This is a genomic window from Parabacteroides sp. AM17-47, from assembly GCF_003434625.1.
Lineage (GTDB): Bacteria > Bacteroidota > Bacteroidia > Bacteroidales > Tannerellaceae > Parabacteroides > Parabacteroides distasonis.
Genome location: NZ_QTLI01000017.1, coordinates 3,690 through 119,032, shown reverse-complemented (window position 1 = coordinate 119,032; position 115,343 = coordinate 3,690). Strand labels below are relative to the sequence as shown.

Annotated in this window: 101 protein-coding genes, 3 tRNA genes, 2 pseudogenes and 2 riboswitches (1 of these 108 only partly in view); of the genes and pseudogenes, 48 read left to right on the top strand and 58 right to left on the bottom strand. The window is 45.3% G+C overall.

The window, feature by feature from the left end; all coding sequences use genetic code 11:
* From DW205_RS14815 to DW205_RS14790, 6 genes are all read left to right on the top strand, one after another.
* Positions 1–1,119 carry the 3' portion of a kelch repeat-containing protein gene (locus tag DW205_RS14815; RefSeq protein ID WP_005862357.1) on the top strand. 1,044 nt of this gene lie to the left of the window's left edge, so 1,119 of the gene's 2,163 nt are visible here — the last part of the coding sequence; the start codon falls outside the window, past its left edge; its stop codon occupies positions 1,117–1,119.
* Between the two features lie 2 nt (positions 1,120–1,121).
* On the top strand, positions 1,122–2,018 hold the full coding sequence (locus DW205_RS14810) for a serine O-acetyltransferase (RefSeq protein WP_005857041.1): 897 nt from the start codon (positions 1,122–1,124) through the stop codon (positions 2,016–2,018).
* Between the two features lie 74 nt (positions 2,019–2,092).
* Positions 2,093–2,491 carry a ferredoxin gene (locus DW205_RS14805; RefSeq protein ID WP_005857039.1) on the top strand — a complete coding sequence of 133 codons (399 nt, stop codon included), beginning with the start codon at positions 2,093–2,095 and terminating at the stop codon, positions 2,489–2,491.
* A gap of 21 nt (positions 2,492–2,512) precedes the next feature.
* Positions 2,513–4,303 carry an NADH-ubiquinone oxidoreductase-F iron-sulfur binding region domain-containing protein gene (locus DW205_RS14800; protein WP_005862354.1) on the top strand — a complete coding sequence of 597 codons (1,791 nt, stop codon included), beginning with the start codon at positions 2,513–2,515 and terminating at the stop codon, positions 4,301–4,303.
* A gap of 14 nt (positions 4,304–4,317) precedes the next feature.
* Entirely contained in the window at positions 4,318–6,108 is a 1,791-nt protein-coding gene (locus tag DW205_RS14795) for an NADH-dependent [FeFe] hydrogenase, group A6 (protein WP_005862352.1), read from the top strand.
* Between the two features lie 3 nt (positions 6,109–6,111).
* A complete protein-coding gene (locus DW205_RS14790; RefSeq protein ID WP_005857033.1) occupies positions 6,112–6,600 on the top strand; it encodes an NAD(P)H-dependent oxidoreductase subunit E in 489 nt (162 codons plus the stop codon).
* A gap of 73 nt (positions 6,601–6,673) precedes the next feature.
* Here DW205_RS14790 and DW205_RS14785 read toward each other — a convergent pair whose 3' ends face one another.
* Both DW205_RS14785 and DW205_RS14780 read right to left on the bottom strand, forming a co-directional pair.
* Complete coding sequence (locus DW205_RS14785) at positions 6,674–7,645, bottom strand: TPM domain-containing protein (RefSeq protein ID WP_121963108.1); 972 nt, start codon at positions 7,643–7,645, stop codon at positions 6,674–6,676.
* Positions 7,646–7,659: 14 nt separating this feature from the next.
* Complete coding sequence (locus DW205_RS14780) at positions 7,660–8,247, bottom strand: LemA family protein (protein ID WP_005857030.1); 588 nt, start codon at positions 8,245–8,247, stop codon at positions 7,660–7,662.
* 328 nt (positions 8,248–8,575) lie between these two features.
* On the opposite strand from DW205_RS14780, the gene DW205_RS14775 reads away from it, so the two are divergent.
* The 8 genes from DW205_RS14775 (at position 8,576) to DW205_RS14740 (ending at position 19,044) form a co-directional block, all read left to right on the top strand.
* On the top strand, positions 8,576–9,955 hold the full coding sequence (locus DW205_RS14775; protein WP_005857028.1) for a cytochrome c peroxidase: 1,380 nt from the start codon (positions 8,576–8,578) through the stop codon (positions 9,953–9,955).
* A gap of 17 nt (positions 9,956–9,972) precedes the next feature.
* The gene (locus tag DW205_RS14770; protein WP_005857026.1) at positions 9,973–10,434 is read left to right on the top strand and encodes a septal ring lytic transglycosylase RlpA family protein; all 462 of its coding nucleotides are present in this window, start codon (positions 9,973–9,975) and stop codon (positions 10,432–10,434) included.
* 10 nt (positions 10,435–10,444) lie between these two features.
* Entirely contained in the window at positions 10,445–11,377 is a 933-nt protein-coding gene (locus DW205_RS14765) for a UDP-glucuronic acid decarboxylase family protein (RefSeq protein WP_005862346.1), read from the top strand.
* 90 nt (positions 11,378–11,467) lie between these two features.
* Positions 11,468–12,727, top strand: a complete 1,260-nt coding sequence (locus DW205_RS14760; RefSeq protein WP_005862344.1) for a TolC family protein — start codon at positions 11,468–11,470, stop codon at positions 12,725–12,727.
* Positions 12,728–12,743: 16 nt separating this feature from the next.
* Positions 12,744–13,829 carry an efflux RND transporter periplasmic adaptor subunit gene (locus DW205_RS14755; RefSeq protein WP_005862342.1) on the top strand — a complete coding sequence of 362 codons (1,086 nt, stop codon included), beginning with the start codon at positions 12,744–12,746 and terminating at the stop codon, positions 13,827–13,829.
* Between the two features lie 9 nt (positions 13,830–13,838).
* Positions 13,839–16,964 (top strand): efflux RND transporter permease subunit, encoded by a 3,126-nt coding sequence (locus DW205_RS14750; protein ID WP_005862340.1) that lies wholly within the window; start codon positions 13,839–13,841, stop codon positions 16,962–16,964.
* A gap of 230 nt (positions 16,965–17,194) precedes the next feature.
* On the top strand, positions 17,195–17,872 hold the full coding sequence (locus tag DW205_RS14745) for a response regulator transcription factor (RefSeq protein ID WP_005862338.1): 678 nt from the start codon (positions 17,195–17,197) through the stop codon (positions 17,870–17,872).
* On the top strand, positions 17,869–19,044 hold the full coding sequence (locus DW205_RS14740) for a HAMP domain-containing sensor histidine kinase (protein WP_005862336.1): 1,176 nt from the start codon (positions 17,869–17,871) through the stop codon (positions 19,042–19,044). The genes DW205_RS14745 and DW205_RS14740 overlap by 4 nt, the downstream gene beginning before the upstream one ends.
* Here DW205_RS14740 and DW205_RS14735 read toward each other — a convergent pair.
* Complete coding sequence (locus DW205_RS14735) at positions 18,995–20,953, bottom strand: biosynthetic peptidoglycan transglycosylase (protein WP_005862335.1); 1,959 nt, start codon at positions 20,951–20,953, stop codon at positions 18,995–18,997. The two genes, DW205_RS14740 and DW205_RS14735, sit on opposite strands and share 50 nt — an antisense overlap.
* Before the next feature lie 112 nt (positions 20,954–21,065).
* Here DW205_RS14735 and DW205_RS14730 point away from each other — a divergent pair, with 112 nt between their 5' ends.
* Together DW205_RS14730 and DW205_RS14725 are read left to right on the top strand one after the other, a co-directional pair.
* On the top strand, positions 21,066–22,064 hold the full coding sequence (locus DW205_RS14730; protein ID WP_005862334.1) for a 2-hydroxyacid dehydrogenase: 999 nt from the start codon (positions 21,066–21,068) through the stop codon (positions 22,062–22,064).
* A 101-nt stretch (positions 22,065–22,165) separates the two neighbouring features.
* The gene (locus DW205_RS14725) at positions 22,166–23,002 is read left to right on the top strand and encodes a patatin family protein (RefSeq protein ID WP_005862333.1); all 837 of its coding nucleotides are present in this window, start codon (positions 22,166–22,168) and stop codon (positions 23,000–23,002) included.
* Between the two features lie 40 nt (positions 23,003–23,042).
* Here DW205_RS14725 and thiC read toward each other — a convergent pair whose 3' ends face one another.
* The 12 genes from thiC to DW205_RS14665 form a co-directional block, all read right to left on the bottom strand.
* Positions 23,043–24,740 (bottom strand): phosphomethylpyrimidine synthase ThiC, encoded by a 1,698-nt coding sequence (gene thiC / locus DW205_RS14720; RefSeq protein ID WP_005862332.1) that lies wholly within the window; start codon positions 24,738–24,740, stop codon positions 23,043–23,045.
* An 11-nt stretch (positions 24,741–24,751) separates the two neighbouring features.
* The gene (locus DW205_RS14715) at positions 24,752–25,480 is read right to left on the bottom strand and encodes a thiamine phosphate synthase (RefSeq protein ID WP_005862331.1); all 729 of its coding nucleotides are present in this window, start codon (positions 25,478–25,480) and stop codon (positions 24,752–24,754) included.
* Positions 25,471–26,067 carry a thiamine phosphate synthase gene (locus tag DW205_RS14710; RefSeq protein ID WP_005862330.1) on the bottom strand — a complete coding sequence of 199 codons (597 nt, stop codon included), beginning with the start codon at positions 26,065–26,067 and terminating at the stop codon, positions 25,471–25,473. The genes DW205_RS14715 and DW205_RS14710 overlap by 10 nt, the downstream gene beginning before the upstream one ends.
* Positions 26,060–26,908: a bifunctional hydroxymethylpyrimidine kinase/phosphomethylpyrimidine kinase gene (gene thiD / locus DW205_RS14705; protein WP_005862329.1), complete on the bottom strand. Its 849-nt coding sequence runs from the start codon at positions 26,906–26,908 to the stop codon at positions 26,060–26,062. Before thiD ends, DW205_RS14710 begins: the two co-directional genes overlap by 8 nt.
* A riboswitch (TPP riboswitch) is annotated at positions 26,903–27,000 on the bottom strand. It overlaps the preceding gene by 6 nt.
* A 103-nt stretch (positions 27,001–27,103) precedes the next feature.
* Positions 27,104–28,333 carry a BamA/TamA family outer membrane protein gene (locus DW205_RS14700; protein ID WP_005862328.1) on the bottom strand — a complete coding sequence of 410 codons (1,230 nt, stop codon included), beginning with the start codon at positions 28,331–28,333 and terminating at the stop codon, positions 27,104–27,106.
* Positions 28,334–28,485: 152 nt separating this feature from the next.
* Positions 28,486–30,420, bottom strand: coding sequence for a cobalt-precorrin-5B (C(1))-methyltransferase CbiD (cbiD, locus tag DW205_RS14695; RefSeq protein WP_005862327.1), 1,935 nt, complete (start codon positions 30,418–30,420; stop codon positions 28,486–28,488).
* The gene (gene cobM / locus DW205_RS14690; RefSeq protein WP_005862326.1) at positions 30,420–32,201 is read right to left on the bottom strand and encodes a precorrin-4 C(11)-methyltransferase; all 1,782 of its coding nucleotides are present in this window, start codon (positions 32,199–32,201) and stop codon (positions 30,420–30,422) included. The genes cbiD and cobM overlap by 1 nt, the downstream gene beginning before the upstream one ends.
* On the bottom strand, positions 32,198–33,397 hold the full coding sequence (locus tag DW205_RS14685; protein ID WP_005862325.1) for a bifunctional cobalt-precorrin-7 (C(5))-methyltransferase/cobalt-precorrin-6B (C(15))-methyltransferase: 1,200 nt from the start codon (positions 33,395–33,397) through the stop codon (positions 32,198–32,200). Before DW205_RS14685 ends, cobM begins: the two co-directional genes overlap by 4 nt.
* Entirely contained in the window at positions 33,394–34,806 is a 1,413-nt protein-coding gene (gene cobJ, locus DW205_RS14680) for a precorrin-3B C(17)-methyltransferase (RefSeq protein ID WP_005862324.1), read from the bottom strand. The genes DW205_RS14685 and cobJ overlap by 4 nt, the downstream gene beginning before the upstream one ends.
* A gap of 56 nt (positions 34,807–34,862) precedes the next feature.
* Positions 34,863–36,326 carry a PepSY domain-containing protein gene (locus tag DW205_RS14675; RefSeq protein WP_005862323.1) on the bottom strand — a complete coding sequence of 488 codons (1,464 nt, stop codon included), beginning with the start codon at positions 36,324–36,326 and terminating at the stop codon, positions 34,863–34,865.
* A gap of 18 nt (positions 36,327–36,344) precedes the next feature.
* On the bottom strand, positions 36,345–38,726 hold the full coding sequence (locus tag DW205_RS14670) for a TonB-dependent siderophore receptor (RefSeq protein ID WP_005862322.1): 2,382 nt from the start codon (positions 38,724–38,726) through the stop codon (positions 36,345–36,347).
* Between the two features lie 146 nt (positions 38,727–38,872).
* Complete coding sequence (locus DW205_RS14665; RefSeq protein WP_005862321.1) at positions 38,873–39,790, bottom strand: sirohydrochlorin cobaltochelatase; 918 nt, start codon at positions 39,788–39,790, stop codon at positions 38,873–38,875.
* A gap of 127 nt (positions 39,791–39,917) precedes the next feature.
* Positions 39,918–40,115, bottom strand: a riboswitch (cobalamin riboswitch).
* A gap of 86 nt (positions 40,116–40,201) precedes the next feature.
* Here DW205_RS14665 and aspT point away from each other — a divergent pair.
* The 5 genes from aspT to DW205_RS14640 all read left to right on the top strand — a co-directional run bounded on the left by aspT (position 40,202) and on the right by DW205_RS14640 (position 48,732).
* Positions 40,202–41,899 carry an aspartate-alanine antiporter gene (gene aspT / locus DW205_RS14660; protein ID WP_005862320.1) on the top strand — a complete coding sequence of 566 codons (1,698 nt, stop codon included), beginning with the start codon at positions 40,202–40,204 and terminating at the stop codon, positions 41,897–41,899.
* Positions 41,900–41,911: 12 nt separating this feature from the next.
* The gene (locus DW205_RS14655) at positions 41,912–43,561 is read left to right on the top strand and encodes a bifunctional aspartate transaminase/aspartate 4-decarboxylase (RefSeq protein WP_005862319.1); all 1,650 of its coding nucleotides are present in this window, start codon (positions 41,912–41,914) and stop codon (positions 43,559–43,561) included.
* A gap of 270 nt (positions 43,562–43,831) precedes the next feature.
* On the top strand, positions 43,832–46,081 hold the full coding sequence (locus tag DW205_RS14650) for an aconitate hydratase (RefSeq protein ID WP_005862316.1): 2,250 nt from the start codon (positions 43,832–43,834) through the stop codon (positions 46,079–46,081).
* 24 nt (positions 46,082–46,105) lie between these two features.
* On the top strand, positions 46,106–47,383 hold the full coding sequence (gene icd / locus DW205_RS14645; protein WP_005862314.1) for an NADP-dependent isocitrate dehydrogenase: 1,278 nt from the start codon (positions 46,106–46,108) through the stop codon (positions 47,381–47,383).
* A 5-nt stretch (positions 47,384–47,388) separates the two neighbouring features.
* On the top strand, positions 47,389–48,732 hold the full coding sequence (locus DW205_RS14640; protein ID WP_008772165.1) for a citrate/2-methylcitrate synthase: 1,344 nt from the start codon (positions 47,389–47,391) through the stop codon (positions 48,730–48,732).
* A 112-nt stretch (positions 48,733–48,844) separates the two neighbouring features.
* Here the strand turns inward: DW205_RS14640 and DW205_RS14635 are convergent, their stop codons facing one another.
* Positions 48,845–49,120, bottom strand: a complete 276-nt coding sequence (locus tag DW205_RS14635) for a putative quinol monooxygenase (RefSeq protein WP_005856980.1) — start codon at positions 49,118–49,120, stop codon at positions 48,845–48,847.
* A 101-nt stretch (positions 49,121–49,221) separates the two neighbouring features.
* Here DW205_RS14635 and DW205_RS14630 point away from each other — a divergent pair, with 101 nt between their 5' ends.
* On the top strand, positions 49,222–49,602 hold the full coding sequence (locus DW205_RS14630) for a GtrA family protein (RefSeq protein ID WP_005856979.1): 381 nt from the start codon (positions 49,222–49,224) through the stop codon (positions 49,600–49,602).
* Positions 49,603–49,748: 146 nt separating this feature from the next.
* Here the strand turns inward: DW205_RS14630 and DW205_RS14625 are convergent, their stop codons facing one another.
* Positions 49,749–51,407, bottom strand: coding sequence for an amino acid permease (locus tag DW205_RS14625; protein ID WP_005862312.1), 1,659 nt, complete (start codon positions 51,405–51,407; stop codon positions 49,749–49,751).
* A gap of 114 nt (positions 51,408–51,521) precedes the next feature.
* On the opposite strand from DW205_RS14625, the gene DW205_RS14620 reads away from it, so the two are divergent.
* Complete coding sequence (locus DW205_RS14620) at positions 51,522–51,854, top strand: DUF3795 domain-containing protein (protein WP_005862310.1); 333 nt, start codon at positions 51,522–51,524, stop codon at positions 51,852–51,854.
* A gap of 34 nt (positions 51,855–51,888) precedes the next feature.
* Here the strand turns inward: DW205_RS14620 and DW205_RS14615 are convergent, their stop codons facing one another.
* A complete protein-coding gene (locus DW205_RS14615) occupies positions 51,889–52,620 on the bottom strand; it encodes an SDR family oxidoreductase (RefSeq protein WP_008778347.1) in 732 nt (243 codons plus the stop codon).
* A gap of 203 nt (positions 52,621–52,823) precedes the next feature.
* On the opposite strand from DW205_RS14615, the gene DW205_RS14610 reads away from it, so the two are divergent.
* The 6 genes from DW205_RS14610 (at position 52,824) to DW205_RS14585 (ending at position 56,635) form a co-directional block, all read left to right on the top strand.
* Positions 52,824–54,179, top strand: coding sequence for a dipeptidase (locus tag DW205_RS14610; RefSeq protein WP_005862306.1), 1,356 nt, complete (start codon positions 52,824–52,826; stop codon positions 54,177–54,179).
* A gap of 11 nt (positions 54,180–54,190) precedes the next feature.
* Positions 54,191–55,447, top strand: coding sequence for an amidohydrolase (locus tag DW205_RS14605; protein ID WP_008772160.1), 1,257 nt, complete (start codon positions 54,191–54,193; stop codon positions 55,445–55,447).
* Between the two features lie 11 nt (positions 55,448–55,458).
* Positions 55,459–56,286, top strand: a complete 828-nt coding sequence (locus tag DW205_RS14600) for a purine nucleoside phosphorylase I, inosine and guanosine-specific (RefSeq protein ID WP_005862304.1) — start codon at positions 55,459–55,461, stop codon at positions 56,284–56,286.
* 79 nt (positions 56,287–56,365) lie between these two features.
* Positions 56,366–56,438, top strand: a tRNA-Gly gene (locus DW205_RS14595).
* Positions 56,439–56,454: 16 nt separating this feature from the next.
* Positions 56,455–56,538 (top strand) — tRNA-Leu (locus tag DW205_RS14590).
* 13 nt (positions 56,539–56,551) lie between these two features.
* Positions 56,552–56,635, top strand: a tRNA-Leu gene (locus DW205_RS14585).
* 139 nt (positions 56,636–56,774) lie between these two features.
* On the opposite strand, the gene DW205_RS14580 is transcribed toward DW205_RS14585, so the two are convergent.
* A complete protein-coding gene (locus tag DW205_RS14580; RefSeq protein ID WP_005862303.1) occupies positions 56,775–59,333 on the bottom strand; it encodes an ATP-dependent Clp protease ATP-binding subunit in 2,559 nt (852 codons plus the stop codon).
* A gap of 204 nt (positions 59,334–59,537) precedes the next feature.
* Between DW205_RS14580 and gyrA the strand changes: the two genes are divergently transcribed.
* Both gyrA and DW205_RS14570 read left to right on the top strand, forming a co-directional pair.
* Positions 59,538–62,150: a DNA gyrase subunit A gene (gene gyrA, locus DW205_RS14575; protein ID WP_005862302.1), complete on the top strand. Its 2,613-nt coding sequence runs from the start codon at positions 59,538–59,540 to the stop codon at positions 62,148–62,150.
* Between the two features lie 42 nt (positions 62,151–62,192).
* A complete protein-coding gene (locus DW205_RS14570) occupies positions 62,193–63,410 on the top strand; it encodes a lipopolysaccharide assembly protein LapB (protein WP_005862301.1) in 1,218 nt (405 codons plus the stop codon).
* A gap of 297 nt (positions 63,411–63,707) precedes the next feature.
* Here DW205_RS14570 and DW205_RS14565 read toward each other — a convergent pair whose 3' ends face one another.
* The 6 genes from DW205_RS14565 to DW205_RS14540 are packed head-to-tail and all read right to left on the bottom strand — an operon-like array spanning position 63,708 to position 67,479.
* Positions 63,708–64,241 (bottom strand): ATP-binding protein, encoded by a 534-nt coding sequence (locus DW205_RS14565; RefSeq protein WP_005862300.1) that lies wholly within the window; start codon positions 64,239–64,241, stop codon positions 63,708–63,710.
* Positions 64,234–64,980 (bottom strand): PHP domain-containing protein, encoded by a 747-nt coding sequence (locus DW205_RS14560; protein WP_048927298.1) that lies wholly within the window; start codon positions 64,978–64,980, stop codon positions 64,234–64,236. Before DW205_RS14560 ends, DW205_RS14565 begins: the two co-directional genes overlap by 8 nt.
* Positions 64,977–65,321: a DRTGG domain-containing protein gene (locus DW205_RS14555; RefSeq protein WP_005856952.1), complete on the bottom strand. Its 345-nt coding sequence runs from the start codon at positions 65,319–65,321 to the stop codon at positions 64,977–64,979. The genes DW205_RS14560 and DW205_RS14555 overlap by 4 nt, the downstream gene beginning before the upstream one ends.
* A complete protein-coding gene (locus tag DW205_RS14550) occupies positions 65,308–66,687 on the bottom strand; it encodes a [Fe-Fe] hydrogenase large subunit C-terminal domain-containing protein (protein WP_005856950.1) in 1,380 nt (459 codons plus the stop codon). Before DW205_RS14550 ends, DW205_RS14555 begins: the two co-directional genes overlap by 14 nt.
* A 3-nt stretch (positions 66,688–66,690) precedes the next feature.
* Positions 66,691–67,116 carry an ATP-binding protein gene (locus DW205_RS14545; RefSeq protein WP_005856948.1) on the bottom strand — a complete coding sequence of 142 codons (426 nt, stop codon included), beginning with the start codon at positions 67,114–67,116 and terminating at the stop codon, positions 66,691–66,693.
* Positions 67,117–67,134: 18 nt separating this feature from the next.
* On the bottom strand, positions 67,135–67,479 hold the full coding sequence (locus tag DW205_RS14540) for a hypothetical protein (RefSeq protein ID WP_005856945.1): 345 nt from the start codon (positions 67,477–67,479) through the stop codon (positions 67,135–67,137).
* 112 nt (positions 67,480–67,591) lie between these two features.
* Here DW205_RS14540 and DW205_RS14535 point away from each other — a divergent pair, with 112 nt between their 5' ends.
* Positions 67,592–68,965 carry an aminopeptidase P family protein gene (locus DW205_RS14535; RefSeq protein WP_005856943.1) on the top strand — a complete coding sequence of 458 codons (1,374 nt, stop codon included), beginning with the start codon at positions 67,592–67,594 and terminating at the stop codon, positions 68,963–68,965.
* 99 nt (positions 68,966–69,064) lie between these two features.
* Here DW205_RS14535 and DW205_RS14530 read toward each other — a convergent pair whose 3' ends face one another.
* Complete coding sequence (locus DW205_RS14530; protein WP_005862298.1) at positions 69,065–69,745, bottom strand: hypothetical protein; 681 nt, start codon at positions 69,743–69,745, stop codon at positions 69,065–69,067.
* Positions 69,746–69,986: 241 nt separating this feature from the next.
* Positions 69,987–70,487, bottom strand: a complete 501-nt coding sequence (locus DW205_RS14525; RefSeq protein WP_005862295.1) for a thioredoxin family protein — start codon at positions 70,485–70,487, stop codon at positions 69,987–69,989.
* A gap of 657 nt (positions 70,488–71,144) precedes the next feature.
* Between DW205_RS14525 and DW205_RS14515 the strand changes: the two genes are divergently transcribed.
* Genes DW205_RS14515 through DW205_RS14495 form a run of 5 tightly spaced genes read left to right on the top strand, consistent with a single transcriptional unit; the run spans position 71,145 to position 75,837 of the window.
* On the top strand, positions 71,145–71,972 hold the full coding sequence (locus tag DW205_RS14515; protein WP_005862293.1) for an ATP-binding cassette domain-containing protein: 828 nt from the start codon (positions 71,145–71,147) through the stop codon (positions 71,970–71,972).
* Positions 71,973–71,984: 12 nt separating this feature from the next.
* On the top strand, positions 71,985–72,701 hold the full coding sequence (locus DW205_RS14510) for a hypothetical protein (RefSeq protein ID WP_005862291.1): 717 nt from the start codon (positions 71,985–71,987) through the stop codon (positions 72,699–72,701).
* On the top strand, positions 72,698–73,066 hold the full coding sequence (locus tag DW205_RS14505) for a GntR family transcriptional regulator (RefSeq protein ID WP_005862289.1): 369 nt from the start codon (positions 72,698–72,700) through the stop codon (positions 73,064–73,066). The genes DW205_RS14510 and DW205_RS14505 overlap by 4 nt, the downstream gene beginning before the upstream one ends.
* A gap of 8 nt (positions 73,067–73,074) precedes the next feature.
* Positions 73,075–73,482 carry a hypothetical protein gene (locus DW205_RS14500; RefSeq protein ID WP_005862287.1) on the top strand — a complete coding sequence of 136 codons (408 nt, stop codon included), beginning with the start codon at positions 73,075–73,077 and terminating at the stop codon, positions 73,480–73,482.
* Between the two features lie 45 nt (positions 73,483–73,527).
* Positions 73,528–75,837, top strand: coding sequence for an outer membrane beta-barrel protein (locus tag DW205_RS14495; protein ID WP_005862285.1), 2,310 nt, complete (start codon positions 73,528–73,530; stop codon positions 75,835–75,837).
* A 24-nt stretch (positions 75,838–75,861) separates the two neighbouring features.
* Here DW205_RS14495 and DW205_RS14490 read toward each other — a convergent pair whose 3' ends face one another.
* Positions 75,862–76,455 (bottom strand): hypothetical protein, encoded by a 594-nt coding sequence (locus tag DW205_RS14490; RefSeq protein WP_005862283.1) that lies wholly within the window; start codon positions 76,453–76,455, stop codon positions 75,862–75,864.
* 101 nt (positions 76,456–76,556) lie between these two features.
* Here DW205_RS14490 and serB point away from each other — a divergent pair, with 101 nt between their 5' ends.
* Genes serB through DW205_RS14475 form a run of 3 tightly spaced genes read left to right on the top strand, consistent with a single transcriptional unit; the run spans position 76,557 to position 78,571 of the window.
* Complete coding sequence (gene serB / locus DW205_RS14485) at positions 76,557–77,783, top strand: phosphoserine phosphatase SerB (protein ID WP_005856925.1); 1,227 nt, start codon at positions 76,557–76,559, stop codon at positions 77,781–77,783.
* A 25-nt stretch (positions 77,784–77,808) separates the two neighbouring features.
* Positions 77,809–78,114 (top strand): Dabb family protein, encoded by a 306-nt coding sequence (locus DW205_RS14480; RefSeq protein WP_005862281.1) that lies wholly within the window; start codon positions 77,809–77,811, stop codon positions 78,112–78,114.
* Positions 78,101–78,571: a C-GCAxxG-C-C family protein gene (locus tag DW205_RS14475; RefSeq protein WP_005862279.1), complete on the top strand. Its 471-nt coding sequence runs from the start codon at positions 78,101–78,103 to the stop codon at positions 78,569–78,571. Before DW205_RS14480 ends, DW205_RS14475 begins: the two co-directional genes overlap by 14 nt.
* A 9-nt stretch (positions 78,572–78,580) precedes the next feature.
* On the opposite strand, the gene DW205_RS14470 is transcribed toward DW205_RS14475, so the two are convergent.
* Positions 78,581–79,285, bottom strand: a complete 705-nt coding sequence (locus DW205_RS14470) for an MgtC/SapB family protein (RefSeq protein ID WP_005862277.1) — start codon at positions 79,283–79,285, stop codon at positions 78,581–78,583.
* 136 nt (positions 79,286–79,421) lie between these two features.
* Here DW205_RS14470 and DW205_RS14465 point away from each other — a divergent pair, with 136 nt between their 5' ends.
* Positions 79,422–80,183 (top strand): exodeoxyribonuclease III, encoded by a 762-nt coding sequence (locus DW205_RS14465; RefSeq protein ID WP_034530498.1) that lies wholly within the window; start codon positions 79,422–79,424, stop codon positions 80,181–80,183.
* Positions 80,184–80,284: 101 nt separating this feature from the next.
* Here DW205_RS14465 and DW205_RS14460 read toward each other — a convergent pair whose 3' ends face one another.
* The 5 genes from DW205_RS14460 to DW205_RS14440 form a co-directional block, all read right to left on the bottom strand.
* Entirely contained in the window at positions 80,285–81,202 is a 918-nt protein-coding gene (locus DW205_RS14460) for a dihydroorotate dehydrogenase (protein WP_005862273.1), read from the bottom strand.
* A complete protein-coding gene (locus tag DW205_RS14455) occupies positions 81,190–81,975 on the bottom strand; it encodes a dihydroorotate dehydrogenase electron transfer subunit (RefSeq protein WP_005862271.1) in 786 nt (261 codons plus the stop codon). The genes DW205_RS14460 and DW205_RS14455 overlap by 13 nt, the downstream gene beginning before the upstream one ends.
* Positions 81,976–82,040: 65 nt before the next feature.
* Complete coding sequence (locus DW205_RS14450; RefSeq protein WP_005856911.1) at positions 82,041–82,490, bottom strand: helix-turn-helix domain-containing protein; 450 nt, start codon at positions 82,488–82,490, stop codon at positions 82,041–82,043.
* An 841-nt stretch (positions 82,491–83,331) separates the two neighbouring features.
* A complete protein-coding gene (gene holA / locus DW205_RS14445; RefSeq protein WP_005862267.1) occupies positions 83,332–84,354 on the bottom strand; it encodes a DNA polymerase III subunit delta in 1,023 nt (340 codons plus the stop codon).
* A gap of 19 nt (positions 84,355–84,373) precedes the next feature.
* Positions 84,374–85,150 (bottom strand): AMP nucleosidase, encoded by a 777-nt coding sequence (locus DW205_RS14440; RefSeq protein WP_005862265.1) that lies wholly within the window; start codon positions 85,148–85,150, stop codon positions 84,374–84,376.
* A gap of 56 nt (positions 85,151–85,206) precedes the next feature.
* On the opposite strand from DW205_RS14440, the gene DW205_RS14435 reads away from it, so the two are divergent.
* Entirely contained in the window at positions 85,207–85,668 is a 462-nt protein-coding gene (locus DW205_RS14435; RefSeq protein WP_005856901.1) for a type I restriction enzyme HsdR N-terminal domain-containing protein, read from the top strand.
* A 61-nt stretch (positions 85,669–85,729) separates the two neighbouring features.
* Here the strand turns inward: DW205_RS14435 and DW205_RS14430 are convergent, their stop codons facing one another.
* The 8 genes from DW205_RS14430 to DW205_RS14395 all read right to left on the bottom strand — a co-directional run bounded on the left by DW205_RS14430 (position 85,730) and on the right by DW205_RS14395 (position 92,543).
* Positions 85,730–85,981: a hypothetical protein gene (locus DW205_RS14430; protein ID WP_005862263.1), complete on the bottom strand. Its 252-nt coding sequence runs from the start codon at positions 85,979–85,981 to the stop codon at positions 85,730–85,732.
* 77 nt (positions 85,982–86,058) lie between these two features.
* The gene (locus DW205_RS14425) at positions 86,059–86,286 is read right to left on the bottom strand and encodes a hypothetical protein (RefSeq protein WP_010182987.1); all 228 of its coding nucleotides are present in this window, start codon (positions 86,284–86,286) and stop codon (positions 86,059–86,061) included.
* Positions 86,287–86,549: 263 nt separating this feature from the next.
* Positions 86,550–87,824, bottom strand: a complete 1,275-nt coding sequence (gene nqrF / locus DW205_RS14420; protein WP_010182986.1) for an NADH:ubiquinone reductase (Na(+)-transporting) subunit F — start codon at positions 87,822–87,824, stop codon at positions 86,550–86,552.
* Positions 87,825–87,864: 40 nt separating this feature from the next.
* On the bottom strand, positions 87,865–88,482 hold the full coding sequence (nqrE, locus tag DW205_RS14415) for an NADH:ubiquinone reductase (Na(+)-transporting) subunit E (RefSeq protein WP_005856893.1): 618 nt from the start codon (positions 88,480–88,482) through the stop codon (positions 87,865–87,867).
* Between the two features lie 25 nt (positions 88,483–88,507).
* Entirely contained in the window at positions 88,508–89,137 is a 630-nt protein-coding gene (locus DW205_RS14410) for an NADH:ubiquinone reductase (Na(+)-transporting) subunit D (protein ID WP_005856891.1), read from the bottom strand.
* 7 nt (positions 89,138–89,144) lie between these two features.
* Positions 89,145–89,957, bottom strand: coding sequence for an NADH:ubiquinone reductase (Na(+)-transporting) subunit C (gene nqrC, locus DW205_RS14405; protein WP_005856889.1), 813 nt, complete (start codon positions 89,955–89,957; stop codon positions 89,145–89,147).
* 13 nt (positions 89,958–89,970) lie between these two features.
* Positions 89,971–91,173, bottom strand: coding sequence for an NADH:ubiquinone reductase (Na(+)-transporting) subunit B (locus DW205_RS14400; RefSeq protein ID WP_005862260.1), 1,203 nt, complete (start codon positions 91,171–91,173; stop codon positions 89,971–89,973).
* A gap of 23 nt (positions 91,174–91,196) precedes the next feature.
* A complete protein-coding gene (locus tag DW205_RS14395) occupies positions 91,197–92,543 on the bottom strand; it encodes a Na(+)-translocating NADH-quinone reductase subunit A (protein WP_008772142.1) in 1,347 nt (448 codons plus the stop codon).
* Positions 92,544–92,675: 132 nt separating this feature from the next.
* Between DW205_RS14395 and DW205_RS14390 the strand changes: the two genes are divergently transcribed.
* Positions 92,676–93,944, top strand: coding sequence for a DUF5103 domain-containing protein (locus DW205_RS14390; protein WP_005856883.1), 1,269 nt, complete (start codon positions 92,676–92,678; stop codon positions 93,942–93,944).
* A 44-nt stretch (positions 93,945–93,988) separates the two neighbouring features.
* Entirely contained in the window at positions 93,989–94,957 is a 969-nt protein-coding gene (locus DW205_RS14385; protein WP_005862258.1) for a 4Fe-4S binding protein, read from the top strand.
* On the opposite strand, the gene guaD is transcribed toward DW205_RS14385, so the two are convergent.
* Genes guaD through DW205_RS14365 form a run of 4 tightly spaced genes read right to left on the bottom strand, consistent with a single transcriptional unit; the run spans position 94,922 to position 98,895 of the window.
* Positions 94,922–96,262, bottom strand: coding sequence for a guanine deaminase (gene guaD, locus DW205_RS14380; RefSeq protein WP_005862255.1), 1,341 nt, complete (start codon positions 96,260–96,262; stop codon positions 94,922–94,924). The genes DW205_RS14385 and guaD overlap by 36 nt on opposite strands.
* A 12-nt stretch (positions 96,263–96,274) precedes the next feature.
* Positions 96,275–97,177: a cation diffusion facilitator family transporter gene (locus DW205_RS14375; RefSeq protein WP_005862254.1), complete on the bottom strand. Its 903-nt coding sequence runs from the start codon at positions 97,175–97,177 to the stop codon at positions 96,275–96,277.
* Between the two features lie 9 nt (positions 97,178–97,186).
* The gene (locus DW205_RS14370; protein ID WP_005862252.1) at positions 97,187–98,479 is read right to left on the bottom strand and encodes a serine dehydratase subunit alpha family protein; all 1,293 of its coding nucleotides are present in this window, start codon (positions 98,477–98,479) and stop codon (positions 97,187–97,189) included.
* Between the two features lie 44 nt (positions 98,480–98,523).
* Positions 98,524–98,895 (bottom strand): Hpt domain-containing protein, encoded by a 372-nt coding sequence (locus DW205_RS14365; RefSeq protein ID WP_005856873.1) that lies wholly within the window; start codon positions 98,893–98,895, stop codon positions 98,524–98,526.
* Positions 98,896–99,080: 185 nt separating this feature from the next.
* Here DW205_RS14365 and DW205_RS14360 point away from each other — a divergent pair, with 185 nt between their 5' ends.
* Positions 99,081–101,003 carry an AAA domain-containing protein gene (locus DW205_RS14360; RefSeq protein ID WP_005862250.1) on the top strand — a complete coding sequence of 641 codons (1,923 nt, stop codon included), beginning with the start codon at positions 99,081–99,083 and terminating at the stop codon, positions 101,001–101,003.
* Complete coding sequence (locus tag DW205_RS14355; protein WP_005862248.1) at positions 100,993–101,799, top strand: Cof-type HAD-IIB family hydrolase; 807 nt, start codon at positions 100,993–100,995, stop codon at positions 101,797–101,799. The genes DW205_RS14360 and DW205_RS14355 overlap by 11 nt, the downstream gene beginning before the upstream one ends.
* A 483-nt stretch (positions 101,800–102,282) precedes the next feature.
* Here the strand turns inward: DW205_RS14355 and DW205_RS14350 are convergent, their stop codons facing one another.
* The 5 genes and pseudogenes from DW205_RS14350 to DW205_RS14330 form a co-directional block, all read right to left on the bottom strand.
* Positions 102,283–103,605 carry a sigma-54 dependent transcriptional regulator gene (locus DW205_RS14350; RefSeq protein WP_121963107.1) on the bottom strand — a complete coding sequence of 441 codons (1,323 nt, stop codon included), beginning with the start codon at positions 103,603–103,605 and terminating at the stop codon, positions 102,283–102,285.
* A pseudogene (locus DW205_RS14345) lies at positions 103,598–104,959 on the bottom strand (hybrid sensor histidine kinase/response regulator); the annotation flags it as partial. The gene DW205_RS14350 and the pseudogene DW205_RS14345, both read right to left, overlap by 8 nt.
* Positions 104,960–105,835: a radical SAM mobile pair protein B gene (locus tag DW205_RS14340; protein WP_004329298.1), complete on the bottom strand. Its 876-nt coding sequence runs from the start codon at positions 105,833–105,835 to the stop codon at positions 104,960–104,962.
* Entirely contained in the window at positions 105,832–106,500 is a 669-nt protein-coding gene (locus DW205_RS14335) for a radical SAM mobile pair protein A (protein WP_004329299.1), read from the bottom strand. Before DW205_RS14335 ends, DW205_RS14340 begins: the two co-directional genes overlap by 4 nt.
* Positions 106,497–107,273: an MBL fold metallo-hydrolase gene (locus DW205_RS14330; RefSeq protein ID WP_004329300.1), complete on the bottom strand. Its 777-nt coding sequence runs from the start codon at positions 107,271–107,273 to the stop codon at positions 106,497–106,499. The genes DW205_RS14335 and DW205_RS14330 overlap by 4 nt, the downstream gene beginning before the upstream one ends.
* A 130-nt stretch (positions 107,274–107,403) precedes the next feature.
* On the opposite strand from DW205_RS14330, the gene DW205_RS14325 reads away from it, so the two are divergent.
* The gene (locus DW205_RS14325) at positions 107,404–108,303 is read left to right on the top strand and encodes an AraC family transcriptional regulator (RefSeq protein WP_004329302.1); all 900 of its coding nucleotides are present in this window, start codon (positions 107,404–107,406) and stop codon (positions 108,301–108,303) included.
* 47 nt (positions 108,304–108,350) lie between these two features.
* Here DW205_RS14325 and DW205_RS22050 read toward each other — a convergent pair whose 3' ends face one another.
* Complete coding sequence (locus DW205_RS22050) at positions 108,351–108,539, bottom strand: hypothetical protein (RefSeq protein ID WP_005775886.1); 189 nt, start codon at positions 108,537–108,539, stop codon at positions 108,351–108,353.
* 23 nt (positions 108,540–108,562) lie between these two features.
* Between DW205_RS22050 and DW205_RS14320 the strand changes: the two genes are divergently transcribed.
* A complete protein-coding gene (locus DW205_RS14320) occupies positions 108,563–109,222 on the top strand; it encodes an AraC family transcriptional regulator (protein ID WP_004329304.1) in 660 nt (219 codons plus the stop codon).
* Positions 109,223–109,243: 21 nt separating this feature from the next.
* On the opposite strand, the gene DW205_RS14315 is transcribed toward DW205_RS14320, so the two are convergent.
* The 6 genes and pseudogenes from DW205_RS14315 to DW205_RS14290 all read right to left on the bottom strand — a co-directional run bounded on the left by DW205_RS14315 (position 109,244) and on the right by DW205_RS14290 (position 115,014).
* The gene (locus DW205_RS14315; RefSeq protein WP_007560543.1) at positions 109,244–110,191 is read right to left on the bottom strand and encodes a relaxase/mobilization nuclease domain-containing protein; all 948 of its coding nucleotides are present in this window, start codon (positions 110,189–110,191) and stop codon (positions 109,244–109,246) included.
* Positions 110,188–110,553 carry a MobC family plasmid mobilization relaxosome protein gene (locus tag DW205_RS14310; RefSeq protein ID WP_004329306.1) on the bottom strand — a complete coding sequence of 122 codons (366 nt, stop codon included), beginning with the start codon at positions 110,551–110,553 and terminating at the stop codon, positions 110,188–110,190. The genes DW205_RS14315 and DW205_RS14310 overlap by 4 nt, the downstream gene beginning before the upstream one ends.
* 176 nt (positions 110,554–110,729) lie before the next feature.
* Entirely contained in the window at positions 110,730–111,668 is a 939-nt protein-coding gene (locus tag DW205_RS14305) for a toprim domain-containing protein (protein ID WP_121963106.1), read from the bottom strand.
* Positions 111,669–111,925: 257 nt separating this feature from the next.
* A pseudogene (locus tag DW205_RS14300) lies at positions 111,926–113,127 on the bottom strand (primase-helicase family protein).
* Between the two features lie 277 nt (positions 113,128–113,404).
* Positions 113,405–113,794, bottom strand: coding sequence for a hypothetical protein (locus DW205_RS14295; protein WP_004328110.1), 390 nt, complete (start codon positions 113,792–113,794; stop codon positions 113,405–113,407).
* Entirely contained in the window at positions 113,791–115,014 is a 1,224-nt protein-coding gene (locus DW205_RS14290) for a site-specific integrase (RefSeq protein WP_005775881.1), read from the bottom strand. Before DW205_RS14290 ends, DW205_RS14295 begins: the two co-directional genes overlap by 4 nt.
* Positions 115,015–115,343: the final 329 nt, after the last annotated feature.

Genomic DNA, 115,343 nt, shown 5'->3' with positions numbered 1-115,343 from the left:
AACGGTACCGCATGGGTAGGAGGAGAGGTCTTAGCCGAAGGTGCCTCACCGGTTACAGAGGCCGGTGTATGTTGGGGAACTAGTCCTAGTCCGGCCTTTGGTAATTGTGAAGGAGCGGTAGCTCTTTCTTCCGGTACACAAGCGTTTACGGGTACGATAAAGGAATTGAGAGGAGGCACGAGCTATTATTTAAGGGCTTACGCTAAAAATAAGAATGGTATCGCTTACGGAGAGGAAGTTCGCTTCCAAACTCCGGATATATTTGGAGCAGGGGCAAGGTTTGAGGGAGCTTTCCGGATACCGGGATCTACCTCTTTCTGTACCTTGGCTAATAGCACGGGATTCTTGTTAGGCGGTGACACGGGTAGGGAATACACCGATGAGTTTTGGGGATATATGACCTCTAAGAAAGAATGGTTGCCCTTAAGGTCTCAGCCTGAGAAATTATCGGGCCAAGCATGTTTCAGCATCGGATTTGGCCTATGGACTTTTGGTGGTTTGGATAACACAGGAAAGATATGTGACAGTTTATATGTATACTCCACATCCGATAATTCTTGGAGCGCCGTACAAACAGACCAGCAACGGCCTAAAGGTATGTATCGGGCGGCATGTTGCAGAATGGAAGATCAAGCGTTCCTCATAGGTGGACGTAGAGGTAACGAACTAATCGATGAAGTCTGGACTTATGAACCGAGCGCTTTCGTTTGGAGCAAGAAATCTAATTTCCCGATTAAACAATACGGCGGAATATCCGTTGTAATTGGTGACCGTATATATGCCGGACTGGGGATTATTAATAAAGCGGATCCTTCTTTGGAATATACGACACAGTTTTGGTCTACAGACAAGAACGCTGTAGCTTGGGAAAAGGAGGCTTCGTTCCCCGGAAGGATGCTTTTATGTGCTATCGCTTATGGTAATTACGTATATGGCGTAGACGGGGACGGTTATATTTGGTGCTATGATCCGGACTCTCAGAACTGGAGCCAGAAATCCCAGTTACCAGCGGCTAACAGGTCTGTACATTGCATGTATGTCTTGGATAATTATATCTATATCGGTTTGGGCAATGCCTCTAACTCATTAATCAGTTACGATCCTACTTGGGATAATTAAAGATGAATAGAACAGCGATTTTAGAACAGATACAGAAGAACGTAGAACGGCTGTCGGCTCCTGATCTACCGGAATACAAATATATCCCGTTGCATCAGAAGCCATCGCCTTCAGTCGCTACGTTGCATGAGATCATGCGCCTATTACGTACGGTTATCTTCCCCGGATTCTTTGGTACGGAACAAGAGGCTCAATTAGGCTCTATCCAATATTATACGGGAGTCTATTTGGAAAAGATCTATGATCTCTTGCAAGAGCAAATATATAATGGGCTTTGTTTTGAGGTAGAGCGTTGTTGTGATTCCAAGGACCGGGCTTCCGAGATCTCGATCGCTTTTATTAACCGGATTCCTCATATCAAATATTTACTGTCCACCGATGTAAAGGCCATCTTGGATGGTGATCCGGCAGCCAAGAGCGTGAGTGAGATTATATTCTGTTATCCGGCGGTCTACGCGCTTTTACATCAACGGGTCGCTCATGAATTATTCGAGCTAGGCGTACCGGTACTCCCGCGTATCATTACGGAAATGGCACACTCGCAAACCGGGATCGACATTCATCCCGGGGCGCAGATCGGAGAATATTTCAGTATCGATCATGGAACGGGTATTGTCGTGGGACAAACCGCCATTATCGGAAACCATGTCCGCCTTTATCAAGGTGTGACGTTAGGAGCCAAGAGTTTTACGCTGGACGAGGAAGGACTTCCGATAGATTTGCCCCGTCACCCGATCATCGAGGATTATGTGACCATTTATTCCAACGCATCCATATTAGGACGGATCACTATTGGCCGAGGATCTATTATCGGGGGTAACATCTGGCTCACCCATAGTGTACCTCCCAATTCCAAGATATCTCAATCACGTGTCGAAGAAAAATTCACGGAAATATGATATTATTTGAAAGAGATTCCGTATGTTTGTGCAAATGACATTACGGTGTTTTCCTTAAATAATAGAATATGACCATGAACAAAGTAAAGACATTAGATGATCTCAAGAAAATGCGTGAATCTCTTCGTGCGTCTTTGGATCTGCGTGAAAAAAGCAATACCCCTGATCAGCTCGTACAAATTAAGGTTTCTATGGCCACTTGCGGTATAGCTGCCGGAGCCAAGGAGATAATGAGTTATTTTATCGAGGTTTTAGACCGGCAGAAAATCGATGCGTTGGTAACTCAAACCGGATGCATGGGCTATTGTTATGCGGAACCGACTATCGAAATCAAGCTTCCGGGTCAGGAGCCGTTGGTATTCGGTTATGTCGATAAGGCAAAAGTAGAAGAGATCATAGATAAGTATATCCGTAAGGGTATCTTGGTAGACGGCATCATTCCTGTAACTTACACCACCGTAAAACCCGAATAAGAAATTTAATATCTTACATAAATGGCACAATACACGAATTATATATTGGTGTGCGGTGGCACAGGTTGCCGTGCATCACAAAGCGAGCAGATCATCGAGAATCTGAGAGCCGCCGTCGAGCAATACGGATTAGAGGATACACAAGTGATCCGTACCGGATGCTTCGGTTTCTGCGAGAAGGGTCCGGTGGTTAAGATGATCCCCGATAACACTTTTTACGTACAAGTTCAACCATCGGATACGGACGAGATCGTACGGGAGCATTTGGTAAAAGGCCGTAAAGTGGAACGGTTACTTTATATGAATCCAGAGAACCGTGAGCTGGTTCCGGACTCCAAGCATATCGGATTCTATAAGAAACAGCTACGAATCGCCCTTCGAAATTGTGGCTTTATCAACCCGGAGAATATCGATGAGTATATCGCTCGTGACGGCTATGTAGCGTTAGGAAAAGCCCTTGTGGAAATGACTCCCGAGGAAGTAATCAAGGAAATCATGGATAGTGGTTTACGGGGTCGTGGGGGCGGTGGTTTCCCGACAGGCTTGAAATGGCAGATTACCCGTAAGGTACAAGCGCCTCAAAAATACGTGGTTTGTAATGCGGACGAGGGCGACCCGGGCGCTTTTATGGATCGCTCCATATTGGAGGGCGACCCGCATTCGATTGTGGAGGCTATGGCGATTAATGGATATTGTACGGGAGCTAGCAAAGGTTTGGTATATATCCGTGCCGAATATCCGCTAGCCGTGGAACGTTTGAAAATCGCCATACGGCAAGCGAAAGAATATGGATTGCTGGGCGAGAATATATTTGGGACTGATTTCTCATTCGATATCGAGATCCGGTACGGTGCCGGAGCTTTTGTTTGTGGAGAGGAGACCGCTTTGATCCACAGTATGGAAGGTTTGCGAGGCGAGGCTACCGTAAAGCCGCCGTTCCCTAGTGAACACGGGTATAAAGGTTGTCCGACCAATGTAAATAACGTAGAGACTTATGCGAATATCCCGGTGATCTTGTTAAGAGGCGCTAAATGGTTCAGTAGTATCGGAACGGAGAAAAGCAAAGGAACAAAGGTGTTCGCCTTGGCTGGAAAGGTAAACAATGTGGGGCTGATCGAGGTTCCTATGGGTACGACTTTGCGTGAGGTTATCTTTGGAATTGGGGGAGGTATCAAGGATGGAAAGAAGTTTAAGGCTGTGCAAACCGGTGGCCCGTCAGGAGGTTGCTTGACAGAAAAGCATCTAGATCTTCCTATCGATTATGATAATTTGCTTGCCGCTGGTTCCATGATGGGTTCCGGAGGTATGATCGTCATGGACGAGGATGATTGTATGGTAGCCATGGCTAAGTTCTATCTGGACTTTACGGTCGAGGAATCTTGCGGTAAATGCGCACCGTGCCGTATCGGTAATAAACGCTTACATGAAATATTGCAGAAAATTACGAGTGGAAACGGAACCGAAGAGGATTTGACCCGTCTAAGGAATCTGGCGATGGTGATTAAGGATACCGCTTTATGCGGCTTGGGACAGACTTCTCCGAATCCGGTTTTATCTACGATGGATAATTTCTACGATGAATATCTGGCGCATGTCCGGGAGCATCGTTGTCCGTCTCATCAATGCCGGGAACTTACTCAATATTTCATCAATCCGGAGAAATGTAAAGGATGTACGCTCTGTGCCCGTGTTTGTCCGGTGCATGCAATTACAGGTGGACGGAAAATTCCTCATATTATCGATCCGCAAGCTTGTATCCGTTGCGGTACCTGTATGGAGAAGTGTAAGTTCGGAGCGATTTATGTCCACTAAATTCATTTACAATCATGGAAACAATTAAATTAATCATAGATAATAAAGAGGTGGAAGTGCCGAGAGGAACCACCATTTTAGATGCGGCAAAAAGTGTAGGTATTCATATCCCGACACTCTGTTATATGAAACTGGAGGACTTGCACTACGAGAATAATCCGGGAGCTTGCCGTATTTGTGTCGTAGAGATCGAGGGACGTAGAAATTTAGCCCCATCCTGTAAAATGGAATGTACGGAAGGTATGGTCGTACGGACACATACCCCTCGGGTAATGAATGCCCGCAGGACGGTGATGGAGCTGATCCTCTCGAATCATCCGGCGGAATGCCTGACATGTAGTAGCAACGGACATTGCGAGTTACAAAAGATCGCGCACGACCTAGGAATCCGCGAGATCCGGTATAAGGGAGAAATGTCTACATTTACGATAGATCGTTCCCCTTCTATTGTCCGGAACATGAACAAATGCATCATGTGCCGCCGTTGTGAGACCATGTGCAATACGATACAGACGGTTGGCGCCTTGACTGCCGTGAACCGTGGATTTAACGCGGCCGTATCGACAGCTTTCGAACGGGATATGGCCGGAAGTACCTGTTCTTATTGTGGACAATGCGTATCCGTCTGTCCTGTAAACGCGCTTAGCGGACGTAATACGCAACAGCCGGTCTTGGACGCTTTGGCCGATCCTACTAAAATTGTTATCGCCCAGACAGCGCCGGCGGTTCGCACAGCGTTGGGACGTGATTTCGGGTATGAGCCGGGTACATTGGTTACAGGCAAGATGGTTTCAGCTTTGCGTCAATTGGGTTTTGATTATGTATTTGATACGGACTTTGCCGCCGACTTGACCATTATGGAAGAGGGAACGGAATTATTACATCGCCTAGGTAGTTACTTGAATGGAGACAAAGAGGTGAAAATACCGTTAATGACGAGTTGTTGTCCGGGCTGGGTTAGCTTTGTGGAACAACATTTCCCCGAGTTACGGGATAATTTATCTACAGCCAAGAGCCCGCAGCAAATGTTCGGAGCGATCGCCAAGAGCTATTTCGCCGAGAAGTTGGGAGTGGACCGTAAGGATTTGGTAGTCGTATCTATCATGCCTTGTTTGGCGAAGAAGTATGAGGCTAGCCGCCCGGAGTTTAGCGTGGAAGGTAATCCCGATGTAGATTATTCGATATATACCCGTGAGTTAGCCCGTTTAATCCGTTATGCGAATATAGATTTCAATGAACTGCCGGATGGTGAGTTCGATCGTCCGTTGGGTGAATCTACCGGAGCGAGCGTGATCTTCGGTACTACCGGCGGTGTTATCGAGGCCGCTTGCCGTACTGCTTATGAATTATATACGAAGAAAAATCTGGATAAAGTGGACTTCGAGGAGTTACGCGGGCTGGAAGGTATTCGTAGCGCTACCATCGATTTTAATGGGACTCCGGTAAAGATCGGTATCGCTCATGGTCTGGGGAATGCCCGCAAATTGATCGAGGAGGTGAAGAACGGTACCTCTCCTTATCATGCGATCGAGGTGATGGCTTGTCCGGGAGGCTGTATCGGCGGTGGCGGACAACCGTTCCACCGAGGCCGTATGGAGGTACTTCGCCGGCGTGCTGCCGCTCTTTACCGGGAAGACGCTAACAAACCGCTTCGCAAGAGCCATGAGAATCCGTATATCCAGCAATTATACAGCGAGTATTTGGGAGAGCCTTGCGGACCGAAAGCCCACAAATTACTGCATACACATTACATAGATCGTAAGGAAGTAATCGGTATGTATATAGAAACTGAAAAAAGTAAATAAGCCATGAATGAGATACATTTGCCTAAAACAAAAGTAGCGGAGCTACATGCGATATGCGCTGAACGCAACAACGATCCCGGGGAGTTGATCAATATCTTGCACGCCGCCCAAGGCTTGTTCGGATATTTACCACCGGAAGTCCAACAGGTTATCGCCGCTGAATTGAATATCCCGGTCTCAAGGGTATATGGCGTAGTTACTTTTTACTCATTCTTTACGATGACCCCCAAGGGGAAATACCCCATCTCGGTTTGTCTGGGAACGGCCTGTTACGTGCGTGGCGCGGAAAATGTTCTGGAAGAAATGCAACGTCAATTGGAAATAAAGGTAGGAGAGACTACACCGGACGGTTTGTTCTCCTTGGATTGCTTACGCTGTGTCGGTGCTTGCGGATTGGCTCCGGTGGTCATGATCGGCGGGAAGGTCTATGGAAGGGTTACTCCCGAGAAGGTACGGGATATACTTTCCGACTACTATCTGAAAGAACAATAGGATATAAAAACACAAGCGGTCACATAAGGTTTTACGTGACCGCTTGTATAAAATAATGCGAATAATCGTATTTTCAGAAACGACTGATCGAACCGCCCCCCCCGGAGCTTCCACCTCCCCAAGAGCCACCGCCGCCGCCTCCGCTAAAACCTCCGAAACCACCACCGCCCTCCATAATAATAGGGCCACCTCCTCCTCGGTGTATGCGGTCGATGGTACGATTTTTTTTCTCTGTATACCCGCAACTCTTACAGCGGTATACATCTTCGGCCAGACCTTCCGAGAAACGAGTCGCTTCCCGGATCACCTGCTGCCCCATATACACAAAGGTTTTCTTTCCACAACGGGGGCATGCCTTCGGACGATACTTTAAGTATGCGATAAACGCCGAGAAACCGATCATCCCGATAATCCCCACCACGAATATCCACATAAAATCATCATCGGACGAGGAAGAAGAACGGTTGCCAGTCATGCCTGCCCGTTCATAGTCGCTGGACATTAAATACTTGGTAACCGCCATGACTCCTTTCAACATGCCGGCGCTATAATCCCCGGCCTTTAGATCGGGCATCATATACCGCTGCTGGAGCCGGTAGCAAATCGCGTCGGGTAAGACACCCTCGATGCCATATCCCGTCTCGAAAACGACCGAACGTTGGGAAGGTTCCGTCACCAACTGGATCAATAAACCATTATCCTTGCTCTTTTGTCCCAATCCCCAATGTTTGAATAAATCCGTAGCGAACATCCGGGCATCCTGATCCCCGATGCTATTCACGGCAACGACAGCTACCTCGATACCGAGACTATCTTCCACTACATTTAATAATTGATTGATACGTGCCGCGTCATCCGGGGTAATGATACCATCCGGATTACTGACATGGTTCAACCGGTTGGAAAGACGCACGTTCGGAATGGTCTCGATCGAATAATCCTTTGCCGCGAAAATAGAAGAGGCAAAACCAACCAGCAATAAACTGATCCATAAAAGGCTTACCGGACACTTGCGCCTAGATCTTATATTCTTTATCTCACTCATTCAGCGAATGGCTATTAGAATTCTACCTTAGGAGCCTTTTCCGCACCGGATTCAGCGGCGAAATAAGCTTTCGATTGGAAGCCGAACATTCCGGACAAAATATTGTTCGGGAATTGGCGAATATAGGTATTATAAGACTGAGCTACCTCATTAAAACGTTTACGCTCTACTGAGATACGATTTTCGGTCCCTTCCAATTGCGCTTGAAGCTCCATAAAGTTTTGATTCGCTTTTAAGTCTGGATAACGCTCTAAAACAAGCATCAAACGGGAGAGGGCATTTCCTAACTCACCCTGTGCGGACTGGAATTTCTTCAAGGATTCCTCAGTAAGGTTAGAAGGATCAATCGTAGTCTTCGTCGCCTCGGCACGAGCGTTGACCACACCTTCTAAAGTCTCTTTCTCATGCGCGGCGTATCCTTTTACCGTATTTACCAGATTCGGGATCAAATCCATACGGCGTTGATATTGGTTCTCAACTTGGCTCCATGCGGTTTTCACGCCTTCGTCTTGAGTTACCATATTATTATACACGCCTTTCACCCAAAAGAATAATATCGCTACGATAGCGATGATAATCCATACAACTTTGTTCTTAAACATCTTTGCCTTATAATTTATTGATTATACATAATGAGACAAAGCTATATAAAAAAATCGGATTATCCACATAGCGATTGGCGGCTGCTTATAACTGCGATTGTTAGCTGCTTATAATGGGCATTGTAACATCCTTATATTGCCCATTGTTAGAACCTCATACTGGGCATTATAGGAAGGAGCTTGCCGCGATGCTGCGGATGGAAGCCCACCGCATAGATTCTATTTATCTTCCCATAGATAAAACTGATCAATGAAATCCAAGGCTTTTAGGGTACATGTAAGTGAATTGTTCTATATTTGCACTTAATAAATCTAAATAAATATAGTTATGCGTAAAACAATTTATGCTAAAATGACGGCATTACCGGTAGGACTCTGCGCTTTAGCCTTTGCGGTTACCTCGTGCGGTTCTTCCGAATACAAGAAATTTGCCGACAATGAAGGTAAGCAAGTGGCCTCTATCCTGCGGGAAAACGACTGTTTGGCCTGCCACTCTGAAAATGCGCCTCTGCCATTTTACGGTAATTTACCGTTGATCGGTCCCGTAGTACAGGCAGACATGAAGGAGGCCGTTCACTATGTGGACTTGACTGCTATGGTGGAAGCCTTGGAGAACGGGCAGCCCGTTTCAGAGGTTGATTTGGCGAAGGTGGAGAATACGGCCCTAAGCGGCTCTATGCCCCCGGCTAAGTATTCCCATATGCCGATGCACTGGGGAACTAGCCTTGACGACAATGAGAAAGCGGTGATCATTTCATGGGCGAAGAATGTCCGTAAAGATCGTTTCACGACCGAAACCGTAGCGGAAGAATTTAAGAATGAGCCTCTTCAGCCTCTAATGAAGAGCTTGCCTACAGATCCGGCGAAGGTAGAGTTGGGTTTTGCTCTGTATCATGATACTCGTTTGTCTGCGGACAATACGATCTCTTGCGCTACTTGCCACGGATTGAACACAGGTGGTGTAGACCGTAAGCAATATTCGGAAGGTATTAATGGACAGTTCGGTGGTGTTAACGCTCCGACCGTATATAATGCGGCGCTTAATTTCGTTCAATTTTGGGACGGACGTGCGGCAGACCTAAAAGAGCAAGCGGCTGGTCCTCCATTGAACCCAGTGGAAATGGGTTGTACCTCATTCGACCAGATTTGCGAGGCTTTAGCGCAAGATAAGGATTTCACGAAGAAATTCACGGAAGTGTATCCGGAAGGTTATTCTCAATCTACGATCACGGACGCTATCGCTGAGTTTGAGAAGACCTTGCTTACGCCGAGTCGTTTCGACAAATACTTGATGGGAGATAAAAACGCGCTTACAGCGGAAGAATTAGAGGGCTATCAACTATTCAAGGACAATAAATGCGCTACTTGCCACGTTGGTGTAAATGTCGGTGGTCAATCTTACGAGTTCATGGGTATCAAGAACAGCTATTTCGATTACCGGAATACAGGGTTGACGGACGGTGATAACGGACGCTATGCCGTGACTAAGAAAGAATCCGATCGTCATAAGTTCAAAACCCCGACACTTCGTAACGTGATGCTGACTTATCCGTACATGCACGACGGAACCGTAGCCTCCGTGGAGGATGCGATCCGTATCATGCATGAGTTCCAGATCGGAAAGGAGATCAATGATGTAGAAGTTGAAAAAATCGTTGTTTTTCTAGGAACTTTGAACGGAGAATATAATGGAAAAATGCTTCAATAATTGATTAAAAAAGGTACATGTCCTTCCGCTTGTTCTACATATTACTTATATTTGCCGCAGTTAAGTGTGGAGAAGGAATATGGGCACAGGAGGAAGGACTTGCTTCGTATTACCATCATCGTTTCCACGGCAGGAAATCATCCAGTGGAAGGGTTCATGATAAAGAAGAATTAGTCGCCGCGCATCGTACGTATCCTTTTGGTACTTTTTTAAGAGTCACGAACTTGGAGAATATGAAAAGTACCATTGTATGCGTAACGGATCGTGGACCTCGTTATAGAAAACGAATCATTGATGTATCAGCGAGCGCCGCCGAGATATTGGATTTTATCGATAAAGGTGTCGCTAAGGTACGGATAGAAGTCGTTCCCGGCCCCTTAGACCTCCGCTATCTGGACTTGATCTATCCTAAGATTCCTTATCTGGATATAGATTATTTACGTCCGGATCCACCTTATAGGGTGAAATTCACGAAATAAATTTAATATAATGAAGCAAATACTTATCACCGGGGGCGCCGGCTTTATCGGTTCTCATTTATGTGCCCGTCTTTTAGAAGAAGGAAATGAAGTAATTTGTCTGGATAACTATTTTACGGGAAGTAAGGAGAATGTGATTCCTCTGCTGAAAAATCCACATTTCGAGTTGATCAGGCATGATGTTTCTATACCGTTCCAAGCCGAGGTCGATGAGATTTATAATTTGGCATGTCCCGCATCTCCAGTTTATTATCAAATAGATCCGATACAGACGATCAAGACATCCGTGTTAGGAGCGGTCAATATGTTAGGTCTGGCAAAACGGGTGAACGCTAAGATATTACAAGCATCTACCAGCGAGGTGTATGGAGATCCCATGATACACCCGCAGCCGGAAAGCTATTGGGGAAATGTCAACCCGATAGGGCCTCGCTCTTGTTATGACGAGGGCAAGCGTTGCGCCGAGACCTTATTTATGGATTACCATCGCCAAAACAAGGTTCGCATTAAAATCATCCGCATCTTTAATACGTATGGGCCTAATATGAGTACGAACGATGGCCGTGTCGTCTCTAATTTCATTATACAGGCATTACAAAATAAGGACATTACGATTTATGGGGATGGAAACCAAACTCGTAGTTTCCAATATGTAGACGATTTGATCGAGGGGATGATTCGTATGATGAATACCTCGGATGATTTTATCGGCCCGGTAAATATCGGAAATCCGGGAGAGTTCTCGATGAACGAGTTGGCCAAGATCGTGATCCGTTTGACAAACTCCTCCTCTAAGATCGTATACCGCCCGTTGCCGGGAGACGATCCCAAGCAACGTAAGCCCGATATTACGTTGGCCAAAGAGAAATTAGATGGGTGGGAACCTACGGTTTGTTTGGAGGAAGGATTAAAGAAAACGATATTATACTTTAAATCTCTCTAATAAATTTCTAATTTGGCCTAAGAGTATTCTAACTAAATATTCATAAGCGATAAAAGAGTGACTTCTACCTTTGCGTAAAATTTAACGCAAATGGACAGACGAGTCACTCTTTTACTTTTTTTATCTCTTCTTTTCTCTGGGGCGAGAGCCTCTGTTGTCTCCCTCTCCTTGAAAGAGTCCGAGCAACGTTTCTCTGAGCACAATCTGGAAGTGATAGCCGAACGGTATAATATCGATATAGCCGAGGCTCAGGTGGTACAGGCCAAACTTTTCGAGAATCCCGTGGTCTCTTTGGAGCAAAATGTTTATAACCGGTTGAACGGGCATTACTTTGATTTCGGGAAACAAGGGGAAACGATCATAGAGGTGGAACAGTTGATCTATATCGCCGGACAGCGAAACAAACGTGTCCGTTTGGAGAAGATCCATAAGGAAATGGCCCTTTACCAATTCGAGGAAGTATTAAGAACCCTCCGGAGCGAGTTGAAGGAGAAATTCGTAACGCTTTATTTTACCCGGAAATCTCAATCCATTTACGATCGTGAGATCGATTCTTTGGCTCATCTGCTGAAGGTTCTCAAGGAGCAGAATGAGAAAGGGAATGTTTCTTTATTAGAGAAGTCCCGTATCGAGGCCCTATTGCTCTCTTTGCGGCAAGAGCGGAATGATATCGCCAATCAAGTTATCTCCCTTCAAGGAGACATGCGGCTTTTATTAGGATTATCCGGCAATGATACCTTCGAGCCGATATTCGATGAGTCTGTGTTGAACCAGATCGATATGGACTCCGTCCCTTTCTCTGAATTGACCTCTTTATTATACGAACGTCCGGATCTTAAGTTGGCGCAAGTAAGCATCAAGGCTTCGGAGGCGGACGTGAGATTACAACGTTCCCTCGCTTTCCCGGAAGTGAGCGTAAAGGGTACGTATGATAAGGCCGGTAACTTTATCAATGATTATTGGGCGATCGGATTGAGCGTCTCCCTTCCTATATTTAACCGGAATCAAGGGAATATCCGGGCGGCGAAAATATCTGTCGCTCAAAAGGCCCATAAGGAAGAATACGCACGCCGCCATGCCGAGAATGAATTATTCACCAGCTATGCCCGATTGGAAAAGGCGATTCAGCTTTATCGTTCCTCGAACTATGGATTGGAGAAGGATTTCGCCTTGATTATCGAAGGCGTGAACTTGAATTTCCAAAAACGGAATATCAGTCTCCTTGAGTTTATCGATTATTATGAGACCTACAAAACAACCTGCTTGCAACTTTACCAAACTCAAAAAGAAGTGTTACTGGCCTTGGAGGAGGTAAATACCGTAACGGGTAGCCATGTATTCAACTATTAAAAGCAAATCAAATGATATGAATAAGCATCTAATCACATGCATCCTTTTAGTACCCTTGGTATGTTCCTGCGGGAAACAGGCGACCACCTCGGTCGATACCCGGGAACCTTTACTATTAAATGACAGTTTACAGGAGATTATAACACTGGATACGGTTCGTGACACACCATTAACCAACGAGTTGTTGCTCAATGGCCGTGTCAGTTTCAATCCGGAGCGAGTAGCCCATGTGTATCCGATGTTTGGTGGAAATGTCACCTCCATTCATGCGGAAGTTGGCGATTACGTAGGGAAAGGAGATGTCCTAGCGGTGATCCGGAGCGGCGAGATCGCTGATATCGACAAGCAGCGAAAGGAGGCCGAGCATCAACTGGCTATCGCTAACCGTAACTTGGAGGCTACCCAAGATATGGCCCGGAGCGGTATGGCTTCCGACCGGGACTTCCTGCAAGCCCAGCAAGAGCAAGCCGATGCCGAGGCCGAGACCAAACGTATCCAAGAAATGTATTCCATTTATAACATAACAGACCCATCTACCTATGTGGTGAAAGCGCCGGTCTCCGGCTTTATCATCGATAAGAATATAAACCGGGATATGCAGATCCGTTCTGATCAAGGGGAGGAGATGTTTACCATTTCCGGTCTCGACGATGTCTGGGTGATGGCCGATGTCTATGAGGGAGATATCAGCAAGGTAAAAGAGGGGGCTACCGTTCGTATCACCACTTTGGCCTATAAGGATATGGAGTTTACGGGAACGATCGATAAGGTCTATCATATGCTAGACCGAGAAAGTAAGACCATGAGCGTAAGAGTCAAATTAAGGAACGAGAAGTATATGCTTAAACCCGGAATGTTTACGAACGTATATGTACAGAGCGCGGTAAAAGGAGAAAGTATGCCTTGCGTAAACGCCCATGCCGTGATCTTCGAGGATGGTAAAGAATACGTTGTCTATGTCTCGAAGGAGGGATATTTGCAAATGCGTGAGATCTCGGTGTATAAGCAAACCGAGAAGTTCTGTTACCTGCGATCCGGCTTGAAGGATGGGGATCGGATCGTAGATCGGAACGCTCTTTTGGTGTATAACGAATTAAAGTAACCAGACGATATGCACACATTCATAGATAATATCATAACGTTCTCCCTCCGGAACAAATTCTTTATCTTCTTCTGTACCACGATCGCCGTAATCGCCGGTATCACCAGCTTTATCCATACGCCGATCGACGCGTTTCCGGATGTGACGAATACGAAGGTGACGATTATCACCCAATGGCCGGGCAGGAGCGCCGAGGAGATCGAGAAGTTTATCACGATCCCGATCGAGATCGCCATGAACCCGGTACAGAAAAAGACGGATATCCGGAGCACGACCCTTTTCGGTCTTTCCGTCATCAACGTGATGTTCGAAGATAAGGTGGATGATTTCTTCGCCCGCCAGCAAGTTTATAATCTCTTGAACGACGCCGACCTGCCGGAAGGGGTCACGCCGGAAGTGCAGCCCTTATACGGCCCGACCGGCGAGATCTTCCGCTATACATTACGTAGCGATAAGCGTTCCGTCCGGGAATTGAAGACCTTGCAGGATTGGGTGATCGAGCGGAAGTTGCGGGCCGTACCCGGTGTAGCGGATATCGTCAGCTTCGGAGGAGAGGTAAAGACATTCGAGGTTAGCGTCAACCCGAATCAACTGATCAGTTACGGGGTAACGACCTTGGAACTTTATGACGCTATCGCGAAAAGTAATATCAACGTAGGCGGCGACATGATCACGAAAAGCTCGCAAGCCTATGTCGTGCGGGGTATCGGCTTGATTAACGATGTAAAAGAGATCGAGAATATCGTCGTAAAGAATATCAATGGCACGCCAATCCTTGTCAAGCACTTGGCTACCGTGCACGAATCCAGTCTTCCCCGCCTAGGGCAAGTGGGCCGCATGGAGGAAGATGATGTCGTACAAGGCATCGTTGTCATGCGAAAAGGGGAGAACCCCGGCGAGGTAATCGCCGCCTTGAAGGATAAGATCAAGGATATCCAACAAAACGCCTTGCCGGAAGACGTGCGAATCGTATCGTTCTACGATCGTGAGAATCTGGTAGATCTGGCGGTCAAGACCGTAACACATAATCTGGCGGAAGGTATTCTGCTGGTAACTTTCATCGTATTAATCTTCATGGCGGATTGGCGTACGACGGTGATCGTGTCGATCATTATCCCGTTGGCACTCCTCTTCGCCTTTATTTGTCTCCGGGCGATGGGGATGAGCGCCAACCTCTTATCTATGGGAGCGATCGACTTCGGTATTATTATCGATGGCGCCGTCGTGATGGTGGAGGGGCTTTTCGTGGCATTGGACCGGAAAGCCCGTGAAGTAGGCATGCCCGCTTTCAATTTGATGAGTAAGATGGGTATTATCCGTCATACGGCGAAGGACCGTGCGAAAGCGGTTTTCTTCTCTAAGCTGATTATCATCACCGCCTTGGTCCCGATCTTCTCTTTCCAGAAGGTGGAAGGAAAGATGTTCAGCCCGCTCGCTTATACCTTGGGGTTCGCCTTGTTGGGAGCGTTGATCTTTACGTTGACATTGGTACCCGTCCTATCTTCCATGCTATTAAAGAAAGAGGTGCGTGAGAAACATAATCCGTTCCTCGCGTGGATCAATCGGAAGTCGATCGGTATTTTCGACTGGTGCCACGCCCGTAAGAAGCGGACGATCACGTTCGCCACGCTGGTAGCTGCCATAGGTATCTGGTGCTTCACCTTGTTGGGCAGCGAGTTTCTCCCGCAACTGAACGAGGGCTCTATTTATATCCGTGCGACCTTACCGCAAAGTATATCTTTGGATGAATCCGTTACGTTGGCCAACCAGATGCGCCGGAAGCTGGCGGCTTATCCGGAGGTTCGTCAGGTCTTATCGCAAACCGGCCGGCCGAACGATGGCACGGACGCGACAGGTTTCTACAACATCGAGTTTCATGTGGATATATATCCCGAGAAAGAGTGGGAAAGCGAACGCTCGAAAGCGGGTCTGATCGAGAAGATGCAAGAGGATCTGGCGATCTATCCGGGCGTGGATTTTAACTTCTCGCAGCCTATCTCGGACAATGTAGAGGAAGCGGCCAGCGGCGTGAAGGGTTCCATCGCCGTGAAGGTCTTCGGTAAGAACCTGTACGAGTCGGAGAAGATGGCGGTAGAGGTTTTCAAGGTCTTGGAGACCGTAGACGGTATCGAGGATCTGGGCGTTATCCGGAATATCGGCCAGCCGGAGCTGCGGATCGAGTTGAACGAGTCTCGTTTAGCCCGCTACGGCGTGGCCAAGGAGGACGTGCAATCCATTATCGAGATGGCGATAGGAGGTAAGAGCGCCTCCCTGCTTTATGAGGACGAGCGTAAGTTCAATATCATGGTCCGCTACGAATCTGCTTTCCGCCGTAGCGAGAATGAGATAGGCAAGATACTGGTTCCGGCAAAGGATGGTTCCATGATTCCTATCCGCGAGCTGGCGGATATCCATACGATTACCGGCCCGTTGATTATCTACCGGGATAACCACGCTCGTTTCTGCGCCGTGAAATTCTCGGTCCGGGGCCGCGACATGGGTAGCGCCGTGGCTGAAGCCCAGCGGAAAGTGGAGAGGCAGGTAAAGCTCCCCGAAGGCTATACCTTGAAATGGACCGGAGATTTCGAGAACCAACAACGGGCTACCAAACGCTTGGCCCAAGTCGTCCCCGTAAGTATAGCGATCATCTTCGTGATCCTATTCGTCCTTTTCGGCAACGCCCGGGATGCCGGACTGGTCTTATTGAACGTGCCTTACGCCGCCGTCGGAGGTATCTTGGCCCTATTAATCACGAGTTTCAACTTCTCGATCTCCGCCGGTATCGGCTTTATCGCCCTCTTCGGTATCTGTATACAGAATGGCGTGATCATGATATCGGACATCAAGAATAACCTGCGGGAGAGGCATCCTCTGGAAGATTCGATCAAGATGAGCGTGAAATCAAGGGTACGTTCCGTATTAATGACCGCCTCCATGGCCGCTATCGGCCTGCTTCCGGCCGCCTTGAGCCACGGTATCGGATCGGAAAGCCAGCGTCCTTTGGCGATCGTGATCATTGGCGGATTAATAGGGGCCACGTTCTTCACCCTCTTTGTCTTCCCGCTGATGGTGGAGGCTTTTTATCGACGAATGCTTTATGATAAGAACGGTAAATTAGTGCAACGTAGGTTGTAATTGCTATATTTGTAGCAAGAAAGTCCGGAACTATTAGGGAGGGCGACTGGAGTTATTATGCGAAAGGATTATACTTACTGATCTTTTCACGGCTGTGAAAAGATCATATCACAGAGGTGAAACGATCGTATCACAACCGTGAAAAGAACGTTTCACCTCTGTGATACGATTAGCATCACCCTAAGTACGCATTACTAATGATGGACATTCTTATTAATACATACGATACAATGGCGAAGATATTATTAGTAGAAGACGAGGTAAACATCGCCTCTTTTATAGAAAGAGGCTTGCGGGAGTTCGGGCATGAGGTATATGTCGCTTACGACGGTGCCGCCGGTTGGGAACTGACACAGAAGAACGATTTCCAATTGCTGATTCTGGATATTATAATGCCGAAGATGAACGGCTTGCAACTTTGCAAACAGTATCGGCAACGGTTCGGTTACCATGCCCCCGTGATTATGCTGACCGCCTTGGGAACCACCGAGGATATCGTTAGCGGGCTGGATGCCGGGGCGGATGATTATCTGGTAAAACCTTTCAGCTTCCAAGAACTCGAGGCCCGCATAAAGGCGTTATTACGTCGATCGGGAAACGAATCCGTCCATATGGCTCTCCGGTGCGGGGATCTGGTCTTAGATCCTCCAAGCCATCGGGCTATACGGAATGGGCAGGTCATCGATTTGACCGTAAAGGAATATAGGCTCTTGGAATATTTCATACAGAACCAAGGAACGGCCTTGAGCCGGATGAACTTGCTAAAGAATGTCTGGGACAAGGATTTCGATACCAATACGAACGTGGTCGATGTTTACGTGAATTATTTGCGCACGAAGATAGACAAGGACTTCGAACCTAAGCTAATCCGTACCGTAGTGGGTGTGGGCTATATGATGGAAGCATGAAGACAGGAAACAAGATCGCTCTCTTTTACTCGGCCATTACCATAGGCGTGATAGCCGTCGTGACGCTTGTCTTCTATTTGGTTTCCACGAGCTATATCTCTCGCCTGTACTATTCTTACCTGACGGAAAAAGCCTATGCCACGGCACAGAAGCATTGGGAGAAGGACGAGACCGACGACGAGAGCTATGCCCGTATCCAACAGCGTTACGAGGAAACCCTTCCCGTCGCTACCGAGATATTGCTGAACGCCGATAGCTTGGAGACCCGGCAAGTGCTGTCCCGTTATCTGGACGCCACGCAGGTGAGATCTCTATACCAAGAGGATATCGTTCACTTCAAGCACGATACGCAAATGGGAGCGGCTTTGTATTATCCCGACAACGAGGGGAATTTCATCGTGATTGTCCTTTCCGGGAATCAGTATGGGATGGATATCCAGCATCGGATCGGCTGGCTGTTGCTGGGATTGATATTGGTTAGCTCGGTATTGATCTATTTTGTCGGCAGACTATATGCGACCCGGATGGTAGACCGGATCGACGCTGCTTACCAAAGTGAGAAAGCGTTTATCAGCAACGCCTCGCATGAGTTGAACAATCCACTGACAGCCATTCAAGGCGAATGCGAGATCAGCCTGCTGAAAGAGCGCTCCCCGGAGGAATACCAAGCGGCATTAAGACGTATCGCCACGGAGACGAGCCGTATCATACAATTGATCAAACACCTGCTGTTCCTGTCGCACGGGGATAAGGAGATCCAGAAAAGCGCGATGGAGACGATCTTCCTAGCGGACTTCTTGATGCAGTTCTCCTCGGCCCGGATCTCGTTCTCCCCGGATAATTTCTCTTATATGATCAGTGCCAATCCCTATTTATTGAAGATAGCGATCAAGAATATCTTGAGCAACGCCTGTAAGTATTCGGACGATAAACCGGTAGAGATGCGGCTTCGAGGCAGTGTCTTGACCATATCCGACCGAGGTATCGGCATTCCTCCCGAGGAATTGAAACGAATCTTCCAACCCTTTTACAGGGCGAGCAATACCCGGGAATACGCCGGGCATGGTGTCGGGCTAAGCCTCTCGCTACGCATATTGAGCACCTATGGGGCGAAGGTGAATATTATTTCTGATCTAGGGGTTGGGACGAGCGTGGAGATCGACTTTGGGTAGCCGTCAGATATTCTTTAGCCGGACCTGTTATTTCGACAGACTCCGGCGTTACCCCTACCGCCTCTTCCGAAGATATAAGTCCGCGATCTACCAAGCGATCCAGTATTATCCTGTAAAAATCCTCATAATACGGCTTCAACCGCAACCCGTCGAAGCAATAGCGGACCTGTTTGGGCTTGGGGATAATACTGGCCATAAAAATGCACTCGGCAAGGTTTAATTGGGAAGGTTCCTTCGCGAAATAATAACGTGAGGCCTCGGCGGCTCCATAAATCATGGGACCCCATTCGGCGATGTTCAGATAAACCTCAAACATCCGCTCTTTAGAGGTCAGATGATTGCTCTCGATCAGCCATACGATTAACATTTCCTCCAGTTTGCGGGCGATCGTCTTATTACGGCTCAAGAATACATTCTTCACCAATTGCATGCTGAGCGTACTGCCGCCACGGGCGAAACGTCGTTCCTTGATATCCTGTATCAACGATTCCCGGATAGCGCTTGGAATAAAACCGTTGTGATAAAAGAAGCCGGCATCCTCACTCTGCATGATCGCTAAAGGAAGATAACGGGATACGGCGTTGAACGGGCGGAAAGAGGGATTCGCCGGACCGATCTCGAAAGAGCGTACCGGCTCGCCTTGCTCATAGACAGTATATTCAAATGGCTCATTCATCTTCCGCAAATCCGTATTCCCATAGGCAAGGATCTGGAAGTCCTTCGCTTTCAAAGTAGATTCCAAGATCAAGCTGTCTACCTGTCCGAAATCCAGATCCAATCGAAAATGATAGGAGAGGGTACCTTCTGTTCTCAGGCCTTCCAGATTGTAGAATAAGCCTTTAGGCAGGGAGGAGAACAGTTGATCCGCAGGGAAATCCCTTTTATTCACAGAGGCCGTGATTTGCCAACTGGTATCTTTAACGATCTTCAGATAAGGATGGAAATCCAGATGATTAAACCGGATATCACTGACGCTATCTAATTCGATATAGTTCTTACCGATGTTTGTCCGGAAGTGTATAGAGCCTTTATCCAGTAAGACCGTGTCCGGAGATATACGCTCTTGGTGGATGGTAAGCCCGCTCACATAGGCGCTTCCGAGTAAGGATTGTATGTCTTCTTCTATTTTAGGTCCCTTAAGCTCGAAGGCCAAGGTGTCGAAACGTACCGATGCCCCCCAACGATATTCCAGAAAAGGAAGAGGAATCTTCGTATGCTCGTCGGCGTAGAGACGGGCTTTCACGAGTCGCTCCTTATCAGAGAGAGAGCCTTCGCAAATCCATTCGCTACGAACTCCGTTCTCCGTGCTGTTTATATGCGTAGAGAATTGATTGTTAGCAAGATTGAGTTCGGGTATCTCTAGTATTAGTTCATCTCCTTTATTACTATAAGAAACACATAAATCATGTACCAAGGCATTTCCGGGCAATAAATTGAAAAGTAGACTAAGGGAGCGTTCAGCCTTGCGTGCGTAATCCCGTTCCTTATCATCTACAGCTGTTTCCACTGGCTCACCTGGGTGATTCGATGGTTTATAAAGGAAATCAAAATTAGCTCTCTCTCCCTTCTTAATAAAATGAATATGCAAATTATCCGCTTGTACACTCTCTATGGAAGGGGTAAGTAGCAATAATCTGCCAAGCTCCAGTTTCGCTTGAAGCCTGTCCGCATGTATCAACGTATCAGCGTCAACCGGGATAACGGTCAATCCCTCCATACGTACGGTACTCAGCCCCATCAACCGGATCTTATCATAGCGTATGTCAAGATGATGCCTTTCGGCAAGTTTACTCAATTTATGTCCCGCATACGCCCCTAAGATCAAGTCGATGCCCCAAAATGCCATAAACAAGAGAAAGCCAATAAAAATAAGAACTGCTATAAAAGATCTTTTATGGGATTGATTCATGCTCATCTATATTGTTACCCAGCGGACAAAAGTACTATAATTAAACGAATGGATTTCTTTTTCGATAAACAATCAAGGGCTTAATTTAGTTATATTAAAAAACTAAAGTTATATGGCGTATAAGATTGCGTTTTTTGGTGCTAAACCCTACGACATCGCTTCTTTCGATAAGATCAATGAGCGGTATGAGTTCGATATTCGTTACTATAAAGGACATTTGAATATCAATAATGTCGTCTTAACCCAAGGGGTAGACGCAGTATGTATTTTCGTGAACGACACGGCTGATGCCGCCGTAATAGACGCTTTGGTTGCCAATGGTGTGAAACTGTTGGCGCTTCGTTGCGCCGGTTTTAATAATGTGGATTTGAATGCCGCCAGGGGGAAATTACCGGTCGTACGCGTACCGGCCTACTCACCCTATGCGGTCGCTGAATATACGTTGGCCTTGATGTTATCGTTAAACCGTAAGATACACCGGGCATACTGGCGTACGAGAGATGGCAACTTCTCCTTGAATGGCTTGATGGGATTTGATATGCATGGCAAGACCGCCGGTATTATCGGTACCGGAAAGATCGCCAAGATATTGATTCATATCTTAAAAGGATTGGGGATGCGTGTATTGGCAAACGACCTGTATCCGGATGAGAAATTCGCCAAGGAGGAAGGGATCACCTATGTCTCTTTAGACGAGTTATACAAAGAGTCCGATATCATTTCCTTGCATTGCCCGTTGACCGACCAGACCCGTTATCTGATCAACGACGATTCGATCGCCAAGATGAAAGACGGCGTAATGATTATCAATACGGGACGCGGGTTACTAATTCATACCAACGCCTTGATCGAGGGATTGAAGACCAAGAAAGTATCTGCCGCTGGATTGGATGTCTACGAGGAGGAGGGAGACTATTTCTACGAGGATAAATCGGATAAGATTATCGATGATGATGTCTTGGCCCGTCTGCTCTCGTTCAACAATGTGATCGTTACTTCCCATCAGGCGTTTTTCACGAAAGAGGCTCTGCATAATATCGCTGAGACTACCTTGCGGAACATCAAGGATTTCGAGGAAGGCCGTCCCTTAGTGAACGAAGTGACCAAGTAAATTCTAAAAAGGAACTATTATTTATCGCTGATTTATTATATTTTTGTGGCCATTGCTTGGTGGGAACCCAGCAATGGCTTTTTTAATTCAGAGGTATATATATGGAAATAGATAGTCAGACAGGTTTGGTGTTGGAAGGTGGCGGAATGCGTGCCATATTTACGGTGGGAGTATTGGATTATTTTATGGATCATGATATTTGGTTTCCTTATACGATCGGAGTATCGGCGGGCGCGAGTAACGGAATCTCGTATGCTTCCCGCCAGCGGGGACGCTCCCGTTTTAGCAATATCGACCTATTGAAGAAATATAATTACATAGGTCTTCGTCATTTCTTACGGGGGAGGGGATATATCGATCTGAATTTCTTGTTTTATGTCTATCCGGATTTGTATTATCCGTTGGATTACGATACCTATTTCAAGTCCAAGGATCGGTTCGTTATGGTCACGAGCAATTGCTTGACGGGTAAAGCGGAATATTTCGAGGAGAAGAAAGATAAGAAACGTTTGGTGGATATCTGTAAAGCATCTTGCACCCTACCGATCCTCTGTCCAATTACGTATGTAGACGGGATACCGATGGTCGACGGAGGCGTATGCGACGCCATCCCTATCCGACGGGCTATCGCTGACGGCTTCTCCAAGAACGTCATCATCCTTACCCGTAACAAAGGCTATCGGAAAGAAGAGAAAGATTTTTACCTTCCCGGCTTTATTTATAACAAATACCCGGCGATCCGGGAACAGTTGCGACTACGATACCGGCAGTACAACGAGGTCTTGGATTACATAGACCAACTGGAGGCCGAAGGAAAAGCCTTCGTCATCCGTCCGCAAAGCCCGATTAAAGTCGGTCGTACCGGAAGCGACACAAAGAAACTGGAAGAACTATATGAGGAAGGCTACGAATGCGGAAAACAAATCACTCAATTGTAGAGACGGGGCATGCCCCGTCTCATCCCCTCAAAACAGTATTTTATTTACAACCTTGCAAATCCTTACTTAACCGCATAGCGCAGAAATTAGGACCGCACATCGTACAGTACTCTCCATCCGTAACAGCACTCTCCTTATAATACTGTAAAGCCCTTTCCGGGTCCAAGGACAAATTGAACTGGTCTTTCCAGCGGAAATCAAAACGGGCCTTGCTCAACGCGTTATCACGTACCTGAGCGCCGGGATGCCCTTTCGCCAAGTCAGCGGCATGCGCCGCTATCTTATAAGCGACCACCCCATTACGCACGTCTTCCTTATTCGGCAATCCCAAATGTTCCTTCGGCGTAACATAGCAGATCATAGCCGTCCCATGCCAAGCGATTTGCGCGCCACCAATAGCCGACGTGATATGATCGTATCCAGGAGCGATATCGGTCGTCAACGGGCCCAACGTATAGAACGGCGCTCCATGGCAGGCATACTGTTGTTCCTTCATATTCTCATGAATCTTATTCATGGGAACATGGCCCGGGCCTTCGATAATCACTTGTACGAACTGCTCCCAAGCTATTTTCGTCAGTTCTCCCATCGTGTGAAGCTCGGCGAATTGTGCCGCATCGTTCGCGTCATAGATAGAACCCGGACGAAGCCCGTCTCCGATAGAGACCGCCACGTCATATGCCTTTAGTATCTCGCAGATTTCGGCGAAATGTGTGTACAGGAAGTTTTCCTCGTCATGAAGCTGCATCCATTTAGCCATGATCGATCCGCCTCTGGAGACAATCCCCGTCAGGCGAGTCGCCGTCAGCTCCACATGTTTACGCAACAAACCCGCATGGATCGTGAAATAATCCACGCCCTGTTCCGCCTGCTCGATCAACGTATCCCGATAGATCTCCCAAGAAAGGTCCTCTACCTTACCATTCACCTTCTCCAAGGCTTGATAAATAGGAACCGTACCCATCGGAACCGGGCAGTTACGGATAATCCACTCGCGCGTCTCATGGATATTATCGCCGGTAGAGAGATCCATCAACGTGTCTCCGCCCCATTTACAACTCCATATCGCCTTCTCGATCTCCTCGTCGATACCGGAGGAAAGAGCGGAGTTACCGATATTGGTATTGATCTTTACCAAGAACTTCTTACCGATAATCATCGGCTCGGCTTCCGGGTGATTGATATTCGCCGGGATGATCGCGCGACCGGCGGCGATTTCCTTGCGGACGAACTCCGGCGTGATATACGACTTCAGTCCCAAAGCCTCGATTTGCTGGTTCTCACGAATCGCCACGTACTCCATTTCCGGAGTGATAATACGCTTCTTCGCATAATACATCTGGGTGATATTCTTACCCTCTTTAGCCCGGAAAGGCAAGTATCGCTTGGGAAAACGCAGGGAATTCAGACTCGCGTCCGCCAATCGCTCACGGCCATAAGCGGAAGTCAATTCCGGCAATTGAACCACATCTTTACGCTTACCGTACCACTCCTCACGTATACGAGGAAGTCCTTTAGCGATATCAATCGATATCTTGGGATCGGAATACGGGCCGCTCGTATCGTAAACGATTACCGGATTGTTCTTCTTGAAGATTCGCTCTCCATGCTCATCCAAAGTTACCGTGTCCAACAATTTAATCTTACGCATACCAACCTTGATCTTATTGATCTCGCCCGGGACATAAATCTTTTCCGAGGACGGATAGGAAATACGCATATTCTTTTTAGTAGCCATATGTATTTAGTTTAGTACTTATTGATTTCCTCTATAAACCGGCGGGTTTCCTCCACGGGATCGGGGGCATTGATAATCGCGCCCGAAACAGCGATTCCGGTTATACCCGTCTCCATCAAAGGGCCTACGTCTTCCAGCGTAATACCACCTATCGCGAAGATAGGAATATCAATGCCAGCCTCCTTGCATTGAGCGATAATTTTACGATAACCTTCCAGACCTAAGATGGGACTCAAATTCTTCTTGGTACCCGTAAAGCGATACGGCCCTAGTCCGATATACGAGGCGCCTCGTTCTACGGCCAGCCGGATATCCTCGAACGTGTTAGCCGTAGCCCCGATATAGAAGATGGCATTGGAATCCAACTTGTCTTTCAGTACTTCCCAAGCGATATCCAAGGGCATATCATTCTTACCCAGATGACAAGCCGTAGCGCCACATGTCACGGCAGCCTCCAGATCATCGTTTACGCAGAAATCCACGATTCGCTCACATTCTTCCGCGCAGATAGTGGCACATGTACGTACGGTATCCTCATAAATCCCATCCTTCATGCGCAACTGTATCCATGAGCACCCTCCTTGGATTGCCATGCGTACCTCGTCGCATTCCGTATATTTAGGCGTACGATGCGTTATAAACATCAAGCGATTGTTTCCACCAAAAGGGGGGCGTAATCCGGTTGTTCTCCGACCGACTCTTCCATTCTCATCATATCCGAAATAATAATTTAAGGCCATACTTGTAATCGTTTGAATTGTTTTATGAGTTGATCCGCGACTAGAAGGGAGGGATCGTTTCCCCAAAGGGCTCCGAGAACGGCGACACCGCCGAAGGGGATATCTTTTAATTTCGTTATTGTCTGCGGGCAGATTCCTCCCAAGGCAATCACCTTATCATCGATGATGCCCTTCGCGTTTCGCAATCCATCTAAGGGGAATCCGCTACCATATCCTTCTTTGGATATACTCTGAAAGATCGGGCTAAGGAATACATAGTCGCATACCGGTTTATACTCGATAATCTCTTCCAGACTATGGCAAGAACGACTTATACTGCCTTTATATAAAGGTGGAGCTTCCGGGTTCCTCTTGTTCAAATGGACTCCTCCTAAAGCCCTTTCTTCTGCCAAGGTAAACCAATCATGAAGAACGATCCTGTCGTAATAGGCCGGAGAGATGTTATCCAATAAGCCCTCCAATTCATCACGTTTACAATCCGGTTTACGTAGATGTAAACGAGACATTCCTTCCGCAAATAGAAGTTCGATCAAAGAAGCTTCATCCGCGAAAAAATAAGGTGTAGTAATTACGACCAGCTTATTCATGATTCCATCGGATTTTATGAAGGGCAGAGGGTGAGAAGAAGTGGTTTACAGGTCCGTGCCCTTTTCCCATGCATACATTTGCCCCGTGAACGAGCGCGTTATTCATATATTCCTTGGCTAATCGTACGGCTTCCACCAATGAATGGCCGAGTGCCATATAAGCGGCGATGGCGGACGATAGCGTACAGCCCGTTCCATGGGTATTGAAGGTCTCCACTGTTGGCGAGACCAGACAAATCGGATTATTCTCATTGATAAATAACCGATCCACCGTTTCTACTCCGGGAATATGCCCCCCCTTGATCAATAGAGCGTTACATCCTTTTTCCTGCAATTTCCGGGCGGCAAGTAAGATATCCGCCTCGTTATTGATTTTTATACCGGAAAGATATTCCGTCTCGGGAATATTCGGAGTAAGCAGTGTCGCTTTAGGGAACAACTCATCCATGATGGTTCGGATGGCGTCATCCTCCAATAATTTACTTCCGCTCGTGGATATCATCACTGGATCTAAAATGATAGAAGTCTGTTGGAAGGAAGGTAAAGTTTCAGATACGACCTTTACGGCATCCTTGTTATGTAGCATCCCTATTTTTACGGCATCTACGATGAAATCCTCAAGAATAGCTTCGATTTGTCCTCTCAAAATCTCGGGAGAGATCGCTTGGATCCCTCGCACTCCCTGTGTGTTTTGAGCGGTTATAGCCGTTATCGCCGAGGCTCCAAAAACCCCCAGCGAGGAAAAAGTCTTAATATCCGCTTGTATTCCGGCACCACCGCCACTATCAGAGCCCGCGATCGTTAAAGCTACCGGATAACGGTACGTTTCATTTTTATCCATCTAACATTCGTTTTTCTTACGGCGGCATTACCCGCATCAAGTAGTAAGGGTATGATCTCAGCCCATATAGTATGGCACCCCTTCGACGACGCAAACTTAGTGAAAAAAATCGATATTAAGATATTTCCGGCTTTTAAACGATAATTTTAACGCAAGGTTATACTTCCATAAATCGTAGACGGGAGCCTTCTGGTTTTAGAAGGCTTCCGTCATATTCATATAAACCGCCATCCCTTTTTGGTTCGGGTCTTTGCCTACGTCTAGGCGGAAGTTCTTGCCGGGTTGCATTTGGATACGTAAGCCTACGCCGTAGTTGAACTTCCATTTATTCCAGTCTACGATAGGAGCGTTTCCGATCGTACCCGTGCCGACCCAGCCAACAAAACCACACTTCGCCCAGAAATTACCGCTCTTATATTTCTCCACGCTGCCGAACATATGACGATACTCCAGAATCCCATACGCCATGGTCTTGTCACGGTACTTGCCCCAATAGTATCCGCGAAGATCGAAAGGAGAGCCAAACGAAGGAAGCTCCGTAAAAGGAACGTTTCCCACACCGATTTGTGTCTTGGCGATCCATGCCAAGGTGCTACGAGGACGAAATACTTGCTGGAATTGGCGGTATTCTAACTCGAACATCTCATAATTATATGCACCGCCTAAATACTTTCCATACACTTTAGCGATCGCGCTTAGTAACATACCGGAACTTGGGGTCGCCACGTCATTTCGTGTATCGTATTGAATCAAGCCGCCGACACCGATATTGACATAATCTCGTTTGAACTTATTGAAATAAGGATCTTCGGCCATCACCGGGTTGATATCATCTGATTTGCTGAAATTAATATCAAAAAGAGGACCCGTATATAAATGAGGCCTAACTTCCCATACGAAACGGGGATATAGTTGGAAAGAACTCTTATGGAATTTCGTTGTCGAGTCGCTCTTCTCGATTTGCTCGATCGTCTCATAGCCTTTCCCGAAATAATGCGAAGGTTCGTTCCGATAACCGTAACTGATATAAATACGGAAGCGATTCTCGTTGAAGAATAAGGTACCGGCACCGGCAAAAACGAACGTCCCGTTTAAGGTAATATTAAATCCCGCAGGGATAAACGATCGTTGGGATATCGTATCATTCTTGTTTAAGCGAAAGCTAGCCAAAACCGCGCCACCTACGCCAAAGGAGGCTTCCGGCGTGTAAGACGGTCCGCCAAGGATAGACCACCAGATCCTTTTGTTGGCCCGTATGGAGTCTTTATGTAATTGTTTATGATAACGTTGTATTTGCTTTTCGGTCATAGGCTTACCATCCAGCATCAGCACTTCTTTCGGAATCGTGTCATTGGAAATGCCTTGCGCCTTTACGGAAAAGGCGAATAGAAGGCAGGCCATATAAATTAAAAGATATCTAAACATTATTTTAATCAATATTTAGAGGGCAAAAGTACGAAATCCTCCTAATATGTATTCTTAAAGAATCCCTAATAAAAAAGAATAAACAGCTAAAAAGAAATGCTATTACAGTCTGGGGGGTGTAGAGACGTAGCGTGCGCGCTGCGTCTCTACAGCTAAGATTGGTACAAGACCTTGCCCTCTTCGGATATTAACAGCAAGGTTAGTTCGCCGTCGGGAAGGATAGGAGCGCAATACGATTTACATTTTTGTAAAAGTAATGGGAAGAAACGATTTTGTTCTTTTTCCGCAAGAAGCTCCCATAATTCACGGGCCAACGTAATCCGATTGATTGCATCTACGGTCGCCTCCTCGCATTTTGCTTCTTTCGCTACATCTTGAAGGAAGCCTTTGTTCATGACGACTTTTTTGCTGTGTGTATCCAGGAAACCTTCCGCAAGTTTCACCGCCTTGCCGATCATGATACCTAAGATAACCTGCTTGAAACCTAAATCGGCAGCGATCTTTAGCGTCTCTCCGATAAAGTTCCCATAATGGACGAATGATTGTGGAGGCAAAGAAGCGTATAAGCTCCGAAGGTAGCGTTCACTCTTCGCCCCGGAATTAATAACCAACGTCTCGCAACCTATCGCTTTGGCGACACTGGCTTCTTTCCGTATCGAGGCGATAAAAGCGTCCGATGAGAAAGGACGCACGATTCCGGATGTCCCGATAATGGAGATTCCCCCGATAATTCCAAGTTTCGGATTGAAGGTACGTTTCGCCAACTCCTCGCCACCGGGAACCGAGACCGTGACAATAGCGACGGAATCGGGTGAGGGCAGGAGTGGAATCAGCTCTTGCCGGATCATCTTACGGGGCGTGGCGTTTATAGCCGGGCCGCCGACTTTCAAGCCGAGTCCCGGAAGGGTCACGGTTCCGACTCCTTCACCTGCTTGGAAGATGACTCTTCCCGTATCGTCGCTTTCTGTTTCTTGACAATATTCTTCTTGTGCCATTACCGTGGCACGCTTGTGCCATCGGCTTGGCACAGCTGTGCCATCACCGTGGCACGACTCTGCCACGGCGATGGCACAACCGGATACATCGAGAGATAATTGAACAGTAACCCGGATCCGGCTATGATTCGTCACGTCCGGATCATCCCCAGACTCCTTGATCACGGTACAGGTGGCGGAACACCCGGCCCATTCGGTATAGGCTACCGGCAACGTTATCTGTTCTCCCGAGGGTAATGTTATCTGGCTTTCTGTTTGTTCCTTCCGTGATAATAAGGCCAATAAAGCGGCTTTTGCGGCGGCGGTAGCACAAGCTCCGGTCGTATATCCGCTTTTCAAGGGAAAGAATTCGGGTAATAGGCGTTCGATTTGTTTGCGCAATCCGTCTTCACCATACACTCGGTAGAAAGTTTCCGGTAATGCGGGACGCTTCACGACAAATACTGGTATTCCGAATTGGCGGGCAGCGTTCACTTTATCCGTAAAATAGCCGGAGAAACCACTTTCCTTTGTCAAGATCGCATCCGGATGGAGTTGCTCCAACAACTTTAACTCATCCTCACCTTCTCGATAGAAAACCAGACGTTCTTGGGGGAAGCCCTGCTTCTCGGCCAACGACAAAGATTCCTCCCGCTCCAATATACGGAACCAAGTGGTATGCGATCGCCAATAAGGGCGGAGCGGGGCAAGGGTGTTCACGCCACTGAGGGCAAGTAGCCGTTGGATACCTTTGTTTTCCATTTGGTGAATTGCGTCTGCATAACTATCGCACCAAATCAAGTCCTCATCACGAGGTGGATACCGACGTTCGTAACGGATCACCGGAATCTGTAAACATTTCGATACTTTTTCGATCGTTTGGTGTAACACTTGAGCGAAAGGGTGTGCCGCATCAATCAATAGCTTAATCGCGTGGTCACGACAAAAACACTCCATTTCCTCCGCATTCATGGCTCCGGTCAAACGGATTCCATGCGCACATTCAATGGATTGCAAAGTTCCTTTCGTAGAATAGTAATAGGTAGCGGCTGCCTCGTCCGCTACCCGCACAGCCACACGGCCTTCTGTCGTTCCTCCAAGGATCAGTATCATTACTTACGGAAAAGATGTTTGAATTCATCCGCATATAAGCGGGATAGACCCTTGCGATTATCGATGGCATCCCCGACGACAAGTAATGTTGTCAGTGTAAGATGATTCTCTTTTACGATTTTCGCGAGATCTTTCAGTTGCCCACGGTAGATCCGCTCGTCTTTCCATGTCAATTTATAGCAAGCGGCTACCGGAGTGGTTGGAGCGTAATGTCGCAATAATTCCTCTTGGACCTTCTCTACGACACCGGCGCTTAAGAAGATACACATCGTACTTTGGCTTTGAGCCAGTTTGTGCAGTTGCTCTTTCTCAGGCATGGGCGTACGTCCTTCGCCACGAGTGAGGATGATCGTTTGTACTTTCTCCGGAATCGTGAACTGGGAATAAAGAGCGGCGGCGGCGGCTTGGAAAGAGGAAATACCCGGAGTGATATGATAATCCATCCCGTATTGATCAAAGTAATTCATTTGCTCTTGAATAGCTCCATAGATGCAAGGATCGCCCGTGTGCAAACGAACGACAAACAATCCTTTATCATAAAACTCTTTCATCAACGCGAACTGTTCTTCCAGATTCATATCCGCCGAGCTTCGCACCGTAGCGCCTGCCTTCGCGCATAAGGTAAGTTCTTTCGGGACGAGGCTTCCTGCATACAGGATCAAATCCGCTTTCTCCAACATTTGCCGTCCGCGGATAGAGATCAAGTCCGGATCGCCGGGACCGGCTCCTACGATCTCGATATGTCCCTTGCGGCAGGCCGTCCGATCTAACGCTACGGCAAAGGTATATTCATTTCCTTTCCCTAAATCCGCTTTTTGCTTCTCGACCAAAAGCGGACCGCCATGAGCCGCATAAATGGCGGAAGCTTCCGATACACTTGGGGATTCGGTTACCTCCAGTACTTTCTCCGAGGGATTGGGTACCGGGATATCTTTCAGCTCCTCCGATGTATAGGTGTGGAAAGGGCATTCCATAACTCCATAAGCCAGTAATGTCAGCACCGGTTCGCATTTCTTTAAATCGATTGTATTTACATCCGCCAAAGCTTCCGGATATAGGCGTTTATCACGCAATACATCTTTAATATGTTCGTAAACGACCGTAGGATCGCCTTGCATATCCTTGCGGCAACCCATTCCTAGGTGGAGGACTTTCGGTATATAGGTGATCGTAGGGATGGAAGTATCGTATTGTTGGGGACTGACGATCATCAATAACTCATAGTCTTGCTGCGGTATCGCCTCGAAGGAATAAAAGATAGAGACATGAGACGGGACCGTACGCTCCAAATAATCCGTTCCTTTATCTCGTATATCAAGGAGTAGCGCTGTCGGTTTTCCATTGACAAAAGTGGAGATGGCGGCATTGCTATCTTTGACGATCAAGGTCCAATCGTATTTCTTCCCTAATGTATCGAGCGCCCATAGGTTTGCGTTGTCGCTTTGTGTCGTAATAATCGCTTCGGCTCCTAATAGGTTCGCTAACTCTTTGGAAAGATCGTTCGCTCCACCGATATGTCCGGATAAGACAGGAATCACGTATTTGCCGGTACTATCTATACAAACCACGGCCGGATCGGTATGTTTATCTTCCGCGAAGGGAGCGATACTGCGTACGCAAATTCCCATCGCTCCTATAAATACCAAACTACTGGATTCGTGAAAAACCTCTTTTGAGAAAGAGCCGAATGGTAAGATCTTCGCCTCGGGATAAGAAGCAAGAATTCGCTCAGCAAGCACCCGGCTACTATCGGATATTGGAATAATTGATATTGTACTCATAATTTATAAATAACATTCACGGTAATCGTATTAAAATCATCAATCGTGATACGGGTTTGGGCGGATATCCGAAGACCGGTTTGGCGGACCGCTTCCTCTAAAAGCGCTTTGCTTTCGTCGGATACGGAGTTGAAGACGATGACACCGCTCTCTTTCATCTTTTTGGAAACTACCATAAGGATCTCCACTAATTTCCCGCCATGTCCGCCGATAAAGATTGCATCCGGAGCCTCCAACGCTGATAAATCCACCGATAAGAAATCTCCGATTATAGCCTCGATACCCGGAGTCCCAAAACGACGGCAATTCTCAGTCATTAACTTTCGTCCCTCTTCCCGGATCTCAAAACTCGTGATATGCAAATGCGGGAACAGCAATTTAGCCTCTATCGAGACAGAACCCGTGCAAAAGCCGATATCCCAAAAACGTTCCCGGTTTCTCAGATCCAGCATGCTTAAAGATAACAAACGGATCGGCATTTTGGTTATCATCTTCTCCCGCCCGCTCAAATGCTCGAACGCGAAATCCGGCAGGCCGAACTTACGGGAATGCCCGTCACGCTCTTTCCGGAGAATCAAGCAATTCGGATGAACGAAATTATTCATTGCCGCGGCTTGTATACTGAATTGGCGGATGCTCTGCCGTTCGGTATTTCCTAACCGTTCTCCCACGAACATGGTATAATTATCATAGCCGTATTCCAGCATCCGGCGAGCGATAGTCGTAGGCGTATGTTCCCGATCCGTGAGCACGCCTATCTTAGACGCACTTTCGATCAAGGCACGATCGAACTCGTGCCAAGGCCGTCCGGTAAGGGAGACGATCCGCATATCGTGGTAAGGCATCAATAGATTTTGTGCCAAGAGTTGCAAGGAATTAAATGACGGGTACAGGCGGATTTGCGCATCCGGCAATCGGTTTTGAATCGTAACGGCGAATCCGAAAAACAAAGGATCTCCGGAAGCGAATACAACGATGCTTTCCCGACCGTCGTACGAACGATAGCGATCGAAGACCTCGTCCAACGGGACTTTTATATCGATCCAGTCCGCTTTCTCGGGCAAGAGCGAACGTACGATCTCATGATGCCGCACGCCTCCGGAGAACACCCGGTGGGACGAGATTATCTCCAATATCTCCGGCGGAAAGTATTGCCGCATATTATCATCCAGCCCTATGACATAAAATCGGTTCATACGTCTCTTCCCGGCTTTAATTGTTCTGCGTCATTAAAACAAAGGATGGCATTCACTAGCGTAGCCGCTAAATTACTACCTCCTTTACGACCTTCCACGATTAGTTTCGGTATACCGATAAAAGGTTTCACCATATGTTTGGATTCCTGCACATGTACGAAACCTACCGGAGCCGCGATAATGCCAGCTGGAGTGGCTTTACCTTTACGTATTAAATCGCATAATTCCATAAGGGCGGTCGGGGCGTTCCCGAAGACAAACAGAGCGGTCGGATGCTCTTCCACGGCCCGACGAATACCGGCTTGAGTACGGGTAATTCCTTTGCTCGAAGCCATCTCAGCGACCCGCTCGTCTTGAAGGTAGCATTTCACTTCGACACCCAGACGTTGCAGAGCTCCCTTACGAATGCCGGAAGCAGCCATCGTGACATCGGTGATGATCGTAGGAACTTCCCCGCCGCTGATCTTATTATATAATGTAGAGACAGCATCCGGGTCGGCATAAAGGATATTTTCCATATCGAAATCGGCCGTCGTATGAATGGCATGGAGTAACGCCCATTTCTTATCCAACGGGATCTCTTGGTTTTTCAATTCCTTCTCGATCGTACGGAAACTACGGATCATGATGTCCTGTCCGATACCCGTATCCATTTTCTTTTGTTTGATCTCGCCATAATATCCCCGGGGAGTGATCATATGATTCCCGGAAAGATATGTTTGTGAGTTTCCGATCAAGACTACCGTAAACATATCGATCTGCTCGGGGTCCAGATCTGCGAGCGTAGTGACGAATACTTCTTGCTCCTCCCGTCCGGCCTGACGTACATAACCGACCGGAGTCTCCGGCTTGCGTTCTTGCAGGAACAATTCTTTTAAACGATAGAGTTGCCAATAACGTCCCTCGCTTTTTGGATTATAGATCGCCGTAACAAAATCGGCCATGGCCGCCGCGTGAATCCGTTTCTCGATCAGTTCCCAAGGAGTCATCAAGTCTGAGAGGGAAATCACACAGAAATCATGTCCGATAGGAGCGCCAAGCAAGGACGCAGCTTTCTGGAAAGCGCTGATGCCCGGATACGACTCGATCTCGATCTCGCTTCCGGATTCTTTCTTCATCTCATAAATCAGAGGAGTCATGCCATAAATACCGGCGTCACCGGAACTGATCACGCAAACCGTCTTTCCCTCGTTGGCATAAGCGAAAGCTTGCTCGGCACGAGCTTGCTCACGTTTCATACCTGTATCTATACATTCCGTTCCCTCACGAAGCAAGTGGGTGATAAAACGGAAATAATATTTATATCCTATGATGACATCCGAGCTTTGGATAGCGGCCAAAACCGCAGGCGTTATATCGGCCTCGCTACCGGGGCCGATTCCGGCGACTATAATCTTGCCTTTATTCATTCAAATCTATTTTATAATACAATGTTCTCAATAAATATAATACAAATATACAGGCTTTACTTCTTTCTTCTCGCTTTTCGCCTGATATATTTTATCGCAAGCCATACACCGGATAAGGAAACGAACGTGCCTCCCAACATGGTTCCCCACATCACGATATTCCATAAGACCGGATGATCTACCAAGAATTTCAGATTCAAGCTATGCAATGCCGGATACATCCAATGGTTCCAACGAGACGGCGTATTTACATAACGGTATTGTCCATTACGGGGATTAATGTAATAACAACTATTATCCACGTCTTGAATAGATACTTTCCAGACCGGGAGTTCTAAATTCCTTTTTCGTGAGATATAATACGTATCATAAGCATCCAACAGTTTGATATCAGCCGTGGTCCCGATACCATGTATCTGAGACAATACGGAACGGATTTCTTCCGGTCGCAGGTTCAATAAAGATATCCCGTCACTCTTATTTGCGTTCACGACAATATCCTTCGTGTCTGTTTGTACGATGTAAAAGGGTATATCACCAAAACTACTCCATTCCAATTGACGGATCTGGCCGGGATAGGCTTGTATGACCGCCCTGTAATCCAACGGATAATCGAGTGGGGAAGGAGCCATCTTCCGCAGTTCTTGAACCGGGTTTATATCGAGCTTGGCTTTCAACCCCCAATCCTGTACACGAGCCAAAGACATCATACCACTAAAGCAGAAGGTGAGGACGAATAAACCGAATAACACCCCAAGAATATGATGCCATTTATACCAGAACTTCTTATAAGGGGAAATCAAATGACGTCTCCTCGCTAACCGGAAATCCCGTATTCCTAAATAGATCCCGGCGATACACATAACGCACCCGATTCCGGATAACCAGACAACTACCTTTATCCATAATTCAGCGTCTTGCCGCAAGGAAGTGAAATAGACCCAATGAGGGATCGCCCCGAGCCAAGCCCAGAAACGACTGTTTTTATCCGTATATTGCAAAACCTCCCCGGATTTAGAGGATATGTATAATTCATGTCGTTCCGGATCGGCGAAATGGAATTTATAGATCGGAAATTCCTCTTTTAAACGACCGAATGGAATCCATTGGTCCAAGGTGTACAAGGAATCTACCTTCGCTATGGAAGAGGTATTCCATAGTGATGCCACACGTTGGATATGATTCCAGTCGATTACGGGTAATCTTTCCGTCGAGTCGGCAGGAATATCATAGCTCCCTTTCTCCGTCCGGAGATGAAAAACAGTTTGTCCCAAATAGCTGTTTAAGGTAACATGGCTTATCCGCTCGTTCTGCGGTAAACGTTTCTCTATCTGGTCTAACGAAGGAAGATTCTCCGGAGAGAGAATATCCATCTTCGCCCGTTTATCGGCCCGGTCCGCTCGCGGGAACGTATGGTAGATCATTACCAATCCCGATAGGAACCAAACGAGGAACAGGATACTGAGCGCCGTGCCCAGTATCCTGTGTATAAATTGCATGATCTTTGTCAATAGATTCATGAGCGTATGTTCTATATATTATAATGTATAGGAGATAGCCACTTGGAAATTACGAGGCATGCTTGGCACCATCTGTTGTCCGAGCGCTTGGTTATAATAATTGTTGTCAAACAAGTTATTCAAGTTGAACGTTAGGTGGATATTGTTGTTCAACAAATAAGACATACCGAAATCGGTTACCCAATACGGATCGAACCAAGAGTTGTTTGACGTATTACGGTATACTTTACCGGTATAACTGCTACTCAAGTGAAATTCCAGATTCTTCAAGACACCCCGAGGGATGGTATAACTGCCGTATGCGTAGAAAGTCTGGTTCGGTACGTTGCTCTGCCAGTTTCCTTCTTGGCTATTCAATTGTAGCTTTGTCTCATCCGGGTTATTGCCATAGATAGCCTCGATCAATTCCGGATCCTTTATTTCTTTCATCTCCCGGATCTTGGAGTCGTTCAATCCATAACCGATCGTCAGCGCTAAGGTGCTTACTGGAGAAAGAGTGACATCAAAATCAAAACCCTTGGAATCTTGTACACCCACCTGTCCGATTACGCTCATCGTGGTAGTCTCGCCGTTTACCTCCTCTTGATAGTTGTTGGTCAACGTAGCCGTACTGTTCATCTTCCGGATATAGAACAAGCTGGCATTGGCGCTTAATATATTGTTCAATTGATATTTAAGCCCCACCTCGGCTTGGTATCCTTTCTCCGGCTTAAATACTTCCTCATTGCGAGCAGGCTCGAAACGATTTCCATCACCTCCTACATAAATGACGTTATCTTGATAGAACGTACGGATCGGCTTGAAGAAAGAGGCGAAAGACGCATAAATGGATGTATTCGGATGGGGCAGATAGACCGCTCCGAAACGATAAGTCAACGCCTTATTCTTTATCATATTGAAGCTTGAATGCTCCTCATACTCACGTCGTCCGGTAGGAGTTGTAGCGCTGGCGGACATATAACGGAAAAAGTCGTAACGTAGAGCGGCTAATACCTTCCATTGCTCGTTGAACTCAACCATATCTTGAAGATAAAGGCTGTTGGAATAATGATGCGTAACCGTTGCTTTCGAGAATTTACTGGTCATATATCCCATGCTATGCGGATCATAAACGGATACATGCGAATAAAGGCCGGGACCCTGAACATCATCTCCTAAATTATAGCCCGAATAGCTGGTACGATTCAAGGCGACGAAAGAGTAACCTCCCATATACGTATGCTTTATCTCACCCGTCCTGAATTTACCGCTTAGCTCGAGCGTATTGGCTACCGTCTTGGCTATATGGGAGAAGCGAAGCGGGAAAGAAAGATATACACTGTCCAAACAGATATATTTTTTCTGGCCGTTTTTCATATAATAATGATCATAGATCGGATCATCACTTTCGAGATAGTCGAGGGCTTCCGTCCCAAAATAGTTGATATCGTCGTTATTGTAAGAAAGGCGATCTGTTAGTTTCGCGCCGTTCCAAAAAGTATGTGTGTATTGCGTCGATACGTTCCATGCGTGATTCTTCATAAAGTCGGACTCGTTATTGTAGCGAGCCTCACGGTCAAGTCCCGGTAGCATCTCATTTTTATGGAGATATAACTGTCCTGTTTGCACATTATATACATCATTTGCCATTAAATCGGGAAGACCGATCTCCGTCCCATAGAAGTCGCGGTTAAAACCTCCGCGAACATCTAATATGTCACGTTCCGTCATTTTAGCTTGCAATGCCAGATAACCGGAAAAGCGACGGTTGCCATTATCACGCCAGCCCTCTTGATCGGAAAAGTTGACATTGGCGTAATAATTGACCGGACCGACCAATTTACCGCCCATGCCAAGTGTCGCCTCTTTATTCTCGTAACTACCGTAGGCCAATCGAGCATTAACGCTCTGTTTCTCTGACGGGGATTTACGAACGATATTCAAGGTTCCACCTACGGCTGAATGTCCGTAAAGTACAGAAGCCGGTCCCTTTAATAATTCAATAGACTCGATACAGGATAGATCGGGTACGGGATAAGAGTTGTTTATTGCCGAACGTTCATCGCGGATACCGTCTATCATCATGATAGAATGATCGAAACCACGGATCGACAATTGTTGAAATGCGCCATAAGATGTCTGGAATCGTACGCCCGGCATAAAGCGTACCGCATCTTGGATATTACGGATACCTCGCAACTCCAAACTACTCGCCGTAATGCTATTAATTGAAATAGGAAGATATTTCATAGGTACGTCCAACTTCGTGATTTGTGGACGTGGCTTGCGTGCGGCGGTCGCTACGACTTCTTGAATATTGAATGTCGTATCGGCGAAATTCGTGTACTCATTCTTGTGTTGTGCCTGCATCGTACTGATACATAAGGCTGTCAACGGTAAGATTGTCAAAACTCTTTTCATATATTTAGCATTATAACTGTTTATTGTATGCATGTGAAATCCCTTTCGAAAGAAATTCCATTTTCCTTCGAATGAAAATTTAGTTTCTTTCGGAAGGAATTACTTTTTCTTCCGAAAGGAATAAAACATAGATTTGGAGAACTTTTTTAGTCCTTCTCTACCGCATAAGCTTTCTTCTTATCAACGATATCGATCATCTTATGTTTAGCCATGAAACGGGCATGTTCGATGAAGATCTTCTGAATATCCGGATTCTGTCCCAGACCTTCCATAAATACGCTTACCTCGTAGCCTTTCTTTTCCAGTTCCTCTTTCCAATCACCGGCGATATCGTTTTTCGCATGGTCTCCGGCGACAAACATAAATGGCATCAACAAGACTTTCTTCGTTCCATTGGCCTTTACTTGGGCTACCATCGTATCAAAAGTAGGATAGCCCTCGATGGTTCCTACGGAATAATCCTTGAATCCCTTCTCCTTCAACATATAATCCAACATGGCATATTGAGCCGTCGCCGGAGTATAAGTGCCATGGCCTACCAATAAAGTAGCGCCTTCTTTCGCCCCATTTTTTGTGATAGCGACGATTACCGCCTCATAATCCTCCGGTGTATACAATAAAGGATTACCGATACGAATCTCCTTGAAAGAAGATTTCATGGTGGCAACATCCTTACGTAAGGATTCCATCTCGATACCTTCGATTATATTCGTGGATTGGATCAAGACATGTGTATAACCATCAGTCTTTAATTTTTCCAAGGCCTCGATCGGGTTCAGTTTCTCTACGCCACGAGCTTTTAAGCGGCGCATTACAATGCGAGAAGTCCATGCCTCACGCAACTCAACATCTTTGAAAGCTTCTTTCGCTTTTTGATTGATCGCGTCGATTGTCAAGGCACGGGTATCATCATGGGTTGTTCCAAAATGTACCATCAATAAAGCGGCCTTATCGCCCGGTTGTAAAGAGGCGAATAAATCGGATGCTACAAAATTCTCGCCATCGTGCGCACGACAAACTAGGCTGATGACCAGCAGGAAGAAAGATAGTAAGTGTTTCCTCATCATATGAATATATTAATAATTAGATTACATATCAATCCCACGGAGACAACGTATTATTCCGTCTCCAACATCTTTTGGATATAGGTGATATTTCTATCCTCTTAATTGCTCCTGACCCCGGGAGGAATTAATCATTACTTCGCTTGGCAGGTTTCCTGACTGGCTCGGAAAGCAACCTTCCCATCTTTCTTAAGACAGTGGCATAGCAGAACGCTTTCCTTTTCAAGAGCTTCACAGTAGCGGGCACTGTTCCGGATTCTAACCGGATTCCCTTTTATAGAGTTGTCGGTAGACAAACTCTATCACCTAAGCGGTCGCAAATTTATATAAATAATCCCGAAAAGTAACAACATCTTTCAAAGAATCCCTGTTCCAATAGCATCTTTTTTGTTTAACATCAAATAAATAGATATGGAATGGATAACTAATTTACTTCAACATTATCCGGAGCTAGCTATTTTCATAACCTTAGCTCTCGGTTTCTGGATTGGCAAGTTTAAGATAAAGAAGTTCACGCTGGGAACGGTTACCAGCGTATTATTGGTCGGTGTATTGATCGGGCAATTAAAAATCGATATAAGCGGACCGTTAAAGTCCGTCTTTTTCTTGATGTTCCTCTTCGCTGTAGGATATAGCGTTGGGCCACAGTTCTTCCGGGGATTGAAAAAGGAAGGTCTTCCTCAAATGCTTTTCGCCGCCGTCATGTGTATATTTTGTTTGATCGTTCCTTTTTTGTTAGCGAAACTTATGGGATATAACGCAGGCGAGGCCGCAGGATTATTGGCGGGCTCCCAGACGATGTCGGCAGTATTAGGAGTTGCCGAAGATACGATCGGACAGATGAATATTAGCGATACGGATAAAAGCGCTATGGTAAATGTAATGCCCGTGGCCTATGCGGTAACTTATATTTTCGGTACGGCAGGATCCGCATGGTTAGTGAGTGATATCGGGCCACGTCTTTTAGGAGGACTCGACTACGTGAAAAAAGCGTGTAAAGAGCTAGAGGCTAAAATGGGAAATAACGACGAGAGCGAGCAACCGGGCTTTATGCCTGCCGCCCGTCCGGTAACTTTCCGGGCCTATAAGATTAGTAATGAATGGTTCAAGGATGGCAAAAGCGTAAAGCAGTTGGAGGTGTATTTAGACCAATTGGGACGGCATTTGTTCGTGGAGCGTGTCCGTATTAATAATGTAGTAACCAATGTTAAACCGGATTTGGTTTTACATACCGGAAATGAGGTTGTTCTAAGCGGTCGCCGGGAATTCGTGATCGGAGAGGAGAACTGGATTGGCGACGAGGTCAATGACATTGAATTGCTCGATTTTCCGGCAGAGACGTTACCCGTACTAGTGATCCATAAGGAATACGTGGGGAAAAAGATCTGCTATTTACGCAATCAATCGTTTATGCATGGTGTTAGCATCAAGTCCGTAAGGCGTGCGGGTATCAATATCCCGGTCTTGGCCGCTACGGTGATAGATTCCGGTGATATGTTGGAATTGGTGGGTATGAAATCAGAGGTAAATAAAGCGGCTACGACTTTAGGATATCCCGATCGCCCAACCAATCAGACCGATTTGATTTTCGTGGGTATCGGTATTTTCTTAGGGGGAATTTTAGGTTCGCTCGCGATTCATTTCGGAGGTGTCCCGATCAGCCTGAGTACGAGTGGCGGCGCTTTGATAGCCGGACTCGTCTTTGGATGGCTTCGTTCCAAGCATCCGACCTTCGGGCGTATTCCGGAGCCTTCCGTCTGGATATTAAATAATTTGGGACTGAATATGTTTATCGCCGTAGTCGGTATCACGGCGGGTCCCAGTTTCGTGACCGGATTGAAGGAAGTCGGTATAAGTTTATTTATTATCGGTGCTTTAGCGACATCTATCCCGCTTATCATCGGTATTCTGATGGGACGTTACGTTTTTAAGTTCCATCCGGCTATCACTTTAGGTTGCACGGCAGGTTCACGTACGACAACCGCCGCATTAGGAGCGGTGGAAGATGCCGTAGGAAGTGAGACTCCAGCCTTAGGCTATACCGTTACCTATGCGGTGGGTAATACTTTATTAATCATCTGGGGTGTCGTTATTGTGCTAATCATGTAATATATATAATGTATGGACAAGAAGAAAATACATGTCACGAGAGAATATGAGAAAAAGATGTCGGAGATTAGCCCTTTCGAGCTAAAGAACATCTTGATAGAGTTAGCGGATGAGAGCGCTCGTAAAAGTACGCACATCATGCTGAACGCAGGAAGGGGAAATCCAAACTGGATCAGTACGGTTCCACGGGAGGCATTCTTCCTATTAGGGCAGTTCGCCTTGGAGGAATGCCAGCGGGAAACCGAATTGGCAGATGAGATGGCCGGAGCCGCAGGGGTTCCCAACCGCAAAAGGATCGCGTCTCGCTTCGTACAGTTTCTAAAGAAACATGCGCAATCTCCCGGCGCTACTTTATTGAAGGGTACCTATGAATATCTGGTCACGGAAAAAGGTGTAGATGAGAATGAGCTTGTATACGAATGGGCGGAAGGTGTCATTGGTGATCAATATCCGGTTCCCGATCGTATCTTGAAATATACGGAAATGCTCGTGCGGGATTATTTAGACCAAGAATTATGTGATAACCAGCCCCCTGAGGGAATATTCGACCTTTTCGCTACCGAGGGCGGAACTGCCGCCATGTGTTATATCTTCGATTCCTTGCAACAGAATTTCTTGTTGAATAAGGGAGACAAGATCGTTCTCTTCGCTCCGGTATTCACTCCTTATATAGAGATTCCGGAACAGGCTCGTTATCTTTTTAATGTCATAGAGATAAAAGCCTTGAAGATGACAAAAGACGGCTATCACACATGGCAATATCAAGAAAAGGATTTAGATGTCCTGAAAGATCCTAGCGTGAAAGCCGCTTTCATAACAAACCCGAGCAACCCGCCTTCATACGGATTGACAAAAGCATTGATGAATAGGATCGTTGAGATCGTACGGAACGACAATCCCAACCTCATGATTATTACGGATGATGTGTATGCGACATTTATTCCGCATTTTCGCTCGATGATGGCCGAATTACCAAAGAATACGTTATGTGTCTACTCTTTCTCCAAATATTTCGGGGCAACCGGATGGAGATTGGCGGTAATCGCTTTACATCAAGATAATATTTACGACCGGATGATCCGTGAATTGCCAAGAGATAAACAGGAGCTTCTAAAAAAACGATATAGCAGTCTATCCTTACATCCCGAGGATATCCGCTTTATTGATCGTATGGTAGCCGATAGCCGTCAAGTAGCCTTGAATCATACGGCCGGTCTTTCCTTGCCACAACAAACACAAATGTCTCTGTTTGCGTCTTTCGCTCTATTAGATGCGGAAAATACCTATAAGAAAAGGATGCAGGATATGATCCACGAGCGTTTACACACATTGTGGGAAAGCACCGGATTCACCTTATTGGACGACCCTTTGCGTGCGGGATACTATAGTGAGATCGATATGCTTGTCTGGGCTAAGAAATTCTATGGGGATGATTTCGTGGAATATCTAAAAAAGAATTACGAACCTCTGGATGTCGTTTTCCGTCTGGCACAGGAAACTTCCTTGGTTTTACTGAACGGAGGAGGTTTTGATGCTCCCGAGTGGTCTATCCGCGCATCTTTAGCCAACCTTAAACGGGAAGATTATGTCCGGATCGGAGAGGGTATCGCATCTATTTTGCATAGTTATGCCCAAAGATGGAAAGAAAGTCTCGATAAGTAGAAAAAACAGCTCCAAGGCTTGAACAAAACGGGCTAATGGTACGTTTTATTAATAAACGTGCGATTAGCCCGTTTTTCTAAGTTATCCGGGAGATTATAAATAACCTCTATAACCTCATAGAAATTATCGAACAAATTGTATTTCATTATATTATATATTTGTTGATAATAAAAACAAAGACTCATTGGCAGATGTCTTATTTATTACATTTTAGCTGGTTATAGATAAATATATTTGCGAAAAGGCTTACAATAAAAAACGAATATGAATATGGTGTACGACATTGACATGCTTAGAAATTTCTATGCGAATTTCCCCAGAAGAGTGGACACAGCCCGCGAACGTATCGGTGGTCGCCCGATGACCTTGGCCGAGAAAATCTTATATGCGCATCTATACGATGAAAGCTCGACTCGCCTTTTCAAAAGAGGTGAGGATTATGTGAATTTCCGTCCCGACCGTGTGGCTATGCAAGATGCCACCGCTCAGATGGCGCTTTTACAATTCATGAACGCCGGAAAAGAAAAATCCGCAGTACCGGCTACCGTGCATTGCGACCATTTGATCCAAGCGAATATGGGAGCCAAGACGGATATCGATACGGCTACCAAAAGCAATAGCGAGGTCTATGATTTCTTGAAATCGGTCTCCGATAAATATGGAATCGGTTTTTGGAAACCCGGAGCAGGCATTATCCATCAAGTGGTATTGGAAAATTATGCGTTTCCCGGCGGTATGATGGTAGGAACTGATTCACATACCCCGAATGCCGGAGGACTTGGAATGGTCGCTATCGGAGTAGGAGGAGCCGACGCCGTGGATGTCATGACCGGAATGGAATGGGAACTGAAGATGCCGAAACTAATTGGTGTTAAGTTAACTGGTAGTTTGAATGGTTGGGCCTCGCCGAAGGACGTGATTCTTAAGCTAGCGGGCATCTTAACCGTAAAAGGTGGAACGAACGCTATCATCGAATATTTCGGTCCGGGCACCGCCTCAATCTCAGCGACCGGAAAAGCTACGATCTGTAATATGGGTGCCGAGGTAGGAGCGACTACTTCCTTATTCCCATTCGATAATACAATGGCTCAATATCTTCGTGCCACGGGACGTGACGAGGTAGCGAGCTGGGCCGAAGCTATCGGTGAATATCTGGAAGCGGATATGGACGTTCGTGCCGAGCCAGATAAGTTTTACGATCGTGTAATCGTTATTAACCTTTCCGAATTGGAGCCGCATATCAATGGTCCGTTCACGCCGGATGCAGCTACGCCTATCTCGGAGTTTGCCGCAAAAGTAAAAGCGAATGGCTATCCCCGAAAGATGGAGGTGGGATTAATCGGTTCCTGTACCAACTCTTCTTATCAAGATCTAAGCCGTGCGGCATCCATTGCTCGCCAAGCTTATGAGGATAAAATACCGGTAGCGGCACCCTTGATCATCAACCCGGGTTCCGAGCAAATCCGTTATACGGCGGAAAGAGATGGTATTATCGGTGATTTTGAACGGATTGGCGCAACCATTATGGCGAATGCCTGTGGTCCTTGTATCGGACAATGGAAACGTCATACGGATGATAATACCCGTAAGAATTCGATCGTTACTTCATTTAATCGTAACTTCGCTAAACGTGCGGACGGTAATCCGAATACACATGCTTTTGTCGCTTCTCCGGAACTGACACTGGCCTTGACCATCGCAGGTGATCTATGTTTCAATCCTTTGACCGATACCTTGAAGACAGAGGATGGTAAGGTTGTGAAACTGAAAGAACCGAAAGGCACGGATTTTCCGCCGAAAGGTTTCGAGGTAAAGGATAACGGCTATCTGGCACCTACGGGTAAGAACGTAGTGGTGAACATCGATCCGGAATCCAATCGCCTACAGGTATTAAAGTCTTTCGCTCCTTGGAACGGAGAGGATTTCACGAATATGCCCCTTCTTATCAAGGCTGAAGGTAAATGTACGACGGATCATATCTCGATGGCCGGTCCATGGTTACGTTTCCGTGGGCATTTGGAAAATATATCGGATAATATGTTGATGGGAGCCGTAAACGCTTTCAATGGGAAGACAAACTCTGTATTGAATCAACTGAACAATGAATATGAAGCAGTTTCTGCCGTAGCGAAACAATACAAGGCAAATGGTATTTCCTCGATCGTCGTAGCGGAAGAAAACTATGGTGAAGGCTCTTCCCGGGAACATGCAGCCATGGAGCCTCGCTTCCTAAATGTAAAAGTGATCCTAGCCAAGAGTTTCGCCCGTATCCACGAGACAAACTTGAAGAAACAAGGAATGTTAGCACTGACTTTCGCCGATAAGGAGGATTATAGCAAGATCCGTGAGAATGACCATATCTCGATCATCGGATTGAAAGATTTTCAGCCGGGCAAACCGTTGACGGCCGTTCTTCTTCATGCGGATGGTACGCAAGAATCATTCCCGGTTAACCATACGTATAATGATTTACAAATTAAATGGTTCAAGGCGGGTTCCGCTTTAAATACAGCTCACTAAGACAAACAAAAAAATCTTGATATCATGAGTAAGATAACAAAGAAAGGTAATCATATTTTCGTTCCGGATCACGTGACGATCCCTTATATTGAAGGAGATGGCGTGGGGCATGAGATCACTCCCGTTAGCCAAAAGATAGTAAACGCTGCCATCAAGCAAGCTTACAACGGAACCCGTTCCATTGAATGGAAAGAGGTCTTAGCCGGTGAAAAGGCGTTTAAGCAAACCGGAAGTTGGCTTCCCGATGAGACTATGGAAGCATTCCGTGAATACATCGTCGGTATTAAGGGACCGTTGACAACTCCGATTGGTGGAGGTATCCGTTCATTAAATGTGGCCCTCCGTCAGACGTTGGATTTATATGTTTGTCTCCGTCCGGTTCGTTGGTTTAAAGGAGTCGTATCTCCGGTAAAGGAGCCGCAGAAAGTGAATATGTATATCTTCCGTGAGAATACGGAAGATATCTATGCCGGAATCGAATGGCAACAAAGGACTCCGGAGGCACAAAAGTTATTGAAGTTCCTCACCGAGGAAATGGGAGTGAAGAAAATACGTTTCCCGGAAACTTCCTCTTTCGGCATCAAGCCGGTTTCTGTGGAAGGTACGGAGCGTCTGGTGCGTGCCGCTATCGAATACGCGATATTGCATCAGTTACCGAGCGTGACTTTGGTACACAAAGGTAACATCATGAAATTCACGGAAGGTGGTTTCAAACTATGGGGATACGCTTTAGCGGAACGGGAGTTTGCGGATCTCACTTTCACATGGCCTCAATATGAGAAGATCAAGAAAGAGCAAGGCGAGGAAGCGGCCAATACCGCCTTAGTGGAAGCTTCAAAGGCCGGTAAAATCATTATCAAGGATGTCATAGCCGATGCTTTCTTGCAAAACACTCTATTAATTCCGGAAGAATATTCCGTGATCGCTACCTTGAACCTGAACGGCGATTATATCTCCGATCAATTAGCGGCAATGGTAGGTGGCATTGGCATTGCTCCCGGCGCTAATATCAACTATAACAGTGGTCATGCGATCTTCGAGGCAACACATGGAACCGCTCCGAATATCGCGGGAAAGAATCTCGTAAACCCCTCTTCCTTATTATTATCATCCGTGATGATGCTGGAATATATGGGATGGAGTGATGCGGCTAACCTGATTACATCCGCTATGGAGCAAGCTTTCTCCGCTGGAGAGGCCACTCATGACTTGGCTCGTTTTATGCCGAATGGCAAATCTCTCGGCACCAAAGAATTTGGTGATCGTATCATCTCTATTATCGAAACAATTAAATTAGTATAGTCATGTTGAAGAAAGAATATTTAATTTACAAATTGTCCGAGGCTGCCAGAGAGGCTTGCAAGATTGACAACGAACTTTTCCCGATGTATAATGTGAAACGTGGCCTTCGTAACGAGGATGGTAGCGGCGTGTTAGTAGGATTGACCCAAGTCGGTAATGTAGTAGGATACGAACGCTTGCCAGAGGGCGGTCTTAAAGCAATCCCCGGTAAGTTATTCTATAGAGGTTACGACGTAGAGGATTTAGCGCGTGATTTCATCAAGGAAAAACGGTTCGGTTTTGAGGAAGTGGCTTATTTATTACTTTCTGGTAAACTCCCCGATAAAGAGGAATTATCAGCCTTTAAAGAACTGTTGAACGATAATATGCCCTTGGAGCAAAAGACCAAGATGAATATTCTGGATCTGGAAGGACAGAACATCATGAATATATTGGCTCGTAGCGTATTGGAGATGTATACCTTCGACGCAAACCCGGACGACACCTCCCGAGATAACTTAATGCGCCAATCTATTGAATTGATCTCTAAGTTCCCGACGATTATCGCTTATGCCTACAATATTTATCGTCATAGCACACAGGGGCGTTCTTTACACATCCGTCATCCGCACGAGAACTTATCGATCGCAGAAAATTTCCTTCACATGCTGAAACGTGATTTCACGGATCTGGACGCACGTACGTTGGATTTGCTCTTGGTATTGCAAGCAGAACATGGTGGTGGTAATAACTCTACGTTCACGGTACGCGTCACTAGTTCTACGGGAACGGATACGTACTCATCTATCGCAGCTGGTATCGGCTCATTGAAAGGCCCGTTGCACGGAGGTGCCAATATTCAGGTAGTAGATATGTTCCATCATTTAAAAGAGAATATCGCAGATTGGAAGAACGTGGACGAGATCGATACTTATTTCATGAGGATGCTTAACAAAGAGGCTTATAACAAGACTGGCTTGATCTATGGTATCGGCCATGCGGTCTATACGATTTCCGATCCCCGTGCGGTCGTATTAAAGGAACTGGCTCGTGATCTGGCAAAAGAGAAAGGTCGCTCTGAGGAATTCGCCTTCCTTGAGTTATTAGAGGAAAGAGCGATCGAATGTTTCGCCAAGCATAAAGGAACTAAGAAACGGGTTTCCTCGAACGTGGACTTCTATTCTGGATTCGTTTATGAGATGATCGGTTTGCCACAGGAAATCTATACGCCTTTATTCGCCATGGCCCGAATCGTGGGTTGGACCGCTCACCGTATCGAGGAGTTGAACTTTGACGGAAAACGCATCATCCGTCCGGCTTACAAGAACGTTTTGGACGATAGGGAATATATCTCAATCAACGAGCGATAACACTAAAAAATCATAGTTATGTTTTCTTTCATTCATAGTTATAAGTTGAAGGATTCATAACTATGATTTTTTAGCATGCTCAAGCTTATAATAATAAGCCTACATAAAACCCTTAAAATGTAAATTTCTCAAGTTTCATCGCACCTAATCCTTGCAATTTAGGAACCAACGTTACGAAATGCTCAGCTTTTTCGTGAGCTGATAAGGATTCAGCGTCTTTCCACGTCTCACAAATCATCAATACATCACTACGAGTAGAGCTCTCGAAAATATCATAAGCTATACAGCCATTGTCTTTCAAAGACTTTTCAACCAATTCTTTCGCTGTCTCCAATGCGGCTGGACGATTCTCCTCACTTACTTGAATAAATACATTTAGTCTAATCATACTCATAATTGTTTTAAGAATGTTACATACTTGATCAAAAGTACAGCACAAATATAGAAATAAACCCGTATATTTGTCATTCGAAACGTATAATTAACAGCATGAAGGAATCTGTTCGTATTCTTCGTTTCGCCATTGTAGGTTCTTCTAACGCTTTGATCACCGCATTGGTAATCTGGATATTAATGGATATTCTGGATTGTAATTACTTGTGGTCGAACATGGCTGGATATGTGGCTGCCTTGGTGAATAACTTCTTTTGGAGTAAATACTGGGTATTTTCTTCCGGGAAAGGTAATTTCTGGAAGGAGATTCCTTTATTCCTAATCGCTTTTGGTTGCGCTTACGCTACTCAATTCATATTCTTGCTTTTAATGGTGGAGGTGATCGATCTAAATGAATATCTGGGTCAGTTCCTTGGACTTTTCGTTTACGGAGCCGTTAATTTTATGATGAATAAGAGGCTTACTTTTAAGAGCTAGAATCCGATAAATCGTATTAAAGGAAGTGGTATAGTACGCCAGTAGTGGTGAAGGTCAACGCGACTACTCGCATAAGCCTTCACCACTACTGGTATTGACCATCGGGACTAGTCGCGTGAACCATCGAGACTAATCGTGCTGAATCGCTAACGGGTAAGGCTCGTAAACTGCTTCCCGAGTCTGTAAAGATAGAAAGCTAGATGCGTAAAAGCGAATACGAATGAGATAATCAATAAGATTTTGCTCTCGCCCCATCCCACGGTTTGCTGGTGCCAAAGCCCCGTGATCACGCAAAGCACGGATAGGGTAATACCGATCATATCCAATGTGGTCTGTCCCGAGCGATGTTTCTGCATATGTTCCAGTTTGCTATGTTTGATTCCATAGCAGACATATATATCCAGACCGATTAACATCCATAATACCAAACGAATCCATGTATCAGCCGGGAGAAAAAGCATCATTACCAGACAAGTTATGATACCGGCGATAGGCACGAACGGAACCAACGGGGTCTTGAAAGACCGGGGAGCGTCCGGCATTGTCTTACGGACAATCAATACCCCGGCGCAAACTAGCGTAAAAGCGAACAAAGTCCCGATACTACACATCTCGCCCGCTACGCTCGCCGGAACGAAAGCTGCCAATGCACCGACCAATAACATAAACAGGAAATTACTTCGTGCCGGCGTGCGGAATTTCTCATGGATATGAGAAAATAGGGGAGGGAGCAGCCCATCCCGGCTCATACTCAAGAATACACGGCTCTGTCCTAATAACGTTACCATGATAACCGAGCAATACCCCAGTAAAATAGCTATTACGATCGCCCGGTTCATCCAAGGGTAATCCGGACGAATCACACCAGAAGCATCCATTTGCCCCATATGATCGATAGCTATTGCCACAGGAGCGATTCCATTCTGGCCAGCAAACGCTGAGTAATGTACGACTCCGGTCATCACGTGGGCAAACAACATATATAATATAGTACAAACCACTAATGACATCAAGATCCCGATCGGCATATTCCGTTTCGGGTTCTTGGTTTCCTGCGCCGCCGTACTTACAGCGTCGAAACCGAGGAAAGCAAAGAATACGATAGCCGCCCCTCGTAGGATACCGGAGAAACCGAACTCGCCTAGGGTCCCCGTATTAGCGGGTATATAAGGCGTATAATTCTCCATACGGATATATTTCCATCCCAAGACTACGAACACCAAGACTACGGAGACTTTCAAGAATACGATAATCCCATTGAAGATAGAACTTCCTTCCGTCCCTCGTATCAACAAAATACTCATTAACACCACGATCACGAAAGCCGGGATATTCACGATACCGCCATCCCAAGGGCAAGCCGTCAAGGCTTGCGGTAAATGTACTCCGAATCCTTCCAGAAAAACGACCAAATACCGACTCCAACTTATGCTAACGGTCGTAGCGGCCACGCAATACTCGAGCACCAAATCCCAACCGATAATCCAAGCGACCAACTCACCCATCGTGGCATACGAATAGGTATATGCGCTACCTGCCACCGGGATCATGGAAGCGAACTCGGCGTAACATAACCCGGCGAAACAACAGCCCAAGGCGGCGATAGCGAAAGATAAAGTAATGGCAGGCCCCGTATACCCGGCGGCCACCGCACCCGTAATGGAGAACAATCCGGCACCGATAATAACACCGACACCTAAGGCGATCAAACTCCACGGGCCAAGGATACGCTTCAGCGATTTACTGCCCGAATCATTTGCCTCGGTCATCAAATCCGCTAAAGGCTTCTTAATAAATAAACCCATCTGTATAGATTAAAAAATTAGTAATTGGGCGCAAAGGTAGGAATTTTTATTATGTTTGCCGAAAAGTAAAAGCAAGGACAGAAACAAACAAGAAAATAAATAGACAACTAAATAATGAAACAATTGATAGCCTGTTGCGGATTAGATTGCGAAAGTTGCGATGCCCGCATAGCCACAGTTAAGAATGATAATGAGCTAAGAGAAAAAACCGCCCAAAAGTGGAGTGCCATGAACAATGCACCCGAAATTACAGCCGCAACTATAAACTGTATGGGGTGTCGTACGGACGGAATGAAATTTGCGTATTGCAGTGATTATTGTGAAATACGCAAATGTGTATCCGGAAAAGGCTTTAATACATGTGGCGATTGTGATGAATTAGATAGTTGCCAGATAGTCGGCGCGGTCCTTCAGCATGCTCCCGGCGCAAGAGAAAATCTAATGTAGAAGCAAAAAAGATGAACCTCTAACATATCCGATCCTAATTCCGTATTGGCAGCCGTTCCCAAAGCCATTCAGGGATCAGTCTCCAGAGAAAGACAAGGATAGCATATCTCCAATCGATGATCGCCCTTCTCTTTTTCCGGTCTATAGCGTTAGCGATACGCAAGGCGGCGTATTGGGGAGACATCAGCATAGGATAATTCCTGCCGTCTTTCAATAAATCCGTACGGACAAATCCCGGACGGATATCCGTAAATGTAATAGGCTGTTTCTCCATACGGGAAAGTTGGGCTAAAGCGTCTATATAAATATTTTGGTATCGTTTGGTAGCCGAGTAGGAGGGAGCGACACCTAATCCTTTGGTTCCGGCAATAGAGCTGATTACAGATATATGCCCGCCACCTTGACTGGAAAAATAACGATAGGCCGCTAGTACCATACGTGTAAAGCCTGTCACATTCGTCTGTATCGTAACTTGTTCAATGGAAGTATCTAAGTATTTATTCTGGTTGCCGATCCCTGAACTGAGCAGGAAGATGTCCATTCCTCCCAAATCACGGATCAACTCTTCTAAACGATCGGCGGCATCCTCGGCGGTCACGTCCAACTGCTTTATCCGGATATGTTCCGGATCTTGCCTACGAAACTCTTCCAACCGATCCACCCGACGGCCAGCCAATCCCAGTTGATATCCTCGTTTCCAATAAATCTTAGCAACCTCATAGCCGATACCGGAGGTAGCGCCGATAATGATAATTCGTTTGACCATAATACTTGATGCCATAAATTAACAATAAAGTTAAATTAAATTCTCATGCCATGTCTACAGCAACCAGCCTTGCAGTAGTACTGCAAGGCTGGTTGCTGTGTAGCAGGTTATAGTAACACACGGCTAAAATAGCATAAAATCCCTTGCAATCCCCATCTGTTTCGTTATATTTGCTACAATTTATAAACATAAAATAAAACGCTATGTCAGTAAAATCTTATATCGAATCCAATAAGGATCGTTTTCTTGAAGAATTGTTCTCTTTAATCCGCATTCCGTCAATCAGCGCCAAGCATGAGAATAAGCCGGACATGTTGACATGTGCCCAGCGTTGGACTGAGGTGCTGTTGTCTTCCGGTGCGGATAAGGCCGAGGTAATGCCTACGAAAGGCAATCCTGTCGTATACGCCGAGAAAATGGTATCTCCCAATGCTCCGACCGTATTGGTTTACGCTCATTACGACGTGATGCCTGCCGAACCACTAGAACTGTGGAAGAGTGAACCTTTCGAGCCGGTGATCCGGGACGGACGCATTTGGGCCCGTGGAGCAGACGATGATAAGGGACAGGGTATGATTCAAGTAAAAGGTTTTGAGACAGCGATTAAAGAAGGTTTGTTACAGTGTAACGTGAAGTTTATTTTCGAAGGAGAGGAGGAGATAGGTTCTCCTAGCTTGGAAGATTTTTGCCGGGAACATAAAGAATTATTGAAAGCGGATGTAATCCTCGTTTCCGATACAAGCATGGTCAGCGCTGAAACACCGTCGCTCACGACAGGCTTACGTGGTTTGGCTTACTGGGAAATAGAAGTAACCGGACCGAACCGCGATTTGCATTCCGGTCATTTTGGCGGAGCCGTAGCGAATCCGATCAATGTACTTTGCAAATTGATGGCAGATATCACCGACGTGGATGGACGCATCACAATCCCGGTTTTTTATGACGACGTGGAGGATGTATCTCCCGCAGAACGGGAGATGATCGCCCAAATCCCATTCGACGAGGAAAAATATAAGAAAGCGATCGGGGTAGACGCTCTTTTCGGAGAGAAAGGCTATTCTACGCTAGAACGTAATAGTTGTCGGCCTTCTTTCGATATCTGTGGTATTTGGGGCGGATATACGGGGGAAGGAAGCAAAACTGTATTGCCTTCAAAGGCTTATGCCAAGGTTTCCACTCGTTTGGTTCCACACCAAGATCATGCCAAGATCTCCCAAATGTTTGAGGAGTATATAGCTCGTGTGACCCCACCTTATGTTAAAGTGAAAGTTACGCCCAGCCATGGCGGGCAAGGATATGTTTGTCCGATAGACTTGCCAGCTTATCAAGCGGCAGAAAAGGCTGTTGGCATCGCATTCGGGAAGAAACCGTTGGCGGTTCGTCGCGGAGGTAGTATTCCTATTATCTCTACATTCGAGCAGGTATTAGGTATCAAGACCGTACTGATGGGATTCGGCTTGGAGCAAAACGCGATCCATTCGCCCAACGAGAGTCAGGAGTTGGATATCTTCTTCAAGGGAATCGAGTCGGTAGCGGAATTCTACCGTTTATATAAATAAGAAGGAAGAAGATGAGTATATTAATAAAGAATGTTCTGTTTAACGATAGGACGATTGATATCTATATCGAAGGAAAAGAGATCAAGCAAATAGGAGAGGGCTTGTCTTTTCCTGCCGATAAGATACTGGATGGTAGCCGTAAAGCCGTCATTCCCGGTTTCGTGAACGCTCATACACATGCTGCCATGACTTTGTTCCGCGGCTTCGGCGATGATATGCCGCTTATGCCATGGCTTGAGCAAAAGATCTGGCCGAATGAGGCGAAAATGACCCGTGAGGATGTATATTGGGGAGCGAAATTAGCGTGCTTGGAAATGATAAAAAGTGGCACGACCACTTTCTTCGACATGTATCAACGCCCTCGTGTCACGGCCGATGTGACGGAGGAGATGGGATTGCGAGGTATCATAGCCGGCGTTTGCTTCGATGGTTTTGATAAAGAAGAGGCGGAGAAATGCAAACGCCATAACGAGCGACTGATCCAAGATGTGGATAACTACAGCAAACGGGTTCGCTTCTCGATCGGGCCGCACGCCATCTATACCGTTTCCGGTGAGCTTCTGAAATGGGCGCATCGGTTCGCTATGGAACATCAAATCCCGATCCATCTGCATCTAGCAGAGACAGAGGGGGAAGTGAAAGACTCTCTCGATAGATTCGGACTCACTCCTGTACGTTATTTATATAAGTTAGGTGTGCTTTCTCCACGTTTGATTATCGCTCACGGAATTTACATCGATGATGACGAGCTTCGCATGTTGGCCGATCACGAGGTGAAAGTCGTACATAACCCGGCCTCAAACATGAAACTGGCTTCCGGTATTCATTTTAAGTTTAAGGAAATGCGCCAATTGGGTATTACCGTGGGATTGGGAACGGACGGTTGTTCCTCTTCCAATAACTTGGATATGATCGAGGCGATGAAGCTGGCTTCCCTGTTAGGAAAAGCTTGGCGAAAGGATCCCGAAGCCTTGACCGCAAATGAGATGCTGCAAGCCGCTACTGCGGAAGGAGCCGCTATGTTCGGTTTAAAAGCCGGGCAGATCAAGGAAGGGTATTTAGCCGATCTATGTTTGATAGATCTCAACACCCCCGCTTTTACCCCGAACTTCAATTTCGTCTCAAATCTTGTATACGCCGCCAACGGCAGTTGCGTGGATACCGTTATCTGTGATGGTAAAATATTGATGGAGAATAAGAAGGTACCGGGAGAGGACGAGATTATGGAGAAAGCGACAGAGATAGCTTATAACTTGATGAAACGTTAAATTGATTAAATATGGAAATGATTAAAACCGAACAATATCGGGAAGCGGCCGCCTATTTAGCTAGCCGGATCGAAGGTAACCCGGAGACCGCCATTATCCTTGGTAGTGGCTTAGGCTCTTTAGCCGATCAAATAACAGATCCTATAGTGATACCTTATGCGGAGATCCCACATTTTATGAAATCTACCGCTACCGGGCATAAGGGGAATTTTATTTGTGGCAAACTAGGGGATAAGCAAGTCTTGGCTATGCAAGGCCGTTTTCATTACTATGAGGGCTACACAATGCAACAGGTCACTTTTCCCGTACGTGTAATGAAGCTCTTAGGAATCAAGAACCTTTTGGTCTCGAACGCCGCCGGAGGTATCAATAATACGTTCAAGGTAGGTGATCTGATGATCATCCGGGATCATATCAATATGATGCCGAACCCGCTGATCGGTCCGAACAATGAGGATTTCGGCACTCGTTTCCCGGATATGACCCGTGCTTATGATCGTGAATTTATCCGCTATGTGGAAGAAATAGCCGCCTCCCGATCTATCCCGTTAAAGAAAGGTGTATATGTAGGTTTGACAGGCCCTTCCTTCGAGACTCCTTCCGAGTACGCTTTCTATGGAAAAGTCGGGGGAGATGCGATCGGCATGAGTACGGTACCGGAAGTAATCGTGGCACGTCATGCGGGCTTGCGTGTATTCGGTATGTCTGTCATCACGAACGAAGGTTATCACTTCGCTGACGACTTTGTAAATGATGGTGCCGATGTTATCGTAGCGGCTAATAAAGCAGCATCTGTTATGACACAACTATTTACGGAATTGGTCAAAAAAATCCAATAAAAAAGTAACGCAAAGGCTTGGTGGTTTCAATGAAATCACTACCTTTGCACTCGCAATCGAGAACAAAGCGGTTGTATATGCGGAAGTAGCTCAGTTGGTAGAGCATAACCTTGCCAAGGTTAGGGTCGCGGGTTCGAGTCCCGTCTTCCGCTCTTTCTCGTATTGATTGCCCAGGTGGCGGAATTGGTAGACGCGCTCGTTTCAGGTGCGAGTGGTTTTGCGATCGTGCAGGTTCGAGTCCTGTTCTGGGCACCCTTCCTAAAATGCGCAGGTGGTGGAATTGGTAGACACGCTACTTTGAGGGGGTAGTGCCGGTTACGGCGTGTGAGTTCAAGTCTCATCCTGCGTACTTAAGTAAAAAAAGAAATAAGAGCATGATCTATTCAATTAGGTCATGCTTTTTTTGCGTGTCAAAATGACAGACGAATAAGATGGACGAACATAAAAAAAGCCGGACTCACGCCCGGCTTCTATATTCATAGACAAACTTATTCAGCATCTTTCTTTTTTATCGAAGTCGTGATTTTCTGCTCTTCCTTATCAAAGTCTACGATAATCGTATCGCCTTCACCTACTGAGGCACGGATAATCATCTCCGCCATCTCATCTTCCAGATACTTCTGGATCGCACGCTTCAACGGACGGGCACCGAACTGGATATCGTAGCCTTTTGTCGCAATGAAATCTTTTGCCTCGTCTGTGATCGACAACTCATAGCCCAGATTTGATACACGCTGATACAGACCCTGTAACTCAATATCAATAATCTTATGAATAGCGGCTTTATCAAGCTGATCGAACATAATGATATCATCCACACGGTTCAAGAACTCTGGAGCAAATGCTTTATTCAACGCTTTCTGGATCACGCTACGGGAGAAATCCTTATCCGGCTCACCAGCCATCTGAGTATTGAAACCAACGCCACGGCCGAAATCTTTCAATTGCCGGGTACCAATATTGGAAGTCATGATCAAGATCGTATTCTTGAAATCAATACGTCTACCCAGACTATCCGTCAAACGGCCTTCATCCAAGACTTGCAGCAGCAAGTTAAATACATCCGGATGTGCCTTCTCGATCTCGTCCAATAAGACCACCGAATAGGGCTTGCGACGTACTTTCTCTGTTAACTGGCCACCTTCCTCGTAACCAACGTATCCGGGAGGCGCTCCGATCAAACGGGAAACAGCGAATTTCTCCAAGTATTCACTCATATCGATACGTACCAAAGAATCCGCCGAATCAAATAGATATTCAGCAAGCTTCTTGGCCAAGTGAGTTTTACCTACACCCGTCGGTCCTAGGAACATAAAAGTTCCGATCGGCTTATTCGGATCTTTCAAGCCAACACGGTTACGTTGAATTGCCTTTACGATCTTTTGAACAGCATCATCCTGCCCGACCACCTTACTTTTCAATACGTCCGCCATTTCCAGAAGCTTGACATTCTCTGCCTTAGCGATACGTTGAACAGGTACACCGGACATCATGGCAACAACTTCAGCGACCTTCTCTTCATCAACGGTCTCCCGATGTTCTTGAAGCTCTTGTTCCCATTTAGCTTTCGCGGCCTCTAGTTGCAATAAATACTGACGCTCCTTATCGCGGAAACTTGCGGCTAATTCAAAGTTCTGAGATTTCACGGCCGCTAATTTCTCATTCTTCGTATCCTCGATCTTTGCCTCAAGCTCTTCGATACTTTTCGGAACAATGATATTAGATATATGTACACGGGAACCGGCCTCGTCTAAAGCATCGATCGCCTTATCCGGGAAATTACGGTCGCTGATATATCTTTCTGTCAATTTTACACACGCTTGTAAAGCATCTTCAGTATAGATCACGTTATGGTGCTCCTCATAACGAGGTTTGATATTACGCAAGATCTGCAAAGTTTCTTCCGCCGTAGTCGGATCAACGATCACTTTCTGGAAACGACGTTCCAACGCACCGTCTTTCTCGATATTCTTACGATATTCATCCAAAGTAGTAGCGCCAATGCATTGAATCTCACCACGAGCCAACGCAGGTTTCAGCATATTCGCCGCATCCATAGACCCGGAAGCGGAACCAGCGCCAACAATCGTATGAATCTCATCGATAAAGAGGATGATATTCGGGTTCTTCGATAACTCATTCAAGATAGCCTTAATACGTTCCTCGAATTGTCCGCGGTATTTCGTGCCGGCGACAATAGAAGCCATATCCAAGCTAATCACACGCTTATCGAATAACACCCGGGAAACCTTACGCTGAATAATGCGTAAAGCCAATCCCTCTACGATAGCCGACTTACCCACACCCGGCTCACCAATCAATACCGGATTATTTTTCTTCCTACGGCTTAATATCTGGGCCAAACGCTCGATCTCCTTCTCACGTCCCACAATCGGGTCTAGACGGTTTTCTGCGGCGGCACGTGTCATATCCGTTCCGAAGTTATCCAGAACAGGTGTATCATTAGGGGATTTCGGTTGAGCGGCTCCCGCTCCAGCACCGGAAGAGGGGCGAGATGCCTCACGACGAGAGGAGAAACCTTCGTCCTCGTCATCTTCGTCATCATCCGTATATCCGTCGCTGATCTCGTCGAATTCCTCCATATTGTTCAAACCGGTTCCGCTTACTAATATATTATATGCGGAACGATAAGTAATACCCGCATCGTTCAACACCTTGGCGGCTACATTAAACTCCTCTTTCAATATCGCCAATAGGAGATGTTCCGTATCGGTCTCATCTTCCTTGAATAAACGAGATTCCAGCATACTCATACGCAAGACACGTTCTGTAGTCTTACTTATAGCGATCTCATGCTGGACAGAATCCTCAGAATCGAATGTGTTCTTTATTTCTTGCTCAATCTTGCGTTTAATATCCATCGGATCGGTATGTAGCTCTCGCAAGACACGCATTGCCTCGCCTTCGCCTTCCCGAATGATGCCTAGCATCAAATGTTCCGGCCCGATATAGCTATTCTGGAGCCTAGCCGCTTCTTCACGGCTATACTCAATCACGTCAATCAATCTTTTCGAATAATTTTTCATACTATATTATATATGTACTGATTACGCAAAGTTACATAATCTATTCCAACTATCATCAAATTTCGTGCCATTATTCCTTAATAAGCCTTGAAAAGCCCAGAGGCGCAAAATTTCAAGACAAATTCTTTCGTAGTATACGGAAAAACCTTACCTTAGTGCAATTTTTCAGAGGTGAGATATTGAGTGTAATTAATATAAAACTAAATGGTTGATCAAGACAGAATTATTAAGATTAACATCGAAGAGGAAATGAAATCGGCATACATTGATTATTCAATGTCTGTCATTGTTTCACGTGCTCTTCCTGATGTTAGGGATGGCTTTAAGCCGGTTCACCGCCGTATTTTATTTGGAATGAATGAACTGGGTAACACATCCGACAAACCTTATAAAAAATCTGCGAGAATAGTTGGTGAAGTTTTAGGTAAATATCATCCACATGGCGACTCGTCTGTATATTTCGCCATGGTTCGTATGGCCCAGACATGGTCTATGCGTTATCCGTTAGTAGACGGACAAGGTAACTTCGGTTCAGTGGACGGTGATAGTCCTGCCGCTATGCGTTATACAGAGGCACGACTGAGTAAACTCGCCGAAGAAATGCTCCGGGATATCGATAAGGACACGGTAGATTTCCAGCTTAACTTCGATGATACGTTGAAGGAGCCGACCGTATTGCCGACTCGTGTTCCTAACTTACTTGTAAATGGTGGATCGGGTATCGCCGTTGGTATGGCTACGAATATGCCGACTCATAACTTGAGCGAGGTATTAGATGGTTGTATCGCTTATATCGATGCCAAGGGAGATATCGAGGTAGAGGGCTTAATGCAATATATCAAGGCTCCGGACTTCCCTACAGGCGCTACAATTTATGGCTACGCAGGCGTGAAAGACGCTTTCGAGACGGGTAGGGGACGTATCATCCTTCGCGGTAAAGCCGAGATTGAGGTGGAGAATAATCATGAGAAGATTATTATTACCGAGATTCCTTATTTGGTAAATAAGGCTGAGTTGATCAAGTATATCGCTGACCTGGTAAACGAGAAGCGTATCGATGGCATTTCCAATGTCAATGACGAGTCCGACCGTAGCGGTATGCGTATCGTAGTTGACGTGAAACGTGACGCAAACTCGAGTGTCGTGCTGAATAAATTGTATAAGCTTACGGCTCTGCAATCCTCATTCAGCGTCAATAATATCGCTTTGGTGAACGGCCGTCCGAGATTGCTTAACTTAAAAGACTTAATCAAGGCGTTTGTTGAGCACCGTCATGAGGTCGTTATCCGGCGTACAAAATATGAATTGAGGAAAGCGGAAGAGAGAGCTCATATATTGGAAGGCTTGATCATCGCTTCCGATAATATAGACGAGGTAATCGCGATTATCAAGTCTTCCAAGAGCCCGCAAGAGGCTATCGAGCGTTTGATCGAACGTTTTTCTTTATCTGAGCTTCAAGCACGTGCGATTGTCGAGATGAGACTTCGTCAGTTGACAGGTCTGGAACAAGACAAATTGCGTGCGGAATATGAGGAGATCGAGAAGTTGATCGCTTATTTGAATGAGATTCTGGAGAATGAGGACCTTTGTATGAAGGTTATCAAAGATGAATTATTGGAAATCAAGGATAAATTTGGCGACGAACGTAAGACGGATATCGTTTACGCCTCTGAGGAATTAAATCCGGAGGATTTCTATGCGGATGATGAGATGATCATTACCGTATCTCATATGGGATATATCAAACGTACCCCGTTAAGTGAGTTCCGTGCGCAAGGCCGTGGTGGTGTAGGAGCGAAGGGTTCCGAGACTAGAGACGAGGATTTCGTTGAGTATATCTATCCGGCATCCATGCACGCGACCTTATTATTCTTCACGGCAAAAGGTAAATGTTATTGGTTGAAGGTATTCGAGATTCCGGAAGGAGCTAAGAACGCTAAAGGACGTGCGATCCAGAATCTTCTGAATATCGAGCCGGATGATAAGGTACAAGCCTTTATACGTGTTAAGAAATTAACCACCGATACGGAATTCATTAATTCTCATTACCTATTATTCTGTACGAAGAAAGGTGTGATCAAAAAGACCTTGTTGGAGGCCTATTCCCGTCCTCGTCAAAACGGTGTGAACGCTATTACATTGCGTGAAGACGATGGCTTGATCCAAGTATGTATGACGAATGGCAACAACGAGGTGATCATAGCGAACCGTAACGGCCGGGCGATCCGTTTCCATGAAAGCGCGGTACGTGTAATGGGCCGTACGGCTTCCGGAGTGAAAGGTATGACTTTGGACGAGGATAATACCGATGAAGTCGTTGGTATGATCTGTATCAAGGACAAGGAAAAAGAGACCGTACTCGTCGTATCGGAGCAGGGATATGGAAAACGTTCCTCTATCGAGGATTATCGTATAACGAATCGTGGCGGTAAAGGCGTAAAAACCATTAATATCACGGAGAAGACTGGTAAATTAGTTGCCATCAAGAATGTTACGGACGAGAACGATTTAATGATTATCAATAAGTCGGGTATCGCTATCCGTATGAAAGTGGCCGATTTGAACGTAATAGGACGTGCTACTCAAGGTGTTCGTTTGATTAATCTAGAAAAGCGCAACGACGAAATCGCTTCTGTATGTAAAGTATTGTCTGAGAGTGAAGAGGAGATAGCCGAGCAAAAAGCGGAACAAGAAGCCAGACAAGAGAATGAGGGAAGAGAGTTGAGTGAGAATCAAGCTAGTCTAGGTACCGATGTTGATCTGCCGGAATCAGAGATGGATAACGAGCTAGATAATAACGAAGAAATAACTGAATAATTTTAAACAAATAGAAATATTAATCTCAAAATTACTATCGCAATGAAACGAGTATTATTAACAGTGGCACTATGTGTCGCAGCATCGGTCTCTTTTGCACAGAAAAAAGCTGTAAATGAGGCTCAAAGTATAGCTAAGGGTTCAACTCCTGATTTCTCGGAAGCCAGAACTCTTATTAAAGGAGCTTTGGAAAATCCAGAAACAAAGGATGACGCTAAAACTTGGTATGTTGCCGGTTTTATCGAGGATCAACAGTTCAGCAACGAAAGAACTAAACAAGTCTTGGGCCAACAACCGGACGAGCCTGTTATGTACGAGGCATTGGGTAGTATTTTGCCATACTTTGAGAAAGCATATGAGTTAGATCAACTTCCTAATGAAAAAGGAAAAGTTAAACCTAAGTTCACGAAAGATATCAAAGGTATCCTAGGAGCAAACCACGTATATTACATCAATGGTGGTGCTTACTATTTCGATCAGAAAGATTATAACAAAGCTTACGATTTCTTCGAGCAATACCTGAAAATATCTGATATGCCAATGTTTAAAGGTGAGGCTGTCGCTGAAAGAGATTCAAACTTCATGACAGTTCAGTTCTATGCCGCTGTAGCAGCGACCCAACTTGGCGATTCTCAAAAAGCTATCGCAGCGTTAGAGCGTGCTAAAAATACGGATTATAGAGCAAGCGAGGTATATCAATACTTATGCTATGAGTATGAGCAAGCTAAAGATACCGTGAATTTAGAGAAGACTTTGGAAGAAGGTTTGAATAAATTCCCTGAGGAACAGTATTTCTTAATGAGCCTTATAAACAATTACATCTATTCTAATAGAAATGAGAAAGCTATTGAATATTTGAACACAGCTATCGCTAAGGATTCCAACAATCCACAGCTTTACGATGTAATGGGCCGTGTTTATGAGACTGGTTTGAGAGATTACGCTAAAGCTGAAGAGTATTTCAAGAAAGCATTGGCGATCAATCCGGACTATATCGAATCTCTCTCTAACTTAGGTCGTGTATATTACAACCAAGGTGTAAACAAGCAAGGTGAGGCTAATATGATCAACGACGCAAAACAATATCAAGAGGAATTAGGCAAAGCTAAGGAATTCTTTAAGCTAGCTCTTCCTTACTTTGAGAAAGCTCACCAAATGAAACCAGAAGAAAGAGAATATATGACCGCTTTAAGAGGTATTTACTACAACTTGAATATGGGTGATAAATTCGATGCTATTGAAGCAGAGATGAATAAGTAATTTCTTCTTTCAGAATAAATGGAACCGTCTAGTAATATAAGGTTACTAGGCGGTTTTTTATTTGTGTATCATGTATCGGAGTAGTCATTTTTTGATCGTTCATAATACTATTAAACATAATGGGAATTATAAAATTAATAGCAAGATAAGGATATATTAGTGCATTCAAGCAAAGCTTGTAGCTGCTTTGAGTAAAGACACAGATCTTTTCACGGCTGTGAAACGTTTGTTTCATGGATGTGAAAAGATCGTATCACAGCTGTGAAAAGATCAGATCACCTATATGAAAAGATTAATTCAGCTTGACGCGACTATTTGATTCGCTATTAACTCCTTCAAATAAAGCATGACTTTCGGATGACTTAATGGCATGTCCTCTAGGATTTCTTTAAGCTCTCGCGTACTGATATCAAATGAAACCAGATCTGAATGATATGAGAAATGAATGTTTATGTCTGGATTACTGCCTATAAGCATAGCCATTGTACCCGCCAAATCTCCCCAAGGCGGACAATCAATATGAGATGAGACAAAACAAGCAACAACTACCGTACCTTTTCCCTGTATGGAAGATATTTCCACATTCCCGCCTGTTTGCTCCGCGTTTTGTATCAAGAAAGGTAAGCCTAGACCCACTTTTCGTGTCGTGCGAGTCGTATAAAACGGATTACGGATCAGAGAGACTGTTTCCGGATCCATACCACAGCCATTATCCGCGATACGAATACATATGGATGTGTCCTTTATCTGTATATCTATCTCTATGTCAGAAGCTTTTGCTCTGATACTATTAGCGGTTATATCCGTGATATGAAACGAGAGATTATCCATGAGAGGCGAAAATTAAGTGATTGTCTTTTTGATCAAAAGCCTTTCGTAAGCCATCGAAGGTTAATTCCTCCGTTTGCCAAATGGAGGGCTGAGTACCTATTTGTTCGGGGCAATGAGCATCCGAGGCTGAGTATTGAGTCTGCTCTTTCAAATACCCGTGAATAGACAATAACTTACTGTATCTTTGCTGATTATTATATTCAATAGCATCTAAAGATAAGCAGGGGTCTATAAAACCTAATTGACTGATCAAGCTGAATGACGGACGTTCTACATGGGCGGCTACAAATAGAGCATCCACCTTACGTGCTTGAGCGGCTATTTGGTTTACGCTTTGATCCAAGGCGGAGAGCAAAAGATAGGGTACTTCTCCTAGAATCTCATTCTCCGCATTCACCCAAACTTGATCGCCAAAACGTTCCGGATCATTTGGAATTGGAGGGAGATGCTCTTCTAAATATCGTTGGAATCGCTTACGGGATTCATCGGTCGGGAAATAAACCAGACAATGCGCTTCCTCACGGGTCGTAACTTCTACGCCCGCAAAGACCCTTAGTCCGAATCTCTCGCCAAGGGATTGAATCTCCGGGCATTGTAAGGTCGTATTATGGTCCGTAATGGCAATAGCATCCAAACCTTTCGCTAAGGAACGACGCACGATCTCCGATGGACTCATTTCCAGACTGCCGCATGGCGACAGGCAAGTATGGATATGTAAATCAGCTAAATACTGTTTCATCCATTCTCATTCTGTAATAAGCGGTAAATCATACCGGAAGCCTCGAACGCGGAACGTGTAGTTCCTAAAAGAGGGACAGCCTCTTCCCTACCTTTTTGTAAGGTCTCATCATCTGGAGAGGTTCCGTTCACGATCAATACCGCGGAGGCGTCTTTTAAAGTAGCCACGGCCAGTATATTCTGATGCGTTTGCATGGTAATCCATAGCATACCCTCCTCGATATGTCCCATGACATCACTTAGTAAATCGCTCGTATAGCCCCCGGTTATCTCTGTATCAAGGCCCTCTTCTCCACAAAATACAGTAAGATTCAACATCTTCACTAAATCACAAACCTTCATATTTAGCTCCTTTCTTATAACAATCCTTATTTAAACGATCTTTCCCCCATGTCTTCTCAACGATACGGAAGGCATGCTCTTGATCTAGTTTACCGTGCTTCTCCATATTACGTTGCATAAATACGCAATCACTGAATTGAGCCTCGTGGCGTACGATATCCTCGGCCAAGCTTTGACAGTTCGGGCTACCGCAAGCGCCACAATCGATTCCCGGTAGGTAACACATCAATTTCCGCACTTGCTCCATTTTCTTCAGCATCTCATCGATCGTTCCATCGTACAACCGTTTGGGATTCGGTTGCACCGGACGGATCGTAATATGCTGCCTCAAATAGGATAAAGCCTCGAAATTATCGGCGGCGTATATCATCGGTACTTTATCCCGGTTCATGGATCGCTTCATGATACGCTCGGCCGTGAGGAAACGGTTCGCTACGGCTAATACACCTCCGGCACAGCTACGGTCGCAAGCCCTCAGTTCCAGAAAGTCTACGTTACGTACCTCGCTGGTCGTTTCCATTCGTTCCAAGAAATCGATCACATTATGGATCTCATCGATCGCGAGGCAACGACCGGAGAAATGTTTGGCCTCCCCTCCTGTCTGGCTCCATCGCATCTCTTTTTTCGTTAATGGCGGAGGAAGCTCACATTCCGGCTCATATCCTCTCGGGCGATTCTTAAGAATATGGTATACCTTATTATATAGGGTATCCATATTTATCACGCCTTTGATCGTAGATGAGTAACCTTCCGCTCCCTTCAAGGCGGCGATTTTCGCTGCGCAAGGCGTAACATAAAAGATACCGATCTCTTCCGAGGGAACACCTTGCCCTTCCAATATCTTATGATAATAAGTGGCCGAGGCGTTTACCGGCGCTTTCACCAATAAGATATTATCCACCAGCGCAGGGAAACGGACTTGTATCAACCGGACGATAGCGGGGCAAAAAGAACTGATCACCGGTTTTTCCTCGGCGTTTTCCATCTGCCGTACCATTTCCTTATGGATCATATCGGCGGTAAACTCTACTTGGAAAACATGGGTAAAGCCCAGTTCCATAACGGCGCTGATAATTTCCTTCTCGGTCGTGTACTTTGAGAACTGCCCGATAAATACCGTGGGCATCAACGCTACCCTGCATTTATAATCAAATATACGCTGGAAGTCATCCTGCTCCACATAGATAGCCTCTGTCGGGCACGATTTCAAGCACTCGCCGCAATCCACGCACCAATCCTTATGGATCAAAGCCTTACCATCCCGGATACGGATCGCTCCCGTAGGGCACTCTTTCATGCAATGCGTACAGCCTATACAGCGGTCATTGTCAATCTTCAAGGCATGATAAAAATTAGCTTCCTCCATGGTCTACGCTCCTTCTTTATTAAACCATGTGACCATACGTACCGTGGTACCTACGTCTACTTGGCTCTCGATCGTTAATTCATCTACGTTCTTCTTCATATTTGGAAGTCCCATTCCGGCACCAAATCCCATCTCACGCACGGCCTCGGATGCCGTCGAATACCCTTCACGCATAGCTAGCGATATATCCGGGATTCCGGGCCCTTCATCCTTCAGTTCCAAAGATATTTTATCAGCGTCCAATTCAGCGACAACCGTTCCTCTCCAAGCGTGAGCCACGATATTCACCTCCGCCTCATAAAGCGCCACGACCACCCGCTTAATGATCCGGGGATCGATAGCCAATTGCTTCAAGACCTTCTTTATCTGGCTAGACGCATAACCCGCCTTCGAGAAATTACCGCCCTCCAACTCAAACTTAAATAGCATATCTCACGACCTCCTTTCTTAATATATAGGAAGGAGCCCCGCGCTATAAAGCTCTCCGACCGTATGATACATAGAATGATCTGTCTCCAGAAGAACCATATTGTTCTCACGAGCCAGCTCCAGCATATCCGGGGTTACTTTCTTCCCCCGCACGAAAAGTATATAAGAAACTTCCGCCATCTCCGCGGTACGGATCGTTTGCAAATTACAAAGTCCTGTCACCAACAGCACATCGCCACAATCCAGCGTAAGCACGTCACTCATCAGATCGCTGGCAAAAGCGCACTGCACATCGTTCTCCCGTTTCTCTGAGCCACAGACGATGGAGGCATCGGTAAGCTCTTGAATTCTTTGAATCTTCATAAGGTACCAGAGGTTACATTTTACATGGGCTAATGTAAGAAATAATTTCGAATGTCGGCCTAGTATATTACATTAATTACTATCTTTGGTACACTAACAAAAAATAATCCTTATGTTCAGTAAAGAAACTTATATGGCCCGCCGGGCTAAGCTGAAACAAACCATAGGTTCCGGTTTGTTGCTATTCCTTGGAAACGACGAGAGTGGGATGAACTACGCCGATAATACGTATCACTTCCGTCAAGACTCTACCTTCTTGTATTTCTTCGGATTGCCATACGCCGGGTTATCCGCTATCATCGATATCGATAACGATAAGGAGATCATCTTTGGCGATGAGTTGACTATAGACGCGATTGTATGGATGGGTACGCAGCCCACCCTAAAAGAGAAGAGCGAGGCCGCAGGTATCAAGGAAGTCCGTCCTTTCAAGGAGATCGAGACTTACTTGAAGAATGCCCAGCAAAAAGGCCAGCCAATCCATTATCTGCCGACGTATCGTGCGGAACACCAGATCAAGTTATTCCAATGGTTGGGTATCGTACCCGGCGCGGAGAAACCTTCCGTGCCTTTTATCATGGGTGTCGTAAACCAACGGAATTACAAGAGCGAGGAAGAAATTGCCGAGATCGAGAAAGCCTGTATCGTAACCGCCGATATGCACCTGACTGCCATGCGTACCGTACGTCCGGGAATCCGGGAGTCGGATGTAGCGGCTGCCGTTGCGGAAGTCGCTTTCGCCAACAATTACCAGCTCTCCTTCCCTATCATCGCCACGATCAATGGGCAGACTTTGCACAACCATGATCATAGCCATATGATTAAGAGCGGCGATATGCTGTTATTGGACGCCGGCGCCGAGACTGAGATGGGATATGCCGGAGATATGTCCTCCACCATCCCGGCCGACTCCAAGTTCACGACCCGTCAAAAAGACATCTATGATATTCAAGTAGCCGCCCATGAGGCTGCCGTAGCGGCTTTGCGCCCGGGTATTCCTTTCGTGGATGTATATGAGTTGTCTTGTAAAGTGATCATGGAGGGTTTAAAGGACCTTGGTTTCGTGAAAGGAGATCCGATGGAGGCCGTAAAAGCCGGTGCTCACGCCATGTTTATGCCTTGTGGCCTAGGTCACATGATGGGATTGGATGTACATGATATGGAGAATCTGGGAGAGGTATACGTTGGTTATGACGGACAGCCGAAGAGTACGGAATTCGGACGTAAGTCATTGCGCTTGGGACGTAAGCTGGAACCGGGTTTTGTCTTGACCATCGAGCCGGGTGTATACTTCATCCCTGAATTAATGGATTTATGGAGAGGCCAGAACAAGTTCACCGAATTCATCAATTACGAGAAGTTGTTTACATATAAAGATTTCAGTGGCATACGTAACGAGGAAGACTATCTGATTACCGAGAACGGCGCTCGTCTATTAGGAAAGAAGATCCCTTTGCGTACGGAAGAAGTAGAAGCAATTCGATAAATCCTATACATTATTATATATAAGCTTATGCAAAAGGGAGAGCCTTAAAAACAGCTCTCCCTTTTTGGGCTAAACGAGAAAGACAATGTATGAAACGATTTAAAACCGATATCCGATACTTAGAAAGAATGAATGCATAAAACGAATCCGAGGCATACTAAGCCTTTTCCCCTCTACAATGAAGTTTCGCCCTCCACTATATAAATCAAAATTCGAAAATATATACCCCAAAGAGAATATATACCGCTGGTCTATATCGAGACTCAACATACTTTTAATATGATAAAATAACGATTTACCTCCCTTGTTCTTTATATGATCGAATTTTTGAGGTATCCATATCCCGGGAGTGTTTGGAACATAGCTTATATTAAACTCTTGATTGACAGGCAAAGGAATGGTTAATCCGGGTGAAACGACCAAAGAGAGTCCCGTATCCTTGTCTTTCCCGAATTTAAAAGCGGGAGTTACTAACTGGATGGCCGGACGTAACGCAAAGAAATGACAGCCCGGATTACTCTCATCTGAATTCCAAAACCACTGATTATCTCTTGAAAACCCCGTATAACTATCTTTCTCAATCGTATTACAGAAAAGCAACCCCATAGTAATTCCCACATAAGGAATCGGTAGATAAGTAACAGATGGCTCTACCTCCCATGCTGAATTATTATTCAAGGCACCGGAGAGTTCTACTTTCCACATATGGGATTTTTCTACCTCTTGCGCCTGTCCCTCAAAGGTAAAGATCAAACAAATAAAGAAAAGTATAGATCTCATTATTTATAGGATGTTAGTTGTTCATTTACAGTAAAGACAGAGGACCTTCTCAATCACCCTATCCATTAGGGTTAATAAATCAAAAAGAGTTAATAATAAACACGGACTTAAAAAGAAAGCGTACATTTCCTTCTCAGACTATACATGATATTTCATCTTCTCGAAACGAAAACTCGTGAATCGATAAAAAAAGGCTGTCCCATCTTGAAGTGGAACAGCCCTCTTTGCTAAATAATACTGATTAAATTGCTTTCAGAATCTCGGTCAGTTTTTCCGGGGTGACGTTGGCGGCGATTATCACTCCTTCGTCGTTAATCAAGAAGGTCTTGAAACCTTTTCTTAAATCATACTTCTTGTACAACTCTGACTCTTTACCCAGTCCTTCGTGAAATTGCGTTGACAGATCCAACTTGTCAATCTTTACCGTCTCGGTAAAAATAGATTCTTTCTCATCCATAGAGATCGAACACATCGCGATTTTGTCCGGACCAAACTTGTTAACCTCATTCGCCAATTGCACGTTACGAGCCCGCGATTCCGCATCGTAAGCCGCCCAAAAGTTGAGCAATGTATAACGTCCTAATTGGTTGTGGAAACTGGCTTTAGCGTCGTTTCCCAAAAACTCTATTCTCGGAGCTAGATCACCGGGGTTCACACCCTCGGTAAGTTTCGCCTTTTTCGAACCGGCAGACATCCCTAATAACGCTACCGATGCGATGAGAACATAAGCTCTTACCTTCATATTTTCAATTTTACGTTAAACTTAATCGGGGGAATCTCCCGGGGGACAAACTCCCGACTCCTGATTTTCAGGATCGTAAACAAGCATGTTTCTTTCGCTAAAGAGACACTTACTTGTCTTTAACGGGTGCAAATATAAAGCCAAATACTTCTTTCTACCAAATTATATAGCGATTTTCCGCAAATTAGCAAGCTTTTTTATATGTTTTAGCGCACACATCGATAAAAAATTAACTGTTTTGCAACATAAATTTAGAAGTAGAGTACCTTTTTCTCCCCGAGAGAACCGCAAAATTATCAAGAATCATTAGCTTCCCGCTCCCCTACCTTTAGACCGATAACAGGGTATCCTTAGCGATTTCATCTTTAAGTATAGATTATCCAACGGCTGTTACATAATCATCTAACAGTTGGTGCATGATCTTCCAACAGCCGTTAGATGATCATGCACCAACTGAAAAATTAGCAATGCTTCAAGAGCAAACCGCTAATCCTTCTTGGAAAAGAGGCTAATAGCATTAAGAGATTCCCTTTAATCACCTTGTACTGCCATCTTGAAAAATAAAAGGAAAAAAATACCCTTCCCTCTTGTTTATTCAAAAACTTCCACTACATTTGCAGTGTACTATTAAACTAATACACTAAAGCAGCAAAACATATGATTACATTAAAAGAACTCTCATTCAGCTATAGCCGCAAAAAAGAGGTACTTGATCGTATCAATCTTGAGGTTGGATCGGGACACATCTGTGGCTTATTGGGAAAGAACGGCGAAGGAAAGACTACGCTTCTAAACCTTCTAAGCGGACAGATCTTTCCGGATCAAGGTTCTTGCCTCGTATTGGAGGAAACTCCTTCAGAGAGAAACGCTCGTTTCTTGCAGCAGATCTTCTTATTGCCTGAGGAAATCTCCATGCCTGAGGTCACCGCCATAGAATATATAAAGATGTACGCGCCTTTTTATCCGACATTTAGGGACGATATCTGCAAGGCTTGCGTAGAATCGTTTGAGATCAATCTATCCGATCGCCTGTCGAAAATGTCTCAAGGACAACGGAAAAAGGTGGCGATAACCTTGGCGCTGGCCGCTCATACGCCCCTGCTTCTAATGGATGAACCAACAAATGGGCTGGACATTCCCTCGAAAGCGACATTCCGCAGACTGGTAGCCTCTTTGATAGATGACAATCAGACGGTTATTATCTCCACGCATCAGGTCAGGGATCTGGAAAGCTTGATCGACACGGTATTGATCTTAGACCAAAGGCAAATCCTATTGAATAAGACGTTGAACGAGATCGGCGAGAAACTTTATTTCGGACCACTCCTGCCGGAAGAGAAAGCTCTTTATTCCGAGCCTACCCCGCAAGGGACAATAGGCGTCACCGCAAGGGATGGCAAGGAAGAGACGGCCGTATCCTTAGAGTTGCTCTTTAACGCGGCGATAACGTATCCCAAAGAGATCCAAAGAATCATGAACTCCTAAATACACATAGACATGAAAACAGATTTTAGTATACAACGCATCAATCTTTTACTTCGCAAAGATTGGATAGAGAATAAGAAAAAATTAGCTTATGGGGTATTGGTCATCCTCGGAGTCCTCTTCTTTTTCCTGTTATCCTCCATTTTATGGGATACGAGATTCCGTACCTTTACATTATATGTATTGGGATCATTGGGGACTTTTATCGCTTTCTGTAGCTACGTAAACTTGATGATACACCGCCCTAGAGGATTATTCTTAACGCTTCCCGCGAGCAACCAAGAGAAATTTGCCGCTATCCTGATCGAAGGTATCGTGGTATTCTTAACGTACCAAGTCACGTTTTGGATCGGGACGGGAATAGCCTCCATGCTTATTCATATACAGCCTGTAGCATTCAAGGACATTACCATGCCCTTGCAAGAGTTCACCATGCTGGCGTTTGTCGGTTCCTTGATGTTCCTCTCTTACGTTACATTCAAGAAGTATGCTTTAGGAATCGCTTGTGGCGGATATATATTGATAGTTGCCTCTATCATAGGGATTGTCTATCTATGCATAAGCACGTTGAACATCCAGCCGGGTATGGATAGGTTCTGTTATGAGTCTTCCCCACTTTATACCACCGTGTATTGGCTAAGTTTTGCCTTTACACCCGCATTTCTCATCGCTACCCTCGTGGTCTTATACGTCGCTTATCTAAAACTTAAAGAAAAGGAACTAAGATGAACTACAATACGAATCAATCCATATTTATCCAGATAGCCGAGCGGATTTGCGACCGGGTATTGAGTGGTAATTACAAAGCCGATAGCCGTATCCCTTCGGTACGGGAACTGGCGGTAGAGATGGAAGTGAATCCGAACACGGTCATGCGTTCCTTCGAACGTCTGCAAGCGAATGAGATTATTTACAACAAGCGTGGGATCGGCTACTTCGTTGCTTCCGACGCCGAGCGGAAAATCCGTGAGATGCGCCATAACCAGTTCGTGGAAGAGGTGCTTCCCGCTGTATTCAAGGAGATGCACCTGCTAGGCGTAGGTATCGACGAGCTTACGAAAGCCTATACATTATATATATCTACCATTAAATAAAGACAATCATGAAAAAAAGTAATCGCGTGTTTATCGCCTTGATAGCGACATTATATATCGTTCCAGCCCTCACTTTCGGCGTTGCCCAGTTTACGTCGGAAAAATGCCTTACAGGTTTCACGCAAAAGTTTCAGATTATCCAGATAGATAATCCGGAGTTGAAAGCGGAAAACATAAAAGTCGATACGAGAACCGCCTCCGAATTTCCCCGGGGGCAAATACTGGAAGCAAAGGACCGGTCGTTACTCTATTACGAGGGAATGAAACGGTATTTGCCGGAAGTCAGCCGCCACGATTCTCTATTATTGGTTAGCGGGGCGAGGGACGCCGGGCAAGATAAAAATCTCACGTTGCATATCCGTATCAACAATATCCAGAAGATCCGTCTGAACGGAGAAGAGATTTGGACTAAGTAACAAGCACATACACACATTATTTCTTAATCATTAAATCGTACTATAATGAAACAAATCATTATGGCAGCCCTTCTTATATCCTTTTCTTGGGGTATTCGGGCACAACAATTACAGATCCGGGGGAAAGTCATTGATCTATCCGACAAGTCTCCTCTTGAGTTTGCGAATATCACGCTTCAAACAGCCGATTCCGCATTCATCACAGGGACGACGACGGATAGTAAAGGACTTTTCCGGATCGAGAAAGTCAAGGCCGGAGATTATCAAGTATCTGTTTCCTCCATAGGTTACAAGACCTCGGTAGTCTCCGTGCTGGGACTTTCCCAGCCTATAGATCTCGGTACGATCTCATTGGCATCCTCCTCTATATCCTTAGATGAAGTCACGGTCAACGCTTCCGCTATCCGTAATACGGCGGACCGTAAGATCGCGTTCCCTACCTCCGAGCAAAAAGCGGCCTCCAGCAATGGCATCAACCTATTGAACGCCTTGATGCTTCCTCGTTTGGAAGTAGACCCGATCCGGAATAGCGTATCGCTACCGAATGAAGGGACGATTCAATTCTGCATCAACGGTATCAAGGTGGAGCTATCCGATATCCGGGGCTTATCGCCACAGGAGGTAATCCGGGTAGAATATCATGATAATCCGGGCTTACGTTACGGTAACGCCTCTGTCGTACTCGACTACATTGTCCGGAGGGAAACTAGCGGCGGTTCTGTCAATCTGGATCTTAGTAATTCACCGACCACCTCTTTTGGAGACGATCAGGTATCGACGAAGTTCAATCATAAGAAATCAGAGTTCGGATTGCAATACGCCGTCCGTTACCGGAATCCGTATCATATCTGGACGGAAGGAGTCGAGACCTTCCGCTTTGAGAATGGCGAGACGCTGGAACGTACCTCGGAAGGTCTGCCAAGAGGAATGTCTGAGACCGCCCATAACCTCTCTCTTAATTACAATTTGGTAGATAACGACCATTATTATTTCAATGCCACGCTACGCTATTTCCTATCGGATGAGGATAAAGGTAGTGATAAGAACCTGTATACCAATAACCATCCCGAGGATAAGACATACGCTTGGAATCCAAATAGCAACTCTACCAAACGTCCTTCCCTCGACCTTTATTACCAACACTCCTTACCACATAAGCAGACATTGATACTTAATATGGTAGGTACGTACATACATACGAACGCAAACCAAATGTATCAAGAATGGAAAAACGATATCCTCTTATCGGATATCTTGTCGAACGTGGACGGAGACAAATATTCCATCATCGGCGAGGGAATCTACGAACGGCAATTCGAGGCCGGTCGATTGGGAGGAGGATTGAAACACACCCAATCGTGGACGGATAACACCTACAGCGGAACGGTTGGAGGACGAACCAAGATGAAACAGTCGGAGACGTATCTCTATACGGAATTCAGCGGACGTGTCAAGAAGTTGAATTATACGGCCGGAATAGGTGTCTCCCGCTCATGGCTCAAGCAAGAAGGCGAGGAAGATTATCAATATTATACGTTCCGCCCAAAGGTATCCTTACAATATAACTTTACGGATAATATGTATTTCCGGGTAAACGGTAGCGTAAATAATGTCTCACCTAGCCTATCGGAACTAAGCGCCATCGAGCAATATATCGATACGCTACAGATACGCCGGGGAAATCCTTATCTGAAACCCTATAAGAGTTATGACATGCAAGCCTATTATCTATATAAAAAAGGAATATTCACCGGAGACTTAAACTTTTATTACAGTAATAGCCCGGACCGGATCATGGAGGAAGTGATACGAGAAAATAATAAGTTCATTCGCATTACCGATAACCAAAAAGGATGGCAGAAACTAAGCGGTGACTTGACATTACGTGTCGGCCCTATCATCAAGCGGATCATAAGCCTATCCGTGACAGGTGGAGTCAATCGTTATATCAGCGAAGGAAATAGTTATTCGCATACCTATAACAATTGGTATTACCGGGCTTCCGTCATGGCTATGTACAAGAAATTCATGGCTATGTTCCAGATACAAAGTAGCTATAATACGTTTGTCGGCGAATTATTGCATGGCGGCGAGAATATCCATATGTTTATGTTCCGGTACAATCAAGGTAAATTCGCCGTTGGAGCCGGATTGATGATGCCTTTCTCCAGCCAGTACAAACGGGTAGAGGAAAATCGGAACGCTTACGCTCCCAGCCGTACGAACATGTACGCAAACGACTTCAGCCGAATGTTGATGCTAACCTTCTCTTGGAATTTTGACTTCGGTCGCAAGTTCAAGGAGGCCAACAAGAAACTTTGGAATAGTGATGAGGATTCGGGTATCATGCGATGATCCTCAAATAAAAAAAGTCCGGTATTAATTACCGGACTTTTCTTTTCTATCTTCAGGAGGGGGAATTGGAACCCCTTCTTTAATAAACTCATCATATACGATCTTAGGATGGTCTTGCGGAGAAGCCAGTTGATATTCCGCAGCGAAATTATCCCGCCTAAAATTCTTCAGCTTAAGGTTTTCCGCGCTGTAATTTCTCAAGGTCTCCTTTCTGTCACCAAACAAAGAACTGTTCAATACTTCCGAATCCAGAATGTTTTCTTTCGGAGTCATTGTCGGCAAAAGGTTTTGTTCCAACAATCCTCTATAAGCGCCAATGTATTCGCACCAAACAGAATTACCTTTTTGATAGATTCGATAGGTGTAGTTAGACCAAGCTGTCGTTACATGAATCTCATGCTCCCAGATATCGACGCATGCCTCTGAATCAAAGTAGGGATCTTTAATCGTCACACGTCGCAATCCATGATTCTCATCTCTCACTAAAGTCAGCCACTTATCTGAATGAAGTATTTCAGAAATAATGTCGGGCAACTTTTCCTTGATTTCAAATTGGATTCTCATACATTTCGCCTGCCGGTCAGGACTTTTTAAGGTTGCCAGGTTCTCATTAAACATTTTGTCGTTAATACGATAAAACAAATATAAGCAAAAATGTTCAATATAATGTACTCTTTTTCGATAATTCTTACGTACTTTTGCCTAATAGAATGACAAATATGGCACAAAACGACGAAATAATACTGATAAATATCAATGGTGCGGATCGTCCGGGTGTAACGGCAGCTCTTACGGAGATTCTAGCTAAGAACAACGCTGTTATCCTCGATATCGGTCAAGCGGATATCCATAACCATTTATCATTGGGTATCTTGTTTCAAAGCACGGAAGGAAATTCCGGCGATATATTAAAAGAACTACTGTTCAAGAGTTACGAATTAGACGTCAATATCCGTTTCAATCCCATTACAGAGCAAGAATATAGTAAATGGGTAGGTATGCAGGGCAAGAACCGGTATATCATCACGATATTAAGCCGTAAGCTTACGGCCAAGCAAATCGCGGGTGTTTCCCGGATCGTTGCGGAGCAAGATATGAATATTGATGATATCAAGCGGCTCACGGGACGTATCCCGTTGGACGAGAATGCCCGTACTCCTAAGGCGAGCGTGGAGTTTTCCGTACGTGGTACCCCGAAAAACAAGGAGTGCATGAAAGCGGAGTTCATGAAACTTTCCACGGAGCTTGAGATGGATATCTCTTTCCAAGAGGATAGCATGTATCGCCGTATGCGCCGTCTGATTTGTTTCGATATGGACTCTACCTTGATAGAGACGGAGGTTATCGACGAGTTGGCGATACGTGCCGGAGTTGGCGATCAAGTAAAAGCGATTACAGAGGCAGCCATGCGTGGAGAGATCGATTTCTGCGAGAGCTTCCGCCAGCGTTGTGCCTTATTAAAGGGGTTGGACGTATCCGTGATGCAGGAGATCGCCGAGAATCTACCGATCACAGAAGGTGTAGACCGTTTGATGCGTATCTTGAAAAAGGTGGGCTTCAAGATCGCTATCCTTTCCGGAGGTTTCACTTATTTCGGTAATTTCCTTAAACAAAAATATAATATCGACTATGTATACGCCAACGAGCTTGAGATCGAGAATGGCAAGCTAACGGGTAATCATGTGGGTGATATCGTAGATGGGAAGCGTAAAGCGGAGTTATTACGCCTGATCGCGCAAGTGGAGAACGTAGATATTCGCCAGACCGTAGCGGTTGGCGACGGGGCGAACGACTTGCCGATGATTAGTATCGCCGGTCTAGGTATCGCCTTCCATGCCAAACCAAAGGTTAAGGCGACCGCCAAGCAATCTATCTCTACGATTGGCCTCGATGGTATCTTATATTTCCTTGGATACAAGGATTCGTATTTGGATGAACAGATGTAATATATATAATTAACGTATAGCGATTATGATCAGACATATTGTAATGTTTAAGTTGAGGGAGTTTCAAACTCCGGCTGAGAAGCAAGCCAAAATGCAAGAAATTAAGGATAAACTGGAAGCCTTAATCAATAAGATAGACGTATTGAAAATGATCCGTGTAGATTTTAATTGTAATCCGGCGGAGACTTGGGATATTATTTTAACTACTGAATTGCCTACCTTGGAAGATGTAAATACGTACGCTAATCATCCGGAACATGTAGCGGTCGCTAAAGGAATTATTGGCCCGGTAAAGGCGGACAGAGCTTGTGTTGACTATGAAATCCTTTGATATAGAGGAGTGTGTGAACCAAGCGGTCCACAACTTCGAGTCCGGATATAATTGCGCTCAATCTGTATTCCTCGCTTATTCGGATGTCTTCGAGTTGGATTTAGAACTGGCGAAAAAGATGTCTGTATCTTTTGGAGGAGGTGTCGGACGCATGCGTGAGGTTTGTGGTACCGTAAACGCAATGGCGATGTTAGCCGGATTTAAGTATCCGGTATTTGATCCGCTAGATCAAGAGGCGCGTGCCCGCAACTATGGCATGGTACAAAAAATGGCGGCTTTATTCAAGGAGAAACATGGGACGATCATTTGCCGTAGCCTTCTTCCTCCGGAAGAGACATCGACGAATCCCGCTCCTTCCGCACGCACACAACAGTATTATGCCAAACGTCCTTGCGGTAAATACGTTGAGGAAGCGGCTCGTATCGCCGGGCATATGCTAAAGGGTGAACTTGAATAAACGGCATTGTCAAGCTAGAAGACGTATTTGTGAAATGTAACCAAGTTTTCGAATCTCAGTGAATAACTCACTGTAAGAGGACTTGGATTTCACATTGACTTTATAGGTAATTGTCGACGTATTCTTGTCGTAATTATGCTCATAAGAAAGACTTACGATAAATATGCTCCTATTTTCCAAGATTTTCCGGATACCTTTAAGATCGGGAGTCGAGGTTGAGCAAATTATCGTAAGTATTTTATTAACACCATCCAAATACATACGTCGCTCCAACCTTTCTAAAGAAACCAATACGAACAAGGTAAATGCCGTAGTGATAGAAGCGGCCAAGAACATACCGGCACCAGCGGCCAAACCTACTACAGCCATTACCCAAATACAAGCCGCCGTAGTGAGTCCATGCACGCTTCCATGACTTTGAATAATAGCTCCTGCTCCCAAGAAACCAATACCTGTAAGGACTTGGGCGGCGATACGCCCCGGATCTCCATTCAAGAAATTCGGATAGGTTTGTGGTATCCAGATAGATATCAACATGGCGGCGGCAGATCCCATACAGATCAAGGTAAAGGTTCGCATACCAGCGTCCCTGCGGCGAAATTGTCTTTCTACACCGATAATAGCGCCAAGCACGAAACTGATAGCTAATCGTACGGCGGCGGTCGAGGCCGTTATCTGAGTATTCTCTAAAATATCGTTCAAATGTTCCAGCATAGTCTGTCATTCATTCTAAGTTATACAAATATAGAAAATTTCTATGTACCGATTATGGAATGAAAACAATGTAAAATCGTCAAAAGTTGTATCTTTGAGACAGAATAAAAGTCATTCACCTCTAAACTTAGAAAAATTGAAAATAATAACGTACAATACAAATGGATTAAGGGCTGCCGTAGGTAAAGGCTTGCCCGAATGGTTGGCTCAAGAACAGCCAGACGTGTTATGTATCCAAGAGACAAAGTTACAACCAGACCAGTTTCCGTCGGAAACATTCGAGGCTTTAGGATATAAGTCTTATTTGTTTAGTGCCCAAAAGAAGGGATATAGTGGCGTGGCCATTCTTACGAAACAGGAACCGGATCATATCGAGTATGGAATGGGGATCGAGAAGTATGATAATGAGGGACGTTTTCTCCGTGCGGATTTCGGGGATGTATCGATCGTAAGTGTCTATCATCCTTCCGGGACTAGTGGGGATGAACGGCAGGATTTTAAGATGTTATGGTTGGAAGATTTCCAGAAATATGTCGTTGAGTTACAGAAATCCCGTCCGAACTTAATTCTCTGTGGCGATTACAACATTTGCCACGAGCCGATAGATATTCATGATCCGATCAGGAACGCAAAGAACAGTGGTTTCCTTCCGGAAGAACGGGAATGGATGACTCGCTTCTTATCCGCAGGTTTTACGGATACATTTCGCTTCTTGAACCCGGATAAGCAAGAATATACATGGTGGAGTTATCGCTTCAATTCCAGATCTAAAAATAAAGGATGGCGTATTGATTATTGTATGGTTAGCGACAATATGAAGCCGAAAGTTAAAGCCGCTTATATATTAAACGATGCCGTACATTCTGATCATTGTCCGGCCGTATTAGAGATCGAATAATCTTTCATAATAAAAAGAAAGGATGTGTTCTTTTTGCGTAAGCGAACACATCCTTTTTTATTATTGAAAAAATGGAAATAAAGTCTATAAATGAACTTAGATTATCTCTGAATATCCAATGCTCCGATCAACTCTTTTACTGATTTAAAACCATGTCGGTCACAATAGTCATTCAATCCATCAATAACCTTGATAGAAACAGTTGGATCTACAAAGTTATAAGTTCCGATCTGGATAGCACTAGCCCCAGCTAACATGAACTCCACGGCATCTTTCCAATTTGAAATACCTCCCAAACCTATAATTGGGATCTTTACCGCATGATACGTTTGCCATACCATACGTAGAGCTACAGGTTTTACGCAAGGCCCGGAAAGACCTCCAGTTATTGTAGATAATATAGGTTTACGTTTCTCTGCGTCGATGGCCATTCCAAGCATCGTATTAATTAACGAAACAGAATCCGCACCCTCCGCTTCAACAGCTTTAGCGATCTCCGTAATATCAGTTACATTAGGAGAAAGTTTTACAATAAGTGTCTTTGGATAAACCCTACGAACAGCCTTAACAACCTCTCCTGCACCACACGTAGTAACGCCGAAAGCCATACCACCTTGCTTTACGTTCGGACAAGAAATGTTCAGTTCGATAGCGGGAATCCTATCCAACTCTGCGATCTTTTCCGCACACTCGACATACGTTTCAACCGAAGATCCACTCACATTTACGATCATATTCGTATCGATGTCCTTGATCTCCGGATAAATATGCTCTGCGAAATAATCGGCGCCCTTATTCTGAAGCCCCACGGCATTCAACATTCCGGAAGGAGTCTCCGCCATTCTTGGATAATCATTACCTTCACGAGGTTGGATAGTGGTACCTTTCACGAAAATACCCCCCAAACGTGAAATATCCATGAAATCAGCATATTCTATACCATATCCGAACGTGCCGGATGCTGTCATTACCGGATTTTTCAACGGTAAATTCCCAATGTTTACATTTAATTCAGCCATGACAATTTCTCAATATTAAATACGGGACCTTCTGTACATACACACACATTATGACCTTCCTTGTTTTTCTCTACGCAGCACAAACAAGCACCTATGCCACAAGCCATCGTGTTCTCAAGAGAAACCTCGCAAGAAATAGCTTCCGCACCTGCGTATTTCGCTACCGCCACCATCATTGGTTTAGGACCACAAGTATAAATCTGGTCAAATCGAACCTCTTTAAGGATCGTATGGTTAGTCACATACCCTTTCTCGCCTAGCGAACCATCTTCGGTTGTGATATAAACCTTACCAAATCTCTGGAATTCATCTAATTGCAATACATCATCCTTAGAACGAGCCCCAAGTAGAAAAGTAGGCTCAAAACCGGCATCTTTTAAACAAGCTCCTAGATATAACATCGGAGCGGTTCCAACACCACCACCAATCAGCAAAAGTCTTTTGTTCTCCTGTTCCTTGGAAGGAATTGTAAAACTATTACCCAGTGGTAGCATTATGTTTACAATATCACCGGGACGGAATTCTGCCATTTTTCTCGTGCCATCACCAACAAGTTGAATCAATAACCACAACTCATTTTTAGACTTATCTACATAGTTGACGGAAATCGGACGACGTAAGAATGTTGTAGGAGAGTTTTCTACATGAACCTCTACAAATTGTCCGGGAAGCATCTCTGGAAGATTCCCATCCGAGGTTAACTTTAGCAGGCAATAATTTTTATGAAGGTGACAGTTTTCAGTCACCTTCATGTCTAAGATGTACTTCTTCATATACACGATTACTCAATTTATCCGCAAAGATACATGAATATAACGTATATACCGAACAGTTTACCTTAGTCTTTCTTGTTTTTTTCAGGGACGAAAGTATCAAACGTATTGTCGGAGTAAAATATCATTATTTTACTAACATTTTTAGAAGGCTTTTCTTGGCATATAACTTGCTCTACAACAGGTTGTTTCTGGATGTTTACAGGTGTCTCAACCCCAATTTCCTTGCGATTTTCGGCAACAACTTGTACATTGGGACGATTTTCAAGCATATTTGTAAACAAATTAGGTTCAGTTAACACATGTTCTCGGATCATTTCGCCTTTGCCAAACAATAGCCAGTCAGAATCAACATAAGTGAACCGTTCCAGTATTTTTAGCAGAACATCCAAACTCGGATTATTTCTCCCAGATATAATATGTGACATTGCCGAACGCTGTATACCGATCGATTCGGCAAATTTAGAAGGGGTAAGTCCTTCACGTTCCATTATTTTTAAAATACGATCTCTCATATTCATATATATCTTAAATTCTTACTAGAATACAGCCATTATGACCGTTTACTAAGATAAATCTCCATAAAGTAAACTAGATACAAAGATAAATCAATATTTCCATTTGTGCAATTTATTTTTATAAAACTAAATTGATACATATGTGTCAAGCCGATACATATGTGATGGGTAGAACTGTAAACCGTGTTCAAGAAGGAGGTATAGAGTATTTAGAAAAACTTTAGAAAAATAGCATATATATCTGATTTATATGTAAATATAATAATACATATGATGTATAGTTAGGGGGTTTTTATACGTTTGTAGACGAAAAAACATGTTTAGTTAATGTAAACAATCAATATTTCTATATAAAAAACTGGTTATTTATAATTTATAGCAAATCTTACGTGGATAAAGAAATATATAGTAATCCATGATTTATATTAGTAATGTAAACATGGTACATTTGTAACGCCTATATAATGATTACAAAAACCACCAACATTTGTAATCTACTCAAATACTTTTATTGTATATATGATTGTAAACATCCATTTCTCGGTTATATTTGTATACAATATAATTTTACTCTATTTATTTTACTGCCAACTTGTCTATTTTTCCTTTAACGGATAATGAAGGCAATCTATGGCTATACCGATTATAGCTTTAAGTATGGATTTCTTGGAATTTTTGAGGAAGAAGGTACGTGATTGAATAAATTTTAAAATCTCAGAGAGATAAAATATGCGTAATTAATTGATAAATAAACAAAAAGGCCTCTTTTTCCAGTTTGACTTTTTCATCATTCTAGGAAAAAAGGCCCTTTTGCCTGCACTAAGTCTATGATTTCTGTTTAATGTAAAATTTTGTAAAGTAATTCTTTTAGTAAATCTGCATCTGTCGCTGAAGAGTTTTCCACTCCCTTAGATTTTGCGTCAGTTGTTCGGATATCGCTGATCAAATTAAAAACTTTCATCGCTGGATAATTTTTCATCCCCAAAAGATAGTCCTTTACTTGATAAGTTCCCCGTAAACCAAGTGCGGTCATCAATCCTGATTCCGATCGATCCTTTGAATAATAACAAATCAGCAAGTTTGAGAAATAGTTAAATAATACAGGAAGTGTCATCTGTATCGGATTACTTTTAGGGTTTTTCTCAAAATACTGAGCGATCCGGTTAGCCTTTAATATATCCTTCATGGCAAGTGCCTTTATCAGCTCAAAGTTATTGTATTCTTTACTAATCCCTATATTTTGCTCGATCAATTCCGGTGTGATGCGTTTTGAGGCCTTTTCAGCCAAGATAATTGCCAGCTTATCTAATTCCTTATTGAGACGGTTTAAATCGTTTCCAAGGAAATCTGAGAGCATTTGAGCGGCTTTTGGATCGATACCGATAGAACGCTGTTGCATCAAAGAGGTGATAAAACTCGGCATTTTATAATCCGGGATCTTTTTTGACTCATATAAAATACCGTTTTTATCGGTTGCGGCCGCTAACGCACGACGGCGATCTAAAGTCTTATATTTGTAATTTATGACCAAAATAGTTGATGACAAAGGATTCTTCACATAACTGCTCAGCAACTCTATATCTCTCACTAATTGAGCCTCTCGAACAACGATCAATTGATATTCGGACATCATCGGAAAACGACGTGCCGCATTGATAATAGAAATAGCATCTGTATCTGCGCCGTATAGAATAATCTGATTGAAATCTCTCTCAGATTCCTCTAATACGCTTTTTAATAACAAATCTGTTATTTGATCGATGAAGAAAGGCTCTTCGCCCATTAACACATAAACAGGCTGAAACTTCCTTGCTGTTATATCCCTACAAATCTCCTCGAAAGTAATTTCTTTTTTTGCCATAAATTATGAGGTTTCGCTATTACCAACTAAAACGGATATGACGGATGGTTTTCTTACCATCCAAAATCTGTTGAAGAGCTTCAACTCCCAACATTACCTGTTCTCCTACAAATTGTTGAGTTACCTTCCGGTCACTCGCTTCTGTTTTTACACCATCTTCTTCCATCGGTTTATCCGATATCATCAACAATGCACCCGTAGGTATTTGGTTAGCGAAACCGGCAGTAAGCAAGGTTGCGGTTTCCATATCGATACCAGTGGCATGCGTACTACGAAGATATTCCTTGAAATCATTATCGTATTCCCAAACCCTGCGATTTGTCGTGTAAATCGTACCTGTCCAATAATCTTTTCCATGATCACGTATGGCGGAAGAAATGGCACGAAGCATTGAAAAAGCGGGCAATGAAGGTACCTCAGGTGGTAAATACTCATTCGACGTTCCCTCACCTCGGATCGCCGCTATTGGCAATACATAATCCCCTAATACATTCGCTCTTTTTAATCCTCCACATTTACCGAGGAAAAGCACCGCTTTGGGCATGACTGCTGATAATAAATCCATGATTGTAGCAGCGTTCGCACTTCCCATCCCAAAATTGATAATGGTAATCCCTTCTGCCGAGGCATTGGGCATCGAACTTTTCAATCCCAAAATCGGGACATTAAAATGATCCGCAAATATCTCGACATATTTAGTAAAGTTAGTGAGTAATATGTGCTTAGTGAAGTCTTCTAGCTTTCGCTCGGTATAACGAGGCAGCCAATTTTCTACGATTTCTTGTTTTGTTCTCATAAATAACTACCTTTGAGGTGCATTTTAGTTTAGAATATAAATAACAAATATAGCAAATGCTCCCATTAAATCTACCAAAATTCTCAGTCAAAGTTACGGAGAAAGCAGGAAAGCCTTCTATTTGGGATCCTGTACGCCGAAAATTTGTCGCATTAACGCCAGAGGAATGGGTACGACAACATTTCGTGAACTATTTGGTCACGGAAAAAAACTATCCTCAAGAACTTTTAGCGAATGAAGTAGCGGTAAAACTAAACGGAACATCCAAACGATGCGATACCGTTGCATACAATCGGTTTCTAGCACCTCTAATGATTATTGAATATAAAGCTCCACATATCGAGATAACAAGCGCTGTATTCGATCAAATCGTACGTTATAACATGGTCTTACACGTAAAATACTTAACCGTAAGCAACGGCATCCGTCATTTTTGTTGCAAAATTGACTATGAGAAACAGACGTATGCTTTCCTCGAAGATATACCGGAATACAATCTATTGGAGAAAATCGTTTAATTATCTAAAATAAGTCCCCCTTATCCTTCTATGCACTCGCACGGATCAGATAAGGGCTTACTCAGCCCAACCAGTGAGTAGTTCTATCGATTAGGAATTTACAGTTTGCAGATAAGTCATCTTGTTCTATATACTCGACATCACCGGAAGTCTTAGAAGGTAGCACCATATCTGATACTTCTACCTCCTCATTTTCAAGGCTGGCAAACTTAAACAGATTATATATGCTTGATAGAAAGAGAAGAAAAAGAAACAGGAATGCCTTTGCGACACTTCCTGTTTTTTCTATATATTGAGTAGATTTCAAATCCATATCCCACGCATTAAAAGTTACATGGGCACAAACATAGCAATATTCGTCAAATAAACAAATATTTTAACACGAAAATTTTACTTCGTAAAGAGATAATCCTCCGGTTTTGCGATTCGTAAAATATATTCCGGAGTATTAGGGAGCCTTTTCGCATACAAAGTGACAGAATCACCCCTCTCAGGCATCGTAGAATTAGATTCCAACGATATCTGGTCAACATTACGCAATTTTATTTCATCATCTTTATCGAAAAAGAATGAGTATCCTAATAAAACTGCAAAAAAAGATAAAATCAATGGCTTCATGTCTAACTTGTTTTTATGACTATATAAGCTTAGATGCTTATAAAACGATAAACGCTGCATATTATTTCAAAATAATTACATTTTTAATGTGCCGACATAGAAGTACGACTTATTTCGTTAATGAAGTATATATCCTATGACACATGCAGTATATATCCTATAGCATTTGAAGTATATCTTCGTAAAGAGGAGTTTCAGGGCCAAAATAAAAAAGGCGAGGATCTTAACCCCCGCCTTCTATCTGTAGATATAGAAATCCTATTTTATCCACCGAAATCATCGAAGTGCAACATCTCACGAGGTACACCCAAGTTATCCAGCATATTTTCTACGGCCTTTGACATCGGGCCCGGACCACACATGTAGTATTCGATATCTTCCGGAGCCTCGTGATCCTTCAAGTAAGTATCATGGATTACTTGATGAACGAATCCAGCCGTATATTTAACACCCGCAGCATCAGCGGCAGGATCAGGACGGTCAAGCGCCAAGTGGAACGTAAAGTTTGGGAATTCTTTCTCTATTTCCAAGAAATCTTCCAAATAGAACACTTCGTTCAAGGCACGCGCGCCATAGAAGTAAGACATCTTACGATCCGTAGTCTTCAACGTCTTCGTCATGTGCATGATTTGGGCACGCAACGGAGCCATACCAGCACCACCACCAATCCACATCATCTCTCTCTTAGAATCGAAAATTGGGTGGAAATCACCATAAGGACCACTCATAGTCACCTTATCACCCGGTTTCAACGTAAAGATATAAGAAGAAGCGATACCCGGCATCACATCCATGAAACCAACTTGTGGTTTCGGTTTGAACGGCGGCGTAGCGATACGCACGGTCAACATGATACGGTCACCCTCAGCAGGATAGTTAGCCATAGAATAGGCACGGATAGACGGTGAGTCGTTCTTACACTTCAAACCGAATAAACCGAATTTCTCCCAAGCCGGCAGATACTCGGGGCCGATCAAGCTCTTATCGATATCCTTGTTATAATCCATTGAGTATGTAGGGATCTTGATCTGAGCGTAAGAACCCGGAATAAAGTCCATGTGCTCACCTTTAGGCAATGCAACGATAAACTCCTTGATAAATGTAGCGACGTTCTTGTTACTGATAACCTCGCATTCCCATTCCTTAACGCCAAATACCTCGTCTGGTACCTGAACGACCATATCCTCTTTCACCTTGCATTGACAAGCCAAACGCCAATGATCTTTCACTTGTTTACGAGAGAAGAAACCTTTCTCAGTAGGTAGGATCTCACCACCGCCATCAATAACTTGAGCACGGCACTGACCGCATTTACCACCACCACCACAAGCGGAAGACAAGAAGATGCCACCGCTCTGTAGCGCACCTAGCAAAGTTCCACCAATCGGGGTCTCTATATCTTTCTCTCCGTTAACCTTCAAGCTTACATTCCCTGAAGGCACCAATTTTGCTTTGGCGAACAAAAGCAAACCGACCAAGATCAGCGTGATCAATAAGAATACTATTGCGCTGACACCAATCGTAAGTCCGCCCGACATTAATAAAGTCATCTTTATATTTTGTTTAATGCGTTAATACTTAAATCTTCAGACCAGAGAAACACATGAATGCCATACCCATCAAACCCGTGATGATGAAAGTAATACCCAAACCTTTCAAAGCATTGGGGACATTTGAATATGACAATTTCTCACGGATAGCCGCCATACCTACGATAGCCAGCAACCAACCGATACCAGATCCTAAACCATAAACAGTGGCGACACCTACATTAGGGAACGCTTTTTGTTGCATAAACAGAGAACCACCCAAGATAGCGCAGTTTACAGCGATCAGCGGCAAAAAGATACCAAGGGAAGCATACAAAGACGGAGAGAATTTCTCGACTACCATCTCGACCAACTGCACGAAAGAAGCGATAACGGCGATAAAGATAATAAACGCCAAGAAGCTAAGGTTCACCTCCGCATATTCCGGGCCTAACCAACTTAACGCACCTTCTTTCAATACATAATTCTCAAGCATATAGTTAATCGGCAACGTACAGAAAAGTACGAATGTCACTGCTATACCTAATCCTAAAGCGGTCTTCACGTTCTTTGAGACAGCCACGAAAGAGCACATACCCAAATAGTATGCGAAGATCATGTTGTCAACGAAGATCGAGCGGACGAATGTGCTTAATAATTGTTCCATTCTATTATTCGTTTAATCGTTAACATTAATTTTCTTGAAGTTCCTTGTTCTTAGCACGATGAACCCAAATAATAACAGCGATCACGATCAACGCCATCGGAGGCAAGATCATCAAACCATTGTTCACGTAACCCAGATCATAGAATGCCTGCGGAATCACTTGGAAACCCAATAAGGTACCAGATCCCAGCAATTCACGGAAGAAACCTACGATAATAAGAATAATCGCATATCCCAGACCGTTACCAATGCCATCCAAGAACGATTCCCATGGGCCGTTACCCAAGGCGAACGCTTCCAGACGTCCCATCAAGATACAGTTCGTAATGATCAAACCGACAAATACGGAAAGCTGTTTGTTTACGTCATAAGCAAAAGCTTTCAACACCTCACTAACGATTGTCACCAAAGCGGCAACTACCACCAATTGCACGATAATACGGATACGGTTCGGAATCGTATTACGCATCAATGAAATGATCACGTTAGCGAAAGCTACGACAGCCGTCACCGAGATACCCATCACGATGGCCGGCTCAAGTTTTGATGTTACAGCCAACGCAGAGCAAATACCCAACATCTGAACGACAACCGGGTTGTTAGCGCTCAACGGGCCTAACAGAACTTCTTTATTCTTTTCAGATAATAATCCCATCTTCTACTTAATTTTGTGAGGTCAAAAATTTAACATAACCGCTCAAGCTGTTGAATAACATTTCATCCACACCTTTACTGGTAATTGTACCACCTGAGATACCGTCTACATAATCCTGTCCCGCTACGCTCTTACCCGGCTTAACAACAGCGACAGACTTGAATTCTCCACTCATGAAGATCTTCTTACCTTTGAACTCATTGCTGAACGCCGGTTTAGAGATCTCAGCTCCCAGACCCGGAGTTTCACCTTGGTGGCTGAAGTCAGCACCATAAATAGTATTCTTATCACTATCTACAGAGATATAACCCCATAACGGACCCCAAAGACCTGCTCCATGCAAAGCCATGATATATTTCGGTTGACCATCTACATTTGCGACGAAAACCGGATATTGATGCTCAGTAGCAGCCTTAACTACATCCGTAGCGAAAGCGTCGCCTTCAACCTTCTCACCATTCTCGTTTACCAAGAAAGCTTCCTTGATCAACTCGTTGTACTTGGTCTCAGCCTCAGAAGAAGAAACATTTACGTTGATAGAACGCAGAATTTGTTGTCTCTTATCGTTATCCTCGTTCTGTTTCTGAAAACTTCTCAATGATTGTGAAGTAAACGCCAATACGACAGCCACTAGCACAACCATCACAGCCGCATAAACAACCGTATAAACATTGCTATCCCGATTTATGCCTTTCTTAGCGGCGCCCTCCTCCTTGATTTCCTCAAATTCGGAAGCAGGAGCGGAACATACCGGGCAAGTGTCAGGAGCCTTATTTCCCTCGTGGACATAGCCACATACCTTACATTTATATTTAGCCATATTCCTTCTTACTTTATTTTATTACACGTTTCAATCTGCGAGAGATATTAGCTTCCACAACATAATAGTCGATCAGCGGAGCGAACACGTTCATCAACAGGATAGCGAGCATCATACCCTCTGGATAACCCGGGTTCAACGCACGAATAATAATGGCCATAGCACCTACAAGGAAACCATAGATATATTTACCTGTCTCCGTACGAGCGGAAGTCACAGGGTCTGTAGCCATGAACACGGCACCAAAAGCGAAACCACCTAAGAACAAGTGATCCAGCGGAGATACGCACATAGCGACCGTAGTACCGATCATATTAAAGATCAATGACATGAAAGCACCACCCACGAACACGGAAACCATTGTCTTCCAACTTGCGATACCCGTAACCAACAAGATAACCGCACCGATCAAAATAGCCAATACGGAAGTCTCACCGATAGAGCCCGGGATCAAACCAATAAACGCGTCCCAAGTAGAGATCGGGTTGCCTAATACGTCAACAGCTTGGAAAGAACCGATCATCTCCTTACCAGCGATAGCGACTTGTCCTAGCGGAGTAGCTCCGGAAAAACCGTCAACTACTTGGCCAGCCCCGATACCAAACGTATCAGCCGTACGAACGAACACTTGATCACCAGACATTGCTGCCGGGTAAGCGAAGAATAAGAACGCACGTGTAACCAATGCTACATTAAATATATTATATCCCGTACCACCAAATACCTCTTTCGCGAAAATAACAGCGAAAGCAGTAGCTACAGCGATCATCCATAACGGAGTATCGACCGGAACGATCATCGGAATCAAGATACCGGAAACCAAGAATCCTTCTTGAATCTCTTCCTTCTTCACTTGGGCGACAGCGAACTCTATACCCAAACCTACCACATACGAAACAATGATCTTAGGCAATACCGCCAAAAATCCAAAAATAAAAGTCATCAAAAATCCCGGATCAGCCCCCACAGCTAAATTGTGCTGATAACCGACATTATACATACCAAAAAGCAAAGCAGGCAACAAAGCGATGATAACCACGGTCATGGCACGCTTTGAATCAATACAGTCATGAATATGTACGCCCGTTTTAGAGGTCTCGTTCGGAACAAATAAGAATGTTTCGAAACCGTCAAAAACAGAACGGAACATCGCCAGCTTTCCGCCTTCCTCAAAGTTAGGCTTAATCTTGTCGAGATAATTCCTTAACGCTTTCAATGTATTATAAGTTTTTTATGTTATTAATTCATTTCCTTATACAACAGGTTCAATCCGTCGCGAACGATCTTTTGCAACTCGATCTTGGAAGTGTCCACGAACTCGCAAAGAGCGAAGTCCTCGGGAGCCACCTCATAGATACCTAAGTTCTCCATCTTGTCGATATCGAACGCAATGATCGCTTTCAACAAATACTCCGGATAGATGTCCATCGGAAACACCTTATCGTATTCATTAGACATGATCATGGCACGTTTACCACCTTTGATACGGGCGTCGATCACATATTCCTTGCTAGTACCTAACCAGCTAAAGTAACTATGGCTAGCGCTGAACTGGTTGAAACGAGGCATAGCGAAACCTAAGAACTCATGCGTCTCATCACCTTCCGGAATCACGGTGATCTGGTTATCATAAGCGCCTAGGTAACCATCCATATTCACCTTGGTACCTGTCAAAACATTACCGCTGATAATACGGATATGTTCCTGTCCTAACACTTTACCGTTAACCAAGCTCTTAATCGTACAACCTGAAATCGTTTTAACGTAGCCTCTCTCGGTAGTCTCGGAACCGGTAATAGCAACCATACGGCTGAAATCGGCGACACCCTTGTTAAACAAGCGTCCGATAACGATCACGTCTGCCGGATTAACCGTCCAAACTACCTCACCCTTGTTAACGGGCTTGATATGATTGATCTGCACGCCAACGTTCGCTGCGGGATGCGGACCTTCTACTTCCACGATCTCCACACCTTTCATTCCGCTCACGACAGAACCACTTCTTACACCCACATACACTTTTCCATTCGTTAATTTAGCTAGGGCGTTTAATCCAGTCTGGAAATCAGCCTCCTGACCTTTTACGATAAAATCGAAGTTTGGAGCCAACGGAGCGGAGTAAAAAGCCGAAACGAAGATATCACGCGGAGTATCCAATGGAGCGGCAACGATATCGTATGGGCGTTGCTTGATAAACGGCCACATACCAGCGTTCAGAAGTACCTCTTTCACCTCTGCTCCCTGTAGGGATGCTACGTTCTTCTTACCGAACTCCTCATACTCGATCTGCGCATCCGGCTTCACAACGATGCTTAGCACCTTACGCTTCTCTCCTCGGTTTACGGCAGTTACCTCGCCACTGACCGGCGAAACAAACTTGATCTCGGGGCGGTTCTTGTCAATCATCAGTACAGAACCGGCTTTGACTTTTTCTCCTACTTTCGCAACAACTTTGGGGAGAATACCGTTATAATAATCGGGGACGATCGCATAAGACTCGCTCTTGCCGCCGTTTAACAGTACATCCGAAGCTTTGCCCTTCAGATTAATGTCTAAACCCTTTTTAATCTTAATCACATTTGCCATGATACAACTAAAATTGTTTATATGTAATTTTCCTGCAAAAGTAAACATTTTTTCATGCTTTAGAGCAGGGAAAGGCAAATAAATAGAGAAATAATTCCATAATTTTGCGTCGTTAAAGAAAGTAATAAGAAAATGAAAGTTTTTAAAATCCTATTTCTGCTGCTTATCACGGTTTTAGTACCGTTGAACGCTCAAGTGACTTACTTCACCAACGTTAGCGATAAGCAAATAAAGACCCTCCAAGTGAAGGTTGCCGGCGAGATGTTCTCCGACCCATTCATTGAACTGGGCGGTGAAAACCGTATCGAAGTTAATTTCGATGCTTTTAATCCGGGCTTCGGGCGATACGCCTATAATCTGGTTCATTGCAACGCCGATTGGACGCAATCGAATCTTTCCCCGATTGAGTATATGAATGGTTTCCAAGGGAGCACGATCGAGGATTTCGCCAATGCGATGGGTACTACGGTGCAATACACCAACTACCGATTACTTTTCCCAAACGATGACGTTCAACCGAAGGTCTCGGGGAATTATGCCTTGCAAGTATATAACGAGGATGATCCCTCCCAGATCGTATTTACCGCATGCTTTTCTATTTTTGAGCCGATGGTTAGTGTCGCCGCTACGGTGAGCGGAAATACGGATATCGATACCAATCAGTCACACCAACAAGTCAGCTTTGCGATCAATAACAAGAATTTCCCCATCACCTATCCTCAGACCGACTTGAAAATCTGGGTTTATCAGAATAACCGCAGGGATAATGCCGTAACAGGTCTTCAGCCTATGACTATTTTAGAAAACCAGATCTCTTATACGAACAATCAGAACTTGATCTTTCCCGCAGGAAACGAATATCGCCGTATGGAATTTTTGAGCAACAAATACAATGGCATGCACGTAGAAAGTATCTCGTTCCATAATCCATATTACCATGTAGAGTTGATGACGGACTATCGGCGTGACCAATTATCGTATCAATACGATCAAGATCAAGACGGCCGTTTCTTCATCCGTTGCAGTAATTGTAACGACCCGGATACGGAAGCGGACTATTACATCGTTCACTTTACCCTCGCCATGGACTTAATTCCCGATGGAAACGTGTATTTGAACGGTGAATTATATAATAATGTATTGGACGAGAAAAGTAAGATGGGCTATAATCCGGAGACGCATCAATACGAGAAATCCGTCTTACTGAAACAAGGCAGTTACAACTATCAGTACCTCTTTGTCCCTAACGGACAGACCGTAGGACAGACCGGCCCTATCGAGGGTAATTTCTTCCAGACGGAGAACGAATATAGCATTTACGTCTACTATTGTCCAATGGGAGCACGGTATGATCGTTTAATCGGTGTAACTAGTATCAGAAATACAATGCCCGTGCTATAATTATTCGCGTAAAAGGCATACTTTTACGCATAAAATAATTGAGCATGAAAACGAGACGTATTGTTATCAGTACCGTATTATTAGTCGGGGGACTTCTCTCGATCGTTCAAGTCATGCCTAAAAATCCACTGTTGATAGGCGAAAGGTTATTTCCGTATGGAGGATGGATACAAGTGATACTTGCCATGCTATACGGTGGTTGGCTCTGCTATAAGATGCAAGATCGGCAAGAACGTCCCAAATGGAGAAAACGAGCGTGGTTGTTATTCTCGATCGTTTTTTTCGGGCAACTTGCTCTAGGGATTTTTGCCGATCCCATTTTCCTTATGACCGGGAAACTGCATTTACCGATCCCTGCGGTAATCTTGGCCGGACCGCTTTATCGCTTTGATGGATTATTCATGCCCATACTTTTTATCAGCACCTTATTACTATCCGGTCCCGCTTGGTGTAGCCAGCTTTGTTACTTCGGGGCATTCGACGCATGGAGTGCCCGGGGAAAATTGGAGCGAAAAAGGTTCCCCTATCACAAGCAAATGCGATACAGCATATTATTTCTGGTTATGTTGGGGGCCATCCTACTCCGAATATTCGGAGCGAGCGGCAGGATAGCCACCGCTTTCGGAATAGCGGTCGGAGTTATCGGCCTACTTGTCATGCTATTGTTTTCCAGAAAGAGACGGAAGATGGTGCATTGCAGTAGTTATTGTCCGATCGGGACTTTAGTGTCTTTCCTCAAATACCTCTCTCCTTTCCGGGTACGACTGACCACGGATTGTTGCTATTGCATGGCTTGCACAAACGCTTGCCGTTATGATGCCCTACATAAAGAAGAGATCGAGAAGGGAAAGATCGGCTATACCTGTACCTATTGCGGAGATTGCCTCTCCGCTTGCAAGCACGGGGCTATAGAATATCATTTCCCGGGATTGCGCCCGACTACTGCCGAGCGCCTATGGATCGTCGTAACGGTCGTATTACATACTTGTTTCTTGATGATCGCACGAATCTGAGCCGTATACTTGCTTGCCCATTATATAAGTACATACCGTATTCCGGTCATCGCCGAGGGTTTGCAGGCCAAACAGCTTATTCTCGATCGTCCATTTATCTCTCGAACGAAGATACTCCATACGCAATTTCTGGACAGAGGTAGCGGCATAATCCACGACTATGAAATCCGCTTCACGGCCAGGGAGGAAACTTCCGATTCGGTCGTCCAACGATAAGGCCCGTGCAGAGCCTAGCGTACATTTATAGATAGCCTCCAAAGCTGTCATCGGATAACCGTTCAACTGTTGTACCTTATAGGCCTCTCCCATCGTACGCCACATAGAGAAAGATGTACCCGCACCGACATCTGTCGCCAAGGTAGTACGTACGCCGTAACGGTTCGCTTCCCTCATATCGAATAATCCGCTTCCAAGGAAAAGGTTCGAGGTCGGGCAATGGGCGATAATGCCTCCCGTTTCTCCCAACCGCTTATATTCCCGATCGGTTAGATGGACACAATGCCCGAATATCGAACGATCGGTCAACAATCCGGCACGCTCATAGACCTCCAAATAATCCGCATGACCGGGACAGAGCGATAAGACAGATTCAATCTCTCCCAGATTCTCCGAAAGATGTGTCTGTATATAGGTACTGGGATATTCGGCATGTAAACGACCGGCAGACTTTAATTGATCCGGCGTACTGGTTATGGCGAAACGGGGCGTGATCACATAGTGATTCCGTCCTTTCCCGTCCCAATCCTCGATTAAGCTACGGCAGTCCAACTCACCCTGATGCGTGGTATCCATCAGATAATCCGGAGCGTTCCGGTTCATCATCACCTTTCCAGCCAAGATACACATATTATACTCCGTAGCCACGGAAAATAATGCGGTCACGGAAGCAGGATGAACCGTGGCATAAGCGGCACAAGTCGTAGTTCCGTTCTTCACCAGTTCCTTCACGAAAAAGCGAGCGATATCTTGTGCATATTCCATGGAAGAGAAAGCTTCCTCGGCGGGAAACGTATATTCGTCCAGCCAATCCAGAAGTTGCTTGCCATACATTCCCTGTATCTCCGACTGGGAGAAATGGATATGGGAATCAATAAAGCCGGGTGTAATCAATTTACCGGAATAGTCTGTCACCGGGAAATCCGGGTAACGGGAACGCATCGCCTCGAACGGCCCCGCCTCTACAATCTTTCCATCAACAACAGCCAGTCCCCCATCCTCAAAATAGCGGTAAGCCTCCACATGATCCAGCGGGGAAGCGATCAAATAGAACACTTCTCCCCTATATAAGTTCTTCATCATAGTCAAATAACAATTCGTTTATTTAATTGGTTCCACGTGCAAAGCGATGTGCGTAGCCTGACCGAACTTATCACGCAGATTCTGTTCGATCTCTTTCGTCAAGTCATGGACACGAGTCACGGTTATCTGTCCGTTCACCCGTATATGCGCCTCGATAGCAAAATTATTACCGATGCGGCGGGTACGTAGATTATGCGGGCTCTTTACCTCGGGAACCTCACTAATGATCGCCAAGATCTCATCCTCCACCTCCTTCGGCAAAGATTTCTCCAATAAGTCATTAATCGCCGGGATCACTAGTTGCAAGGCTACTTTTACGATAAACAAACTGACAATCACAGCCGCCAACGGGTCCAGCACACGCCAATTATCCCCCAACAAAATCGCCCCTCCAATACCTAAAGCCGTACCGATCGAGGAAAAGGCATCCGAGCGATGATGCCAAGCGTTAGCGATAACGACTTGACTATTCTGCTTCCTTCCTACCCAAACCGTAATATGATACAGTAATTCCTTGATCACAATGGAGATAAGAGCGGCAACTAAAGCGATCATTCCCGGACTTTCCAACGGAATCCCCTTGAAATAAAAGTCATAAATCTTGTTCGCTCCCTCCCAGAAAAGGCCAAAACCTACACAAAGCAAGACGATACCGACAATTGAAGTCGCCAAAGTCTCGTATTTACCATGCCCGTAATCATGGCTCTCGTCCTTTGGCTTGGAAGATATATTGACAAAAAGAAGTACGATTATATCCGTTACGAAATCAGATAACGAATGCACCGCATCGGCGATCATAGCGCTACTATGCCCCCAGATACCCGCCACGAACTTGAATACCAATAAAACAAAATTAGCGAATGACCCTAAAAGTGTCACTCGCATAATCTCTTTTTTCCTCGCCTTTGGTGCCTCCTCCATAGAATCCCATTAACAAGATTTACCGGTCATGATGTCCAGCACCAGACGATCCGTCGCCTCCATTCCTTTAGAACCGATAGCGGTCAAGTTCGCGATCGATTTATCCACATCCTCATCGATGATACCTTCCACGGAAGTCACCACCTTATCCTCCATGGCCATCAAAGCGGAAAGCATCGCCGTAGATACGCCACTAGATACTTTCATCGCGCAACTCGGCTTGGCACCGTCACAGATCATTCCGGTAATATTACCGATCATATTCTTGATCGCATAAGAAATCCGCGCCTTATTTCCTCCCATCAAATAGGTGATAGCGCAACTCGCTCCCGTAGCGGCAACCACACAACCGCAAAGGGCGGACAAGCGTCCCAGACTTTGCTTGATATAGATCACCATCAAATGGCTTAACATCAACGCACGGATCAGTTGCTCTTCCGAGCATTGGATATCCTCGGCGAAAGAAAGAACCGGAAGCGTAGCGGCGATTCCTTGATTACCGCTTCCCGAATTACTCATCACCGGGATCATAGCGCCGTCCATGCGAGCGTCGCAAGCGGCGGAAGTCATGATCAACATATGCGTATAAGCGGAATCTCCCATGAACTTACGGCCGAAAGCACCCGAGACTGTCTTGCTTACGGTATGTCCGTAATTGCCTTTCATGGAAGCTTGGGCAGCTTTCTTATTCAACTCGGCCGTTTCTAAAATAAAACGAATCTCATCCAATGGCATTTCCATGGCAAACTCATAGACCATAGAGAAGGAAAGACGTAAATCCTTATTCTCACATACTTCCTCGCCAGAAGCGTTTGCCGTACGTAAATCAGTCAATACCTCCCCGTTTTTCTCTACATATATTATATGGGTATGCTCATGGCAAATGATCACCCTTGAACGATCGCTCCCTGCAGAACTTATAATTTCGATATAAAGTTTATCTACATTCTCTTTCAGGTCTATACCGATACATTTCTTGCAGACCATTTCCTTACCTTCTTTCAATCCCTCCGGAGTCAAGTCTTTCAGCACCTCTAGCCCATAAGCGGACTTACCGATGATCGATCCCAAAGCGATAGCGATAGGCAACCCCACCATGCCAGTCCCCGGGATTCCTACTCCCATGGCATTCTTCAGGATATTGGCGCTCAGATAAACCTCTATCTTCTCTGGCTTACGCCCCAGCACTTCCGCCGCTTTTGCGGCCGCCAAAGCCACGGCAATAGGTTCCGTACATCCGATAGCAGGGATTACCTCCCTGTGAATCAAATCTATAATTTGAGTTTTTATGATAGTATCCATACTGATAGTCTTTATTTAGAATTAGATAGTTAATATACAATAGATTAAGAACAAAACTCAACAACGATATCTCGCAAGGCATCGTATTGTTTTCCCAATGCATCTTCATAACGCAACGCTTCTTCCAGATTCCCTTCTCTCAACAGCGATAGTATATTATTCGATACATCGAATAGATTTACCAGACCTAAATTAGCGGCTATCCCTTTCAAGGTATGCGAATATAGCTTGGCATTCTCCAAATCCCGCTCTACTAAAGAGCTCCGTAATTTCACATACGAACCATCTGTAGTAATAAATTTATATAGAAACTTTTTGAAGAGGCTATCACTATTCATAAAACGATCTAAGGTATTCTCTTTATCCCAAGCAGCTACATCTATTAATGCGTTATAAAAAGCATCGTTCTCATTCATTTTTTTATGATATTAGTTTTCGTACAAAATTAGGAATTTTATAGACACTACCAACGTTAGCGGTATTCTTTTTCTTTACTTACCGCAACTTGGGTACGGAACGATAATTTTAGTACTTTTGTCGCCTACTTCGGGACCTAGAACGCCCGGGCTGTATTTATCCGATTAATTGAATTGATAAAGGAATGGGAATTTCATCGCCGCTTGTAGATTTGCAACATCAATATGATCTCCTGCAGAAAGAATATGAATATGAGAAGGAAACATACCGACAGCAATCCGAGCGTACGGGTTTGCGAAAACGAGTGGCGCAGGGCCTCTGTTGGTATCCGGTCACTCCGGGACGCAGTTATTATAACTCCTTAAACCAATTGGTGATCGAGATCGAAAGGACAGAAGAGCGGGAGATCGAGCATAATTTTGAGTACGGGCGCCCGGTTTGCTTCTTTACGGCAGATATCAGTGGTAAATTTAAGTATCTGGATTTCTCCGCCACGATCAGCTACGTGCAAGAGGACCGGATGGTGGTAGTTCTCCCCACTCCTTCCGCCTTGATGGATATACAAGGAAAAAGCAATGATCTCGGCGTGCAACTCTACTTCGATGAGACCAGCTATAAAACGATGTTTTCCGCTCTCTCCGACGTGATGCGGGCAAAAAACAACCAACTCTCCCATCTTAGGGACGTATTGCTGGGGCAGGAAAAACCGGGACAGCGTGAATTATTCCCGATCCGCTTTCCTTGGTTGAACCGCTCGCAGGAAGAAGCCGTAAACAAGGTATTGGGAGCGAAACAAGTATCTATCGTACACGGCCCTCCCGGAACCGGGAAAACAACCACCTTGGTGGAAGCCATTTACGAGACCCTTCACCGGGAGAATCAAGTGATCGTTTGCGCCCAAAGTAATACCGCCGTAGACTGCATCTCGGAGAAACTGGTAGATAGAGGCATTAACGTCCTGCGCATCGGGAACCCCACTCGTATCAATGACAAGATGCTCTCTTTCACATATGAACGCCGTTTCGAATCGCATCCGGATTATCCCGAGTTATGGAGCATCCGAAAAGCGGTACGGGATATACAATCCAATATGCGAAAGAAAAGCCGGGAGGAACGGGATACGATCCGAAACCGCCTCTCCCGTTTGAAATTCCGGGCGACCGAACTGGAAGTCAAGATCGATACAGAGCTGTTCGACGAGGCTCGTGTTGTCGCTTGCACCTTGGTTGGCTCCGCAAACCGGATCATGATGAACCGACACTTCACGACCTTGTTTATCGATGAGGCCGCCCAAGCCTTGGAAGCCGCTTGCTGGATAGCGATCAGCAAGGCGGACCGGGTCATACTAGCGGGCGATCATCACCAATTGCCCCCTACTATTAAATGTATAGAAGCGGAACGAGAAGGCTTAGGACGTACCTTGATGCAAAAGATAGCCCATGCGAAACCGGAAACGGTCTCTCTCTTGAAGATCCAATATCGTATGCACGAGGATATCATGCGCTTCTCCTCCCAATGGTTCTATCATAACGAACTCGAATCCGCTCCCGAGGTAAGTGGGCGGGGAATCTTGCGACTGGACACTCCCATCGTATGGTTCGATACGTCCGAGTGCGATTTCACGGAAAATACGAGAGAAGAGACCATGAGCCGTGTCAACAGGCAAGAGGCGGAATTGCTCGTGGAACAATTACGCTCCTATATACAGAAAATATCCAAGGAGAGAGTGCTGGAAGAGAATATCGACTTCGGATTGATCTCCCCTTATAAGGCGCAGGTACAATACATCCGTAAATTGATCAAACAAGACGCTTTCTTCAAGCCTTTACGCAGACTGATCACCGTACACACCGTTGACGGTTTCCAAGGGCAAGAACGCGATGTCATCTTGATCAGTTTGGTAAGGGCCAACGAGGATGGAAAGATAGGCTTCTTGAACGACTTGCGGCGCATGAACGTAGCGATCACCCGTGCCCGTATGAAACTGATGATCTTGGGAGACGCTTCCACCCTTACCCGGCACGCATTTTATAAAGAACTCTATAATTATATCTCCCAAAGAGGTAAAATAATCACGATCAACACGAAACAAGAGCATGAACTATAAATTATTGGTACTGGATTTAGACGGTACACTGACAAACAGTAAAAAAGAGATCACCCCGTTTACGAGGGAAACCCTTCTGCAAGCGCAGGAAAAAGGATTGCATCTGGTCTTAGCCTCCGGCCGGCCCACCTACGGTATCGTGCCTTTAGCCGAGGAACTGAACATAAAGCAATATGGTGGTTTTATCCTTTCCTTCAACGGCGGTAAGGTGATCGACTTGATGACAGACAAAGTACTTTTCGAACAGGCTTTGCCACCCGATATCGTACCTGTTTTATACAACCGCTCCAAAGAAGCGGGACTGGCTATCCTTTCCTACAACGGTAAATATATCTTAAGCGAGCATCCGGAAAATAAATACGTACAATACGAATCTTTCTTAACCAAAATGAAGATCAAGGCTACCGACGATTTTCTGCGGGATTTGCATCAGCCAGCCGATAAATGCTTGGTGGTAGGCGAACCGGAGATGTTGGTACCGTTGGAAGAGAAGCTCCGCCAAGAATTAGGGAAACGTATCAACGTATATCGTTCCGAGGCATTCTATCTGGAGCTTGTCCCCAAAGGTATCGATAAGGCAGCCTCGTTATCCCGCTTACTAGAGCGAACCCGGATAAAACAGGAGGAAGTGATCGCTATCGGCGACGGTTTCAATGACGTATCCATGATCCGTTTCGCCGGATTGGGAGTCGCTATGGCCAACGCCCAGCCCCCTGTCAAGGCCAATGCCGACCGCATCACCCAATACACGAACGATGAGGATGGAGTGGCTCGTTTCATCCAAGAATTGCTTTGAAAAAAAACACGTACGTATTTTCCGAAAAACATGTACATGTTTTCGCGAGAACACGTACGTGTTTTTTCAGAGACATTTACACCAGTATCGACACAGGCCAATGCCTATACCGGCATACGCCTATACCAGTAGTGCCGTAGGGCTACGCCAGTATAGGCGTGAGCTTGCGCCGATATACGTAAATTCCTTTCATGGAAATGTCTTCTAACTATCAACTATTTTATGTAATTCTGGAAGATTTTTATAACCACTTTATTAGCAAGCAGTTCTGAGGATAAGGTAAAAATGAGGTAATGATTTGGCAACCCTGTCTATTTCTACGTTCTGCTGTGAGTTGCTGTCAATGTCTCTCGTCTTGGTACAAAAGTAGCAATAAAAATCGGATACACATCAAAATGTCCCATGATTTTTATCACAGGACGTTTTTTATCTTCGCTGAATAATCCGGTTTAACCGTTACTTCTATTTTCGGCAAGTTGCGGGCTATGATTGCTGAAATTTATACTTTAATCCATACTCTTCCAACTTGCTATACAGCGTTGTACGTCCGATTCCGAGCAATTCGGCGGCAACCTTGCGGTTTCCGTTTGCCTGCTTCAACGCGCGTAAGATGCGTTCCTTGTCCTCCGCATCGTTTCGCAAGGCGAAGCTGACAGGTGAGGTCGGTTTCGTTACGGCAAGTTCCAGATGCTCTTTCATGACAACTCCCGTCTGTGCCTGCAACACCGCGCCCATTATCTTCTGCCGAAGCTCACGGACATTACCCGGCCACGGATGGGTCAGCAATGTCTTACGGGCTTCCGCATCGAACCCAGTCACGCTACATTCCAATTCATTGTTGGCAATCTCACGGAAGAACTCCGCCAACGGTATGATGTCCTCCTGACAGTCACGCAAGGGCGGAACAGTTATCTCGAAGTCGTGCAAACGGTACAGCAAATCCTGTCGGAAACGTTTTTCAATGACCGCTTTCTCCAGATCCTCGTTGGTGGCGGCGATGATGCGGACATTGAAGCTCTTGTCCGTCTTGTCACCTATAGGGCGGTATCTCCGTTCCTGTATGGCACGGAGTAACATCTGCTGGGTTTCCAATGCGAGATTGCCTACCTCATCCAAGAACAATGTGCCACCCTCTGCCTCATTGAAGTATCCTTTCTTTGTGCTGTCCGCACCCGTAAACGCGCCTTTGACATGTCCGAAGAATGCCGAGGGCGCAAGGTCTTTGGAGAGTGAACCGCAGTCCACAGGCACAAACGGTTTCCCTGCCCTTTTGCTCTTATCATGCAGATGGTGGGCGATATGCTCCTTGCCCGTGCCGTTCTCTCCGAATATCAGCACGCTCATATCAGTAGGGGCAACTAATCTTATCTGTTGCATGATTTTCTGAAAGGCGGAACTGTCACGGGCAAAAACGGGCATACGATTTCGTCCGATACTCCGTTCTTTCAGGATGGTATGAAGCAGAGGCATAAGTTTATCCTCCACAAGCTGCTTGGGGATATAGTCCAGCGAGCCGAGTTTCATACTTTCGACTGCCGTATGCACTTCGGCATAGTTGGTCATGATGATTAACGGTTGTGTCATGCCTTCCTTGCGCATCCATCGTAATAGGTCGATGCCGTCACCGTCGGGTAGTCGTAGGTCAGAAACCACGATGTCCCCGTCTGAGGCTTGTTGCAGAAGTTTCTTCGCGGTCGAGAGGTGGTAAGCCTGCACGGTACGGAATCCTTCCCGTGCCAGCAGGTTGCAGACAAACTCGCAATACACGATATTGTCCTCCACCACGATGATTCTTGTTTTATCCATTTTCGTATTTTTCCTTTCTTCTTTTGCCTGCCGGATAATTTCAGCACCTTTATCCAGCACAGCCGGTCACCGCTTTGCATATCGCTTCGTCATCTGGAGTGGCACTTCCATGAAGTTGGGCGTAAAGTTCCCTCAATGGCTGGTCGGCACGGAGAATCTGCCATGAACTTCGCAGATGGTGTGTAAGTGTGTCCAGTTCTTGGAGGTCTTTACGCTGTTCTGCATCCTTGACCGCCTGCATTTCCTTTTCGGTTTCCGCTATCAGTTTGTCCAGCATGACGGATTCATTGCCATAAGATAGCAGAGTGGAAAAATCCGGCTTTTCATCCAATATGCTGCTTAATGCGCATTTATCCGTAATCTCCATCAGTTCGGATATGGAGAACGGCTTGAACAGGCATCCGGCAAATCCACGCCCTATAAGTTCCTCCTTGCTGCAACTGCCCGAAGCGGTTGTCACGACTATGGGAATACTCTTCGAGTTGCCTACATTGGATGAGCGCAACAGTTCCAGCAGTTCAAAACCGCTTATCTCAGGCATATTCAGATCCGTCAGAAGCAGGCTGTATTCCTTTTTTCGTATCAGCTCCATCAGTACCGAAACATTGGTACAGGTATCGCAGTGCATCCCTTCATGGGCATACATTTCTTTCAACATAAGGAGAAGTACCTCGTCATTGTCGATGGCAATCACATCATGGCAGATATGATTATGGCGCATTTGCGCTTGAATTGTCTGTTCCGGCAGTTCCTCGGCTGTCTGCATGGGAATTTCCACCGTGAAGCGGCTCCCTTTGCCTTTCTCGCTTTCCAAGCGTATAGTTCCACCGAGCATCGCCACAATACGCTGCACGATGGACAATCCTAATCCGAAGCCGTCTTTTGCGGCGGCATTTGAAAGACGTTCAAATGCACCGAATACTCGTTGTTGCTCATCTTCGGTCATGCCCGTACCGGTATCTTCAACGATAAGTTTCAGCAAACCGTTATCATAATCCGCTGCCAATGATACACTACCGTTATCCGTGAACTTGATGGCGTTTGACAACAAGTTGTTGCCGATTTGCAGGATACGTTCCTTGTCGGTCAAAACCACCGCATCGGTGTGGCTCTCCACTATCAAAGTCAGCCCCTTGTTCATGGCAATGGGCATGAACTCCGTTTCAAGAATATGCGTGATTGCGGAAATCCTGCAAGGGGAAAGGTTGGGTTGCTCCTTGCCGTTGTCCAGACGGAAGAAATCCAGCAGCGTGTTGAGCATCTCCCGCATACGCTCGGAAGATTGCCGGATATTATCCACATACATGGTGCTTTTATCCGCGCTACAACTTTTCTGCATCAGTCCGGCATAGCCTCATTTTGTCAATCGTATTTTTTCGTGGTAGAAGTAGTTTACGATGACAGGTTTGCCTTTTTCCGAGCGTCCGTATGGCAGATCGTTTATACGATACGGGAAGCCCTGCTCCTTGGCGTAATTTGAAATGTCCTGCTCCAATGCCTGCCAGTATTCAAGCCTTTTTTTATTGTAAATTTCCTCGTAAAGCGGTATGAGGTCAGGATACTTCTCACGGATATACGTCATTATCCCGCCTTTGAACTGCCCGCGTAAATTCAGGTTTTCAAGCCAGATTAAATCAGCATAATCTTTTACCTCCTCTATTATTGCCTTCACGTCTGTTATTCTGGGGAATATGGGCGAGACGAAGCATACGGTGCGGATACCTGCCTCGTATGTCTGACGCATCGCTTTCAGACGGCGTTCAATGCTTACGGCGTTGTCCATATCTGCGCAGAACTGCTCGTCGAGCGTATTGACAGACCATGACACAGTCACTTTGGGAAAACTCTTCAACAGGTCGAGATCGCGAAGGACAAGATCGGACTTTGTGCATATCATAATCTCGGCATCGCTTCCTCGCAGCTCTTCGAGCAGCCTTCGGGTACGGTGGAATTCTTCTTCATACGGATTGTAACCGTCCGTCACAGACCCTATTACAACACGTTCACCGTCGTATTTATGAGGATTCGTTATCGGCTTCCAGTTTTTTACATCTAAAAACGTACCCCACGGCTCGGTGTGCCCGGTGAACCGTTTCATGAACGATGCGTAGCAATACCTGCAGGCGTGGGGACACCCTACATAAGGGTTGACCGAATATCCTCCCACCGGCAGAGAGGATTTGGTCATTACACTCTTTACATCTATTTCCTTTATTGTATCCATATTCATTGTATTCGTCTGGTAAATTGTTCCGGCAATTCCTGAATCATTCTTTCGTCGCCCATAATCGGCAGCAAATCCTCTTTCATGAACACCGGTATGCCATGAGCCTTTGCCTGTTCTGCAATGCTAAGCACCCATTCGGGGCGCGAATATGACTTTCCTTTTCGGTTTCCGGTCTCTGTGCCTATGACAATCCAGTCAATTCCCTCGAAATCAATCTCGCCGATATCATCGAAGAGAGGTTCAAACGTGACATGGTAGTGTCGTGCTTTGATATTCTTTTTCAAATCATCAATCCTCCTTTTCTCGGAACTGCGCGTGACGGTCACGCCCATCCATACGTTCTCGTCGTCAGAGGAGAAACTGATTTTGTCAGGGCGCTTCGTCAGAAAGATATAGGCGTGCTGGGGATTGCTGCTGATCCGCTCGAAAATTTCTGCGTTCCATTCAGGCTTCCAATCGGAGAAATCGCTCATTCCTGTCATGAGCCACACATGAGGACGGGACGTATCGATGATGCGCAGTTTTCGTTCCATGTATTCAGGCACGGAAAAGTCGTCGGTAATGTGGAAACGGCGGCAGTTGTTACGGGCATAGCAGTAAGGGCATCCTATAGTGCACCCTACCACTATGTTCATGTTTTTTATCAGGGATTTAATGCAGACACTCATAACACAACTGTTTCTCCGTCCTCCGGGATAATCAGCCGGCTCATGTCGGCTTCGTGATGCGTTGCCTCATTGCGCAGAATTGCACGGGTGGTCTGGCAATGGTCGATGGCATCCATGTGTACGGCTATCAGCTTGATATGCGAAGGCAATTCGTCAAGTATCTGCATCACTTCGTTCTCGTCGGGGATGATAGGACCGTCCGTTTTGGAAAATTCGGGAAAGATTGCACCTCCGGAGTTTACCACGATATAGTCAGGATTGAACCGTTCCACGGTGTCTCGGATACATGCTTCCCATCGGCAGTCACCCATTATATAAACGGTCGGGAAGCCCTCGGCTTTTAGCACATAACCTGATACAGGTCCCATCATCTGCCCGATCTGCCCGAAACCATGATGTCCGGTCGTGCGGTAAATGGATATGCCGTCTATTGTTTTTATTTCTTCGATGGGTATCACATTTGTAAATCCGTCGTTTCTGATGGCGTCCGCGTCCTGGGGCTGAACGTAGAAAGGAATTTCTTTGGGCAAATGTGTGGGGACACTCGGCTCGTAATGGTCGATGTGATTGTGGGTCAGGAGCACCATGTCCACGCCTCCGATAATATCCTGAATAGGAATGGTGAGGTGTACCCTCGGTGTTTTATTCACACCGAGGGCCGATATCAAAGTGCCTTTGTCGGCTAAAACGGGGTCAATTAGCATGGTGTGTCCCGCATACCTGATTTTCAAGGTGGCATTGCGCACCAATTGTACTGTGGATGTCTTTTTCATGACTATATGTCTTGTTATTGATTACGGGTGCAAAGTTCGGAAGAATCCGGCGAAACATCTATGCCTGAAAAAACGGTAATTATGCCATTTTGATAAATGAAATTATTATCTTTGCAAAAACGACAAGGATATGGACGAGATAATCAACCCTGATCGACTGGTCAGCGTACCGTTCAACAAGACACGCTGCGGCGTGGATTTTTACATCAATACTGCCATAAACAAGGACATCGGACTTGTGCTGACAGAAAACAAGCGGTTTAAGACAGACTTCTTCAGCTTCTACTTTTTCCGTAAGGCAAACGGATATTTGCTACTGAACTTCCGCAAGATTGAACTGCGCGACGGCATGGTTCTCCTGCTTTCACCCCATCAGCAACAAGAGTGGCATGTAGATGAGACGGCGTTGGATTACACGTTCCTTATATTCCGCGAAGATTTCATGCGTACTTTTATCGCCGACAAGTTCTTCGTTTTTCGCCTTTTGTATTGTTACCAGACAGATACGCCGCCTTACATCAATGCCACACATGACGAAATGAAGGAATATATGCGGCTGCTCGGAAAGATTAAGTATGAGCTGATGAATCCAGTGTCCGATACGTACAATATCATTGTTTCCTTACTATATTATCTTTTGCTGATTATCAATCGTACATACGCTGCCGCCTATTGCTTGCCCGCTGAAATTGCTAAAAACAATTTCGCTTTTCGGTTCAAGGACTTGTTGGAACAGAATATCCGCACCCACCAGCGGGTGCAGGAATATGCAGACATGCTTCATGTCAGTCGCATCACACTCAATAACTCAGTAAAAGCCCAATTCGGAGTATCAGCTACCCATTTGATAAAACAACGTCTGCTTGAGGAACTGAAGAACGAATTGCTATTCTCCAACCGCACTGTCAGTGAAATGGCGGATGATTTCAATTTCTCTGATCCGAGCCATCTCATGCGCTTCTTCAAACAGCAAACAGGCAAAACATTTACTCAGTACATGACGGATTACAATAAAGGCATATACGAATAACTTCTTAATATAGTCGATAGCGGCTATCGAAATATGGTTGTTGATGTTCAGGCGTTTTTGTACTGCATGAACCATTTTACGATTTCTGGATCTTCGTGCGAGCCGAGTAAGAAAGGCTTGTCGGTATCCAGCGTCTTTATCCGTGCCATGTCGTCGGCCGACAGGGTGAAGTCTAATATGTCGAGATTCTGCTTCATGCGTTCCGGTTTCACAGACTTAGGAATAATTATGCACACTGATATTTATCGCGCCCGGACAGGTGTTCGGTGCGGAAGATGACGGCATGCAGTTCCAACCAGATGGCTACCTGCTTATGTTCCATCCCGACCTGCTGCGGAATACACCTCTCGGGCGGATAATGCGTGAATATTCGTTCTTTTCCTACGAGACAAACGAGGCATTGCACCTTAGTGTGGAAGAACGGCAAATCATCATGGATTGCTTCCACAAGATTCAATATGAATTGAACCATCCGATACACCGTCACAGCAAGAACCTCATCACAGACAGCATCAAGACGTTCCTTGATTACTGCACACGTTTCTATGACCGCCAGTTCATCACACGCGACAACCAAAACCGAGACATCCTCGCAAGATTTGAGCGGTTGCTTGACGAATACTTCCATGATGGGGCTGCTAAACGGATAGGCTTGCCCACTGTACAGTATTGTGCAGACAAGCTCTGCCTCTCGCCCAACTATTTCAGTGATTTATTGAAAAAAGAAACAGGTTCAACCGCCCTACATTTCATTCATGACAAGTCTATTGAAATAGCCAAGACGGAACTTGCATCTACAGACGACACCGTTAATGAAATCGCCTATAATCTCGGCTTTCAGTACCCGCAACATTTTACCCGACTGTTCAAGAAAGAGGTAGGTTACACTCCGAATGAATATAGAGCGCAAGTGTCGTGAGAATTGGATTAGTACAGAATATTAGAACCCAACACCTCTCTTGCGCTTAACTTTCTTCCTTCTGCGAAGTATATCCACCATTTCCTGATTGGCTTCCGCATCAGCAGCGTTATAAGATGAGCCACTGCTTTTTAGCAATCCCCAAGAGCCGTTGAACAACTCGCTTTGTGCCGTGCCGGACGGTGCGCTTGGTGTAGCCGTTTCATATATTCCGGCTGTTATTCCCATACGTTCCCTGCATCTGTTGTGCTGCAAAGCCGCGTCAATCTTGGAATAACTGAAACGCCTGTCCACTTTGGAGCCGTTGAAATGGTAGCCATTCATGGAGAATACAACACCCTGCACCTCGCTGGTCTGCCCCTTATGCTTGAAATGTACTTCCACTCCCTGCCGTTTCAGGTTGGCGATAAGCACGTTCCAGTTGCCGCATCTGCCGACTTCCATTTTGATGATGTCGTAAAGCGCATATTTCGTCCTGTCTGGCTCTTTCAGGCGGTTGCGTTTGACATTGTCCTTTCCGCCAGCCATATGCAAGCCGTATTTCAAGGTCAATTCCTTGCAGATGCGGGTACTGCGCAGACGCTCGTGCCTGTCCGATATGGTATTGCCGTTGTTGTCTATGCGGTTGAAAGCAATATGCACGTGCGGATGCTCCTTGTCGAAATGCTGGGCGATGAAGAACTGCGTATTCTTGATTCCCATCCGTTCCATATATTCAAGCGCGATGCCTGCCATGATACGGTTCGTCAGCCGTAACTCATCCTCTTTGGAAAAACTCAACGCGATATGTCCGACAGGTTTTGTCACCTTATCGTTCATCCGTGACTGGGCATTGAAACTCATGGCGATAGTTTCCAGATTTTCCATAAACAAGCCTTCGCTTGCTACTATCTGCGTATCCTTCTTCTTGTCGATGATGTAATCCACCACACCCTTGAAGTCGCTTCCTTTTACGATTTTCGCCATCATATCCCTATCTTGGTTATAAGTTCATGAATCCTTGCCACTGCCACCTTGCAGTCCCACCGTTCATCGTGGAAGCCTCCGGCGTTTGCCTTACGCGCAAGCTGGTTGAGATTGTTAGCCATGCCGCAGAGTTGGCGGATGTATCCGGCATGTTCCTCCGACAGCCGTTCTTTCACATGACCGTTACGGAAACATTCCCTCATGTACTCGCTTGGTGATACGCCCGCCTCATGCGATCGTGTCAGCAGGCGGAAGTAGTCGGCTGCCGTCATTTTCACTGCGATACGGTATTTCAGTTTCTCGGTTGCTTCCTTCTTGGGGCGACCTCCCTTGTTGCGTTCCTTGTGTTCCTTTGTCTGTTCCATATTTTATTCCTTTTAATTCGGTTACTGATTCAACTGTATAGACCGACGGGATGCCACCTCCTGCAATTTGGATGGTGGGTGGCAAGCGGTTTCGGTACACCCGAAACACAAACTTGCTACCTCCCAATCCTTAAGGAATGAGTTTCGGGCATCTCCCGTTTTTCTCATTCGGGATGTCATAATCCCAACCCTTTCTTCTTGGGTTTTACGATAGTTCTTGGCGGTGGACTAACGGCTAATTTCTGCCGGATTCCACGCAGGTAATCGTTCAGGTCTTTATGCCCTTTGTAGTTGTCGGAGAAGTCGCGGATGCGTCCGGCGAACTTCCTTTCCAATTCCCGATACGCCTTTCTTCCCGCCTCGTCATTGTCGAGCATGCAGTGGATACGTCCATACCCGTGCAGCACATCTATAGCTTTGGAAACATTGGCGGTCGAATTGAGGATGACGTAATCCTGCCTGTCAAGGTCGGGCAATTTCGAGCAGTTCCTCTTCCGCAACGTGAGGAATGAAAGATAGTCCATCATGCCCTCGAATACAAGGCATTTCTCTCTCGCTTCTCCCTGTTGCCGAATATGGCTGATGTCTTTGGGTGCGACACAGCCTTTGAAAAAACGGTTACGCACTTCAAATCCTCCCGCCACATTCGGAAAACCGATGGCGAAATAGGGCTTGCCGTTATGGGTGAAGTGGAGCTCTTTACATTGCGCCTTTGCCAAAGCGATGTTTATGCCCCGTTCCTGCAAGTATCGGAGCAATGCCGGATGGGTGAGTTCGCCCACCTCCAAATGTTGGAAACTCGGTTCGGATGCCTGCTGGCGAAAAGAGAAAGATATGGGACGGATGTGTGGTGCCTGTTCCGCTATCTTGCCAAGCAGATAAGGCACATGGTCGGATGCGTACAGTACCCCTGCAAGTGCGATGATGTTACCACCTCTTCCCAGTCCATAATCGAACCACAGGTTGCGGTCGGTGTTCACCTTGAACGAGGCTTCCGTTTCCTGACGGAACGGGGATTTATACCACAGGCAGTTTCCCTGTTGCTTTACGGGCGAATAACCCAAACTTTGCAGATAGTCCGCAATTTTGATTTGTTTTGCTTCTTGGATGTTCATGATATAATTTCTATGGATTTGATGATGACTGTAAAAACGTTGATTTGATGAATGGGATATGTATTGTCCTATACGTTAATGCTTTATATTCTCAACATCTTCTCAACAAACCACTCACAAATAGAGAATCCAACAAACTGATGCTGTTTCCCTCTCAACTTTTCTTTTCGATTGTTGAGAATTTGTTGAGAGTGTATGCTGTTTATTATCAGTATGGTTATATCATTATTCATCAATTCAACAAAAAAAGAATAGTATTACAGGGATTCAAGTTGTTCCCTTGTGACGGTGTAGAAACGACCGACTCTTTTTATCGGCTCATATCGGCACTCCCGATTGTAATTGAATTGGTAAGTGGTATATGTAAGCCCGTTAGAGGCAGGAGTAAGTTTCCAACATTCCTGCAATACCTTTCTGACTTGGTGCTTCTCCACCTTTACCTGCGAATGTACCAGCAAAAGAAGAATGTCGTTGTGGCAGAACGAGAATGTGTCCGTGCCGACACTTTCCATAATGTCAAGGATAAGTTCGCACATCTCTATCTCCAATCGGTTGCGGTTGCTGCGGATAATCTTCTGCAAGGCTTCGGTATGCAGCAAAGAGGGCGCAAACCACATACGGCTTTCCTTTTCGGTGGAAAGTTGTCTGTATTGCAGGTAATACAGAAAGGCAGGTATCTCAGCTTTCAGCTTTTGCAGGAAGTCTGTGTCATCGGATTGCAGACGGTCTATCTTGCGCACCCAATAGCGTGTTTCACCTGCATCAATGATAACAGGCAGATACTCGTTGTTGGAGCATAGCACGAACTTGGCAAAGAACGCTATCTCGTCACGGTCTTTGCCTTTGGCTTCCACCTTGTAGGAAAGTGTGGTGCTGAGGTTCTTCAACCGCTCGCTGTCCTCCCTGCGGTTGAGCAATACCTCGTCCACCACGATGAGCAGTTTTCCTGCCCAGTCGGAATTGAACTGGCTGCGGAAGTCCTCGTTGGTATTGAAAGTGACATTGTTTTGAAACACAGCTTTCAGGAAGTTCAGGAATGTACTCTTGCCCGTGTTGCGTTCTTCTGATACCAACAGCAGGATAGGCAGTTTCTGCACGGGTTGCAGGTAGAGCAATTGAAGATAGTCCATGCCCAATTCATACTGTTCACCGAAGATATGGCGCACCAATGACCGGATACAGGGAAACTCGCCTTGTTGCGGACGGTGTCCTATCGGCTCGTAGAGGTTCAGGAACTTGTCCACCACGGGACGGTAGTCCACATGGTCGGGGACGGTGCAGAAGCCGTCGTACTTCGGCACGGTGGCGAGATAGTCCTTGCCGTAGTCCTGCCTGTTTCGTTGTTCCACACGATGCGCTTCTTCACATAGCCTCCGTTCAGACGGGGCTGGTTCACTAACTTGTAGAGGGTAGTACCCACACGGATAAACTCCTCATTTTCAAAGTTGCCTTGTTTCATTAGCACTTCATTTTTTTGTTTAATCAGTGCAAAACTCGGCAATTAGCGCAGAACGGATTAACAACTCACGCATACCTCACGTAAGATTTTCTTGGATTTGGCTTTATGACATACAACAAAAGCCCGAAGAAATGCCATTCTAATGGATTTTTCTTCGGGTTTGTCGTAATCGTACGTATGAATGGCAATACACCTATTCACATACTCGTATAAATACATTGTTGGCAATGGGAATACGCATAGGTCTCACTACTTCATGTCGTCATATCATTAGAACTTATGCCTGATAATTAGACATATCCCAACCATTTATACCCAGCGAAAAGAAGATATTTGTTTTCTCTTTTCGCAAGTACAGCCTTTTAAATATGGCATTGCGCACCTGTTCCGCACCGAAGCTGTCAATGCGGAAAGCAAGTGCGACTATCATCGGAAAGCTGAACACATCGGCATGATACCCGTTCTCCTGCCGAACATACTTCTGTACCTCGTATTCTTTTAATGCTCCACTGTTATAGATGTTTCTGATGGCAGAACGAAGTGTCGGAGCAATTACTCCGAACAGTTCCACCAATTCCGGCTCGCTCATCCAAATGTTTGAGACATTCTCCGGCATGATGATATTGCCGGATTCATTCACTGTTATGCTGTTTCTTCTCATACTCATGACATCGTTATTCCGTTAAACGTCTTACTCAGTTTGTCGCCGAACATGGTCAGGTCGTTGTCGAGCTTCTGCGTGGTTATCTTTGCGTAGAGTTGGGTCGTGACTATATTCGTATGTCCCAACACACGGCTTACGCTTTCAATGGGCATCCCCTTGCTCAAAGCTAATGTTGCGAAGCCATGACGACTGCAATGAAATGATATTGACTTGGTTATGCCACATTCCCTTATCATCCGTTTCAACGGTTTGCAGATAGACCAATAGTTCAAGCCGGGGAATATACGATTGTCTTTCTGCATCGGTCGGTAGCGTTCGACTATCTGCAAGGGTATATCCAGCAGCTTCACTTGGAAGGCGACTTTTGTCTTGTGGCGTTTGGACAATATCCACTTCTCGCCGTTCACCTCCACGATGTTGTCATTCGTCAGTTCCTGAATGTCCACGAATGACAAGGCGGTGAAACTGGCAAAGATGAAAATGTCACGGATGTATGCGAGCTTGCTGTCTGCAAACTCATGTGTCATGACCGCTTTCAGTTCATCCTCCGTCAGATATTCCCGTTCTTTCACATTGGGGCTGATATGAAACTGGATGAAAGGATTGCGCGGTATCAACCCGTTATAATGCGCTTTCATGACCACGCCTTTCAGCCACATACAGTTTGCCCATATCGAACCGTTCCGCAATCCGGCTTCAGTCGAGAGGTATGCGGCGAACTCCTTGATGAAATCGGGAGTAAGTTCCAACATGGACATATCGCTGCGTCTGTAAAACGACTTGATAAAGGCGGCTACATGGTTTCTTGCCCGTACACGTGCCCGATAGGTAGCCATTACCCTGTCTTTGCCTACCCGTTTCTTGAACACTTCGTTCTCACGGTCGAATGCTTTTAGCAGCGTCTCATACTCGCTGCCGATTCCCTGATAGGCGTTGCGCACCATCTCAGCCGTAACAAATGCCTCGCGGTCTGAAATGCGCTGGTAATGTTTGATGATTTGCGCCTTGATGTTGTCAAGGGCAAGGTTGATGTCTCGTGCCTCGCGGCTCTTGCCTTTCGCCTTGTTTCCTTTCACGTCCCAAAGCGTTTTCGGGATGTTCTGCTTACAACTGAACTGCGCCACAGTCCCGTTGATTGTCACTCGTCCCATGATGGGGACAATACCGTTTTTCTCCTTGCTGCCGTTCACGTAGAACAGAACCTTGAATGTGCTTCTTGCCATACTCGTTTTTTGTTTGCAAAGTTATTACTCAACGAGTTAGACCTTGATATGCCAACCTGTGCCACAAGCTGCCAAATACAACACGGTGTGTTAAAAATCACCATTCGGCGGGTAATGATTTGGAGACCGTTCTTCTTCATAAATCCGCTTTCCTTTACGTTACCTCGATTTTTCGCCTGTCCTCATTTGTCTTCGCAAACGCCTTATTGACAGGCATTACGAAGACATTTGTCCCTTTTTATTCGTCTTTTCCAGAGATTTATTGTATATTTGTTACCTGAAGTTACGAAAAGAGTGTAATTTATTGGAAATGAGCATTGGGTAATCGC

Excerpts from the sequence above, each read along its gene's own strand:
- DW205_RS14810 (WP_005857041.1), top strand. The coding sequence starts at position 1,122 with ATGAATAGAACAGCGATTTTAGAACAGATACAGAAGAACGTAGAACGG.
- DW205_RS14805 (WP_005857039.1), top strand. The coding sequence starts at position 2,093 with ATGAACAAAGTAAAGACATTAGATGATCTCAAGAAAATGCGTGAATCT.
- DW205_RS14800 (WP_005862354.1), top strand. The coding sequence starts at position 2,513 with ATGGCACAATACACGAATTATATATTGGTGTGCGGTGGCACAGGTTGC.
- DW205_RS14795 (WP_005862352.1), top strand. The coding sequence starts at position 4,318 with ATGGAAACAATTAAATTAATCATAGATAATAAAGAGGTGGAAGTGCCG.
- DW205_RS14790 (WP_005857033.1), top strand. The coding sequence starts at position 6,112 with ATGAATGAGATACATTTGCCTAAAACAAAAGTAGCGGAGCTACATGCG.
- DW205_RS14785 (WP_121963108.1), bottom strand. The coding sequence starts at position 7,645 with ATGAGTGAGATAAAGAATATAAGATCTAGGCGCAAGTGTCCGGTAAGC.
- DW205_RS14780 (WP_005857030.1), bottom strand. The coding sequence starts at position 8,247 with ATGTTTAAGAACAAAGTTGTATGGATTATCATCGCTATCGTAGCGATA.
- DW205_RS14775 (WP_005857028.1), top strand. The coding sequence starts at position 8,576 with ATGCGTAAAACAATTTATGCTAAAATGACGGCATTACCGGTAGGACTC.
- DW205_RS14770 (WP_005857026.1), top strand. The coding sequence starts at position 9,973 with ATGTCCTTCCGCTTGTTCTACATATTACTTATATTTGCCGCAGTTAAG.
- DW205_RS14765 (WP_005862346.1), top strand. The coding sequence starts at position 10,445 with ATGAAGCAAATACTTATCACCGGGGGCGCCGGCTTTATCGGTTCTCAT.
- DW205_RS14760 (WP_005862344.1), top strand. The coding sequence starts at position 11,468 with ATGGACAGACGAGTCACTCTTTTACTTTTTTTATCTCTTCTTTTCTCT.
- DW205_RS14755 (WP_005862342.1), top strand. The coding sequence starts at position 12,744 with ATGAATAAGCATCTAATCACATGCATCCTTTTAGTACCCTTGGTATGT.
- DW205_RS14750 (WP_005862340.1), top strand. The coding sequence starts at position 13,839 with ATGCACACATTCATAGATAATATCATAACGTTCTCCCTCCGGAACAAA.
- DW205_RS14745 (WP_005862338.1), top strand. The coding sequence starts at position 17,195 with ATGGCGAAGATATTATTAGTAGAAGACGAGGTAAACATCGCCTCTTTT.
- DW205_RS14740 (WP_005862336.1), top strand. The coding sequence starts at position 17,869 with ATGAAGACAGGAAACAAGATCGCTCTCTTTTACTCGGCCATTACCATA.
- DW205_RS14735 (WP_005862335.1), bottom strand. The coding sequence starts at position 20,953 with ATGAATCAATCCCATAAAAGATCTTTTATAGCAGTTCTTATTTTTATT.
- DW205_RS14730 (WP_005862334.1), top strand. The coding sequence starts at position 21,066 with ATGGCGTATAAGATTGCGTTTTTTGGTGCTAAACCCTACGACATCGCT.
- DW205_RS14725 (WP_005862333.1), top strand. The coding sequence starts at position 22,166 with ATGGAAATAGATAGTCAGACAGGTTTGGTGTTGGAAGGTGGCGGAATG.
- thiC (WP_005862332.1), bottom strand. The coding sequence starts at position 24,740 with ATGGCTACTAAAAAGAATATGCGTATTTCCTATCCGTCCTCGGAAAAG.
- DW205_RS14715 (WP_005862331.1), bottom strand. The coding sequence starts at position 25,480 with ATGGCCTTAAATTATTATTTCGGATATGATGAGAATGGAAGAGTCGGT.
- DW205_RS14710 (WP_005862330.1), bottom strand. The coding sequence starts at position 26,067 with ATGAATAAGCTGGTCGTAATTACTACACCTTATTTTTTCGCGGATGAA.
- thiD (WP_005862329.1), bottom strand. The coding sequence starts at position 26,908 with ATGGATAAAAATGAAACGTACCGTTATCCGGTAGCTTTAACGATCGCG.
- DW205_RS14700 (WP_005862328.1), bottom strand. The coding sequence starts at position 28,333 with ATGTTTAGATATCTTTTAATTTATATGGCCTGCCTTCTATTCGCCTTT.
- cbiD (WP_005862327.1), bottom strand. The coding sequence starts at position 30,420 with ATGATACTGATCCTTGGAGGAACGACAGAAGGCCGTGTGGCTGTGCGG.
- cobM (WP_005862326.1), bottom strand. The coding sequence starts at position 32,201 with ATGAGTACAATATCAATTATTCCAATATCCGATAGTAGCCGGGTGCTT.
- DW205_RS14685 (WP_005862325.1), bottom strand. The coding sequence starts at position 33,397 with ATGAACCGATTTTATGTCATAGGGCTGGATGATAATATGCGGCAATAC.
- cobJ (WP_005862324.1), bottom strand. The coding sequence starts at position 34,806 with ATGAATAAAGGCAAGATTATAGTCGCCGGAATCGGCCCCGGTAGCGAG.
- DW205_RS14675 (WP_005862323.1), bottom strand. The coding sequence starts at position 36,326 with ATGAATCTATTGACAAAGATCATGCAATTTATACACAGGATACTGGGC.
- DW205_RS14670 (WP_005862322.1), bottom strand. The coding sequence starts at position 38,726 with ATGAAAAGAGTTTTGACAATCTTACCGTTGACAGCCTTATGTATCAGT.
- DW205_RS14665 (WP_005862321.1), bottom strand. The coding sequence starts at position 39,790 with ATGAGGAAACACTTACTATCTTTCTTCCTGCTGGTCATCAGCCTAGTT.
- aspT (WP_005862320.1), top strand. The coding sequence starts at position 40,202 with ATGGAATGGATAACTAATTTACTTCAACATTATCCGGAGCTAGCTATT.
- DW205_RS14655 (WP_005862319.1), top strand. The coding sequence starts at position 41,912 with ATGGACAAGAAGAAAATACATGTCACGAGAGAATATGAGAAAAAGATG.
- DW205_RS14650 (WP_005862316.1), top strand. The coding sequence starts at position 43,832 with ATGGTGTACGACATTGACATGCTTAGAAATTTCTATGCGAATTTCCCC.
- icd (WP_005862314.1), top strand. The coding sequence starts at position 46,106 with ATGAGTAAGATAACAAAGAAAGGTAATCATATTTTCGTTCCGGATCAC.
- DW205_RS14635 (WP_005856980.1), bottom strand. The coding sequence starts at position 49,120 with ATGATTAGACTAAATGTATTTATTCAAGTAAGTGAGGAGAATCGTCCA.
- DW205_RS14630 (WP_005856979.1), top strand. The coding sequence starts at position 49,222 with ATGAAGGAATCTGTTCGTATTCTTCGTTTCGCCATTGTAGGTTCTTCT.
- DW205_RS14625 (WP_005862312.1), bottom strand. The coding sequence starts at position 51,407 with ATGGGTTTATTTATTAAGAAGCCTTTAGCGGATTTGATGACCGAGGCA.
- DW205_RS14620 (WP_005862310.1), top strand. The coding sequence starts at position 51,522 with ATGAAACAATTGATAGCCTGTTGCGGATTAGATTGCGAAAGTTGCGAT.
- DW205_RS14615 (WP_008778347.1), bottom strand. The coding sequence starts at position 52,620 with ATGGTCAAACGAATTATCATTATCGGCGCTACCTCCGGTATCGGCTAT.
- DW205_RS14610 (WP_005862306.1), top strand. The coding sequence starts at position 52,824 with ATGTCAGTAAAATCTTATATCGAATCCAATAAGGATCGTTTTCTTGAA.
- DW205_RS14605 (WP_008772160.1), top strand. The coding sequence starts at position 54,191 with ATGAGTATATTAATAAAGAATGTTCTGTTTAACGATAGGACGATTGAT.
- DW205_RS14600 (WP_005862304.1), top strand. The coding sequence starts at position 55,459 with ATGGAAATGATTAAAACCGAACAATATCGGGAAGCGGCCGCCTATTTA.
- DW205_RS14580 (WP_005862303.1), bottom strand. The coding sequence starts at position 59,333 with ATGAAAAATTATTCGAAAAGATTGATTGACGTGATTGAGTATAGCCGT.
- gyrA (WP_005862302.1), top strand. The coding sequence starts at position 59,538 with ATGGTTGATCAAGACAGAATTATTAAGATTAACATCGAAGAGGAAATG.
- DW205_RS14570 (WP_005862301.1), top strand. The coding sequence starts at position 62,193 with ATGAAACGAGTATTATTAACAGTGGCACTATGTGTCGCAGCATCGGTC.
- DW205_RS14565 (WP_005862300.1), bottom strand. The coding sequence starts at position 64,241 with ATGGATAATCTCTCGTTTCATATCACGGATATAACCGCTAATAGTATC.
- DW205_RS14560 (WP_048927298.1), bottom strand. The coding sequence starts at position 64,980 with ATGAAACAGTATTTAGCTGATTTACATATCCATACTTGCCTGTCGCCA.
- DW205_RS14555 (WP_005856952.1), bottom strand. The coding sequence starts at position 65,321 with ATGAAGGTTTGTGATTTAGTGAAGATGTTGAATCTTACTGTATTTTGT.
- DW205_RS14550 (WP_005856950.1), bottom strand. The coding sequence starts at position 66,687 with ATGGAGGAAGCTAATTTTTATCATGCCTTGAAGATTGACAATGACCGC.
- DW205_RS14545 (WP_005856948.1), bottom strand. The coding sequence starts at position 67,116 with ATGCTATTTAAGTTTGAGTTGGAGGGCGGTAATTTCTCGAAGGCGGGT.
- DW205_RS14540 (WP_005856945.1), bottom strand. The coding sequence starts at position 67,479 with ATGAAGATTCAAAGAATTCAAGAGCTTACCGATGCCTCCATCGTCTGT.
- DW205_RS14535 (WP_005856943.1), top strand. The coding sequence starts at position 67,592 with ATGTTCAGTAAAGAAACTTATATGGCCCGCCGGGCTAAGCTGAAACAA.
- DW205_RS14530 (WP_005862298.1), bottom strand. The coding sequence starts at position 69,745 with ATGAGATCTATACTTTTCTTTATTTGTTTGATCTTTACCTTTGAGGGA.
- DW205_RS14525 (WP_005862295.1), bottom strand. The coding sequence starts at position 70,487 with ATGAAGGTAAGAGCTTATGTTCTCATCGCATCGGTAGCGTTATTAGGG.
- DW205_RS14515 (WP_005862293.1), top strand. The coding sequence starts at position 71,145 with ATGATTACATTAAAAGAACTCTCATTCAGCTATAGCCGCAAAAAAGAG.
- DW205_RS14510 (WP_005862291.1), top strand. The coding sequence starts at position 71,985 with ATGAAAACAGATTTTAGTATACAACGCATCAATCTTTTACTTCGCAAA.
- DW205_RS14505 (WP_005862289.1), top strand. The coding sequence starts at position 72,698 with ATGAACTACAATACGAATCAATCCATATTTATCCAGATAGCCGAGCGG.
- DW205_RS14500 (WP_005862287.1), top strand. The coding sequence starts at position 73,075 with ATGAAAAAAAGTAATCGCGTGTTTATCGCCTTGATAGCGACATTATAT.
- DW205_RS14495 (WP_005862285.1), top strand. The coding sequence starts at position 73,528 with ATGAAACAAATCATTATGGCAGCCCTTCTTATATCCTTTTCTTGGGGT.
- DW205_RS14490 (WP_005862283.1), bottom strand. The coding sequence starts at position 76,455 with ATGTTTAATGAGAACCTGGCAACCTTAAAAAGTCCTGACCGGCAGGCG.
- serB (WP_005856925.1), top strand. The coding sequence starts at position 76,557 with ATGGCACAAAACGACGAAATAATACTGATAAATATCAATGGTGCGGAT.
- DW205_RS14480 (WP_005862281.1), top strand. The coding sequence starts at position 77,809 with ATGATCAGACATATTGTAATGTTTAAGTTGAGGGAGTTTCAAACTCCG.
- DW205_RS14475 (WP_005862279.1), top strand. The coding sequence starts at position 78,101 with ATGAAATCCTTTGATATAGAGGAGTGTGTGAACCAAGCGGTCCACAAC.
- DW205_RS14470 (WP_005862277.1), bottom strand. The coding sequence starts at position 79,285 with ATGCTGGAACATTTGAACGATATTTTAGAGAATACTCAGATAACGGCC.
- DW205_RS14460 (WP_005862273.1), bottom strand. The coding sequence starts at position 81,202 with ATGGCTGAATTAAATGTAAACATTGGGAATTTACCGTTGAAAAATCCG.
- DW205_RS14455 (WP_005862271.1), bottom strand. The coding sequence starts at position 81,975 with ATGAAGAAGTACATCTTAGACATGAAGGTGACTGAAAACTGTCACCTT.
- DW205_RS14450 (WP_005856911.1), bottom strand. The coding sequence starts at position 82,490 with ATGAGAGATCGTATTTTAAAAATAATGGAACGTGAAGGACTTACCCCT.
- holA (WP_005862267.1), bottom strand. The coding sequence starts at position 84,354 with ATGGCAAAAAAAGAAATTACTTTCGAGGAGATTTGTAGGGATATAACA.
- DW205_RS14440 (WP_005862265.1), bottom strand. The coding sequence starts at position 85,150 with ATGAGAACAAAACAAGAAATCGTAGAAAATTGGCTGCCTCGTTATACC.
- DW205_RS14435 (WP_005856901.1), top strand. The coding sequence starts at position 85,207 with ATGCTCCCATTAAATCTACCAAAATTCTCAGTCAAAGTTACGGAGAAA.
- DW205_RS14430 (WP_005862263.1), bottom strand. The coding sequence starts at position 85,981 with ATGGATTTGAAATCTACTCAATATATAGAAAAAACAGGAAGTGTCGCA.
- DW205_RS14425 (WP_010182987.1), bottom strand. The coding sequence starts at position 86,286 with ATGAAGCCATTGATTTTATCTTTTTTTGCAGTTTTATTAGGATACTCA.
- nqrF (WP_010182986.1), bottom strand. The coding sequence starts at position 87,824 with ATGTCGGGCGGACTTACGATTGGTGTCAGCGCAATAGTATTCTTATTG.
- nqrE (WP_005856893.1), bottom strand. The coding sequence starts at position 88,482 with ATGGAACAATTATTAAGCACATTCGTCCGCTCGATCTTCGTTGACAAC.
- DW205_RS14410 (WP_005856891.1), bottom strand. The coding sequence starts at position 89,137 with ATGGGATTATTATCTGAAAAGAATAAAGAAGTTCTGTTAGGCCCGTTG.
- nqrC (WP_005856889.1), bottom strand. The coding sequence starts at position 89,957 with ATGGCTAAATATAAATGTAAGGTATGTGGCTATGTCCACGAGGGAAAT.
- DW205_RS14395 (WP_008772142.1), bottom strand. The coding sequence starts at position 92,543 with ATGGCAAATGTGATTAAGATTAAAAAGGGTTTAGACATTAATCTGAAG.
- DW205_RS14390 (WP_005856883.1), top strand. The coding sequence starts at position 92,676 with ATGAAAGTTTTTAAAATCCTATTTCTGCTGCTTATCACGGTTTTAGTA.
- DW205_RS14385 (WP_005862258.1), top strand. The coding sequence starts at position 93,989 with ATGAAAACGAGACGTATTGTTATCAGTACCGTATTATTAGTCGGGGGA.
- DW205_RS14375 (WP_005862254.1), bottom strand. The coding sequence starts at position 97,177 with ATGGAGGAGGCACCAAAGGCGAGGAAAAAAGAGATTATGCGAGTGACA.
- DW205_RS14370 (WP_005862252.1), bottom strand. The coding sequence starts at position 98,479 with ATGGATACTATCATAAAAACTCAAATTATAGATTTGATTCACAGGGAG.
- DW205_RS14365 (WP_005856873.1), bottom strand. The coding sequence starts at position 98,895 with ATGAATGAGAACGATGCTTTTTATAACGCATTAATAGATGTAGCTGCT.
- DW205_RS14360 (WP_005862250.1), top strand. The coding sequence starts at position 99,081 with ATGGGAATTTCATCGCCGCTTGTAGATTTGCAACATCAATATGATCTC.
- DW205_RS14355 (WP_005862248.1), top strand. The coding sequence starts at position 100,993 with ATGAACTATAAATTATTGGTACTGGATTTAGACGGTACACTGACAAAC.
- DW205_RS14350 (WP_121963107.1), bottom strand. The coding sequence starts at position 103,605 with ATGGATAAAACAAGAATCATCGTGGTGGAGGACAATATCGTGTATTGC.
- DW205_RS14340 (WP_004329298.1), bottom strand. The coding sequence starts at position 105,835 with ATGAATATGGATACAATAAAGGAAATAGATGTAAAGAGTGTAATGACC.
- DW205_RS14335 (WP_004329299.1), bottom strand. The coding sequence starts at position 106,500 with ATGAGTGTCTGCATTAAATCCCTGATAAAAAACATGAACATAGTGGTA.
- DW205_RS14330 (WP_004329300.1), bottom strand. The coding sequence starts at position 107,273 with ATGAAAAAGACATCCACAGTACAATTGGTGCGCAATGCCACCTTGAAA.
- DW205_RS14325 (WP_004329302.1), top strand. The coding sequence starts at position 107,404 with ATGGACGAGATAATCAACCCTGATCGACTGGTCAGCGTACCGTTCAAC.
- DW205_RS14315 (WP_007560543.1), bottom strand. The coding sequence starts at position 110,191 with ATGATGGCGAAAATCGTAAAAGGAAGCGACTTCAAGGGTGTGGTGGAT.
- DW205_RS14310 (WP_004329306.1), bottom strand. The coding sequence starts at position 110,553 with ATGGAACAGACAAAGGAACACAAGGAACGCAACAAGGGAGGTCGCCCC.
- DW205_RS14305 (WP_121963106.1), bottom strand. The coding sequence starts at position 111,668 with ATGAACATCCAAGAAGCAAAACAAATCAAAATTGCGGACTATCTGCAA.
- DW205_RS14295 (WP_004328110.1), bottom strand. The coding sequence starts at position 113,794 with ATGAGTATGAGAAGAAACAGCATAACAGTGAATGAATCCGGCAATATC.
- DW205_RS14290 (WP_005775881.1), bottom strand. The coding sequence starts at position 115,014 with ATGGCAAGAAGCACATTCAAGGTTCTGTTCTACGTGAACGGCAGCAAG.